Genomic DNA, 112343 nt, shown 5'->3' with positions numbered 1-112343 from the left:
CGCAAGGAGCAGGAGATTTTTCCCCGGAACCTTGCCGGTAGGGGAGTCAAAGACTGCCTTGAAATGCCGGGGGGTAAGCAAACGCTTCTCCCGACTGAAGTCCTGACTCACCTCCAGTGCCGGATTATCAAACTGCCAGACGCGCACGACCTTTGGCGCGACGACGCGACAGGACGGCGCGACCGTTTTTGGTAGCCATGCGAGCACGGAAACCGTGGGTACGAGCGCGTTTGATAGTGCTTGGTTGGAAAGTACGTTTCATTGTCGTGTTACCTGGTTCGTCCACAACGGGCCGGAATGGCCCCCGTTTTAAGAGACCGGGGATTCTAGAGAAAGCAAGCCTCTAGGTCAATTTCCAACCAGCGTTTCCTTATAAATAGATCTGCTGGCGATTCCTGGTGCCTGACAACCTGTAGATATAGAAATAAAGAAGGAAAGTATTTAAAGCTTTTTTGTAAAGCTTATAAAAGCTAAGCAGGCACTTTGCTGTGGATAACTACCTTGGGGCCAGGTAATACGCGGTGTACAGAGAATGACAACTACCGTGGTAAACGGTGGTCAGCCTGTGCTGCGCTGTCGGATAAGCTGTGGGTGAAAGGCATGTTTATCCACAGGCAGGTTATCCACCGAGTTTCCCCCCTACTTGTGCAATGACCTTAACCCCGGTTATCCACAGAGCTTATGCACAGACCATTGGTCGCCTTTTTTCCCTATAAAGCGTTGATTCTTCTTGGTGGATGAACAACCTTCGTGTGGATAAGTCGGCGCCTGATCGTTACAATGGCCGCTTGTTTTTGCCTCACCGGCTTTCAACTTAGGGGATATCCGTGTCAGTGGAACTTTGGCAGCAGTGCGTGGAGCTTTTGCGCGATGAGCTGCCTGCCCAACAATTCAACACTTGGATCCGTCCACTACAGGTCGAAGCCGAAGGCGACGAGCTGCGTGTCTACGCGCCGAATCGTTTTGTTCTCGACTGGGTCAACGAAAAGTATCTGAGTCGTGTTCTTGAGCTGCTGGATGAGCATGGCAATGGCTCGATGCCGGCGCTGTCCTTATTAATAGGCAGCAAACGCAGTTCGGCGCCGCGGGCGGCACCCAATGCTCCGCTGGCCGCCGCCGCGTCCCAGGCTCAGGCCGCACAGGCTCCGGTCAGTTCACCAGCGCCTGCGCCCGCTGCCCCGCAGCAGAGCAAACGCTCGACGCAAAAAATTGCCGATGTCAGCGAAGAACCGTCCCGGGACAGTTTCGACCCGATGGCCGGTGCCAGTTCGCAACAGGCCCCGATTCGCGCTGAACAGCGCACGGTGCAGGTCGAAGGTGCGCTCAAGCACACCAGCTACCTGAACCGCACTTTTACCTTCGAGAACTTCGTCGAGGGCAAGTCCAACCAACTCGCCCGCGCTGCGGCCTGGCAGGTTGCGGACAACCCCAAGCATGGCTACAACCCGCTCTTCCTTTATGGCGGCGTCGGCTTGGGTAAGACCCACTTGATGCACGCTGTGGGTAACCACCTGTTAAAGAAGAATCCGAATGCGAAGGTTGTATACCTGCATTCCGAGCGTTTCGTGGCCGACATGGTCAAGGCGTTGCAGCTGAATGCAATCAACGAATTCAAGCGCTTCTACCGTTCAGTGGATGCGCTGTTGATCGATGACATTCAATTCTTCGCCCGCAAGGAACGTTCTCAGGAAGAGTTTTTCCACACCTTCAACGCTTTGCTCGAAGGTGGCCAGCAGGTCATTCTCACCAGTGACCGCTATCCGAAAGAAATCGAAGGCCTTGAAGAACGCCTGAAATCCCGTTTCGGCTGGGGCCTGACGGTTGCAGTCGAACCGCCGGAACTGGAAACCCGTGTCGCGATCCTGATGAAGAAGGCCGACCAGGCCAAGGTTGATCTGCCGCACGACGCCGCGTTCTTCATTGCCCAGCGCATTCGCTCCAACGTGCGAGAACTGGAAGGCGCGCTTAAACGCGTGATCGCCCACTCGCACTTCATGGGTCGCGATATCACCATCGAGTTGATCCGCGAATCCCTGAAGGATCTGTTGGCGCTACAAGACAAACTGGTCTCTGTGGATAACATTCAGCGCACGGTCGCCGAGTACTACAAGATCAAGATCTCCGACCTGCTGTCCAAGCGTCGTTCTCGCTCGGTGGCACGTCCGCGTCAGGTGGCCATGGCGTTGTCCAAGGAGCTGACCAACCACAGCCTGCCGGAAATCGGCGATGTGTTTGGCGGCCGTGACCATACGACGGTTTTGCACGCCTGCCGCAAGATCAACGAACTTAAGGAATCCGACGCGGACATCCGCGAGGACTACAAGAACCTGCTGCGTACACTGACCACTTGATGACACCAGCGCAGCTTATTAAGGCAAGGGACTAGACCATGCATTTCACCATTCAACGCGAAGCCCTGTTGAAACCCCTGCAACTGGTCGCAGGCGTCGTCGAACGCCGACAGACCTTGCCGGTGCTTTCCAACGTGCTGCTGGTTGTCGAAGGCCAGCAACTGTCGCTGACCGGTACCGACCTGGAAGTCGAGCTGGTCGGTCGTGTACAGCTCGAAGAGCCGGCAGACCCGGGTTCCATCACTGTGCCTGCGCGCAAGTTGATGGACATCTGCAAGAGCCTGCCGAATGACGCGCTGATTGATATCAAGGTTGACGAGCAAAAGCTCGTGGTGAAAGCCGGTCGTAGCCGCTTTACCCTCTCGACGCTGCCAGCCAATGATTTCCCGACTGTTGAGGAAGGACCAGGTTCGCTGACGTGCAGCCTGGAGCAAAGCAAGTTGCGTCGTCTGATCGAGCGCACCAGCTTCGCCATGGCCCAGCAAGATGTGCGCTATTACCTCAATGGCATGCTTCTGGAAGTGTCGGCCGGAATCATCCGCGCCGTGGCCACCGACGGCCACCGCCTGGCGATGTGCTCGATGCAGGCGGATATCGGTCAACCGGATCGTCACCAGGTGATCGTGCCACGCAAGGGCATCCTTGAACTGGCGCGTCTGCTCACCGAGCCGGATGGCATCGTCAGCATCGTGTTGGGCCAGCACCATATTCGTGCTACCACAGGTGAGTTCACCTTCACCTCCAAACTGGTAGACGGCAAATTCCCCGACTACGAGCGTGTCCTGCCTAAAGGTGGTGACAAGCTGGTTCTCGGCGATCGTCAGGCACTGCGTGAAGCCTTCAGCCGCACCGCGATTCTGTCCAACGAAAAGTATCGTGGCATCCGCCTGCAACTGGCCAATGGTCAGCTGAAGATCCAGGCCAACAACCCTGAGCAGGAAGAGGCGGAGGAAGAAGTGGGCGTTGAGTACAACGGCGGCTCCCTGGAAATCGGCTTCAACGTCAGCTATTTGCTCGACGTGCTGGGCGTGATGACCACTGAGCAGGTTCGCCTCATTCTGTCCGACTCCAACAGCAGCGCGCTGGTGCAGGAGTCCGACAACGACGACTCGGCCTACGTTGTCATGCCGATGCGTCTGTAATCATGCTCAGCAGAAGCTAGATGTCATTAAGTCGCGTCTCGGTCACCGCGGTGCGCAATCTGCACCCGGTGACCCTCTCCCCCTCCCCTCGAATCAATATTCTTTACGGCGCCAACGGCAGCGGTAAGACCAGCGTATTGGAAGCCATTCATCTGCTGGGCCTGGCCCGTTCGTTTCGCAGCACCCGGCTGCTCCCCGTTATTCAGTACGAGCAGCTGGCGTGCACCGTGTTCGGTCAAGTCGAGCTAGCCGACGGCGGCCATAGCGCCCTGGGGGTCTCGCGCGACCGCCAGGGTGAGTTCCAGATCCGCATAGATGGGCAAAACGCTCGTAGCGCAGCCCAGCTGGCCGAGATCCTGCCTTTGCAGCTGATCAACCCAGACAGCTTCCGCCTGCTCGAAGGCGCGCCGAAAATTCGTCGGCAGTTTCTCGACTGGGGTGTGTTCCACGTGGAACCACGATTCATGTCCACCTGGCAACGGTTGCAGAAGGCCCTGCGCCAGAGAAACTCTTGGCTGCGGCATGGTACACTTGACGCCGTTTCGCAAGCGGTTTGGGACAGGGAACTGTGCCAGGCCAGCGCGGAAATCGATGAATACCGTCGCGCCTATATCAAAGCCTTGAAACCAGTCTTTGAACAAACCCTGAGCGAGTTGGTTGAGCTTGAAGGTTTGACGCTCAGCTATTACAGAGGCTGGGACAAAGACCGCGAACTGAGTGCAGTGCTCGCCGGTTCCGTGCAACGGGATCAGCAAATGGGCCATACCCAGGCCGGACCACAACGCGCTGATTTGCGTCTCAGATTGGGCGCACATAACGCTGCGGACATCTTGTCCCGCGGTCAGCAGAAGCTGGTGGTTTGTGCATTACGCATTGCCCAGGGGCACTTGGTCAGCCAAGCCCGTCGCGGCCAGTGTATTTATCTGGTGGATGACCTGCCGTCCGAATTGGATGAGCATCACCGCCGCGCGCTTTGCCGCTTGTTGGAAGACTTACGCTGCCAGGTATTTATCACCTGTGTAGATCATGAATTATTGAGGGAAGGCTGGCAGACGGAAACGCCAGTCGCTTTGTTCCACGTGGAACAGGGCCGTATCACCCAGACCCACGACCATCGGGAGTGAAGGCATTGAGCGAAGAAAATACGTACGACTCAACGAGCATTAAAGTGCTGAAAGGCCTGGATGCCGTACGCAAACGTCCCGGTATGTACATTGGTGACACCGACGATGGCAGCGGTCTGCACCACATGGTGTTCGAGGTGGTCGATAACTCGATCGACGAAGCTCTCGCCGGCCACTGCGACGACATCAGCATTATTATCCACCCGGATGAATCCATCACCGTTCGCGATAACGGCCGTGGCATCCCGGTTGACGTGCACAAGGAAGAAGGCGTTTCTGCAGCCGAGGTCATCATGACCGTGCTGCACGCCGGCGGTAAGTTCGACGATAACTCCTACAAGGTATCCGGCGGTCTGCACGGTGTCGGTGTATCGGTTGTGAACGCCCTGTCCGAAGAGCTTATCCTCACAGTACGACGCAGTGGCAAGATCTGGGAACAGACCTATATCCATGGCGTTCCGAAAGAGCCGATGAAAATCGTCGGCGAGAGTGAAACTACTGGCACCCAGATCCACTTCAAGCCTTCCGACCTGACCTTCAAGAATATCCACTTCAGCTGGGATATCCTGGCCAAGCGGATTCGTGAACTGTCGTTCCTGAACTCCGGTGTTGGCATCGTCCTCAAGGATGAGCGTAGCGGCAAGGAAGAGCTGTTCAAATATGAAGGCGGCCTGCGCGCGTTCGTTGAATACCTGAACACCAACAAGACTCCGGTCAACCAGGTGTTCCACTTCAACATCCAGCGTGAAGATGGCATTGGCGTAGAAATCGCCCTGCAGTGGAATGACAGCTTCAACGAGAACCTGTTGTGCTTCACCAACAACATTCCACAGCGCGACGGCGGTACTCACCTGGTGGGTTTCCGTTCGGCGTTGACGCGTAACCTGAACACTTACATCGAAGCCGAGGGCTTGGCGAAGAAGCACAAAGTTGCCACTACAGGTGACGATGCGCGCGAAGGCCTGACCGCGATCATTTCGGTGAAAGTCCCGGATCCGAAGTTCAGCTCCCAGACCAAGGACAAGCTGGTTTCTTCCGAAGTGAAGACCGCTGTCGAACAGGAAATGGGCAAGTACTTCTCCGACTTCCTGCTGGAAAACCCGAACGAAGCCAAGCTGGTCGTCGGCAAGATGATCGACGCCGCTCGTGCCCGTGAAGCAGCACGTAAAGCCCGTGAGATGACCCGTCGCAAGGGCGCGCTGGATATCGCCGGCCTGCCCGGCAAACTGGCTGACTGCCAGGAAAAAGACCCTGCCCTCTCCGAACTGTATCTCGTGGAAGGTGACTCTGCTGGCGGCTCCGCCAAGCAGGGACGTAATCGTCGTACCCAGGCCATCCTGCCGTTGAAGGGCAAGATTCTCAACGTTGAGAAAGCCCGCTTCGACAAGATGATCTCTTCGCAGGAAGTAGGCACCTTGATCACGGCGCTCGGCTGCGGCATCGGTCGTGACGAGTACAACATTGAGAAACTGCGTTATCACAACATCATCATCATGACCGATGCTGACGTCGACGGTTCGCACATCCGTACCCTGCTGCTGACCTTCTTCTTCCGTCAGTTGCCCGAGCTGATCGAGCGTGGCTACATCTACATCGCCCAGCCGCCGCTGTACAAGGTCAAGAAAGGCAAGCAAGAGCAGTACATCAAAGACGATGACGCCATGGAAGAATACATGACGCAATCGGCCCTGGAAGATGCCAGCCTGCACTTGAATGAAGAGGCACCGGGTATCTCTGGTGAAGCCCTTGAGCGCCTGGTGAATGATTTCCGCCTGGTGATGAAGACCCTCAAGCGTCTGTCGCGCCTGTACCCTCAGGAGCTGACCGAGCACTTCATCTACCTGCCTGCAGTCAGCATGGAGCAACTGTCCGATCATGCAGCCATGCAGGAATGGTTGGCCAAGTTCGAAGTTCGCCTGCGTACCGTCGAGAAGTCGGGTCTGGTCTATAAGGCCAGCCTGCGTGAAGACCGTGAACGTAACGTTTGGCTGCCTGAGGTCGAGCTGATCTCCCACGGCTTGTCGAACTACGTGACGTTCAACCGCGACTTCTTCGGCAGCAACGATTACAAGACCGTTGTCTCGCTGGGCGCCCAGTTGAGCACCCTGCTGGACGAAGGCGCGTATATCCAGCGTGGCGAACGCAAGAAGGCCGTCACCGAGTTCAAGGAAGCGCTTGAATGGTTGATGGCCGAAAGCACCAAGCGGCACACCATTCAGCGATACAAAGGTCTGGGCGAGATGAACCCGGATCAGCTGTGGGAGACCACCATGGACCCTGCGCAGCGCCGTATGCTGAAGGTGACCATCGAAGACGCCATTGGCGCGGACCAGATCTTCAACACCCTGATGGGTGATGCGGTCGAGCCTCGCCGTGACTTCATCGAGAGCAACGCCTTGGCGGTTTCGAATCTGGACTTCTGATCCAGTGTAGGTAACCCAGCCAAACAAAAAGGCCAACGCAAGCGTTGGCCTTTTTGTTTCGCAAGGGGCTCGGAAGAGACGAATTTCGCTCATAAAAAAACCGGCTATATCAGCCGGTTTTTTTACATCCAAAAAAAACTTATGCACGTTTTTACGAATATTTAGCCGTTAAGAAATATATATATAAATCAGTAAGTTATGATCGTATTCAGGACGTTATCCGGGAAACGGTACACAGCTTATCCACAGAATCTCAGACTGCCAGTTGATCGCTTGCCGCCGGTGCCTGGGGTGCGGGTGGCAACGAACCCATTTCCCGCTGCATCTGCTCGTTCCAGGCCTGGACCCGGTCGTTCAATTCAGCAATGGCCCGAGGCCCGGTTCCTGCTGCATACATCGGCTCGCCGATGATCACAGTGATGACGCCCTGCTTCTTGGCCCAGCCGGATTTCGGCCAGAATCTACCGGCATTGTGCGCAATAGGCAGTACCGGCAGCGCAGCATTTACAGCCAATGCGGTGCCACCTCGGGAAAACTTGCCGATGGTGCCGTAGGGCACACGAGTGCCTTCAGGGAAAATCAGCACCCAGACGCCGTCCTTGAGCAATTCATGGCCTTTCTTGGCCACATGCTTGAGGGCGGCTTTCGGGTTGTCACGATCGATCGCAATAGGCCGCAGCATGGCCATCGCCCAGCCGAAAAACGGCACAAACAGCAGCGAGCGTTTGAGCACCTGGCTCAAGGGTTCGAAATATGCCGAGAGAAAAAATGTTTCCCAGGTGCTCTGGTGGTTCGACTGAATCACGCAAGGCTGGTCAGGTACGTTCTGCGCGCCTTTGACTTCATAACTGATGCCCAGGAACACTTTACTCAGCCACAGCGCGCAGCGGCACCAGTACACGTTGATGAAACGATAGCGCGCCTTGAACGGCAGAAAAGGCGCGATAAAAAAGCTCAGGCTGCACCAGAGCAGAGAGCTGGTGCCCAGCAACAGATAAAAAAGAAAGGTTCTGATGGCCTGCAGTATCGACATGGCGACGTTTACCGTGCGGGCTGTGCCCGTCTATACAAAGCGCACTCCCGATCAATCCTGGTTCAGGAATATCGAAAACGCTCTAGTTGTGGATAAGTTCTGCGGCAATCGCCGCCAGATCGTCAAAAATCAAGGTGCCCACCGGCAGAGTCTTGCCCAGCGTTTTTTCGCCCTTCCCGGTCTTTACCAAAACGGGCTGAGAATCGACGGCTTTGGCGGCTTCCAGGTCACCAAGACTATCGCCGACGAACCATAGATTTGTCAGCGACACGTTGTAATGAGCGGCGATGCTTTGCAACATCCCGGGTTTTGGCTTGCGGCAGTCGCAACCGTCGTCCGGCCCGTGCGGACAATAGACGATCAGCCCGACTTCACCGCCCTGCAACGCCACCAGCGAGCGCAAGCGCTCGTGCATGGCGTCCAGGGTAGCGATGTCGTAATAGCCGCGAGCAATGCCCGACTGGTTGGTGGCGACTGCTACCGTCCAGCCGGCCTTGCTCAACTGCGCAATGGCCTCGATCGAACCGGGGAGTGGAATCCACTCCTCCACCGACTTGATGTAAGCGTCGGAGTCATGGTTGATCACCCCGTCCCGATCAAGAATCAGCAGTTTCAACAGCAGTCCCTCAGCCCAGCAACGAAATATCGGCAACGCCGAGGAACAATCCACGCAGACGGGCCAGCAACGCATAACGGTTGGCGCGCACATTGGCGTCATCGGCGTTGACCATTACGGCTTCGAAGAATGCATCCACCGGCTCGCGCAAGGCGGCCAGGCGAGCCAGGGACTCACTGTACTGACGCGCGGCCGCCATCGGCTGGACAGCCTGATCCGCCTGCTGGATCGCCGAATACAGGGAGAACTCGTTGGCATTATCAAAGTACTTGGCTTCGACGACGGTCGGGATCGAGCCTTCGACCTTGCTCAGCAGGTTCGACACGCGCTTGTTCACCGCGGCCAGTGCGGCAGCTTCCGGCAACTGGCGGAACGCCTGGACGGCTTGCACGCGCTGATCGAAGTCCAGTGCAGAACCTGGTTTCAGGGCGCGCACCGACAGGTAGGTCGCGACATCCACGCCTTCGTCTTCGTAACGGGCACGCAGACGGTCGAAGATGAATTCCAGCACCGAGTCATTCAGGCCGGCAACCTTGACCTTGGTGCCAAATGCATTCACGGCGAAGGCCACGGCGTCATTCAGGTCGAGGTCGAGCTTCTTGTCGATCAGGATGCGCAACACACCCAGTGCTGCGCGACGCAGGGCATAGGGGTCTTTGCTGCCGGTTGGCAGCATGCCGATCCCGAAGATGCCGACCAGGGTGTCAAGCTTGTCGGCGATGGCTACGGCCGCACCGGTCATCGTGGTCGGCAGTTCGGCGCCGGCACCGCGCGGCATGTACTGCTCGTTCAGCGCCAGGGCAACTTCTTCCGGCTCGCCGTCGTTGAGGGCGTAGTAGTACCCGGCCACACCTTGCATCTCCGGGAACTCACCGACCATTTCGGTCGACAGGTCGCACTTGGACAGCAGGCCTGCGCGGGCCGCCCATGCAGCGTTGCCGCCGATGCGTTGAGCGATGAACGCAGCCAGTTTGGAAACGCGCTCGGCCTTGTCGTAGACGCTGCCCAGCTTCTCCTGGAATACCACGTTCTGCAGGCGCAGGTTGAAGTCTTCGAGTTTCTGCTTCTTGTCCTGCTTGAAGAAGAACTCGGCGTCGGTCAGGCGTGGACGAACCACTTTCTCGTTACCGGCGATGATCTGCTGCGGGTCTTTGCTCTCGATGTTGGCCACGGTAATGAAACGGGGCAGCAACTTGCCGTCGGCATCCAGCAGGCAGAAGTACTTCTGGTTGTCCTGCATGGTGGTGATCAGGGCTTCCTGTGGCACTTCGAGGAAGCGTTCCTCGAACGAGCACACCAGCGGCACCGGCCATTCAACCAGCGCGGTCACTTCGTCGAGCAGGGCTGGCGGCACGATCGCCGTACCTTCCTGCAGGGTCGCCAGTTCTTCGGTGCGCTTGCTGATCAGGGCGCGACGCTCATGGGCATCGGCCAGCACGTAGGCTGCACGCAGGTCGGCCAGGTAATTGGCTGGCGAGGTGATGCGCACGCTTTGCGGGTGATGGAAGCGGTGACCCCGGGAATCGCGGCCGGACTTCTGGGCGAGGATGGTGCAGTCGATGACCTGGTCACCGAGCAGCATTACCAGCCACTGGGTCGGACGCACGAATTCTTCCTTGCGAGCGCCCCAGCGCATGCGCTTGGGAATCGGCAGGTCGTTCAGCGAGTCTTCGACGATGGTCGGTAGCAGGCTCGCGGTCGGTTTGCCGGCGATGCTCTGGCTGTAGCGCAGTTTCGGGCCGCTTTGATCGATTTCGCTCAGATCGACGCCGCACTTCTTGGCGAAGCCCAGGGCTGCCTGAGTCGGGTTACCTTCGGCATCGAAAGCAGCCTGGCGTGGCGGGCCATCGAGGTTGATGCTGCGATCAGGCTGCTGGGTAGCCAGCGCAGTGATCAGTACCGCCAGGCGACGGGGCGCGGCGTAGACAGTTTTGGTCTCGTAATTCAGGCCGGCAGCTTGCAGGCCCTTGTCGATACCGGCAAGAAAGGCATCCGCCAAAGCGTTCAGCGCTTTGGGTGGCAGTTCTTCGGTGCCCAGTTCAACCAGGAAATCCAGAGCACTCATTGTGCAGCCTCCAGCTTGGCCAGTACTTCGTCACGCAAATCCGGGGTCGCCATCGGGAAGCCCAGCTTGGCGCGAGCCAGCAGGTAGGCTTGCGCAACGGAACGCGCCAGGGTGCGTACACGCAGAATGTATTGCTGACGCGCAGTCACGGAGATTGCCCGGCGCGCATCCAGCAGGTTGAAAGTGTGGGACGCCTTCAACACCATTTCGTAGCTAGGCAACGGCAACGGCTGGTCGAGTTCGATCAGGCGCTTGGCTTCGCTTTCGTAGAAGTCGAACAGCTCGAACAGCTTCTCGACGTTGGCGTGTTCGAAGTTGTACGTCGACTGCTCGACTTCGTTCTGGTGGAACACGTCGCCGTAGGTGACTTTGCCCATCGGGCCGTCTGCCCAGACCAGGTCGTAGACCGAGTCCACACCTTGCAGGTACATGGCCAGGCGCTCGAGACCGTAAGTGATCTCGCCGGTCACCGGGTAGCACTCGATGCCGCCCGCCTGCTGGAAGTAAGTGAACTGCGTCACTTCCATGCCGTTGAGCCACACTTCCCAGCCCAGGCCCCAGGCTCCCAGCGTTGGCGACTCCCAGTTGTCTTCGACGAAGCGAATGTCATGGACCAGTGGGTCCAGGCCAACGTGCTTGAGGGAGCCCAGGTACAGTTCCTGGAAGTTGTCCGGGTTCGGCTTCAGCACTACCTGGAACTGGTAGTAGTGCTGCAGGCGGTTCGGGTTTTCGCCGTAGCGGCCGTCAGTCGGGCGACGACTGGGCTGCACATAAGCGGCGTTCCAGGTTTCCGGGCCAATGGCGCGCAGGAATGTGGCAGTGTGGAAAGTGCCGGCGCCTACTTCCATATCGTAGGGCTGAAGTACCACACAACCTTGCTCGGCCCAGTATTGCTGGAGGGCGAGGATCAAGTCTTGGAAGGTACGCACGGCTGGCGTAGGCTGGCTCACGAAATTCACCTGTTTCTTGGGCTGCGATTTAAAGAGCGGGAGTATACCCGATTCGGTCCTGCGCACGCCCCCTGGAGCCTTATGCCACGCTGCTTTTGGTGTTCCGAAGATCCGCTGTACATGGCTTATCACGATCAGGAGTGGGGCGCGCCGCTTCGCGATGCGCAGGGACTGTTCGAGTTGCTTTTGCTCGAAGGGTTCCAGGCCGGTCTTTCCTGGATCACCGTGTTGCGCAAACGCGAGCGTTATCGCGAAGTGCTGTTTGGCTTCGATGTGCAGCGTGTGGCGCAAATGAGCGATGCGGAAATCGATGAATTGATGCTCGATCCCGGCATTATCCGCAATCGCCTGAAACTCAACGCGGCCCGGCGTAATGCCCAGGCCTGGCTTGCGCTGGAGGACCCGGTCGCGTTCCTCTGGTCGTTTGTCGGCGGAACGCCGGTGATCAATCATTTCAAGGACCGCAGCGAAGTGCCAGCCGTGACGCCCGTGGCGGTAGAAATGAGCAAGGGCCTGAAAAAAGCCGGGTTCACCTTCGTCGGGCCCACCATCTGTTACGCGCTGATGCAGGCATCGGGCATGGTCATGGACCACACCCGCGATTGCGATCGTTACGCGACCTTGGCGAACGGCGGTTAGAATGGCCGCCTCGCACACAGCACAAGATCAGGAGTGACCTGTGGATAAGTTTAAAGGCGCCTTGCTGGTAGGCGCTCTGCGGTTGTTTGCCCTGCTTCCGTGGCGCGCCGTGCAGGCTGTCGGCTCGGCCATCGGCTGGGTGATGTGGAAAACCCCCAACCGCTCGCGCGATGTGGTGCGGATCAACCTGGCCAAGTGTTTCCCCGAGATGGACCCGGCCGAGCGTGAACAGCTGGTGGGTCGCAGCCTGCGGGACATCGGCAAATCGCTGACCGAGAGTGCCTGCGCGTGGATCTGGCCGGCGCAGCGTTCGATCGACCTGGTGCGTGAAGTCGAAGGTCTGGACGTGCTGAAGGACGCCCTGGCTTCGGGCAAAGGCGTTGTGGGCATTACCAGTCACTTGGGCAACTGGGAAGTGCTGAACCATTTCTATTGCAGCCAGTGCAAGCCGATCATTTTCTACCGACCACCGAAGTTGAAGGCGGTGGATGATTTACTGCGCAAACAGCGAGTACAACTGGGCAACCGGGTCGCGGCTTCCACCAAGGAAGGCATTCTCAGCGTGATCAAGGAGGTGCGCAAAGGTGGCGCAGTGGGTATTCCTGCGGACCCTGAGCCGGCAGAGTCTGCCGGGATTTTCGTGCCGTTTTTCGCCACCCAGGCCCTGACCAGCAAGTTTGTGCCAAACATGCTGGCCGGCGGCAAAGCCGTCGGCGTCTTCCTGCATGCACTGCGGCTGCCGGACGGTTCGGGTTACAAAGTGATACTCGAAGCAGCGCCTGATGCGATGTACAGCACCGACACCGAGACGTCCTGCGCGGCGATGAGCAAGGTGGTGGAGCGTTATGTCGGTGCGTATCCAAGCCAGTACATGTGGAGCATGAAACGCTTCAAGAAGCGTCCACCGGGCGAAGAGCGCTGGTACTGAGGGTGGATACCCCCGTAGAAGTTGGCGCAGCCTGCGATCTTTTGATTTGAAAAGGTCAAAAGATCGCAGGCTGCGCCAGCTCCTACGGGTGGCGGTCTAGTTTCTTCAGGAATACGGTCATTTCTTTTTCCGCCTGCTTGTCGCCATGGGCCCGGGCAGCCTCCAGGCCCATGTCCCAGGCCTGGCGGGCGGCTGCGAAGTCAGCCTGCGCCAGATACGCCTTGCCCAATAGCTTCCAGGCCGCCGAATACTTCGGATCGAACGCTACACAGCGCTGGAAATGCTCGGCCGCCTTGGCGTTATCCCCAAGATCCTGGTAACCCTTACCCAGGCCGAAGCGCAGCAATGCGTTATCCACACCCTTGGCGAGCATTTTTTCCAGGGATTCGAGCATGGATTACCCTCTGATTGATTTGTGATCATGAGATTGCCTGTGGGAGCAAGGCTTGCCCGCGATGAGGCCAATGAACTCACCACAAAACTGGCTTAGAAGAAGCTCAACCCCACATGGAACAGCTTCTCCACATCCCGGATATGCTTTTTATCCACAAGGAACAGGATCACATGGTCCCCCGCCTCGATCACTGTGTCGTCATGGGCAATGATCACTTCTTCATCGCGGATGATCGCACCAATGGTCGTGCCCGGTGGCAGGCCAATGTTCTCGATGGCCTTGCCGATCACCTTGCTTGATTTCTCATCGCCGTGGGCAATCGCTTCGATCGCTTCGGCCGCACCCCGGCGCAATGAGTGCACGCTGACGATGTCGCCGCGGCGCACGTGGGCGAGCAAGGTGCCGATGGTTGCGAGCTGCGGACTGATGGCGATATCGATGTCGCCGCCCTGAATCAAATCGACATAGGCCGGGTTGTTGATGATCGTCATCACCTTCTTCGCGCCCAGGCGTTTAGCCAGCAGCGAAGACATGATGTTGGCTTCATCGTCGTTGGTCAGGGCCAGGAACAGGTCGGCGTCGGCGATGTTTTCTTCCAGCAGCAGATCACGGTCCGAAGCGCTGCCCTGCAACACCACGGTACTGTCCAGGGTATCTGACAGATGCCGGCAGCGTATCGGGTTCATCTCGATGATCTTGACCTGGTAGCGGCTTTCGATCGCCTCGGCCAGGCGTTCGCCGATCTGCCCGCCCCCGGCAATCACAATGCGTTTGTAGGTTTCATCCAGGCGGCGCATTTCGCTCATCACCGCGCGAATATTCGCTTTGGCGGCGATGAAAAACACTTCGTCGTCGGCTTCGATCACGGTGTCGCCCTGGGGCAGGATCGGGCGGTCCCGGCGAAAAATCGCCGCGACGCGGGTTTCGACATTTGGCATATGTTCGCGCAACTGGCGAAGTTGCTGGCCCACCAGCGGCCCGCCGTAATAGGCCTTCACCGCCACCAATTGCGCTTTGCCTTCGGCGAAGTCGATGACCTGTAGCGCGCCCGGGTGTTGAATCAGGCGCTTGATGTAGTTGGTTACCACCTGTTCCGGGCTGATCAGCACGTCGACCGGGATCGCTTCATTGTCAAACAATTCGGAGCGGGTGAGGTATGCCGCTTCACGTACCCGGGCGATCTTGGTCGGGGTGTGGAACAGGGTGTGGGCCACCTGGCACGCGACCATGTTGGTTTCGTCGCTGTTGGTCACCGCCACCAGCATGTCGGCGTCGTCCGCGCCCGCTTGACGCAGCACCGTGGGCAATGAGCCGCGGCCTTGCACGGTGCGGATGTCCAGGCGGTCGCCGAGGTCACGCAGGCGTTCGCTGTCGGTGTCGACCACAGTGATGTCATTGGCTTCGCTGGCCAGGTGCTCGGCCAGCGAACCACCTACCTGCCCTGCGCCGAGGATGATGATTTTCATCCAGTCACTCCCTTGAAGTCCGGTTAACCGCGCGCGGCGGCGATCTTGATCAGCTTGGCGTAGTAGAAACCGTCATGTCCGCCTTGCTGGGCGAGCAACTGACGGCCGTGGGGCTGCTTGATGCCAGCGGTCGTCGCGAGATCGAGCTCGCGGGCGCCCGGGGTGCGGGCGAGGAAGGCTTCAATGACTTCAGTGTTCTCGGTCGGCAATGTGGAGCAGGTGGCGTAAAGGAGGATGCCGCCGACTTCCAGGGTTATCCACATGGCGTCCAGCAACTCGCCCTGAAGAACCGCCAGTGCGGCGATGTCGTCGGGTTGGCGAGTCAGCTTGATGTCTGGATGACGCCGGATGACGCCGGTCGCCGAGCATGGGGCGTCGAGCAGGATGCGCTGGAAGGGTTTGCCGTCCCACCAGGTGGCGGTATCGCGGCCATCGGCAGCAATCAGCTCGGCGCTCAGGCCCAGGCGGGCGAGGTTTTCCCGCACACGCACCAGGCGCTTGGCCTCCAGGTCGACGGCGACGACGCCCGCCAGCTCGGGCTCGGCTTCGAGGATATGGCAGGTCTTGCCGCCCGGCGCGCAGCATGCGTCCAGTACCCGTTGGCCCGGTGCCAGGTCGAGCAGATCGGCGGCCAGTTGCGCCGCCTCGTCCTGCACGCTGATCCAGCCTTCGGCGAACCCAGGCAGGCTGCGCACATCGGCAGCCGTGTCGAGGATGATGCCATCCTGGCTGTAGACGCATGGGCTGGCGGCGATGCCCGCTTCACTCAACAGTCCGAGGTAGGCGTCGCGGCTGTGATGACGGCGATTGACCCGCAGAATCATCGGTGGGTGCGCGTTATTCGCTGCACAAATCGCTTCCCATTGCTCGGGCCAGAATGCCTTGAGCGATTTTTGCAGCCAGCGTGGATGGGCGGTGCGCACCACCGGATCATGTTCCAGCTCGGCCAGCAGCGTTTCACTTTCACGCTGGGCACGGCGCAGCACGGCGTTGAGCAGTGCCTTGGCCCATGGTTTTTTCAGCTTGTCGGCGCAACCGACGGTTTCACCAATGGCGGCGTGGGCGGGAACCCGGGTGTAGAGCAGTTGGTACAGGCCAACCAGCAACAGCGCCTCGACATCGGCGTCTGCCGCCTTGAAGGGTTTTTGCAGCAGCTTTGCCGCGAGCGCCGACAAGCGTGGCTGCCAGCGCGCAGTACCGAACGCCAGATCCTGGGTGAAGCCGCGATCGCGGTCTTCAACCTTGTCCATTTGCGTGGGCAGTGAACTGTTGAGCGAGGCTTTGCCGTTAAGCACAGCGGCGAGCGCCTTGGCGGCGGCGAGACGCGGGTTCATTGCGCCTCCACCGCTTGGCCGAGGACGGTGCCGAGGGCGAATTTCTCGCGACGGCTGTTGAACAGGTCGCTGAAGTTCAGCGCCTTGCCGCCGGGTAATTGCAGGCGCGTCAGGCACAGCGCCTGCTCGCCGCAAGCCACGACCAGTCCATCCTTGCTGGCGCCAAGGATTTCACCCGGGGCACCCTGCCCTTCAGCGAGGTTCGCGGCCAGGACTTTCAGCGCTTCGCCATTGAGAGAGCTGTGGGTGATTGGCCACGGGTTGAAGGCGCGCACCAGACGTTCCAGCTCGAGCGCCGGGCGACTCCAGTCGATGCGCGCTTCGTTCTTGTTCAACTTATGTGCGTAGGTGGCGAGGCTGTCGTCCTGCACCTCGCCTTCCAGCGTTCCGGCAGCCAGCCCGGCGATCGCCTGCACCACTGCCGGCGGACCCATTTCAGCCAGCCGGTCATGGAGACTACCACCGGTGTCTTCACCAGTGATCGGCGTGGTGACCTTAAGCAGCATCGGCCCAGTATCGAGGCCCAGCTCCATGCGCATCACGGTGACGCCACTTTCGCTGTCACCGGCTTCGACGGCACGCTGGATTGGCGCCGCTCCGCGCCAGCGCGGGAGCAAAGAGGCATGACTGTTGATGCAGCCCAGGCGTGGAATATCCAGCACCACTTGCGGCAGGATCAGGCCGTAGGCGACCACCACCAGCAGGTCCGGGTTCAGTGCGGCCAATTCGGCTTGGGCGTCTTCATTGCGCAGGGTCGGCGGCTGCAGCACCGGAATATGATTTTCCAGAGCGAGCTGCTTGACCGGGCTTGGCATCAGCTTTTGCCCACGGCCCGCCGGGCGGTCCGGCTGGGTGTAGACCGCGACAATCTCGTAAGGGCTGGCGAGCAGCGCCTTGAGGTGTTCGGCGGCGAATTCCGGGGTGCCGGCAAAGACGATGCGCAGTGGCTCAGTCATGGGAGCGATCTCTGAAAAAGAAAAAGGCTTGCCGCAGCAAGCCTTTGAAAGGAGGGCATCAAGCGTTCTGGCGATGGAGCTTTTCCAGTTTCTTCTTGATTCGGTCGCGTTTCAGGTTGGACAGGTAGTCGACGAACAATTTGCCGTTGAGGTGGTCGCATTCGTGCTGGATGCACACGGCGAGCAGGCCTTCGGCGATCAGTTCGTAAGGCTGGCCGTCGCGGTCCAGGGCCTTGACCTTGACCTTTTGCGGGCGATCGACATTTTCGTAGAAGCCCGGCACCGAGAGGCACCCTTCCTGATATTGTTCCATCTCGTCGGTCAGTGATTCGAACTCGGGGTTGATGAAAACCCGCGGCTCGCTGCGGTCTTCGGAGAGGTCCATCACGACGATACGTTTGTGCACGTTGACCTGGGTCGCGGCGAGGCCGATGCCTGGCGCTTCATACATTGTTTCAAACATGTCGTCGACCAACTGACGCACTTCGTCGTCCACTACAGCCACAGGTTTGGCGATAGTGCGCAGGCGCGAGTCGGGAAATTCGAGGATGTCTAAAATGGCCATAAGCTTATTTGCTGCACGTGTGAGGTAAAGTCGGGTCGATGGCCTGGCGGGTCCGAAGATGCAGGCTACCGTTGTGAAGCGTAGCTCCCTTTTCTCTGCAAAGAGGCGGGAGCGAGCCACGAGGGCTCTGGCGTTTCACGCGAACGCACATAATAAAGGGATTCACCGCATGAGGAAATCACTACTCGCCCTGCTGCTTCTGGCTTCAGCCGGTTTAGCGCATGGGCAAGTGCAACTCAGGGAAGGTTTTCCACAGCAATACACGGTGGTTACCGGCGACACACTCTGGGACATCTCTGGAAAATTCTTGCGCGAGCCATGGAAGTGGCCGGAGTTATGGCAAGCCAATCCCCAGATCGAAAACCCCAATCTCATCTATCCGGGCGACTCGCTGACGCTGGTCTACATCAACGGCCAGCCGCGCCTGACCCTCAATCGCGGGGCTTCCAGGGGCACTATCAAGTTGTCGCCGCGCATTCGCAGCTCACCGGTGGCGGATGCCATTCCGAGCATTCCGCTGCAATCGATTAACAGCTTTCTGTTGAGCAACCGTATCGTCGACAAGGTCGAGGACTTCGACAAGGCGCCCTATATCGTTGCCGGCGATGCCGAGCGCGTACTCAGCGGCACCGGAGACCGCATCTTCGCCCGCGGGCAATTTGATCCGAACCAGCCAGTGTACGGAATCTTCCGCCAGGGCAAGGTTTACACCGACCCCGAGAGCAAGGAGTTCCTCGGGATCAACGCGGACGATATCGGCGGCGGCGAGATCGTGGCCGCCGAGGGCGATGTCGCCACCCTGGCGCTGCAGCGCACTACCCAGGAGGTGCGCCTGGGGGATCGGCTGTTCAGTGGCGAGGAGCGTTCGATCAATTCCACTTTCATGCCCAGTGCGCCAAAGACCGACATCAAGGGTTTGATCATTGATGTGCCGCGTGGGGTGACCCAGATCGGTGCGATGGATGTCGTCACGTTGAACAAGGGGCAGCGCGACGGATTGGCCGAAGGCAATGTGCTGGTGGTGATGAAAACCGGTGAAACCGTGCGGGACCGCATCACCGGTCAGCCGTTGAAGATTCCCGATGAGCGCGCCGGGTTGCTAATGGTTTTCCGCACCTACGACAAACTCAGTTACGGCTTGGTCCTCAATGCTTCGCGGTCTTTAGCGGTGATGGACAAAGTACGAAATCCGTAAGCCTGCTTCACAAGTTACCAACAGACTTATCCACAGCTTATGCCCGTTTGAACGGGCCTCATAACGATCAAGGATGATCCATGACATTCTCTGCTGCTGCAGCTGTTTCGCCTGCCGAACTGGAGGCGCGTCTGCGTCTGCATCGCTTACCCGAACTGGGGCCGGCGCGGTTTAAAAAGCTACTGGATGCCTTCGGCTCGGCCTCAAAAGCGCTGAGCGCGCCGGCCAACGCCTGGAAGTCTCTGGGCCTTCCATTCGCTTGCGCCGAGGGCCGCCGCGATCCCGATGTGCGCGATGGTGCTTACCACGCATTGGCCTGGCTGGAGCGTCCGGGCCAGCATTTACTGATGTGGGACCAACCTGACTACCCGGCGCTGCTGGCGGAAATCAGCGACCCGCCGCCCTTGTTATTTGTCGCGGGCGATCCCGGTATCCTGGACAAACCACAGTTGGCGATGGTCGGCAGTCGTCGCGCATCTCGTCCGGGGATGGACACGGCCGCAGCGTTCTCCCGCAGCCTGGCCGGTGCCGGTTTTGTGATTACCAGTGGTTTGGCCCTTGGCATCGACGCCGCAGCGCACCAGGCGGCTCTGGACGTGGGCGGGCGAACGGTCGGAGTACTTGGCACGGGACTTGAAAAGTTTTATCCACAGCGCAATCGCAGGCTGGCAGACGCCATGATTGCCTCTGGCAGCGCAGTGGTTTCGGAGTTTCCGCTGGACGCGGCCCCCACCGCCAGCAACTTCCCGCGGCGCAACAGAATTATCAGTGGTTTGTCCCTCGGCGTACTGGTGGTCGAGGCGAGCGTCGCCAGTGGTTCGTTGATTACCGCCAGGCTGGCGGCGGAGCAAGGGCGTGAGGTTTATGCGATTCCGGGATCGATTCATCATCCCGGCGCCAAGGGCTGTCATCAGCTGATTCGCGATGGTGCCATGCTGGTGGAAACCATCGAGCACATTCTTGAAGCCTTGCGCGGTTGGCAACAGGTGTCATTTTCCCCAACTGTGCCGGCGGTGACCCACCCCCTGCTCGCGTTGCTTCACGCGGCGCCGCATACCAGTGAATCGTTGGCCATCAGCAGCGGCTGGGCATTGCCCAAGGTGCTGGCCGCGCTGACCGAACTGGAAATGGACGGTCGGGCGGTGTGTGAAAGCGGTCGCTGGTTTGCGCGGGTGAGCTAGGTTTTATGAGGAAGATCGGTAAACTGCGCAGAGCCTTATTCCGGAGAGTTTTTCATGGTCAACAGTTGGCGTGTGCAACAAGCCGCGCAAGCCGTTCGCTCAGGCGCGGTGATTGCCTATCCAACCGAAGCGGTCTGGGGTCTGGGTTGCGACCCCTGGGATCAGAGCGCAGTGGAACGTTTGCTGATGATCAAGGGACGGTCCATGGAGAAGGGCCTGATTCTGGTCGCCGACAATATTCACCAGTTCGACTTCCTGTTCGAGGATTTTCCCGAGTTGTGGATGGACCGCATGGCCAGCACCTGGCCGGGACCCAACACCTGGCTGGTGCCGCACCAGAATCAGTTGCCACTGTGGATTACTGGCAAGCATGAGACCGTGGCGTTGCGCGTCAGCGATCATCCTCAGGTACGGGACTTGTGTTCACTGGTAGGGCCGTTGGTCTCCACTTCGGCCAACCCGCAAGGTCGGCCGGCAGCGCGCACACGGATTCGCGTGGAGCAGTATTTCCGTGGGCAGGTGGATTACATCCTGGGCGGTAATTTGGGTGGGCGCAGGAATCCGAGTGTGATTCGGGACCTGGCGACGGGGCAGGTCATTCGCCCGGATTGAGACCGAGTCATCGTTCATCGCGGGCAAGGCTTGCCCGCGATGGCGTCCTCAAGGCAACAAAATAGTCGAGCCGGTAGTACGCCGTGCCGACAGCTCGGTCTGAGCCTTCGCCGCTTCGGCCAGCGGATATTGCTGGCTGATATCCACCTTCAACTTCCCGCTGCTGATCATCTCGAACAACTCATCCGCCATGCGCTGCAGGTTTTCGGCGTTGTTGGCGTAGGTCGCAAGTGTTGGCCGGGTCACATACAGCGAACCCTTCGCCGATAGAATCCCCAGGTTCACCCCGTCCACCGCGCCCGACGCATTGCCGAAGCTCACTACCAGGCCGCGTGGCGCAGCGCTGTCGAGGGATGTCAGCCAGGTGTCCTTGCCGACACCGTCGTAAACCACAGGCACTTTCTTGCCGTCGGTCAATTCCAGGACACGCTGCGCCACGTTTTCATGGCTGTAGTCGATCGTCGCCCAGGCTCCGTTGGCTGTGGCCAATGCGGCTTTCTCTGCAGAGCTGACAGTGCCGATCAACTTCACACCCAGGGCCTTGGCCCATTGGCACGCCAGCGAACCTACCCCACCCGCAGCCGCATGAAACAGGATGGTTTCGCCGCCTTTGAGTTCATAGGTCTGGCGCAGCAGGTACTGCACGGTCAGGCCCTTGAGCATCACGCCGGCCGCCTGCTCGAAGCTGATCGCATCCGGCAGCTGCACCAGGTTGGCTTCGGGCAGCACGTGAGTGTCGCTGTAGGCGCCCAATGGGCCGCTGCCGTAGGCCACCCGATCACCCACTTTGAATCGAGTGACTGCGCTGCCCACCGCTTCGACCACGCCGGCGCCCTCTGAACCCAGGCCCGATGGCAAGGCCGGTGGCGCATACAGTCCGCTGCGGTAATAGGTGTCGATGAAGTTCAGGCCGATGGCCTTATTGCTCACGCGTACCTGCTGCGGGCCAGGCTCGGCAGGTTGGTAGTCGACATACTCGAGCACTTCGGGGCCGCCATGGGCACTGAACTGGATACGCTTTGCCATCAGAACTCTCCTGGTGATCGTTTGGGTAAGCCCCCTATCGGACTCCTAAGCATGATCTTCGTCAACTGTGGTGCAACAGGGTGCGGTGTTATCCTGTGCAGCAATTTGCCGCCGGCCGTTGATGCGCCGCGCCGTTTGTCCCGATTCAAGGTGATGCCATGACGACCCGTACCGAGGCCGTAAAAGCCTATCTGCTCGACCTGCAAGACCGCATTTGCGCTGCCCTTGAAGCCGAAGACGGCGGTACGCGCTTCGTCGAGGATGCCTGGACCAGACCCGCGGGTGGGGGCGGTCGCACTCGCGTGATCGAGAACGGTGCTGTCATCGAGAAAGGCGGCGTCAACTTTTCCCACGTGTTTGGCAGCGGTCTCCCTCCCTCGGCCAGTGCCCATCGACCGGAGCTTGCCGGACGCGGCTTTGAAGCGCTCGGGGTGTCCCTGGTCATTCACCCGCACAACCCCATGGTGCCCACTTCGCACGCCAATGTGCGGTTCTTCATCGCGGAGAAAGAAGGCGAAGAACCCGTCTGGTGGTTTGGCGGCGGTTTCGACCTGACGCCCTACTACGGCAATGAAGAAGATTGTGTGCATTGGCATCGGGTTGCCGAGCAGGCATGCGCGCCGTTTGGTCCCGACGTCTATTCGCGCTACAAGGCATGGTGCGACAGCTACTTTCATATCAAGCATCGCCACGAGCCGCGTGGCATTGGCGGCCTGTTCTTCGATGACCTCAATGAATGGGATTTCGACACCAGCTTTGCTTTCATGCGGGCCATCGGCGACGCGTTCATCGAGGCCTACCTGCCGATCGTCCAGCGCCGCAAGAACGATGCATTCACTGCCAGGCAACGCGAATTCCAGGAGTTCCGTCGCGGCCGCTATGTCGAATTCAACCTGGTCTACGACCGTGGCACGCTGTTCGGCCTGCAGTCGGGCGGGCGTACTGAATCGATCCTCATGTCGCTGCCGCCGCAAGTGCGTTGGGGTTACGACTGGAAGGCCGAGCCGGGCAGCGAAGAAGCGCGGCTGACCGAATATTTCCTGCAAGACCGCGATTGGTTGGCCAAGGCCTGAACGAGGAAAACTGATGGATCGTTACGTCGTATTCGGCAACCCGATTGGCCACAGCAAGTCGCCACTTATCCATCGACTGTTTGCCGAGCAGACGGGTCAGCAACTGGACTACAGCACTTCCCTGGCACCGCTCGATGATTTTTCCCACTTCGCCCGGGCGTTTTTCCTGGAGGGGCGCGGAGCCAACGTCACGGTGCCTTTCAAGGAAGAGGCCTATCGCCTGGCCGACAGCCTGACCGAGCGCGCCCAGCGGGCTGGCGCGGTGAATACCTTGAGCAAACTGGCTGACGGCTCGTTGCTGGGTGATAACACCGACGGCGCCGGGCTGGTGCGGGACCTGACGGTTAATGCCGCTTTCAGTCTCAAGGGGAAGCGCATATTGCTACTGGGCGCCGGTGGTGCGGTGCGGGGTGCGCTGGAGCCGTTGCTGGCCGAGCAGCCGGCGTCGGTGATCATCGCCAACCGGACGGTGGAAAAAGCGGAATTGCTGGCCGAGTTGTTCGATGATCTGTGCCCGGTTTCTGCCAGTGGCTTTGACTGGCTGGAGGAATCCGTGGACCTGATCATCAACGCCACCTCCGCGAGCCTGTCCGGTGAAGTCCCACCGATTGCCAGCAGTCTGATCGAGCCGGGCAAGACGGTTTGCTACGACATGATGTACGGCAAGGAACCGACATCATTCTGCCGCTGGGCCAGCGAGCACGGCGCAGCTGTGGCAATGGATGGATTGGGGATGCTCGCCGAACAGGCGGCGGAAGCGTTCTTCCTGTGGCGGGGTGTTCGACCGGACACGGCGCCGGTGCTGGCCGAACTGCGCCGACAACTCGCAGAGTAAAACTGTTGGAGTGAAACACGATTCAGTCTTCAAACCGGATCGGGCATTTCTCCGCGCCTTCCAGCTTTCTCAGCTCCTCCACCACCTGCGGCCGCGCTTGCCGCAGGGTCAGGCTGCGATTCTGCTTGAGCAGGCGCCGCGCCTCCTGATGCAGCATCTCCACCCCTGAGTAATCGATGAAATTGATCTGCTGTGCCTCAATCACTACCCGGGCAGCGTGCATGCGTTGCAGGCGTACCTGGAGGTAATGGCTGGCGCCGAAAAAGATCGAGCCGCCAACCCGCAACACATCCTCATCGCCGTCGCGCCAATGCTGCACACGCGGTTGCGAGGTGCGCTTGAGGTAGAAGAACAGCGAAGCCAGTACCCCGGCGTAGATCGCGGTCTGCAATTCCAGCAGCAGCGTGGCGACACAGGTCAGCGCCATGACCAGGAACTCGGCGCGACTGACCCTCAGCAATGCGCGAATGCCGCGATGATCCACCAGGCCCCAGGCGATCAGCAAAATACTGCCAGCCATCGCCGGAATCGGGATGTGGGCGATCAATGCCGCGCCAAACACTGCAAACAGCGCGACCCACAGCGCCGAGAACACCCCGGCCAGCGGGGAGCAGGCCCCTGCCTCGTAACTCAAGCCCGAACGGGTGAAGGAGCCAGCGGACAACGACCCGGAAAAAAATGCCCCGACCATGTTGGATAAGCCCTGGGCGCGCACTTCCTGATTGGCGTCGAGCAACTGCTGTGAGCGTGCCGACAGGGAGCGAGCAATCGACAGGCTGGTCACCAGACCCAACATGCCCACCGCGACCGCGCTGGGTAACAAGCGCAGGATCAAGTCCAGGTCCAGCGGCACGGCGCTCAAAGGTGGCAGTCGACCGACAAAGGCGCTGACCAGGCTGACGTGGCCGAACATCCCGGGCCAGAGCCACACCAGCAGCCCTGCCATTACCAGCGTGATCAACAGCGTCGGCCAGCGTGGCAGCAGCCATTTCAGGGTAGCTCCCAATGCCACTGTCGCCAGCCCGAGAATGAGCGATGGCTTGTCCACCTGATGCAGGTGTTGAAACACCGACATGAAGCTGTCGAGTGCCGTGGCCTGGCTGGGCAGGTCCAGCCCCAGCAAGTTGGGCAGCTGGCCGACGGCAATCACCACCGCCGCACCGAGGGTGAACCCCAATACCACCGAATGGGAGACAAAATTCACCAGCGCGCCGAATCGCAACAAGCCCAGCAGCCACTGGAAGATCCCGGCCAGCAGCGTCAGCAACAGAATAAGTGCCACGTAGTCCTGCGAGGCGGGTACCGCCAAGGGGCTGACGCTGGCATACAAGACAATGGAAATTGCCGCTGTAGGACCACAGATGAGGTGCCAGGATGATCCCCACAGGCAGGCGATCAGAACAGGAATGATAGCCGCGTACAACCCGTATTCAGGTGGGAGCCCGGCAATCAGGGCGTAGGCAATCGACTGTGGCAGCGCGAGAATCGCACCGCTCAGGCCGACGATAAGGTCGCGCCCGACAGTGGCACGGGTTTGCCGAGGCAACCAGCTCAGGAAGGGGAAGAGCGAATGGCGGCTGGGAAAGGCCATGGGTCCTCTCAGGTGGGGGAATGCGCAAAGGGTAACAGGGTGAACCAGTGATGGCGGCGCGAGCGTGCCAGCCCCTACCTGCAGGAGCGAGCTCGCTCGCGAAAAACGTACCGGCACCTTGGGGCATCCGACGCCCGGCGTAATCGTGTACGCCCAACACGAGCAGGCTCGCTCCTGCATGAATGACAGGCTCCCCCCTATGAATCAGAGCTTGGCTTTCACCGCAGGCAACGCCTCCTTGCCATCGGCGGTTTTCACACCATCCAGCCATTTATCCAGAACCGCAGGATTAGCCTTGATCCACGCCTTGGCAGCCTCGGCATTGCTGATCTTCTTGTTCACGACCTCGGCCATGATGCTGTTCTCCATTTCCTGGGTAAAGCTCAGGTTGGTGAGCAGCTTGCCGACGTTTGGACAGGCCTGTGCATAACCCTTGCGAGTCAATGTATAAACCGCACCGGTATCACCGAAGTACTTCTCGCCACCCTTGAGGTAGTGCATCTTCAGCTGCACGTTCATCGGGTGGGGCGTCCAGCCGAGGAAGGTCACGAACTTCTGTTTCTTAACGGCGCGGGACACTTCCGCCAGCATGGCCTGCTCGCTGGATTCCACCAGCTTCCATTGACCCAAGTCGAAGTCGTTTTTCTTGATGATGTCCTGCAGCGAGATGTTCGCCGGAGCCCCGGAGCCAATGCCGTAGATTTTTTTCTCGAACTTGTCGGCAAACTTGTTCAGGTCGGCGAAGTTATGCACACCTGCGTCCCACACATAATCCGGAACAGCCAGGGTGAACTCGGTGCCATCGAGGTTTTTCGCCAGTTGGGTTACATCCCCGGTGGCCACGAACTTGTCGTAGAAACCTTGCTGCGCCGGCATCCAGTTACCCAGGAACACGTCGACCTGACCGTCCTTCAAACCACCGAAGGTGATAGGCACCGCCAAGGTGTCAACCTTGGCCTTGTAGCCCATGCCGTCGAGCAAGAACCCGGTAATGGCGTTGGTCGCCGCAATATCGCTCCAGCCCGGATCGGCCATTTTCACCGTGTCGCAGCTCTGATCGGCATACGCCGATGCGCTGCCCAGAGCCAGAAGCCCGACCGTCAGAACTGTGGATAACCTATGCATGGACTTCCCCTTAACATTATTGGTTTTGGCAGGGTTGTGGATAACGTGCTTTGCGCTCCAGATCATCCAGGTCGATGTGGTTGCGCATGTACTGCTGACTGGCGTCTACCAGTGGCTGGTGATCCCAGCTCATGAGCTTGCCGATGGTCAGGGCCTCGGCCACGAATCGCCGGCGGCGCTGACTGGCGAGCACCTGTTGGTGAATCGCAGGTATGTCCCACTTGGCCCGTGCTTCGGCAAGGAACTCGGCAAACAGTGCGCTGTGTTGCGGCGACTGGCTGAGCTCTTCCTGTTCACGCGGGTCATTGTGCACATCGAAGAGTAGGCAAGGGTCGTCTTCGCTGTAGATGAATTTGTAGGCGCCGCGGCGAATCATCATCAGCGGGCTGATGGTGCCTTCGGCCATGTACTCGCCAAATGCTTCGTCGTGACCCCCCTGCCCCTTCAGGTGCGACACCAGCGAGCGGCCATCGAGCGGCAAGCCTGGCGCCAGCGAGCCGCCGGCCAATTCGACAAAGGTCGGCAAAAGGTCGGCAGTCGAGACGGCAGCGCTCACGCGGCCGGCACCAAATTGCCCCGGCGCGCTGATCAACAAGGGGACCCGGGCGGCCATCTCGAACCAGTGCATTTTGTACCAGAGCCCGCGCTCGCCGAGCATGTCGCCATGATCCCCGGAGAAGACAATAATCGTATCGTCGATCAGCCCGGTATCTTCGAGTGTTTGCAGGAGTTTGCCGACGTTGTCGTCTATATAGCTGCAGGCTCCGAAATAGGCGCGTCGCGCGTCACGGATCTTATCCACAGGCAGCGGCTTGTCCCACAAGTCGTACACCTTGAGCAGTCGCTGGGAGTGCGGGTCCAGCTCGGACTGCGCTGGCGTCTGTGGCAGCGGAATATCGCTGTCCTGGTACATATCCCAGTATTTCTTCGGGATGGTGTACGGGTCGTGGGGATGGGTCATGGACACGGTCAGGCAGAACGGCTGGTCGCCGTCCTCGCGGATGTGGTCAAACAGGTACTGCTGCGCCTTGAAGACCACTTCTTCGTCAAAATCCAGCTGGTTGGTGCGCACGCAGGGGCCAGCCTGCAGCACCGATGACATATTGTGGAACCAGGTGGGACGTACGTCGGGTTCGTCCCAGTTCACCGACCAGCCGTAGTCGGCTGGATAAATGTCACTGGTCAGGCGTTCTTCATAGCCGTGCAGTTGATCCGGACCACAGAAGTGCATCTTTCCGGACAGGGCGGTGCGGTAGCCCAGGCGGCGCAGGTAATGGGCATAGGTGGGTACGTCGGCGGGAAAGTCAGCCGCATTGTCATAGGCGCCGATCTTGCTCGGCAGCTGGCCGCTCACGAGGGTAAAACGCGACGGTGCACACAGTGGGCTGTTGCAATAAGCGGAGTCGAACACTACGCCTTCGGCAGCAAGTCGGCTGAGATTGGGTAATTTGATTGGCGAAGGGCCGTAGAACGGCAACATTGGCGCGGCCATCTGATCGGCCATGATGAAGAGAATATTCTTACGCTTCATGTGATCGCGGCATTCCATAGTGAATATTTATGCGAGAGTGCTGCGACCGAGCATGGGTGCCATGCCATTTGCGGTAAAGCCCACACCCGGCAATGACTAGGATAAGCACAGCTTATGTATGAAGCCCTCGGGAGTCTGTCCCTGGACCTGTTGCGAGCTTTTGAAGCAGCGGCACGCCAGCGAAGTTTCACCGCCGCCGCCGTGGAGCTGGGGACGACCCAACCCGCCATCAGTCAGCAAATCAAACGGCTGGAAGAGCAACTTGCCACCCGCCTGTTCGATCGGATTTATCGTGGCATTGAGCTGACAGAGGCGGGCATTGTCCTCTTCGAACAGGTGCAGCTCGGTTTGCAGAATATCGATGCAGGACTGGCGGCGATCAGTGCGCAAGATCAGCACGAGGTGCTGCAGGTCGCCACGGATTTCGCGTTCGCCGCCTATTGGTTGATGCCGCGCCTGCACCGCTTCCATGCCGCCAACCCCAATGTGGATGTCAGTCTGGTTACCAGTGAGCGCAGCCACAACATGCTGCGCAGCGATATCGATGTTGCCGTGCTGTTTGGCGACGGGCGCTTCAAGCAAGGTGAGAGTCACTGGCTGTTCAGCGAAGAAGTATTTCCGGTGTGCAGCCCGCTGCTGCTCAAAGACCGTGCGCTGCCGTTGCCGGTCCCTTCGCTGCTGGAACTGCCCCTGCTGCACCTGCGTGGCGAAAACAGCAGCAACTGGTTTGATTGGAGCGGCGTGTTTCGTGAGCTGGGGATCACTTCGGCGCCCGCACCGGGTCAGCTGCGTTTTGATAACTACACCTTGTTGATCCAGGCCGCGATTGGTGGTCAGGGCGTCGCCATCGGTTGGCGACATCTTGTGGATAACTTGCTGGCGGAGGGCTTGTTGTGTAGTCCAATCGCCGCCACGGTCATTTCACGGCTTGGCTACTACGTGGTCCTGCCTCAGCGAAAGCGCCGCGGCGAATTGATTCAGCGATTCGTTGACTGGTTGATGCAGGAGCAGACCCGCAGTGCGCAGTCGCTTAATGGCCTGCCGTTGCCGTCCATCGCGAACTGACGTCAGGCGTGATAAAGCTCACGTTGCGGTATAGGGGACTAGGTCACTTACTTGTTGTGCTGTAAGTGCCTGAACGAAAAGCTTCGGGCGATTTCAGGGAGTGGACTTCTCCAGAGTTATGCCGTACGAAAGTTCCGATCTGATAAGTCGAGTATTTAAATCATACTGTATGTTTCTTCAGGCGCTTAGTAAGATTTTGTCACACGATGCCCGTAAAATTCAAATGATTTATTGGGTTGTAAATGCTTAATATTGCAGGCTCTTAAAATAAGCCAGACATGTATTGGCTTATGTGGCTGTTTAGGAGAAATCCTATATCTATATTGAATATGCTGAGAGTTCTTGCATGCCAAACGCTATAAATCCATCAACATACTCAACTAAAAGTATACAAGAAAACACAAGCGTGACAATAGAATACTCCCAAGTTATGAAAAAGCTCATAATTGGAGGAAATGAGCCAACATCCTATACTGCGCGGTCCGTGAGGGATATTGAAAGCGCCAGACCACCACAAGCGTCCAATGGTCCGAAAAAATCAGGTAAAGGACTTATATGGAAGTTGTTACTTGCGGTGGTGGGGGGGGTGGGACTAGTAGCCTGTGGAATAGCAAGCGCGACGATCCGTCGCTCTGAGGCCTTTGGTGTTCAGCGCCTACCTGAACCAAATCGACTCACAATGTCCCCCGAACATCAGTCCATGATTGAAAGTATTCCGTTTGGAAATGAAACCGCACCCCTTGATAAATTCATTGATGCTCCCCAGCGTGGCCTGGCGGAGTTTTTGGGTTACCTGACAATCGGTGGTATGGATGCAGAAGTAGTGGCTCGGGGGGGTGGAGAGATAAAGGAAAAGTTCCCGCGAATGTTCCACTATTTAGAGGAGTCTCGACGTCAGGTAGTCGACGTTCTGAATGTATTTGAAGAAAGCTGTGAGCAACCGTGCAGCCCTCCATTACCAACGGCAGGGGAATTTAACGCAACTCAAATGTTAAAAGATTATATAGGCTATATGATGGAAGATCTAAATAAGAACCCCAAGCAAGTGGGGGAAGTATATGACAATCTTTTGTCCGAGAGGGGGCAGTCCCCGGAAGCGATCGATGGAGTTCCATCCCATATCGCCCCTTACACGAACTTGATAGAATTTCTTCGTGCGTTGGCAGAAAATCCATGCCACGCACGAGATGCAGGAGATTCCGCACGGCAATGTCTTGATTTTTTCCTTGTAGAGCAAACGCCTGAGGGTATACAAAACGATCAGGCTGATAATCGGCCTCCGACCTACGCTGCTACAGCGCATCCGATCATGACATTAATTGAAAGAAAACTTCCTATTTACTTCACAAAGAAGGTCTTTAACCTGACCAGTTACCCGACGCTCCTCACTCATATCATGCTCCATGAGATGATTCATTATGCTGGCTATATCGATCTCCTTTATGGCGGTGTTGACGTGGCGATAATGGCGCTCCCTCCGGAACAACAAGAAGAGGCTTACCTGAAAAAGTATAAAGAGCTCAGGAAGGACATTCGTTATAAAATTAATAATGCGCCCGACCCAATGAAGATTGGTCTGGTAGAGTTTTATGATAAGCAGGTGGGCAAAAATCCACAGATGACAAGTTTTGATAAACTAGAAGACCTCGCGAAAGTGCTTAAGTCAAATAATAAAGTCTGGAAAGCGTTTTGCGATCAAACGACCGATTTCATCGCTATGAGGTTTATGATTCCCTCGATGCAGCGAAACGCGGACTTGATCAACCAGATTTTTTATTCAGTAGGGTTCTGATAAAGTATGCGATAAACAGACCTGACGGCCACAAAAAACCGAGTGTAGTATCGTAGCCGCAGGTCTGATGTAGTCCTGTCTTGTACCTAACTTTGCGATGAACTTCGCAGTCATCAATCCTGGGGTTGATAGTCGTTGGACATCATTCGGCTATTCCAGGATAATGGACCGCTCCGGTTAAAAGTGTACAAGAACAAACATGGGTTGTTCATTGAACATTTGAACTGACCGATTCGATTGATACTGTACCTCGACACTCGTCCCCCTCACTTTGCAACGCCACTCGCGATAAAATTCACGTGCTCGCCGACATGTAAACGTAACTGCAGCTCATCGGCGATCCCCACCGCCACCCGGCTCAATCGCTCAAGCGGCTCTCTCAGACCCGGCTCAAGGCTACTGCTGACCTGGCTAAAGTGTTCGATGGTCAGCCCCGGAACACCCCGCGGTGCGTTAACCATTGTCCATTGCAAATCGCTGCTTTGCAGGGCCTCGCGAATTTCTTCAGCCGCATGGCGTTGCAGGCGATCCTCTATTTCCGGTTCGTCCAATACCTCGAAATCACCCACCAGGAACAGTCGCGCAATATGGGATGCCTGCATGCCTTCGATCAGCGCATCCACAGCCAACACTTGTTCCACTGGCCCCGGGATAATGGTTTTTTCCACGTATTCGCTGTTGTAAGGCAGCCCTGGCGCGTCTAACAGGCAGACCACGGCCGTGCTGCCGGCCACGCTCTGCTTTACTCGCTCGGCGTCAAACAGGTCGCCGCTCTTGGTGCGCAGCCCCGGACGCGGTGGGAGCGCTGTGAGGTCGTCGAGAATCGCGATCACTTCATGCTGACGCCGCAGCATTTCAGCCATCAGCGCACTGCCCAGGCTACTCATGGCACCATAAAGCACCACTTTCACAACGGGGGTTTCGGCATTTTTCATGGCTGGGGTCCCTTGATCACAACGTATATGGCGTGTGACCCGCGGCAATCGTTCAGGGTTCGACCGGGTTTGGAGGGTTTCAGATGCAAGGGATAAAGGGCTATCACGCCCACGTGTACTTCGATGCGAGCAACATTGATCAGGCGCGGGCACTGTGCGAGCAGGCGGCGCAGCGGTTTCCCCTGAGGATGGGGCGCGTGCACGAACGTCCGGTAGGTCCGCACCCGGACTGGAGCTGCCAGTTGGCCTTCGAGCCACACTACCTGGGCGAGGTGCTGCCGTGGCTGGCGCTCAACCGCAAGGGCCTGGTGGTGTTCCTGCATCCCGATACCGGCAACGATCTGCTGGACCACACCGAGCATGCAATCTGGATGGGGGCGATTCGACCCCTGGATTTGAGCATTTTTTGATCAGCGAGATTCACCCTCGGTCCTCTATGCGCACATGGATGCTGTCCGACGACCGGTTAAACATCCGGTCATTGCTTTCACTGGCGAAAGCTGGCTGAAAGCTTCCCCGATTAGGATCGCCTCACTCCCGGCAACAGACCGGTTGGCCCACGCGAGTGTTTTGCTGCTCGCACGGCCCATTTAACAACAACAATGGTGATCCTGATGTCCTTCTCAATCCGCCCCTGCGCTGTAACTCCGCCCGCTCGACTCGTGCTTCCCGTTCTGCGCTGACCTCACCCGGTTCGCTCATTTCCCCTAGCCGCGCCACGCCTGGAGTATTCCCATGCTGACTTTCCTTGGCTTTGCCATGGTCATCACGTTCATGTTCCTGATCATGACCAAGCGCCTGTCCGCGCTGATTGCCCTGATCATCATCCCGATTGTTTTCGCCCTGTTCGGTGGTTTTGCGCCGAAGATCGGTCCGATGATGCTCGAAGGCATCACCAAGCTCGCGCCGACCGGTGTGATGCTGATGTTCGCGATTCTGTACTTCGCCCTGATGATCGACTCCGGCCTGTTCGACCCGGCTGTGCGCAAGATCCTCAAACTGGTCAAGGGCGACCCGCTGAAAGTTTCGGTCGGCACCGCCGTACTGGCGCTCGTCGTCTCCCTTGATGGTGACGGCGCGACCACTTACATGATCTGCGTGGCGGCCATGCTGCCGCTCTACAGCCGCATCGGCATGAGCCCGCGCATCATGGCCGGCCTGATCATCCTCGCCGGCGGCGTGATGAACATGACCCCGTGGGGTGGCCCGACCGCCCGTGCCGCGAGCGCGCTGCACGTGGACCCGTCCGACATCTTCGTGCCGATGATTCCGGCGATGCTGGCGGGTGTGGTGGCGATCCTGGCAATTGCCTACTTCTACGGCAAACGCGAACGCGCTCGTCTGGGTGAACTGCACCTGGCGGGCGATGAAATTGACCACAGTGAGATCAGCGTTTCGCAATTCCCGGATGCCCGCCGTCCGAAGCTTATCTGGTTCAATGGCGCGTTGACGCTGGTGCTGATGTGCACCCTGATTGGCGGCTTGTTGCCACTGCCGGTGTTGTTCATGGTGGCGTTCAGTATCGCGATGATCGTCAACTACCCTTGCCTGCAAATGCAGAAAGATCGCGTTGCGGCCCATGCCGGCAGCGTGCTGGCAGTGGTCGGTTTGATCTTCGCGGCCGGTATTTTCACCGGTATCCTGTCGGGCACCGGCATGGTTGATGCGATGTCGAAAAGCCTGCTGGCGGTGATTCCGGATTTCCTCGGCCCGTACCTGGCAGTGATTACCGCGCTGGTGAGCATGCCGTTCACATTTTTCATGTCGAACGATGCATTTTATTACGGCGTGTTACCGGTACTTGCCGAAGCAGCGAGTCATTACGGTATAACCGCAGTTGAAATGGCACGTGCCTCGATCGTCGGTCAGCCCGTCCACTTGTTGAGCCCGCTGGTACCCTCGACTTATCTGTTGGTGGCCCTGGCCGGTATCGACTTCGGTGACCACCAGCGCTTTACCCTGAAGTGGGCAGTTCTGGTGTGCATGTGCATACTTGTTGCAGCATTGCTGATGGGGATTTTTCCGCTGTTCAGCACTCTATAAGCCCAAGACTCACCGTGAAGGGTCCTGGCTTTTTGATCGAAGCCCGGACCCTTCGTGGTTCAACACATCCTCAAAGGAATACACATGGAATGGCTGACCAACCCTGAGATCTGGGTTGCCTTCTTTACCCTGACCGCCCTGGAAATCGTCCTGGGTATCGATAACATCATCATGATTTCGATCCTGGTCAGCCGCATGCCCAAACACATGCAGGCGCGTACCCGGATCTTCGGCCTGGCGCTGGCCATGGTCACGCGAATCCTGTTGTTGCTGTCGATTACCTGGGTCATGCAGCTCACCGCAGACCTGTTCGAGGTCTTCGGCCAAGGCATTTCCGGGCGTGACCTGATCCTGTTCTTCGGCGGCCTGTTCCTGCTGTGGAAAAGCTCGCAAGAGATGTATCACGCGCTGGAAGGCGAAGACGAGACCGGTGAGGAACCGACCGGCAAGGGTGGCAACTTCCTGTACACCATCATCCAGATCGCGATCATCGACATCGTGTTCTCCCTGGATTCTGTGATCACGGCAGTGGGCATGGTCTCCCATGTACCGGTCATGGTCGCGGCCATTGTTGTCGCCGTACTGGTGATGATGTTGGCGGCCGGCACTATCAGCTCGTTCATCGACAAGCACCCGTCGTTGAAAATGCTGGCGTTGTCGTTCCTGCTGGTAGTCGGCACCGTGTTGATCGCCGAGTCGTTCGAAGTCCACGTACCCAAAGGCTACGTCTACTTCGCCATGGCGTTCTCGCTGGCGGTGGAAGCGTTCAACATCAAGATGCGCACTGCCATGGCAAGAAAGCGCAAGCAGCAGGACCCGGTGAAACTGCGCAAGGATATTCCTGGCCAGTAATATCGCTAACCTGCATGAAACCTGGGGGAGCGAGCCTGCTCGCGATGGTCGTCAACGATAACGCGTACTGACTGAGTCAACTCGTTGTCCTCGATACCATCGCGAGCAGGCTCGCTCCCACAGGGCATGAATGGGGACCTCAGGGTCCCTATTTTGTTTTTCCATCCAGCTGTTTTTATGACACTTTTGTTTCAATCATCTGTTTAGCTATGCGATGCTGGCGCGCAGACCGTTAGCCAACTACAGCTTAAGTACAGAACGTAGAAAAACGCGCGGCACGTCAACTTGCTCCTTTGGGGCGCTACCACCACAGGGGGCCTTTATGCTCACCCTGCTCAATTTGTTATCTGCTGTGGCCCTGCTGATCTGGGGCACGCACATCGTCCGAACCGGCATCCTGCGGGTCTACGGGTCCAATCTGCGCCATGTGATTGGCCAGAACATGTCCAGGCGCTGGCTGGCGTTTATTTCCGGCATCGTCGTGACGGCCATGGTCCAGAGCAGTAACGCCACGGCCATGCTGGTCACTTCGTTTGTTGGCCAGGGCCTGATGGCACTGACCCCGGCGCTGGCGACCATGCTTGGCGCAGACGTCGGCACGGCGTTGATGGCCCGGGTACTGACTTTCGATCTGTCCTGGTTGTCGCCGCTGCTGATTTTTGTCGGGGTGATTTTCTTCCTGTCCCGCAAGCAGACGCGACTTGGGCAGATGGGACGGGTCAGCATTGGTCTGGGCTTGATCATTCTGGCGCTGCAGCTGATCGTTGAATCCGCCGCGCCGATCACCCAGGCCCAAGGCGTAAAGGTGATTTTCGCCTCGCTGACCGGCGATATCCTGCTCGACGCCCTGGTCGGCGCGCTGTTTGCGATGGTCTCCTACTCAAGCCTCGCCGCCGTGCTGCTCACCGCCACGCTTGCCGGCGCGGGAGTGATCAGCCTGCCGGTGGCTATCGGCCTGGTGATTGGCGCGAACATCGGCAGCGGCGTGCTGGCCTTCCTCAGCACCAGCATGCAAAACGCCGCAGGCCGGCAGGTTGCGCTCGGCAGCCTGTTGTACAAACTGATAGGGCTATTGCTGATCATTCCGGTGCTGGACCCTTTGGTGCACTGGATCGACAGCCTCGACTTCAGCCCGCAGGAAATGGTCATCGGTTTCCATTTGCTCTACAACACCGTGCGCTGCCTGATCCTACTGCCCAGCGTGGGGCCGATGGCCAGGTTGTGTGCCTGGTTGCTGCCGGAACGTCCGGAGATCAATGGCACGGCCAGACCTCGCCACCTGGACCTGACTGCGCTGGTCACACCCAGCCTGGCGCTGGCCAATGCGGCACGGGAAACCCTGCGCATCGGCGACCTGATCGATAACATGCTCGAAGCCATGCTTGATGTGCTGCACGGCAAGCAGACGGCCGTGACTCAGGAAATGCGCCGCCTGACGGATGATGTTGAATCGCTCTACAGCGCGATCAAGCTGTACCTGGCGCAAATGCCCCGGGAAGACTTGAGCGAGCAGGACAGTCGACGCTGGGCGGAGACCATCGAGCTGGCGATCAATCTAAAGCTTGCCAGCGACCTGATCGAACGCATGCTGCGCAAGGTCCAGCAACAGAAGACTTCGCAGCGTCGGTCATTTTCCGAAGTGGGCCTGGAGGAGTTGGCGGGGCTGCACAGCCAACTGATCTCCAACCTGCGCCTGGGGTTGTCGGTGTACCTCTGTTCCGACAAGGAAAGCGCCCGCCAGTTGTTGCGTGAGAAACGTCGCTTTCGCGCGCAGGAACGGCGCCTGGCGCATGCGCATGTGAGCCGTTTGCAGCGCAAGATTGTGCAGAGTATCGAGACTAGCTCCTTGCATCTGGAGCTGATTGCCGACATGAAGCGCCTCAATTCACTGTTTTGCAGCAGTGCCTATGCAGTGCTGGAAACGTCCGACACAGGTGCGCTGGCGGTGGACGATTTGGCGGACATCACACATTCGCCTTGAACGTCTGCCAAGGTGGTGAGTCAGTAACATTGGTTCAGCCTCAAGACCGCTTTCGCGAGCAAGCCCGCTCCCACAGGGGGTTGTGAGCCCCAAAAAATCTACTGGGGGAGCGGCTTGCCCGCGAAAGCGGCCTGACTGACGACATGGATCTCCGATTAGGTTGCCTGGAAGCCCGTTATGCGTTGCCTGTTGTTCGCCTGTCTACTGCTTGGCTCATTACCCTCATTCGCCCTGGATCGCTTCCAGGTCGAGGGTTATACGCTGCCCAACGGTTTGCAATTGCTGCTCAAGCCCGGCATGGACCGTGGTCATGTGGCGATTCGCCTGGTGGTGGGCGTCGGGCTGGATGACTTCGGTTGCGCCGACAAGGAGCTGCCGCACCTGCTCGAACATCTGTTGTTCAGCGGCATCGACGCCACCGGCGAAGGTGGGCTGGAAGAGCGCATGCAGGCCCTGGGCGGCGAATGGAATGCCTACACCAGCAACGCCGACACCACGTTCGTCATAGAGGCGCCGGCGAAAAACCAGCGCAAAGTGCTGGATCTGTTGCTGGCCCTGTTGACCCAGACCCGTTTTGACGACAACGCGATCAATGCCGCCAAGCAGGTGGTGGAGCGTGAGGACGGTGGCCACTATTCTCACCTGCAGCGTTGGCTCGATCGTCAGGATCTGGGCCATACCGCGAGTAACCAGCTGGCAGTGGAACTGGGCCTCAAATGCCCTGAGCGCGCGCAAGTCGATCACCTGACTCGCGAGCAGCTCGAGGACGTGCGCAACGCCTGGTACGCCCCCAACAACATGACGTTGATCGTGGTCGGCGACCTTGATCGCCTGCTGCCAGCCTACCTGGAGCGGGCCTATGGCGAGCTCGAGGCGGTTGACCCGACCGATCACCCGCCCCTGCCGGAAATCAAGGCAACGGCTGCCCACGAGCGCACGTTGAGCCACGGCCTGGTTGGCAACGGCGCCAAGCTGCACTGGCTGGTGCCCGAGCCGGTACTGGAGGACCAGCACGACGAGACCTTTGATTTGCTCAAGGACTACCTGGACTGGGCGCTCTACCGCCAGATGCGCCTGGCACATAGCCTGTCCTACGGGCCCTCGGCCGAGCGCGAGGTGTTCGGCGGGGTCGGTTTCATGAGCCTCAATGCGGACTTGGAGCGCGATGATTTGCCCGCAGCCAAGCAGGTCCTGGAAGAACTCAAGGCCGGCCTGCTCAAGGACGGTCTAAACGTCGAGACTTTCAACCGCCTCAAACAGGCCGCCATCGCGCGCCAGGCCTGGGCCGTGCAGGGCAACAGTGCGCTGGCCGATTATTACTGGGGCGCGCTGGGTGACTTCCAGAACGGGCGCTTTGCTGACCCGGCCAGGGATCTGCAGGGCGTCACCCTGGAAGAAGCCAACCGGGCCATGCGCTCGTTGTTGTTGCAGCCGGGGTATCTGCGCATTGAAAAGCCGTTGGTCAGTGATGATGAGTTGATCTGGCTGGTGGCCGGGATGTTGGGCCTGCTGGTACTTGGATTGTTGGCGTGGCGTTTGCGCCGAAAGATTTCATGACGACGGGGGCGAGCCTGCTCGCCACACCGCCCTCCCGGGCGGTAATCTGTCGAGGATTTTTCCTACGACTAGTGCGAACCGCCGAATGCCAACCCTGACCCTGTACGTGCAGCGCATACTGGAATTGATGAAGCGCTACCCCGGGGTCATTGCGCTCGGTGGTTTTATCTCCGGGGTCGGCAGCTTCATTCTGGTCGATCGCCAGCAAGGGCTGGCGACCTGGATCACCATCATCATGGTTCTCAGCTGGATCTGGCTGATGCTGGAAAACAGCCTGACCAAGCTGTTTGCCAAAATCTTCAAGCGCGAGATCCCCCAGCCCTTGCTGCGCTACGCCACGCAGATGATCCACCAGGAAAGCCTGTTCTTCGTCCTGCCGTTCTTTTTCATCACCACCACCTGGAACAGCGGGCAGTTGTTCTTTACCGGGCTGCTGTGTATCGCCGCGCTGATATCGATCATCGACCCGCTCTACTACAAGTGGCTGGCTCCCCGCCGCTGGGCGTTCCTGGCCCTGCATACGCTGACTTTGTTCGCTGCGCTGCTGACCGCCCTGCCCGTCATTCTGCACCTGACTACAGCCCAGAGCTTCAAACTGGCCCTGGGCACTGCGGTGGTCCTGTCGTTCCCCAGCCTGGCGTCGATCTTTCCCATTCGCACGGTACGCAACGCGGTGGCGATCCTGAGTATCACCGTGGGGATCGGTGGCGTCGGCTGGGTGCTGCGTTCCTGGGTGCCGCCGGCGACACTGTGGATGACCGATGTTGCCATCAGCACGCAACTGCAGGACCGCACCCCTGGCGACAGCCTGGATGAAGTCACGGTCGAGCAGATCCGTGGTGGCGGGCTGTATGCCTACACCGCGATCAACGCGCCACGCGGGCTGGACGAGCGGATTTACCACGTGTGGAAGTTCAACGGCAAAGAGGTCGATCGCATCCCGCTGGATATCCATGGCGGGCGCAAGGAAGGCTATCGCGCGTGGACTCACAAGCAGAACTTCCCGGGCAATCCGGCCGGTAACTGGCAGGTGCGGGTGCTCACCGAGGATGGCCAGGTCATTGGCGTGTTACGTTTCAAGATCACAGACAGCACACCGATCAAAGAAAAGTAATACGCTGCGTGATATTACGTACCACAGTCATTGAGTCGAACAAGCATGGAGCTTATGACCAGCAGTACAACGGCCGGCAACGCCCAACTGGACGCCTCTCACTCTCCTGCACAATTGCGGGTCACGGGTGACTGGACGCTTGCCCATTACACCAACCTCAACGGCCTTTGCGAAACCATTCGCGGCCAATACGACGACAGCACCCACATCGACCTCAATGGCCTGGGCGCCCTCGATACGGCCGGCGCGTCGTTGTTGGTGGAGTTGTTGGGATCCGAACGGCTTGGCAAGTCCGCCGAGCACCCGGACTGCACCTTGTCCGGCGCCGATCGCGCACTGCTGCAAACCGTCTATTGTTCCATGACTGATTTCTGCGTGCCGATCAAGGAGCCCGAAGTCAGCGTCGGCATCCAACTGCTGACGCGCATCGGGCGCGCGGTGGACGCGGTCTGGCAAGACACCCTGCAGTTGCTCGGGTTTGTCGGCCTGATCCTGGAAACCATCGCCCGCGGCCTGTTTCGCCCTAAACGCTGGCGCATCACGCCAATGGTGGCGCACATCGAGCAAACCGGTCTGGACGCTGCGCCGATTGTTGCCCTGCTGACCTTCCTGGTCGGTGCTGTGGTGGCATTTCTGGGGGCGACGGTGCTGGCGAGTTTTGGTGCGAGTATCTTTACCGTGGACCTGGTGGCGTTCTCGTTCCTGCGCGAGTTCGGCGTGCTGCTCACCGCGATCCTGATGGCCGGCCGCACCGCCAGCGCCTTCACCGCCCAGATAGGGTCGATGAAGGCCAACGAAGAAATCGATGCCATTCGCACATTGGGCCTGGACCCCATGGAGCTGCTGGTCGTGCCGCGAGTCCTTGCGCTGCTGGTCGCGCTGCCGATGCTGACGTTTCTGGCGATGCTCTCCGGGATTATCGGCGGCGGTGTGGTGTGCGCGGTTTCGCTGGATATCTCCCCGGCGATGTTCCTCTCGCTGTTGCAATCGGATATTGGCGTTCAGCACTTCCTGGTGGGCATCGTCAAAGCGCCGATCTTCGCCTTCCTGATTGCCGCCATCGGTTGTCTGGAGGGCTTCAAGGTCAGCGGCAGCGCCGAGTCCGTTGGGGCACACACCACGTCGAGTGTGGTCCAGTCGATTTTTGTGGTGATTGTGCTCGATGCCGTGGCCGCGCTGTTTTTCATGGAGATGGGCTGGTGAGTCGTCAACCCCGAGCGTCCTCCGAGGCGGTGATCGAAGTCCGCGGCTTGTGCAATCGTTTCGGCAGCCAGAGCGTGCACGAGAATCTCGACCTGGACTTGTACAAAGGCGAGATTCTCGCCGTGGTCGGTGGTTCCGGCAGCGGCAAATCGGTGCTGTTGCGCAGCATCGTCGGCTTGCGCCAGCCCAGCGAGGGCATGGTGAAGGTCTTCGGGAAAAACCTGCCGGCCCTTCCCGAGCACGAGCGCTCGCTGGTGGAGCGCCGTTTTGGCGTGCTGTTCCAGAAAGGCGCCCTGTTCTCCTCGCTGACCGTCACCGAGAACGTCGCCCTGCCCCTAATCGAGCACGCGGGGTTGAGCCGCAATGACGCCGAGCACCTGGCGGCGGTAAAGCTGGCCTTGGCGGGCTTGCCGCTGTCTGCTGCGGACAAGTACCCCGCTTCGCTGTCCGGCGGGATGATCAAGCGCGCCGCACTGGCTCGCGCGCTGGCGCTGGATCCGGACATCCTGTTTCTCGACGAGCCCACCGCCGGCCTTGATCCCATCGGCGCTGCCGCTTTCGACCAATTGATCCTGACCCTGCGTGATGCGCTGGGCTTGAGTGTGTTTCTGGTCACCCACGACCTGGACACCCTCTACACCATCACCGATCGAGTGGCGGTGCTGGCGCAGAAAAAAGTGCTGGTGGCGGATGCCATCGACAAGGTTTCGGAAACCGACGATGCGTGGATTCACGAATATTTCCACGGCCCTCGCGGCCGCGCGGCGCTGACTGCCGCTCAACAGCTCAACGAGGTCTGACATGGAAACCCGAGCCCATCACGTACTGATCGGCCTGTTCACGGTAATTGTGGTGGCAGCCGCCCTGCTCTTCGGGCTCTGGCTGGCCAAGTCCAGTGTGGATACCGAGTTCAAGGACTACGAAATCGTGTTCAACGAGGCGGTCAGCGGCCTGTCCAAAGGCAGCGCCGTGCAATACAGCGGGATCAAGGTCGGCGACGTGGTGACCCTGCGCCTGGACCCGAACGATCCGCGTCGGGTATTGGCGCGGATTCGCCTCGGCGGCGAGACGCCGATCAAGGAAGACACCCAGGCCAAACTGGCGCTGACCGGGATCACCGGCACGTCGATCATCCAGCTGAGCGGCGGCACGCCCCAGAGCCCGACGCTCAAGGGCAAGGACGGCAAACTGCCGGTGATCGTAGCGGCGCCCTCGCCCATCGCTCGCCTGCTGAACGACAGCAACGACCTGATGGCGGGCGTCAACACGCTGATGCACAACGCCAACCTGATGTTCTCCACGGAAAACGTCGAGCGCATCAGCAAGACCCTGGAGCACCTGGAGCAGACGACTGGCACCATCGCAGACCAGCGCGGCGATATCCGCCAGGCCATGCAACAACTGGCATCGGTGGGCAAGCAGGCCGGCGCCATGCTGGAACAGACCTCTGCGCTGATGCGCAATGCCAACGGCCTGCTCAATGATCAGGGCAAGCAGATGTTCGGCAGTGCCGAGCAGGCCATGAAGTCGCTGGAACAGAGCAGCGCCACGATCAACCAGTTGCTGTCCAGCAATCAGGACTCGCTCAACAATGGCATGCAGGGTCTTAACGGGCTCGCACCCGCTGTGCGTGAACTGCGCGATACGCTGACCTCGTTGCGCGCCATCTCCCAGCGCCTGGAAGCCAATCCCAGCGGATATCTGCTGGGCAACGACAAGAACAAGGAATTCACCCCATGAAGCTGACCCGCGCCCTGCTCTTCACCGGTTTTGCGCTGATCAGTGCCTGCTCGATCCTGCCCAAGGCGGATCCGTCGGATGTGTATCGACTGCCATCGCCTCAAGGCGCTGCTCCGGTCAGGCACGACGCCGTTCAGCCGTGGTCGTTGCGTCTGGCCAAACCCCAAGCAAGTCAGGCACTGAACAGCCCGAACATCGCCGTCATTCCCCAGGGCGACCTGATCAGCAGTTACAAAGCCTCGCGCTGGAGTGACCCTGCTCCCGTGTTGCTGCGCAATCGCCTGCTGGATGGCTTTCAGCGTGACGGCCGGGTACCGTTGCTAAGCACTGACGACAGCAACTTCCAGGCGGACCTGGAGCTCGGTGGCAATTTGCAGGCGTTCCAGACCGAGTATCAGGGTACGGCAGCTACCGTGGTGGTGCGTCTGGATGCGTTGTTGGTGCGCGGGTATGACCAGCGGATTCTCGCCAGTCGCCGCTTTGAAGTGCGCCAGCCGCTGACCGACGTGCAGGTGCCGGCCGTGGTGGCCGGGTTTGGCCTGGCGAGCGACCAGCTGACGGCGCAGGTGGTGGATTGGGCGGTGGCGCAAGGCCAAAAAGCAGCCCCGCTGCCGCGCCCATAAATCCGGCACATTCCCTCTCCAGGCGCGAGCTAGATCGCGAAGCGCTTGAGGGGGCCGCTGGGTGTAAGGTTGCCAGCGTTATCGTTCACGACCATCGCGAGCGAGCTCGCTCCTACAAGGGGCCCTTGTTAGCCGAAGAACCAGTAGCAAACGGCGATTGCGCAGGCTACTCCGGCGAACTCCGCCAATAAAGCGCAGCCAACAGCATGCCGCGCACGCTGAATTCCTACCGCGCCGAAGTACACCGCCAACACATAAAACGTGGTTTCAGTGCTGCCCTGGATCGTTGCCGCCACCAACGCCGGGAAGCTGTCGACCCCAGACGTTTTCATGGTCTCGATCAACATGGCGCGGGCGGCGCTGCCGGAGAAGGGCTTGACCATCGCGGTCGGTAGCGCGTCAACGAACCGCGTGTCCCAACCCGCCCACTCCACAAGGTGCCGAATGCCATCCAGGCCAAAATCCAGCGCGCCCGAGGCCCGCAACACGCCGACCGCGCAGAGCATCGCCACCAGGTACGGCAACAGATTCTTCGCTACATCGAAGCCTTCCTTCGCACCTTCGACGAACGCTTCATAGACCTTAACTTTGCGTAGCGCGCCAATCACCTGGAACAGCATGATCAGGCCAAACAGCGTCAGGTTGCCGAGAATGGAAGACAGGCCGGCCAATGCGGTGGCTGACAGCGTCGCCAGCAGTGCCATGAAGCCGCCGAGTGCCAGGGCACCGGGGATCATGTAGGCAAGCACCACCGGATCCCACAGACGCAGGCGTTGCATGAATGCCACGGATAGCAACCCAACCAGAGTCGAACAGCTGGTGGCCAGCAGGATCGGCAGGAACACCAGGGTTGGATCCGGCGCACCTTGCTGCGCCCGGTACATGAAGATCGTCACCGGCAGCAGCGTCAGCGAAGAGGCATTGAGCACCAGGAAGAGGATTTGCGCGTTGCTGGCAATGGTCGGGCTGGGGTTGAGCTCCTGCAGTGCCTTCATGGCTTTCAAGCCGATTGGTGTGGCAGCGTTGTCCAGGCCCAGGCCGTTGGCGGCGAAGTTGAGGGTGATCAGGCCGATCGCCGGGTGACCCGCCGGGACTTCCGGCATCAGCCGCAGGAACAGCGGCCCCAACGCTTTTGCCAACCAGTCGACGATGCCGGCTTTTTCGGCGATCCGCAGAAAGCCCAGCCAAAGGGTGAGGGTGCCAAACAACAGGACCATGACCTCGACCGACAACTTGGCCATGGCGAAAATGCTCTCCACCATCGCGGCAAAGATCCCGGCGTTGCCGCCAATCAACCACTGCGCCAGCGCCGATACGGCGGCCACGATGAAGAAGCCAAGCCACAGGCCATTAAGCATCAGTCAAATCCCCCAAAGAATGCGGCGAATGATAACGGGGTAGCCAGAAACGACAAACCCCGGATTTCTCCGGGGTTTGTCTGGCGGCCTATTTACATGGATGGCCTCAACCTACTGTAGGAGCTGCCGAAGGCTGCGATCTTTTGATCTGGCTTTTAAAAAAAATCAAAAGATCGCAGCCTTCGGCAGCTCCTACAGAGTGATCTGCACCCCAAAAGTCATGATGAATGTTCAACATTTTGGGGGCAGACCAGCGTGCGTCAGTTTTTGGAAATTTCGCCTGCCGGCAGTTTTTCCTTGCTGCGCCAGTGCGGCAACGAGTTCCAGTAGCGTTGGCCCTTGGCATCGTCGTACATGCCTTCCCAGCGGGAGATGACCAGGACCGCCAAAGCGTTGCCGATCACGTTCAGTGCGGTACGGGCCATGTCCATGATGCGGTCGACACCGGCGATGAACGCCAGGCCTTCCAATGGAATACCCACGCTGCCCAGGGTCGCCAGCAGCACCACGAAGGACACGCCCGGCACGCCGGCGATGCCTTTGGAGGTTACCATCAGGGTCAACACCAGCAGCAGTTGCTGGCTGATCGACAGGTCAATGCCGTACAGCTGGGCAATGAAGATTGCCGCGATGCTCTGATACAGCGTCGAGCCGTCGAGGTTGAAGGAGTAGCCGGTCGGTACCACAAAGCTGCAGATGGCTTTCGGCGCGCCGTACGCTTCCATTTTCTCGATAACCCGCGGCAGCACGGTTTCGGAGCTGGCGGTGGAGTAGGCCAGTACCAGCTCATCCTTGAAGATGCGCATCAGCTTGATCACCGAGAAGCCGAACAGGCGAGCAATCAGGCCCAGCACCATGAAGGCGAAGAAGGCAATAGCGAAGTAAACCAGCAGCACCAGTTTGGCCAGTGGCAGCAGGGACGCGAAGCCGAAGTTGGCCACGGTCACCGCGATCAGTGCGAACACGCCGATCGGGGCATAGTTCATGATCATGTGGGTGACCTTGAACATGCTTTCCGACACGCCCTGGAACAGGGTGACCAGCGGATCGCGCAATTCCGGTTTCAGGCTCGACAGACCGAGGCCGAACAATACCGAGAAGAAAATGATCGGGAGCATCTCGCCGCGAGCAATGGCCGCGAAGATATTCGACGGGATCAGGTTGAGAATGGTCTCGATGAACGCGTGTTCATGCTGGACCTCGGCTGCTGTGGCCTGGTACTTGGAGATATCCACAGTGCCCAGGGTGCTCATGTCGATGCCGGAGCCCGGGTGGAACAGGTTGGCCAGTACCAGCCCGACGACGATGGCGATCGTGGTGACCACTTCGAAGTAGAGGATGGTCTTGAGACCGATGCTGCCGAGCTTTTTCGCGTCACCGACGCCTGCAATGCCGACGATCAACGAAGAGATTACGATCGGAATCACGATCATCTTGATCAGACGGATAAAGATATCGCCTGCCGGTTGCAGAACGTTACTGATCCACCAGGCTTTTTCGGCACCGAAATGGTTGAGCAGCGCACCGATTGCAATCCCCAATACCAGACCGATGAGGATCTGCCAGGCGAGGCTAAGCTTTGCCTTCTTCATATCTTTACCCTTACTTGCGTTTGACTCAGGCAGATGCGCGGAACAGGAACGCTCATGGCGAAAAAGTCTTGTGCATCGGCCTCCGTATAAGGTGCCCCGGAGCGCTTGTTGGTAGCTCTCTGGCAGGCGAAAAAAGGCGCAACTATTCCGATGCAAGGCAGCGACGTCTAATGCCGTAAACGCCTACCCTATGCCGAATCGGCATGAGCTTTTTTAATCGAAACTGGCGTCCCAACCGGTTCGAATACGACATTTCGGCAGGCAAAAGTGCCGTGAACCGGCCATTACAGCGGGTATTGAGTGTTTTTTGATCAATCGTAGAAAGGGATTTTTGGCGCAAAATTCGCTGATCAGAAAGTCAAATAGCCTTGAAAAATCAGGTTATTTTTCTCGATGTACGGTCGCCAGGAAACACCGGGAAATGTATTTTTCCGGTGAAATTGATTCGAATTGTAGAGAGGAAGGTGCAAACGAGGATTGAGTGCTAACCGAATGCCTCGATTGCATAAGCTCTTCGCAGGTTCGTCGACATTGAATATCGCGAACCTGCGTCGCAGCTTTTTTCCTGACCCGGCCCTTGCGCAGGTACTCCCTGTACCCGTAGGTCACTGCGCCCCTGAAACAGGCAGAGCGTCCCGGCCCCCTGGTCATGCGCCTGCCGTCATCGGGCAGTGCAGCGGAAAGACGCCCGGCGGCCTCTTTCTATTTCAAACTCAGTACCACTTTGGATCTTTTTTCAGTTGTTCCATCAACAGGTTCTGCATGCCCTCATCGGGCTTTCCGAGGAACCGGTAAGTAGCATGTCGCGTCGGCGACTTGTCAGCCGGCAGACCGGCTGGCACTTCAACCAGCATCCCGTAGGCGTCATCCTTGTCGAAGCTGACAGCAACGATCAGACGCTTGTTCAGACAGGTCGCCTGCGATTCGCATAGCGGTCCTACAAGGTACTTGTCGCCATCCTCTTCCACTGCATTCATTTGCTCGGCGTCTCCGGACAGGTTCATCACCCATTCCGGCAGGCGTTCTTCCTTCTTCACCACGCCTTGCCAGGTTTCGCGATACTGCGGATCGGAATTCAACAGCTCGTTGACCCGCGTCTGGCCATCATTGGCCGCCATCGCCATGGCACTGCCGCCCAGTAGCAGGGCGGCTGCCAGTGTCTTCAACGAGACGTTCATGTTCAGCCTCGACCACGACGGCCAAAGAAGAACGACGCAATGAACATCACCAGGAACACGACAAAGAGAATCTTGGCGATACCCGTGGCGGTGCCCGCGATACCACCGAAGCCCAGTACGGCGGCAATGATGGCAATGATCAAGAATGTGATTGCCCAGCTCAACATGGTGATTCTCCTTACGCTTCTATTTTAGAGGTGATGCTTTGTGGTGCTTTTCCCGGCGCAAGCAGCGCGCCAAGTCTGGTGATCAGAACACCCAGCGCTCCTGACGAGGCATCTCATTCGCAGGCTGTGCCTGGTCGACGTCCATCATCCGCAGGGGGGTGCTATCTGCCGCTTGACTGCTGGCGGCACTGAAGTGGGTTTGAGTCGGATATTTGAATGACAGCTGCGGCGCTTCCTGCTGCTGGCTCTGCTCCCAACGCTGGAATTGCTGGCCGCCAATCAATGTGATCAAAAGCGCAAGTACAGCGAACAGACCTTGCTGGATGTGCAGGGGCGAGATGCGCAATTGGGCGGCACGTTGGCGATTCATCCGGAAACTCCTCCCACTTCGGTGGTGATCTTGTTGTGGGCGATCTTTTGCCCCGATTACCCAGACTATTGCAGCCTGCATGCCAGCTTTTTCATAAGAAAAAAGTGTTTAAAAACAATGACTTAAAAGATTGTTGAAAATCACATTGAACGCATCCTGCACGATGGGCTCTCTGCGGTCGTGCGTAATGCACGATAATGCCGTAGGAACTTTCATTCTTTTTGAATTGAGAGGAGGGCGCGGATGTCAGAAATGGACGTGGGCAATTGCCCTAAACACCGTATTTCACAAAAAATCCTGTTAAATCAAGCCTTTGTCTGACGAGGCGGTAGATAGCTACCCTTCCCTTGATGAAAAGGCACAGAATTGACCATGCAACTTGCCCGATTTTTCCGGGACTAACCTAAGATCATTCTTTATGGAGCGTAGGAAAATGGAGTCAGCCACTGAGCATCAAGGCCGCATTCTGCTGGTGGACGACGAATCCGCCATCCTGCGAACTTTCCGTTATTGCCTTGAAGACGAAGGCTACAGTGTCGCCACTGCCAACAGCGCTGCCCAGGCAGATGCCTTGTTGCAACGCCAGGTGTTTGACCTGTGCTTTCTGGATTTGCGCCTGGGAGAAGACAACGGCCTCGACGTACTCGCACAGATGCGCATTCAGGCGCCATGGATGCGTGTCGTCATAGTCACCGCTCATTCGGCTGTGGATACGGCTGTAGATGCCATCCAGGCCGGTGCTGCCGATTATCTGGTCAAGCCGTGCAGCCCCGATCAGTTGCGTCTGGCCACGGCCAAGCAATTGGAAGTGCGGCAACTGTCGGCGCGCCTTGAAGCGCTGGAAGGTGAAGTGCGCAAGCCCAAGGACGGCCTGGACTCCCATAGCCCGGCCATGAAAGTGGTGCTGGAAACTGCCCGCCAAGTCGCCGGTACCGACGCCAACATCCTTATTCTCGGCGAGTCAGGGACGGGTAAGGGCGAGTTGTCCCATGCGATTCACGGCTGGAGCAAGCGCGCGAAAAAATCTTGCGTCACTATTAACTGTCCTTCGCTGACCGCCGAGTTGATGGAGAGCGAACTGTTCGGTCACAGTCGGGGTGCTTTTACCGGCGCCAGCGAAAGTACCTTGGGTCGAGTCAACCAGGCGGATGGCGGAACCTTGTTTCTTGATGAGATCGGCGATTTTCCCCTCACGTTACAACCAAAGTTGCTGCGTTTTATTCAGGACAAGGAATATGAGCGAGTCGGCGACCCGGTCACTCGCCGTGCCGATGTGCGGATTCTGGCGGCGACCAACCTCAACCTCGAAGACATGGTGCGCGATGGGCGTTTTCGCGAAGACCTGCTTTATCGGTTGAACGTCATCACGTTGCATCTGCCGCCTTTGCGCGAGCGGCGTGAAGATATCCTGAATCTGGCTGATCGCTTCCTGGCCCGCTTCGTCAAGGAGTATGCGCGACCGGCGCGGGGTTTCAGCGAGGAGGCCCGCGAGGCGTTACTCGGGTATCGCTGGCCGGGCAACATCCGCGAACTGCGTAACGTAGTGGAGCGTGCGAGCATCATTTGTCCGCAGGAACGAGTCGAGATCAGCCACCTGGGCATGGCGGAAACGCCGGTGAACAACGCGCCGCGTATTGGCGCGGCACTGAGTCTGGACGAGCTGGAAAAGGCTCACATCGGCGCGGTCCTGGCCACTGCCGACACGCTGGACCAGGCTGCCAAGACCTTGGGTATCGACGCCTCGACGTTGTATCGCAAACGCAAGCAGTACAACCTGTGAGTCATCCCCGATGAAACTGGCGATGAAGTTGCGCACCCGGCTCTTTCTGAGCATTTCCGCGCTGATCACCGTCGCGCTGCTTGGGCTGTTGCTCGGGCTGGTCAGCGTGATGCAGATGGCCAGTTCCCAGCAGTCGCTGGTTCGCAACAATTTCGCCACCCTGGATCTGGGGCTGAAGCTGCGCCAGACCCTGGGTGACCAGTTGGTCGTCATGCTCAGCGAGAACCCTGACCGCGCGGCTTTCGATAAATCCAGGGATCACTACCTGCAGTTGCTCGACGAAGGCATTGCCAACGAACGGGTGAGTGACGGCTTCAAGTACGGTTTCAAGCAGGCCAAGGCTGACTACCAGGATTTTTTGCAGGCCTACGCGGATACGCGTAGCCCCTCCCATGTGTTGAGCGGAAACGAAGAGCTCACGGAAAAATTCAACAAACTGCGCAATGGTCTGCTTTCCGAGCACAAGCGCGCCCTGGATGCCATCTATGCAACTGAACGCTCAGCGCGAGACCGTGCCTTGTTGGTAGCCGGTCTGATCGGGCTGGTTGGCCTCGCGGTGCTGATTATCGGCTTTGTCACTACCCATGCCATTGCCCGGCGTTTTGGTGCTCCGATCGAGGCGCTGGCCCAGGCGGCTGACAATATTGGCCAGGGCAATTTTGAAGTCACCCTGCCGATATCGTCAGCTGCGGAGATGAATCTGCTGACCAAGCGGTTTGGCATCATGGCCGAGGCCCTGCGCGAACATCAGGCAACCAATGTTGACGAATTGCTCGCCGGCCAACAGCGCCTGCAAGCGGTGCTCGATAGCATCGATGACGGCTTGTTGATGATTGACCGCGAAGGACACCTGGAGCATTTGAACCCAGTGGCCCAAAGGCAGCTGGGCTGGGACTCGGACCGCTTGGGGCAGGGGTTGGGTTCGGCCCTCGAACGTCCGGAGCTCGATGGGCAGCTGCAGCTGGTGTTGCGCGGCGGCACCCTGGAGCGGGCTCCCGAAGACCTGAGCATTGAGGTCGACGGCGAATCGCGGTTGCTCACCTACAGCTTGACGCCTGTGAGCCACACCCAGGGGCATATCCTCGGCGCGGTGATGGTGCTGCACGACGTAACCGAACAGCGTGCATTCGAACGGGTGCGCAGCGAGTTCGTGCTGCGGGCTTCCCATGAGTTGCGCACACCGGTCACCGGCATGCATATGGCGTTCGGCCTGTTCCGGGAAAGGGCCAAATTCCCGGAGGATTCTCGTGAAGCCGATCTGCTGGATACGGTAAACGAAGAGATGCAGCGGCTGATGCAGTTGATCAACGATCTGTTGAATTTTTCTCGTTACCAGAACGGTCTGCAGAAGCTCACGTTGGCGCCGTGCTCCATCGAAGATTTGCTGGAACAGGCCCGGGTGCGTTTCTGCGGGACCGCCCTGGCGAGCAATATCGATCTGGTGGTGGAAGTGCAGGAACCGTTGCCCCGGCTGCAGGCCGACCAGGCGCAGCTGGATCGTGTACTGGATAACCTTATTGATAATGCGCTGCGCCACACCTCCCCGGGCGGGCAGATTCGCCTGCAGGCAAGACGCCACGGCGAACGTGTGATCATCAGCGTAGAGGACAATGGCGAAGGAATTGCCTACGGCCAGCAGGGGCGGATTTTCGAGCCTTTCGTGCAGGTCGGTCGCAAGAAAGGCGGCGCGGGCCTCGGCCTGGCGCTGTGCAAGGAGATCGTGCAACTGCACGGCGGGCGAATGGGGGTTTACTCGCGACCGGGGCAGGGCACGCAGTTCTACATGGCCCTGGCGGTCTGAAGCGTGGTCAGGCCTCGTCGTCCAGGCGACGGCCTGCCAGGCGTCGGCCACGGGTAATCAGTTCGATGAACTGCACTGCGCTCAATGCTCGAGCGAATAACCAACCCTGACCGAACTTCACTCCTTCGCTGCTCAGGAAGGCGGCCTGGGCTTCATGTTCGATGCCTTCGGCAATCACCTTGAGTTGCAGGGCCTGGGCCATGTGGATGATGTGCGGCGCCACGCCGCTGCTGGCAGCGTCATGTCCCAGGGCGTCGATAAACGCCTTGTCGATCTTCAGGCAGTCCACTGGCAGCGTTTGCAGATAGGCGAGGCTGCAATAGCCAGTGCCGAAGTCGTCAATCAGCACCTGGTGCCCGACGTCCCGCAAGGCTTGCAGGTTTTCCCGGGCGACGACTACGTCGATCAATCCGCGCTCGGTCACTTCAAAGGCAATCTGCTTGGCGGCGACCCGGTGCAAGGTCAGCAAGCGGGCCATGACCTGGCCAACGCGCGGCACCATCACATCGCATGCCGCGAGATTGACCGAGATGTACAGCTGGGGGTTGGCGCGCAGCAGTTGGCCCAACTGCTCCAATAATCGTTGCAGGACAAAATCAGTCATTTGGCGGATCTGGCCGGTATTCTCAGCCATGGGGATGAACAGGTCGGGGCTGGTGAGCGTGCCGTCCGGTCGGCGCCATCGAAGCAAGGCTTCGGCGCCGACGCAGTTGCGGCTGTCGAGGTCGAAAATCGGTTGATACAACACTTGCAGTTCGCCCCGGCGGATGGCGCCGCTGAGCTCGGCATCCATCGACTGGCGCTGCCGCACCAGCAGGAAGACCAGAAATCCGACAAAACCACCCAAGACCAGGCTGGCGGGGACCAGCCACCACCAGACCGGCGGCACGTGGATTCCCGTGCGCGGTGATATCAGCACCAACTGATAGGCGGGGTTATTGGTGGGCATGCGGTAGATCAGGTGTGTTTGGGTAATCTGCAAGGCATCGCGGCTTTTTGGCGACCAGACTTCCAGCGGCGGCCAGGCCTGCTCAGCACCGAGGACGGGTATGGCGCGTTTGCCATGGTCGAGCACCACGAGCAGGCTGCTACCTGGCGTCAGGTCGACCATGTCGGTCAAATGCCCACGCGAAGTGGCGACCCGAAAATTGCCGCGCCCCAGCATCAGCGCCGCGCGATTTTCGTCCGGTTCGGTGGTGGTGTTCAGCCAGTAGCTGTAGGTGGGCCCCTTGATGTCCGGGGCGCGGCTCAACGACAGGCCTTCCTGGCGAGGCCGGTTGGAGCAGATGCGCGAGGAGTCCATGTAGGCGGCTTCGTAAACGAAGCGATAGTTGAATGTCACCTGCTGCAAGGTGGCGATCATTTCATCGTCGCAGGTGCGCAAAGGCTGGGCTTCAAGGTCGTCGAGGCTTTCTCGCAATTGGCCGAACAACTGCTCCAGGCGTGCAAGGAAGCGTTCGCCCTGGGCATTCATCTCTTCGCTTTCGTTTTTATCAATGTGGTGGACGGCGACGAATAAACTGCCTGTCAGCAATAACGTTGCACTGAAGACAGCCGCCAGCGTCGCCAAAAACCATGGGCGATAGAACCAGCTACGTAGTGTCTCTCGGCCAGGTCGCATCCAGTAACATCCGAAGAATTACCAATGAGTTATAGCTGCTGGTTGAGTAAAACGCCCGACCGTCGGGCGGGCGTCATTATTTTGTCTGATTCAAGACTTGTAGCAGTGCCGCAGTCTGCGCATCCGGCGTGCCGTCGAACCGGGTGGGCCGGAAATGCATCTGGAACGCCGACAACACGTGACGAGTGGAAACATCCAGTTCACCGGTTTGCGGTGTGGCATAACCTAGGCGCGCCAGTTGCCCCTGGAACCAGCTGATACTCGGCAGCTGCACATTGAACTGCGCTTGCTGGCGTGCCACGGCTTGTTCGTTCGGCCACACGCCCAACCCTTGCTCCGCCAGGCGCTTCCACGGGAACAGCGGGCCCGGGTCGAGTTTGCGTCCCGGAGCAATGTCACTGTGCCCGATGATGTTGTGAGGATTGATACCGTAGCGCTTGCTGATGTCCTTGAGCAGGAAGACCAGGGACTGGATCTGGGCGTCGCTGTAGGGATACCACAGGCGGCCGGTCGGCGTGTCCTTGAAGCCCGGATTGACGATTTCAATGCCGATTGAGCTGGAGTTCAGCCAGGTACGGGTTTGCCATTCGCTCTCGCCGGCGTGCCAGGCGCGCAGGCCTTCATCCATCAACTTGTAGATGGTCGCCTTGTTGTCATCGCCGATCAGGTAATGACTGCTGACTTCGCCGTGGGTCAGCAGTTGCAGCGAGCGCTCAAGCGACGCCGAGGTGTAGTGCACGACCACGAACTGGATGCGGCTGTCGTGGTTGGCTGAGGGATGACTGGTGTCGATGCGCGGGCCACTGGCGCAACCTGCCAGCAGGACGAGCGACACAAGAAGGGCGAAATATTTCATGGCGAGTGACGATACACGTAGGATGATAATGCAACAGTGTAACGTAATGCCGGGCGGGTCGAAGGCCAAAGCGCTGATTTAAACAAAATGGAACAATTGGCCTTACCCCAATTCGATGCGGTTGCGCCCCGCATGTTTGGCCCGATAGAGCGCCTGGTCGGCTCTTTTTAATGCCGCGTCACTGTGCTCGCCAGGCCGGAAGGCGGTCATGCCCATCGAGAGGGTCACCGTTACCGGTTCACCCTTGAAGTGAAAAGGGCAGCCTTCGATGGCTGCGCGCAATTTTTCGAGAAGACTGGCACCTGTCGCCGGTAAGGTCGCGGGCATCAGCAGGACAAATTCTTCGCCGCCGAATCGGGCAATGAAGTCCGAGCCGCGCAAGCGCTTGCGCAGGACGGTGGCAATGATCTTCAGGACCTTGTCGCCCGCCAGGTGGCCGTAGTTGTCGTTGATCCGCTTGAAATGGTCGAGGTCGAGCATGGCCAACAACAGGCTGTTTCCCTGTTGGTGCCATTGGCTGATTTCCTCATCTAGGCGCTCGTTCCAGGCAGCGCGGTTGGGCAGGCCGGTCAGCGGATCGATCAGGGCTTTCTGGCGCTGTTCTTCAAGGTGTTCGCGAAAGCCCAGGGCTTCGTGTTCCATGTGGGCCACCCGATCAGCCAGGCCTTGCAGGCGACTCGCCACTTCCTGTTCACGCTCGTCACGCTGTTTCTGGAAATGGTCCAGGGTGCCCAGCAGGCCCTCCAGATGGTTCTCCAGGGCATGCTTGAGCCCGTCCAGGTCTGCGGCGTCCTGCATGCTGCTCTGCAAGCCATCGACCTGTTCGCGGATTTGCGAGTCCATCTCGCGCGCAGCAGACCGGTTGTCGGCATGCCCGTCGCTGGCCGCCCTCAGGTTGCTCTGGAAAGCCTCCAGGCGTTCGTTGAGCTGCTGCAGGTAGGTTTCGAATTCATGCTGGCCGCTACCGGTGATCGCCAGCATCAAGGTGGCCAGGTCGTCGAGGATCGGGATCAGCTCATACCAGTTCAAACCATTTTGCAGGCGCAGGCGCATGGCCTCGGCTTGCGGACGATGACGTTCGGGCAGTGTCAGGTCGTCAAGCAGGCCCAGTAACGTGTCTTCAATGTGCCTGGCCACCGAGCTGTAGGTGGGCTCTGGCGAGTCCGGAAGCGCGTAGAGCGTGTCTTGCTCGGGAGGTTGCGCCTCGGCGACCGGAGTGTCGAGCGTGTCTGGAGGCGTGGGCACGTCTTCGACGGTGGGCGTTTCAGCGCTGGTCGGCGCAGACGCTTCGGTGGCAACTGCGGGTTGCTCCGGTTGCTCCGGTTGCTCAGGTTGCTCAGGTTGCCCAGGCTCTTGCGGCGGCGGCGGCGGCGGCGGCGGCGGCGGCGGCGCCGCTGGCGCTGGCTGTGCAGCATTTGGTGCCGGTGCCGGTGCCGGTGCCGCTACTGGCACTGGCACTGGCACTGTAGCCAGCGGGGGTTGCTGTTCAGTAGCTGCAGGTGGTTGCGGGGGGGGCTCGGCAGCGGGCGCCTCAATCACCGGTGCGCGTACTGGCGCCATCGCTGCTGGCACCTGCGCGGGAGCGGTGTCCTCCGCTTCACGGTTGCCAAAAAGGCGTTGCAACAGGCTTGGTCGTCCCGATTCCTCTGGGCTTTCAAGCCGACTTAGCGCTTTACCCTGCAGCCCGCTCAACTCGCTAAGCAGCAGCGGCATCTCCCGAGCCTGGCCAACCCGTGCATCCAGTTGCTTGGCAAACTGCTTGAGGGGGCGACTCACTTCTCGCGGCAGCGGCAGTGTTTGCAACTGGGCGACCAGTGCCGTCAGTGCGGCGCTGATTTGATTGACCCGGGTCTCGCGGCGTTGCTCGGAATCGAGCACCGCTTTTTCCAGGCGCGGCAACAATGCGGCGAGGCCGGCGTCCATGTCATCGGTACGCACCACATCGCGCATTTCCTTCATGCATTCATCGACCGTCCGATCAGTGCCCTCGGCCGCCAGCGTGCTGCGCACCAGTCCACGGCGCAGCAAATCGAGCCGGGCCTCCCAGCGCCGTTCGAGTTTTTCCTGATGTTCGATGCTCTGAAGGTATTTCTCTTTCCAGCGCTGGGCTTCGTCGCTCATTCATGGGATCCGCTAGGGGGCAGGACTCAATGCGGGGAATGCATCAGCCGTGAGCGAACCCGGCAGACGAATCTCTACCGCGACCGGCAGGTGATCGGAAATGGGTTGTGCCAGGACCTCGACCTTTTCAAGGGTCAGGGTCGGGCTCAGCAAAATATGGTCCAGGCAGCGTTGTGGACGCCAGCTGGGGAAGGTCGCTTCCAGCTGCGGGGCGAGCAGGCCGAGATCGCGCAGCGGCGAATTCTGCAGCAGGTCGCTGGCGTGGGTGTTCATGTCGCCCATCAACACCTGGTGCTTGTACCCGCCAATCAGTTCGCGGATGTAGGCCAGTTGCAGGCTACGCGTCCGCGCCCCGAGCGCCAGGTGCATCATCACCACGACGAGGGCCTCCGGGCCTTCGCCGAAACGCACCAGAATTGCCCCGCGACCCTTGGGCCCCGGCAGCGGATGATCTTCAATCGCCCAGGGGCGCAGGCGGCTGAGCACGCCATTACTGTGCTGGCCGAGGCGACCGAGATTGCGATTGAGCTGTTGGTACCAGTAGGGGAAGGCCCCGAGCTGGGCCAGGTGTTCGACCTGGTTGACGTAGCCCGACCGGATGCTGCCACCATCGGCTTCCTGCAAGGCGACCAGATCGAAGTCACCCAGCAGGTCGCCGATCTTTTGCAGATTGGTGGCGCGCCCGGTGTGGGGCAGCAAATGCTGCCACCCCCGGGTCAGGTAGTGCCGATAACGCTCGGTACTGATGCCCACCTGGATATTAAAACTGAGTAGCCGCAGACGGCTGTCAGCGGGCAACCCGGTCGATTCCAGGTGATGTTCGTTGACCCGCGGATCATGCAGGCCAACCACTCGTTCAGTTCCCCAGCGGCGCATGGCAGGCCCCGCGCTTAGTTGGCAGCAGCCTTGTTAGCCGCTCGCTCTTGTTCGACCAGCTTATCGGCCAGTTGCAGTGCTTGTTCGGCGCCGCCGGCAGAGCCGATGTCAAAACGGTACTTGCCATTGACGACCATGGTTGGCACGCCAGTAATCTCGTACTTCTTGGCGAGTTCGCGAGCCTGAGTGACCTGGCCCTTGATGGCGAAGGAGTTGAAAGTAGCGAGGAATTTATCCTTGTCGACACCTTGTGTTGCCAGGAACTCGGCCATTTCTTCCGGAGTTACCAGTTTCTTGTGTTCTTCCTGAATCGCCTTGAACACGGCGGCATGAACCTTATGCTCGACACCCATCGATTCCAGGGTCAGGAACATTTGGCCGTGGGCGTCCCAAGGGCCGCCGAACATCGCCGGGATGCGCTTGAAGTTCACATCGGATGGCAATTTTTCAACCCAAGGGTTGATCACTGGCTCGAATTTGTAGCAATGCGGGCAGCCATACCAGAACAGCTCTACCACCTCGATCTTGCCGGGCACGGCGACCTGAACCGGGTTGCTCAGTTCGACATAGGGGGCGGCAGGTGCTTCGGCTGCCTGTGCAGTCATGCCGAACAGGCTGGCAGCGACGAGAGCGGCGCTGATGATCAGATTACGCATGCTTTACTCCTGGACAATTTTGGTCGCCTCGCGCGACCTGTATTGAGACAGGTCATGGCGGGCTTGAGTTCTGTAGTGTAACGGCAGCGGCCACAAAAAAGGGCGGCCAGAGCCACCCTTTTTATACTTGCTGCGACGGATTAATGGAGCGTTAACATTGCAGGAGATGTCCGTCCCCCGTGATGCTCCATCAGCCGGCCTTAGTGCAGGCCCTGAATGTAGCTCGACACCGCGGCGATATCTTCATCGCTCAGGCGTTTGGCAATGGTCTGCATGGTCTGGGTGTCGCCGTCGTTGGTGCGGCCGCCTTCTTCCTTGCGGAAGTCGGTCAGTTGCTTGGCAATGTATTGAGCGTGCTGGCCACCCAGGTGCGGGAAGCCGGCAGCAGCGTTGCCGGCGCCGTTAGGCGAGTGGCAACCGGTGCAGGCAGGCAGGCCCTTGGCCAGGTCTCCACCACGGAACAAGGCTTCACCGCGAGACACCACTTTCGGGTCGGCGGCGCCAACGCTGCCTTTCTGGCTGGCAAAGTAGGCGGAAATATCAGCCAGGTCCTGATCGCTCAGGTTGGTCAGCAGGCCGGTCATTTCCAGTACGACACGCTTGCCGGACTTGATGTCGTGCAACTGCTTGTTCAGATAACGTTCGCCCTGGCCTGCCAGTTTCGGAAAGTTAGGCGCCATGCTGTTGCCATCCGGGCCATGACAGGCGCCACATACTGCGGCTTTCGCCTGACCAGCAGTCGCATCACCTGCAGCATGGGCAATGCCGGAGATCCCCACGGTCAACAGCAGACTCACGATCAATTTGTTCATCAGCTAATCCAACTACGGCTAAGGGTTAAAGAGTTATGGACCGGGATCACTCGCTCATCCACTGGATGATGGCTTGGTAATCCTCGGCACTGCAGTCCATGCACAAACCACGCGGCGGCATCGCCTTGAAACCCTGGGTCACGTGTTGCACCAGCGTCTCCATACCTTTCGCCAACCTCGGCGTCCAAGCTGCCTGATCGCCCTTTCTGGGCGCCATGGGTAGCTGGCCGGAATGACAGGCACCACAAACACGGTTGTACACAGCTTCCGGATCCTGTGTAGCCTGAGCGCTGTAAAGCGGCATCAAGATACCGGCAGCTAGCAGCCATTTCGTCATAAAACGACCTTTTCAGGGTTGAGAGCGTGCTGCGTTCTGATGCGCAATCAAGGTCTATCGCTCTCGTGTTCTTCATCCTACGCTGGGACAAAGCGCACACAAAATCTGCGGCATTATATACTGGCGTCACTGAAACGGAAACGACACTGCTCGCCGCGTCCATTCCCGGCGCCGCCCACATCGGAAATCCCATGCAACTCAAGAACCCCATCCTCGGCCTGTGCCAACAGTCCACCTTCATGCTCAGCGCTGCCAAAGTCGATCAATGTCCCGACGACGAAGGCTTCGAAGTGGCTTTTGCCGGCCGTTCCAACGCCGGTAAATCCAGCGCGTTGAACACCCTGACGCATGCCAGCCTGGCGCGGACCTCGAAAACGCCCGGTCGCACGCAACTCTTGAACTTCTTCAAGCTAGACGATGATCGCCGTCTGGTCGACCTGCCGGGCTACGGTTATGCAAAAGTACCCATCCCGCTGAAGCTGCACTGGCAGCGTCACCTGGAAGCGTATTTGGGTGGTCGCGAGAGTTTGAAAGGTCTGATCCTGATGATGGACATCCGTCATCCAATGACCGATTTCGATCTGTTGATGCTCGACTGGGCTGTCGCCAGCGGCATGCCGATGCACATCCTGCTGACCAAGGCCGACAAACTGACCTACGGCGCGGCGAAAAACGTTCTGCTCAAAGTGCAGTCGGACATCCGTAAAGGCTGGGGCGACGCGATCTCGATCCAGCTATTTTCGGCGCCAAAGCGCCTGGGCCTGGAAGACGCCTACACTGTACTGGCGGGCTGGATGGAACTGGCAGACAAGGGTGCGCAAACGGCCGAGCAATAAATCGCGGGCAAAAAAAACCCCGGACTTCTATGGGGAGGGGGAAGTTCCGGGGTTCAAGTTCTGGACCGCTAGGGCGGGGTCCAGATATCTGCCAACACTTAACACAACATAGGAGCATCGAAGGGCTTCACCAGCCATTCAGTAACTCTGAGTGGTGATTTGGCGCTTTAGTTCAGATTATTTTCGAATGCGTTTGGAATAACCCCAAGAACATTACGGTCTAACCCGCGAGGCCGCGACTAATTGCCGCGGTGCGGTTCCTGTAGAGAACTTGCTCCGGGCGATGGTCTAGCGATTCTGCGGGGCGCCAGATCATCTTCGACGCCCTCAGGTTATTCGCGAGCGATCTCGCCCCTGCAGTATGGGATGAATTGGGGCTCAGTGAGCTTCATCCCAGTTATTACCCACACCGACTTCGACCAGCAGCGGCACGTCCAGTTTCGCGGCATTGCTCATGTGAGTGCGGATTTCTTCGCGCACCTGGTCCACGAGATCCTCACGCACCTCCAGCACCAGTTCATCGTGCACCTGCAGGATGACTTTGGCATCCAGGCCGGACGCGGTCAGCCAGTTATCCACCGCCACCATGGCTTTTTTGATGATATCCGCCGCAGTGCCCTGCATGGGGGCATTGATCGCTGTGCGTTCAGCGCCTTTGCGCAGGGCCGGGTTCTTCGCGTTGATGTCCGGCAGGTACAGGCGGCGGCCGAAGATGGTCTCGACATAACCTTGCTCGGCTGCCTGGGCGCGGGTGCGCTCCATATATTGCAGTACGCCCGGGTAGCGCGCGAAGTAACGGTCGATGTACGCCTGGGACTGCTTGCGATCTACGCCGATCTGTTTGGCCAGGCCAAACGCACTCATCCCGTAGATCAGGCCGAAGTTGATCGCTTTGGCGCTGCGGCGCTGGTCGGTGGTGACATCGGCCAACTCGACGCCAAACACTTCGGCGGCGGTGGCCCTGTGCACGTCCAGATCATTGCGGAAGGCATGCAACAGTCCTTCATCCTTGGCCAGGTGGGCCATGATCCGCAGTTCAATTTGCGAATAGTCCGCCGCCAGCAGCTTGTAGCCCTTCGGCGCAACGAACGCCTGGCGAATTCGCCGGCCTTCTGCGGTGCGAATCGGGATGTTCTGCAGGTTCGGGTCGATCGACGACAGGCGTCCGGTGGCCGCCACGGCCTGCTGATAGGACGTGTGGATGCGGCCGGTACGCGCATTGATTTGCTCTGGCAGCCGATCGGTATAGGTGCTTTTCAGTTTGCTCAGCGAGCGGTACTGCATCAGCACCTTGGGCAGCGGATAATCCTGTTCGGCCAGCTCGGCCAGTACCGCTTCGGCTGTGGAGGCCTGACCCTTGGCGGTTTTGCTGAGGACTGGCAGACCCAGTTTTTCGTAAAGAATCACCCCCAATTGCTTGGGTGAGCCCAGGTTGAATTCCTCGCCGGCGATGGCAAACGCCTCGCGCTCAAGGGCGACGAGTTTTTCGCCGAGCTCAACGCTCTGGATGCCCAGCAGATTGGCGTCCACCAGCGCGCCCTGACGCTCGATGCGCGCCAGCACCGGCATCAGCGGCATTTCGATTTCGTCCAGGACCTTGCACAGGCTCGGTGTCGCTGCGAGTTTTTCCTGCAGGGCGAGGTGCAGACGCAAGACCACATCGGCGTCTTCGGCGGCGTAGGGGCCGGCAAGTTCCAGGGAGATCTGGTCAAAAGTCAGCTGTTTGACGCCTTTGCCTGCGATCTCCTGAATGTCAGTCTTGCTCTGGCCCAGGTACTTCAGCGCCAGGCTGTCCATGTCATGGCGCGTTGCCGTCGAGTCCAGTACATAGGATTCGAGCATGGTGTCGTAGGCAATGCCCCGAACCGTGATCCCGTTGCTCTGATCGCCACCAATAGCGCAGTTGGCCAGGATGTTGGTTTCGAACTTGGCGTGCTGGCCGACCTTGAGCTTGTGCGGATTTTCCAGCAGCGGCTTCAACGCCAGTAAAACACTGTCGCGATCCAGCTGTTCCGGGACGCCCATGTAGGAGTGGGTCAGGGGAATGTAGGCTGCTTCATTTGCGGCAACGGAGAAGGACAGGCCCACCAGTTGCGAGTGCTGGGCATCGCCGCCATTGGTTTCAGTAACAAACGCAATCAACGGAGCCTTGTTGAGCTTGTCCAGCCAGGCTTCGAAGCGTGCCTGGTCAAGGATGGTTTCGTATTGAGCCTCGACGGCGCCCGGCTGTTCCTGGGCAATTTCGACAATCTCCTGGCCCGAGCGCTTGGCCTCACGCTGGTTGTCTTCAAACCAGCTCTTGAATTCGAGCAGCGTGTACAGCTCGGCGAGTTTGTCGTGGTCCGGCTGGCCCATTTGCAGGTCGTCGAGCCCGATGTCGAGAGGGACGTCGATCTTGATCGTGGCCAGGCGATAGGAGAGGAATGCCATTTCCTTGTGCTCTTCAAGCTTGGCCGGCAGGGTCTTGGCGCCGCGAATCGGCAAGGTCGGAACGATGTCGAGCTGCGCATACAACTCGGTCAATCCGCCATTCACGCCGACCAGCAGCCCGGATGCGGTTTTGGGTCCAATGCCCGGCACGCCTGGAATGTTGTCGGAGGAGTCGCCCATCAATGCCAGGTAATCAATGATCTGCTCGGGAGCGACGCCGAATTTCTCCTTCACGCCCTCTACGTCCAGCGCGCTACCGGTCATGGTGTTGACCAAGGTAATGTGGCCGTCGACCAGTTGTGCCATGTCCTTGTCACCGGTAGAGATCACCACCGGACGGTCGGCCGCCGCACTGCTGCGGGCCAGCGTGCCAATCACGTCATCGGCCTCGACGCCTTCGACGCACAGCAACGGGAAGCCCAAAGCCTTCACGCTCTGGTGCAGCGGTTCGATTTGCACGCGCATGTCGTCGGGCATACTTGGGCGGTTGGCTTTGTATTCGGCAAACATCTCATCGCGGAACGTCCCGCCCTTGGCGTCGAACACCACAGCGAAGGGGCTGTCCGGGTACTGCTTGCGCAGACTCTTGAGCATGTTCAGCACGCCTTTGACCGCGCCGGTGGGCAGGCCTTTGGAAGTAGTCAGCGGCGGCAGCGCGTGAAAGGCGCGGTACAGGTAAGAAGAACCGTCCACCAGGACGAGGGGGGCTTGGCTCATGAGCAGGATCAACCTTTTCGGCGGGTCCGGCGCTAGAATAGCGGGACCGTTGACGACAAAGGGACAAGGTTATCATGCGCACACTAAATCGCCTGTTGCTGGCTGGCTTGTTTGCAATTACACCGTTGGCCGTCATGGCAGCGGACGATGCGCCATCCTCGGACCCGGATGTCACCATTCGCACGGAAGGCGACAAGGTCATTCAGGAATACCGTCAAAACGGCTTCCTGTATGCGATCAAGGTCACGCCGAAGGGAGCGCCGCCGTATTTCCTGGTGCGCGCAGACGGGACCGATGCAAACTTCATCCGCTCGGATCAGCCAGATATGCTGATTCCGTCGTGGAAGATCTTCGAGTGGAAGTAGTTTCTTAATTTCAATTGGCGCTGGCTGACCCGGCGGCGCCCGTACTGGCAGTTAAAACATGTCTGTGTTCACCCCCCTGGCTCGGCCCGAGCTGGAAACCTTTCTCGCCCCGTACGGGCTCGGCCGCCTGCTTGATTTCCAGGGGATCGCCGCCGGTAGCGAAAATACCAATTTCTTCATCAGCCTGGAGCAGGGCGAGTTCGTCCTGACCCTGGTTGAGCGTGGGCCGGTGCAGGAAATGCCGTTCTTCATTGAACTGCTGGACGTGCTGCACGCTGCCGACCTGCCAGTGCCCTATGCCTTGCGCACCACCGATGGCGTGGCCCTGCGTGAACTGGCCGGCAAACCTGCATTGTTGCAGCCGCGCCTGGCGGGCAAGCACATCAAGGAGGCCAACGCGCAGCATTGCGCTCAGGTCGGTGAGCTGCTCGGCCACCTTCACCTGGCCACCCAGGCCAATATGATCAAGCGCAAGACCGATCGCGGCCTGGACTGGATGCTGGAGGAGGGCACGCAGTTTCTTTCGCACCTGGATGCCGAGCAGAACGAGTTGCTGCAGCGCGCGCTGGACGAAATCAACCGGCAGAAGACGAAAATTCTGGCGCTGCCCAGGGCGAATATCCACGCCGACCTGTTTCGCGATAACGCGATGTTCGAAGGCACGCACCTGACCGGATTGATCGACTTCTACAACGCCTGTTCCGGGCCGATGCTGTACGACGTCGCGATCGCCTTGAATGACTGGTGTTCGGACGAAGACGGAGTCATTGATGGGCCGCGGGCCCGGGCGCTATTGGGGGCTTATGCAGGCTTGCGTCCCTTCACCGCGGCGGAGGCTGAGTTGTGGCCGACCATGCTGCGAGTGGCGTGCGTGCGGTTCTGGCTGTCGCGGTTGATCGCCGCCGAGTCGTTTGCCGGCCAGGATGTGTTGATTCACGATCCGATGGAGTTCCAGCGTCGGCTGGCGCAGCGGCAGAAGGTGAGTACACCGCTGCCGTTTGCCCTGTAACCCCATTACGTGTAGGAGCGAGCTTGCTCGCGAGGGTCGTCAACGATAACGCGGGGTGCCTGGCACCCCACATTGCTGCAGATTTCTTCGCGAGCAAGCTCGCTCCTACAGGGGGGTGGTGTTGCTTACAGTGACTCCAGGCACCCCGCCAGATCATTGCCCAACTTCTCCAGCACCTGCTCATACCCCTGGGCGGTCGCTGGCGTGTATCCGCCCAGCGCATCCAGCTCTGCCAGTTTCACCGGGAGGCCAGCCACCAGGGTTTCCGCCAGGCGCGGGCGTAATGGAGGTTCGCTGAACACGCAGGTCTTGCCGACTTCCTGCAGTCGCGTGCGCATGGCGGCAACGTGCTGGGCACCCGGTTGCACTTCGGCGGCAACGCTGAACACACCCGCGTGCTTGAGGCCGTAAGCGTCCTCGAAGTAGTCGAAGGCCTCGTGGAACACGAAGTACGGTTTGTCGGCGATGGCTGCCAGGCGCTTTTTCAAACGCAGGTCCAGTGCATCCAGGCGCTCATCGAAGGCCTTGAGGTTGCTCTCGTAACGCGCAGCGTTGGCGGGGTCCGCAGCGCTGAGGTCGGCGGCCATTTTCGTGGCGATTACCCGGGCGTTGACCGGGGACAACCACAAATGCGCATCCAGGCTGCCCGGACGATGATCATGATCATGCTCGTCCGCTTCCTCGGCATGGGAATGACTGTCTTGGGCAAAATGGCGCAATTTCAGACCCGGCAGGTCCTGCACGGCGACGCTGGGCAGCGTGCGACCTTTCAGCACGCGAGGCAGGAAGCCTTCCATATCGGGGCCGATCCAGTAGACGAGATCGACGGCCTGCACCTTTCGTACATCGGATGGGCGCAGGGCATAATTGTGCGCAGAAGCGCCAGGCGGCAGCAGTACTTCCGGAATCGCCACGCCGTCCTGGACGGCCGCAGCGATCAGTTGCAGAGGCTTGATGCTGGTCAACACCCGCACCTCGGCATGGGCACTGGCCATCATGATCAAACTGGCGAGAAATGTAACAAAGAAAGAAAAAAGTCGGGACACAATGACCACTCGAAGAGGCGAGAAGGGGTAACATAATAACGTCTCTCACAAAACTCGTCGCCGCTCATGCCAAAAACACCGATAGCCAGCCGTCCCCATGACCACTCTCATTGCGTCCACAGCGCTCTGTCGGAGGCTGACGCCCTGTGCGCGCGTCAAGGCCTGCGCCTGACAGCCTTGCGCCGTCGGGTGCTGGAACTGGTGTGGCAAAGCCACAAGCCGCTGGGGGCATACGACATTCTTGCGGTGCTCAGCGAACAGGACGGCCGACGAGCCGCACCGCCTACCGTATACCGGGCCCTGGATTTCCTGCTGGAAAACGGCCTGGTGCACCGGATCTCGTCACTCAACGCTTTCATCGGCTGCAATCACCCCGAGCATGCGCATCAGGGCCAGTTCCTGATCTGCCGGGAGTGTCACGCAGCTATCGAGCTTGAACAGAAGTCCATCAGCGACGCGATCATCGACAGCGCCAGTGATGTCGGGTTTGTGGTTGAAGGCCAGACCGTTGAGGTCGTCGGGCTGTGCTCGGGTTGCCAGGGGGCTTGATGAGCAACGCGCTGATCCGTCTTGAACAGGTTACCGTAACCTTCGCCGGGCAAAACGTCCTCGATAACATCGAACTTGGCGTGGAACCCGGGCAGATCGTTACCTTGATCGGTCCGAACGGTGCGGGTAAGACGACCTTGGTAAGGGCCGTGTTAGGTCTGTTGAAACCGGACAGTGGCAGCGTTTGGCGCAAGCCGAAGCTGCGGGTTGGTTACATGCCGCAAAAGCTTCACGTCGACCCGACGCTGCCGCTCTCGGTGCTGCGCTTTCTGCGCCTGGTGCCGGGTGTAGACCGTGCCAGGGCCTTGGCTGCTTTGAAGGAAGTCGGTGCCGAGCACGTGATCGACAGCCCGGTGCAAAGTGTTTCCGGCGGCGAGATGCAACGGGTGCTGCTGGCCCGCGCGCTGTTGCGCGAACCTGAACTGCTGGTGCTTGATGAGCCGGTACAGGGCGTGGACGTGGCGGGTCAGGCCGAGCTCTACAGCCTGATCACCCGATTGCGCGATCGCCACGGTTGCGGCGTCCTGATGGTGTCTCACGACTTGCACCTGGTGATGAGCACGACCGATCAGGTGGTGTGCCTGAATCGCCATGTGTGCTGTTCCGGGCACCCCGAGCAAGTCAGCGGCGATCCGGCCTTTGTCGAGTTGTTCGGCAAGAACGCGCAAAGCCTGGCGATCTACCACCACCACCATGACCATGCCCATGACCTGCATGGTTCGGTGGTCAGTACGGCCTCACCGGCCTCTACCCATGTTCATGGAGATAGCTGCAAGCATGGCTGATTTTCTGCTCTACGCCCTTCTTGCAGGCTTGGCCCTGGCGCTGGTGGCGGGGCCGCTGGGTTCGTTTGTGGTGTGGCGGCGCATGGCCTACTTTGGCGACACCCTGTCCCATGCCGCCCTGCTCGGGGTAGCCTTGGGTTTCCTGCTGGATGTCAGTCCTGCCGTTGCGGTCACCGTGGGCTGTCTGTTGCTGGCGGTGCTGCTGGTGACCTTGCAGCAACGCCAGCCTCTGGCGTCGGACACGCTATTGGGGATTCTTGCACCAAGCACCCTCTCATTGGGCCTGGTGGTACTAAGCTTCATGCATGAAGTGCGGATAGACCTGATGGCCTATCTGTTTGGCGACCTGCTCGCCATCAGTCCCGGCGATCTGGCCTGGATTCTCGGCGGAAGTGCGGCGGTTCTTGTGGTGCTGTTGGCGATGTGGCGACCTTTGCTGGCCATCACTGTGCACGAGGAATTGGCCAAGGTTGAGGGGTTGCCGGTGGCATCTCTGCGCCTGACCTTGATGCTGCTGATTGCCGTGGTCATTGCGGTCGCGATGAAAATTGTCGGGGTGTTGCTGATCACTTCGCTGCTGATCATTCCGGCGGCGGCAGCGCAGCGTCACGCTCGCTCGCCGGAGCAGATGGCACTGGGCGCGAGCCTGCTGGGCATGCTCGCCGTGTGTGGCGGCCTGGCGTTGTCCTGGTTCAAGGACACTCCGGCGGGCCCGTCGATTGTGGTGACGGCGGCCGCGCTGTTTCTGCTGAGTTTTGTCCTGCCCCGTCGAGGGGTGTAGACTTGCTCGTTTTTTGCGCAAATAGAGAGTCGCAGGAATGAAGCCGTTCACCTCCCGTTATCTGCTCCTTGTCGCATTTTCCATGCTGCTGGGCGCTTGCCAAAGTACGCCACCGGCGACCCCCGAGGTCACTGATGCGCGAGCTGCGGCTGTCGCGCAACTGGAACAAAGCCTCGCCAGCAGTGAGCTGGCGACTGCCGAAGGGCAACTGGCTGCCTTGCAGGCCGAGGCCCCGAATGACCAATCGCTCGAGCAGTACCAGCGTCAATTGGCCGAGGCTTATCTGCTGCGTAGCCGCATTGTGCTGCAAAAAGGTGATGTGAATGCTGCCGCCACGGCCCTCAGCCGGGCTCGGGCGCTGATGCCCAAGGCACCCGCGCTGACCGGCGGAGTCAACAATGCCATCGTCAATGCACGCAAGGCCGAACTGGATAAAGCGGAAGCGGCGCTCATGGCGGCCGAAGCCAAGCCACCGGCCAAAGTCATCGACCCTACGGCCGAAAGCACCACGGTGGCGCTAAACCTGACAGATATGGCCAAGTTGCGCCGCCAGTTGGACGCGATCGCTGCCGATGTAGTGAATTATCAGTGCGATGTCAGCATTCAGGCGCCGCGCACCCAGGACTATCCATGGTTGGCAACTTTGTTGACCAAGCGAGTGAAGAAGCTGGATTCGGGCTTTGATCTGAAGCTGAAGAAGCAGATTCTGCGCAATATTCCTGCGCAAATTGTTTTGAGCCCTCGCAAACCTTAAAAGCATCGCGAGCAAGCTCGCTCCTACAGTGGTTAGCGCTGATCACAGCCTGTGTGTTCAGCCGTAAAACCCTGTGGGAGCAAGGCTTGCCCGCGATGGCATCCTTACAAACGCAACAAATATTAAGCCGGAACCGCCTTGGCTTTCGGCTCACGATCCCAGACCCGATGTTGCCCGATCGCTGCAATGAACGGTTTGAACAGCTTCGTATCCGCTCCCACGATCAATCCCGCATCCGCCTCTAGCTTCAGCACGTCCAGCAACTGCTTGGCTTCGCCGTGCAAAGCGATCGCCTTCAGATGCTTGTAGGCTTCCAGCACGTAATGCAGCGCCACCCCATCGGTGCTCAAGGCCTTGATCGAGGCTGCGCCACCGGGCACGAACACCGCGTCAAACGCCACTGACGGCAAGCCTTCCATCGACGCATCCACCGGCAGTGTCTTGCCCTCAGCGGTCTTCACGGGTGCCGAAGTCGGCCCCAGCAGCTTGGCGTGTGCCCCTTCGGCTGCCAGCGCTTTTTTCAGCGCATCAATCGCTGCGCCATCGACACCGTTGGCCGCCAGAATCGCCACCTTGCGGCTTTTGATGTTGCCGGGCAGAAGGTTGGCCTGGCTGAGCGCGGGTGAGCGATCCAGCGACGTCTTCGGCACATCGACCGTGCCGGCCTTGGGTGCCGGCAAACCGAGGTTAGCGGCTACGCGTGCGGCCAGTTCAAGATCAATGTTGGCGAGGATCTCGTTCACCTGACGGGCACGAATGAACTCACGTTCGACTTTGCCCAGCTCGAAGCTGTAGGCCGCAATGATGTGCTCCTGCTCGTGCTTGCTCATGCTGTGGAAGAACAGCCGCGCCTGGGAGAAGTGGTCGCTGAACGACTCGCTGCGCTGGCGGATCTTGTTGGCGTCGATGCGCTCGGGATAGGACTCGAAACCACCGTCCTGTGCCGCCGGCGGCGTCTCTTTCGGCCAGCCGCCGTCGATGGAGTTAGGCTCGTAGGCCGCACGGCCCTTGTCGATCGTGGTGCGGTGCAGCGCGTCGCGCTGGCCGTTGTGGAACGGTGCCACCGGACGGTTGATCGGGATTTCGTGGAAGTTGGGGCCGCCAAGACGGCTGATCTGCGTGTCGGTGTAAGAAAACAGCCGGCCTTGCAGCAGCGGGTCATTGGAGAAATCGATGCCTGGCACGATGTGCCCCGGGCAGAACGCGACCTGTTCGGTTTCGGCGAAGAAGTTATCCGGGTTGCGGTTCAGCACCATTTTGCCCAGTGGCGTGATAGGCACGATTTCCTCAGGGATGATCTTGGTCGGGTCGAGAATGTCGAAGTCGAAGGAGTGCTCGTTTTCCTCTTCGACAATTTGCACGCCCAATTCCCATTCCGGGTAATCGCCCATCTCGATCGCTTCCCACAGATCTCGACGGTGGAAGTCGGTGTCTTTGCCGGCGAGCTTCTGTGCTTCATCCCAAACCAGCGAGCAGGTGCCGTTGGAAGGGCGCCAGTGGAATTTGACGAAGCGCGATTTGCCTTCGGCGTTGATCAGCCGGAAGGTGTGCACGCCGAAGCCCTGCATGCTGCGCAGGCTCTTGGGAATCGCGCGGTCGGACATGGCCCAGATCACCATGTGCGCCGACTCCGGGACCAGCGAAACAAAGTCCCAGAAGGTATCGTGGGCAGAGCCGCCAGTAGGAATTTCGTTGTGGGGCTCAGGTTTCACGGCGTGGACGAAGTCGGGAAACTTGATCGCATCCTGGATGAAAAACACCGGCATGTTGTTGCCCACCAGATCGAAGTTGCCTTCGTCGGTGAAAAACTTCACGGCAAAACCGCGCACATCGCGCACGGTATCGCCCGAGCCGCGAGGGCCCTGCACCGTGGAGAAGCGGGTGAATACCGGGGTTTTCTTGCCCGGGTCCTGGAGGAAACCGGCCTTGGTCAATGCCGCATGGTTTTCGTAGGCCTGGAAGTATCCATGAGCACCGGTGCCGCGGGCGTGGACGATACGCTCGGGAATACGCTCGTGGTCAAAGTGCGTGATTTTTTCACGCATGATGAAGTCTTCGAGCAGCGAAGGCCCGCGCGCGCCGACCTTCAACGTGTTCTGATTGTCCGAAACCTTTACGCCCTGATTGGTGCGCAAGGCCTGGCCTGTGGCGTCGGAGCGGAATGTTTCCAGGCTGTCGAGCTTGGTATTGGTATTGTTACGGTCCAGGGTATCGGTCCCGGCCAGTTCGCTTTTAGGTGTGGCAGGTTTCTTGGTACTCATCAGTCGTAAACTCCTCGTTGCGATCTCGTCCTAGCCGGACTTGTGAGCAATGTTCCAGGCACGGCACCTGGCGATTCTCGAGCTGCCTAATTAGTGACTGGTGACTGTTTCAGCCGTTCCTTTTTTCTGACCTTTGATCGCGTTATTGCCAAATCGCTGGTTGAATGCGAAATAAATGCTAAGAACCTCTATACGGACAGGCTAAAATGCGCGCCCGGCTAACCGCTGACCCTTTTCCAACGCGCCCCACAAGGTTCGCTACGTGATCGAGTTTCAAAACGTCCACAAAACCTACCGCGTCGCCGGTAAGGAAATTCCCGCCCTGCACCCGACCAGTCTGACGATTGAGAACGGCCAGGTGTTTGGCCTGATCGGCCACTCCGGCGCGGGCAAAAGTACCCTGCTGCGCCTGATCAATCGTCTGGAGAATTCCACTGGCGGCAAGATCTTCGTCGACGGCGAAGAAGTCACTGCGCTCGACGCCAGCAGCCTGCGACGCTTCCGCCAACAGGTCGGGATGATTTTCCAGCACTTCAATCTGCTGGCCTCCAAGACCGTGGCCGATAACGTCGCGCTGCCCCTGACCCTGGCCGGCGAGCTGTCGCGCAGCGAGATCGACCAGCGCGTGGCCGAATTGCTGGCGCGGGTCGGGCTGTCCGATCACGCCAAAAAATACCCGGCTCAGTTGTCTGGTGGGCAGAAGCAGCGCGTTGGCATCGCCCGCGCCCTGGCCACCAAGCCGAAAATCCTGTTGTGCGACGAAGCCACCAGCGCCCTGGACCCGCAAACCACCGCGTCGGTCCTGCAGTTGCTGGCTGAGATCAATCGCGAGTTGAAGCTGACCATCGTGCTGATTACTCACGAAATGGACGTGATTCGTCGGGTCTGCGACCAGGTGGCGGTGATGGACTCTGGTGTGATCGTCGAGCAGGGCTCGGTTGCCGATGTGTTCCTGCATCCCAAGCACCCGACGACCAAGCGCTTTGTGCAGGAAGACGAGCAGATCGATGAAGGTGAACAACGCGACGACTTCGCCCATGTCCCAGGCCGCATCGTGCGTCTGACATTCCAGGGCGAAGCGACCTACGCGCCTTTACTGGGTACTGTCGCTCGCGAAACGGGTGTGGACTACAGCATCCTCGCCGGCCGCATCGACCGCATCAAAGACGTCCCTTATGGGCAACTCACTCTGGCCGTCACCGGTGGCGACATGGAGGCGGCATTTGCCCGCTTCACCGCGGCTGACGTTCACATGGAGGTGCTGCGCTGATGGAAGCCCTGACAAGTTTCTTCTCCAACATCGACTGGTTCGAAATCTGGCTGGCCACTGGCGACACGCTGCTGATGCTAGGCGGTTCACTGTTGTTCACCGTGCTGTTGGGCCTGCCGCTGGGTGTGCTGCTGTTCCTGTGCAGCCCGCGTCAACTGCTCGAAGCCAAGGGGCTGTACGCCCTGCTGTCGCTGGTGGTGAACATCCTGCGTTCGCTGCCCTTCATCATTCTGTTGATCGTGATGATTCCGTTCACTGTGCTGATCACCGGCACCTCCCTGGGTGTAGGCGGTGCGATTCCGCCGCTGGTCGTGGGCGCCACGCCGTTTTTCGCGCGACTGGTGGAAACCGCCTTGCGTGAAGTGGATCGCGGCATCATCGAGGCGACCCAGGCCATGGGTGCGACCACTCGGCAGATCATCACCAATGCCCTGCTGCCGGAAGCCCGCCCGGGCATCTTCGCCGCGATTACAGTGACAGCGATTACATTGGTGTCCTACACGGCAATGGCCGGTGTCGTCGGCGCTGGCGGCCTGGGTGACCTGGCGATCCGTTTCGGCTATCAACGTTTCCAGACCGATGTGATGGTGGTGACTGTGGTGTTGCTGCTGGTGCTGGTCCAGGTGCTGCAAACCGTTGGTGACAAATTGGTTGTGCATTTTTCCCGGAAATAAATACTCTCGTCTTTTGCAAATGAGCCGGCCATTCGCTGGCAGGCGCCGCATAACTGGCGCCTCACATGGAGTTAGCTGAATGAAAAAACTACTCGTCGCGTTCGCCGCCGTTGCTGCGTTCTCTGCCCAGGCGGACACCCTGACCGTTGCCGCCACGCCAGTCCCGCACGCAGAGATTCTCGAATTCATCAAGCCAGCCCTGGCCAAGGACGGCGTGGACCTGAAGGTCAAGGTCTTCACCGACTATGTCCAGCCCAACGTGCAAGTGGCCGAGAAGCGCCTGGACGCCAACTTCTTCCAGCACCAGCCATACCTGGATGAGTTCAACAAGGCCAAGGGCACCAACCTGGTCGCCATTGCCAGCGTGCACCTGGAACCACTGGGCGCCTATTCCAGCAAACACAAAACCCTGGCCGACTTGCCAGGCGGCGCCAACGTGGTAATCCCCAACGACGCCACCAATGGCGGTCGCGCCCTGTTGCTGCTGCAGAAGGCTGGGCTGATCAAGTTGAAGGATTCGAACAACATCCTGTCGAGCGTCAAGGACATCACCGAGAATTCCAAGGACCTGAAATTCCGCGAACTGGAAGCGGCGACCATCCCGCGCGTGCTGACCCAGGTCGACCTTGCGCTGATCAACACCAACTACGCGCTGGAGGCCAAGCTCGATCCGTCCAAGGACGCGCTGGTCATCGAAGGCAACGACTCGCCCTACGTGAACATTCTGGTGGCCCGTCCGGACGACAAGGACAGCGAAGACATGAAGAAACTGGTCGCGGCCCTGCACAGCCCTGAAGTCAAAGCTTTCATCCTGGAAAAGTACAAAGGCGCGGTATTGCCAGCGTTCTGATCTAGCGATAAAAACACAAGATCGCAGCCTTCGGCAGCTCCTGCACAAGCATCGGTAACGACCCGATTCCGTAGGAGCTGGCGCAGACTGCGATCTTTTTTTGTGCCTCAAAAAACTATTGGCGTTTGAGCATCACCGGCAACTGCGCCACCAGCTTCACATTATTCAACGGCGCCCGAATAAACCCGCGCTGCGTCCCATCCGGGCCAATCACCGCCAGGTTGCCGCTGTGATCCACCGTGTAGTTTGGCTTGGTGGTATCTGCCGGGATGAACGGGATGCTCACCGCATTGGCGAATTTTTGCAGGTCGGCGATCGAGGTCGGCGTCAGGCCGATGAACTGCGGGTCGAAGTAGCCCAGGTACTGCTTAAGCTGCTTGGGCGTGTCGCGATTGGGGTCGACACTGACCAGGATGATCTGCAGCTTGTCCACCACGTCCGCCGGCAACTCACTCTTGATCTGGCGCAGTTGGGCGAGGGTGGTCGGGCAGATGTCCGGGCAGAAGGTGTAGCCGAAGAACAGCAGTGACCATTTGTCTTTCAACTCGTCGACCGCAACCGGCTTGCCATCCTGGTCGGTCATGGTCAGATCCGGCAGGTTGCGGCTTTGCGGCAGCAGGATGATGCCGGCGTCGATCAACTCCGTCGGGTCCCCCTGGCCTTTGCCAGACAGCACTTTATTGATGGTCAGGCCCAGCACAAGCGCGATCAGGGCGACGAGGATGAAGACGGTTTTCTGGGTTCGAGTCATAGGTTCAACAGTAAGTAGTGGTCTACGAGCAGCGCGATAAACAGCAGGAACAAGTACCAGATAGAGTACTTGAAGGTGTTGATCGCCGCGTGCGGCCGAGTGCCACGGTACAGCACCACGGCCCATTGCAGGAACCTCGCGCCCAGGACGAGCGCGCAGGCCAGGTAGAGCAGGCCGCTCATGTGGATCACGTAAGGCATCAGGCTGACGGCCAGCAACGCGAAGGTGTAAAGCAGGATGTGCACCTTGGTGTAGTGCTCGCCGTGGGTCACGGGCAGCATCGGGATGTCGGCCTTGGCGTATTCCTCCTTGCGGTGAATCGCCAGCGCCCAGAAGTGCGGCGGGGTCCAGGCGAATATGATCAGGACCAGCAGCAGCGGTTCGGCGCTGACATGGCCGGTCGCAGCGGTCCAGCCAAGCAGCGGAGGCGCGGCACCGGCCAATCCGCCGATGACGATGTTTTGTGGAGTCGCGCGCTTGAGGAAACCGGTGTAGACCACCGCGTAACCCAGCAGGGAGGCCAGGGTCAGCCAGGCGGTCAACGGGTTGGTGAACGTCAACAGCAGGGCCTGGCCGAGCACGGCCAGCACCAGGGCAAAGGTCAGCGCGGCGGCCGGTGAAACCCGTCCTTCGGCCAGGGGCCGTTTGTGTGTGCGGGCCATGACTGCATCAATGCGCCGATCCACCACATGGTTGACCGCCGCCGCGCCGCCGGCACACAACGCAATCCCCAGGTTACCGAAGATCAGCACCGTCCAGGGCACCCCGGCGCGGGTCGCGAGGAACATGCCGACCAGTGAGGTGATCAGCATCAGCACCACCACTTTCGGCTTGGTCAGCTCCAGATAGTCACGCCAGATCGCCTGGCTGTGACGTTCGCCGATCAGAGTCGCCATGGCATCTCTCCTTTTATTGTTATGGGCCCGGCTGAATGTTTACGCGGGCTGAACCGCCAGCGTGCAGGGAATTGCTGCTTGACCCGAACCAGGCTGGTTCGCGCGTGATAATTGACCAGCACCAACGTCAGCAGCAGTGCCGCGCCGCCGGCGTTATGCGCGACGGCCACCGGCAATGGCAGGTGGAACAGCACGTTGCTGATGCCGAGGGTGATCTGGGCGGCAAGTGCCACCAGCACCAGCCCCGCCAGCCGGGTCATGCCGACGACCTTGAGTTGCCACGCCAGGCCGAGCAATACAAGCGTTACCAGCAACGCGCCGATTCGGTGGGTCAGGTGAATCGCGGTGCGGGCATCGCTGTCCAGTTGTCCACCCAGGTAGTTCGGGCCGATGTGCTGTGTGAGGTGAAAGCCGTTGGCAAAATCAGCCGGCGGCAGCCATTGCCCGTGGCAGGTCGGGAAGTCGATACAGGCTACGGCGGCATAGTTCGAACTGACCCAGCCTCCAAGGGCGATCTGTCCGATCACCAGCAGCAAGCCAGCCGTCGCCCAATGCTGCAGGCGTCGTGGCACGGTCAGTGCGGGCAATACCCCGGACAGGCGCAAGGTCAGGAGAAACAACAGGCTCAAGGTGGCAAAGCCGCCGAGTAGATGCCCGGTGACCACTTGCGGCCAGAGCTTTAGCGTCACGGTCCACATGCCGAACGCGGCCTGGGCGATCACCACGGCCAACAAAAACAACGGCAACTTCACCGGTTGCCCCGGGTGCCGACGATGCACCCACGCACGGCCGGCCAGTACGGCAATCAGCAGCCCAAGGGTGCCGGCAAAGTACCGATGGATCATCTCGTTCCAGCCTTTATGGGCTTCGACGGGCGTGTCGGGGAAATGCAATTCGGCATGGGCCAGCTGGGCCTCGCTTTTTGGCACGCTGATGAAGCCGTAGCAGCCCGGCCAGTCCGGACAGCCAAGGCCGGCGTGGGTCAGGCGGGTATAGGCGCCGAGCAGCACCACTATCAGTGCCAGCAGGGTGGCAAACAGCGCGAGGCGAAATCCAGGTTTGGCCATGACGATGCCCTTATCCGATGTTCGACAGTTTCAGCAGGTGGCGCAGGTCGTTGAGCAGGTCCTTGCCCTTGACGGTCGGGTCGTAGCGCAGCACCAGGTTGCCGTGGGGGTCGATGATCCACAGCTGCGGCACGGCGTGGTCACCAGTGGTCTTGCTGAACGTGGTCAGGTCCATGGGATAACGTTGCAGTTGTGGGTATTCGCGGGCGAGCTTGGCTTCGTACTCGCTGTTGAGCGGCTGCGCGGCGGCCAGGGCGTGACTGGCCCGGGATGCATCGCGGGAGAGGCCGATCTGCACCTGGCGCGCCAGGTACACCAGCTGCTGGCAGTCAACCGAGCAGTCTTTGGGTGCAGTCACCAGCATTTGCCAGCGTTGCTCCTGAGCCTGCACGCCAAGATCGGCGCGGGTCTGGCCATTGCCGATGAGTTCGCCGTGATAACTGCGCCCCTCCGGTACCCAGAACTGCAGTTTGTACATGCCGGTGGCGAGGATCATCGGACCGATCACCCCAAGCAGAATCAGCAGCAGCTGCAAACGCCCTTTGCGCCGACTTGCCGGCGACTTCGCTTCAGACATGCTGGGTGGATTCATGGCCGCTCCCATGGTGTTTCTCCTTTGCGTTGTGCCAGCCGAGGTAGATGAACAGGCCGAGCAGGGCGATCGACATGGCGAACCACTGCACGGCATAAGCGATGTGTTTTTCTGGCCCCATGGCGACCACCGGCCAATCGGCCTGGTAGATCCCGGGACCCGGTTCTGCACGTAATTCGTAAGGGAAACCATCACGCTCCAATGCTGCCCAGAGCTTCGCCGGTTCCACCGCTGTCACCAGTTGCGGCCAGGTGGTGGTGGCCGGGTCGGCGTGAAGCTGGAAAGTAGCGCCCGGAGCAACGTAGACCCAGGCGGTGAGGGTCAAGACCTCGCCAGGCGTGGTGAATTGCGCGGGGATGCGCCGGTCCGGCCAGGGCAGCCAACCGCGATTGACCAGCAGCCATTGGCCGCTGGCTTGATCCTGAAACGGCTGCAGCAACTCGACCCCGACCTTGCCGTCCCGTTGGCGGTTATCCAGCAGCAGGCTGTGCGCGGCATCGAACTGGCCACGCAGCACGACCCGGCGGAAGGCAGGATCCTCGGTGTGCTGTAACGCAGTGCTGGCCATCGGTTCCGCCAGCCGGCGCTCGGCATAACTGTCCAGCAGCGCGCTTTTTTCCGCGCCGCGATTCAGTTGCCAGAAACCGAGCGAGACCAGCAGTGGCAGCAACAAGGCCACCACCAAACTCGGCACGATGCCTGGCCGGAAGCGCTTCATGACGTCGCCAGAATGTCGGTAGTCGCGATAGCTATACTCAAGTGCATCGCATTTCCCCTGGAGTCTCACCATGCTCAAAGCAGCCATCGTCCTGATGCTGATTGCCACGGTTGTCAGCCTGTTCAGCGGCCTGTTTTTTCTGGTCAAGGACGACAGCAGCTCGAACCGTCTCGTCATTGCCTTGAGTGTTCGTGTAGCCCTGGCCGCCATTACCGTCGGCTTGATCGCCTGGGGATTCTTCAGCGGCCAGCTGGTGTCTCACGCGCCTTGGTGATGCCTCAAAGTACGTAGACGAAGACGAACAAACCGATCCACACCACGTCCACGAAGTGCCAGTACCAGCTCGCCGCTTCGAAGCCGAACTGATGCTCGTTGTCGAAGTGCCCGCGCATCACCCGCATCAGCATCACGAACAGGATTATCGTGCCCATGGTCACGTGGGCGCCGTGGAACCCCGTGAGCATGAAGAACGTCGCGCCGTAGATGCCCGAACCCAGTGTCAGGCCCAGTTCCTTGTAAGCGTGGATGTATTCTTCAGCCTGGAAAAAGAGGAACGCGCAGCCCAGCAGCACGGTGATCGCCAGCCAGAGCTTCAGCGCGCCGCGATGGCCCTTTTTCAAGGCGTGGTGGGCGATGGTGACGGTCACGCTGGAACTCACCAACAACACCGTGTTGAGCAACGGCAGGCCCCATGGGCTGATGACTTCCTTGGGTGGCGGAAACAGTTTCGAGTCAGGGTTGTTCAGCAATGGCCAGACGAACTCGAAGTTTGGCCAAAGCATGTGAGCTATGCCTTTGGCGCCTTCTCCGCCGAGCGCAGGGCCGGAGACGTGGCGCACGTAGAACAGTGCACCGAAGAAGGCGATGAAAAACATCACCTCCGAAAAGATGAACCAGCTCATGCCCCAACGAAATGAACGGTCCATCTGCGCGCTGTACAAGCCGCTGCGACTTTCCTTGATCACGGTACCGAACCAGCCGAACAGCATGTACGCCACCAGCAGGCCGCCGACGAAAAAGATCAGCGGGCCGTGGGATTCCGGGCGCGCCGCTTTCAGGTCGTTGAACCAGGTGGCCAGGCCGAACACGGTGACGAACATGCCGACCGTGGCGATGATCGGCCACTTGCTCTGGGCCGGTACGTAATAGTGCTCATGAGTTGCCATTTATTGTTCTCCTTATCGGGCACGCTCAGCCGCCAGTGTTTACAGCTACCGGGGGATGTCGGGCGGTGATATCGAACAGCGTGTAGGACAGCGTCAGGTGCTTCACATCCTTGGGCATGTCACGGTCAACAATGAAACGTACCGGCATCTCGATCCGTTCACCGGGCTGCAGCACTTGCTGGGTAAAGCAGAAACATTCGGTTTTGTGGAAGTACGCTGCCGCAGCGCTGGGCGCGATGCTGGGCACGGCCTGGGCGCTCATCGGGCGATCGGTAGGGTTGTGGGCGATGAAGATCATCTCGTTCACGGCGCCAGGGTTGGCGGTCAACTCATCGTGCTTGGGATAGAAGTCCCAGGACATGTCGGCGGAGTTGGTCGACAGGAACTGCACGCGTACCTGGCGAGACAGATCCACCGTCTGTTCACCTTCGTACTGTCCGGAAGTTTTGCCATTGATACCGAATGCCTTGCACATCACGTCGTAGATGGGCACCAGGGCAAACCCGAAGACGAACATTGCCACCACCACCATCAGCAGGCGGGTGACCAGTTTTTTCATCGAAATCGAGTCAGCCATGATTCCAACTCCATACCGAGACCCCTGTGGGAGCTGGCAAGCCAGCTCCCACAGGAATTCGTGCAAGGCCGAGGGTGTTCATTTCACTTCCGGCGGCGTGGTGAAGGTGTGATAAGGCGCCGGTGACGGGATGCTCCACTCCAGGCCCTCCGCGCCATCCCATGGTTTGGCCGGTGCTGGCGGGCCGCCGCGAATCGTCTTGATCACGATGAACAGGAAGAACAGCTGAGTGGTGCCGAACATGAATGCACCAATCGACGACACCATGTTGAAGTCGGCGAACTGCAGGTTGTAGTCCGGAATCCGCCGCGGCATGCCTGCCAGCCCCACGAAGTGCATCGGGAAGAAGGCCATGTTCATGCCGATGAACGACAGCCAGAAGTGCAGCTTGCCGAGGGTTTCGTCGTACATGTGGCCGGTCCATTTCGGCAGCCAGTAATAAGCCGAGGCGAAGATCCCGAAAATCGCCCCTGGCACCAGCACGTAGTGGAAATGCGCAACCACGAAGTAGGTGTCCTGGTACTGGAAGTCCGCCGGAGCGATGGCCAGCATCAAGCCGGAGAAGCCGCCAATGGAGAACAGGATCACGAACGCCACAGCGAACAACATCGGCGTCTCGAAGGTCAGCGAGCCTTGCCACATGGTGCTGGCCCAGTTGAACACCTTGACCCCGGTCGGTACCGCGATCAGCAGCGTGGCGTACATGAAGAACAACTCGCCCACCAGCGGAATGCCGACCACGAACATGTGGTGCGCCCAGACGATGAACGACAGGAACGCGATGCTCGCCGTGGCGTAGACCATCGAGGTGTAACCGAACAGAGGCTTGCGTGAAAAGGTCGGGATGATCGAGCTGACGGCACCGAAGGCCGGCAGAATCATGATGTACACCTCGGGGTGCCCAAAGAACCAGAACACGTGCTGGAACAACACCGGATCACCGCCCCCGGCCGCACTGAAGAAACTGGTGCCGAAGTGGATGTCCATCAGCATCATCGTTACGCAACCGGCCAGTACCGGCATCACCGCAATCAGCAGGAAAGCGGTAATCAACCAGGTCCAGACGAACAGCGGCATTTTCATCAACGTCATGCCTGGAGCGCGCAGGTTGAGGATGGTGGCGATCACGTTGATCGCGCCCATGATCGAACTGATCCCCATCAGGTGGATGGCAAAGATGAAGAAAGTCACGCTTTCCGGTGCATAGGTTGTCGACAGCGGGGCGTAGAACGTCCAACCGAAGTTAGGCCCGCCGCCGGGCGTGAACAGGGTCGATACCAGCAGGATGAACGCAGCTGGCAATAGCCAGAAGCTGAAGTTGTTCATCCGCGGCAGGGCCATATCCGGCGCGCCGATCATCAACGGGATCATCCAGTTGGCCAGCCCAACGAATGCCGGCATCACCGCACCGAAGACCATCACCAGGCCGTGCATGGTGGTCATCTGATTAAAGAAGGCCGGTTCGACGATTTGCAGCCCCGGCTGGAACAGCTCGGCGCGAATCACCATCGCGAACGAACCGCCAAGCAGGAACATGGAAAACGCGAACCACAGGTACAGTGTGCCGATGTCCTTGTGGTTGGTGGTCAGCACCCAGCGCATCAGGCCTTTGGCGGGGCCGTGGGCGTGGTCGGCATGACCATGGTCATCGATGACGGCGCTCATGGCGTGTCTCCTGCAAACAGATGGGCTGGGCAGGCCGGGGCACGCTGCCCCGACCGGTTCCTTGGGTACGCAATAGACCGGGTCATTTGCTTTCCGCCTGTTTCAGCTCCAGCACTTCTTTTGGCGTGACCATGTCGCCTTTATTGTTGCCCCAGGCGTTACGCTCGTAAGTCACGACCGCTGCTATGTCGACTTCCGAGAGCTGCTTGCCGAACGCTGCCATGGCGGTGCCTGGTTTGCCGTGGAAGACAATGCCCAAGTGCCCTTCTTTCGGTCCGGTGGCGATTTTCGAGCCTTTGAGTGCCGGGAACATTGGCGGCAGGCCCTGGCCTTCGGCCTGGTGACAGGCTACGCAGGTGGTGTGATAGACCTTGTCACCGCGTTCCTTGAGTTCGTCGAGCGTCCATTCCTTGCTGGTCAGCTCCTTGAGCTGCGCCGCTTCAGCCTTGCGTTCGCCCAGCCATTTTTCATAGTCGGCCTTTTCCTTGACCTCGACCACGATCGGCATGAAACCGTGGTCCTTGCCGCACAGCTCGGCGCACTGACCGCGGTAGATGCCGGGCTTGTCGACGCGTGTCCAGGCTTCGTTGACGAAACCGGGAATGGCATCGCGCTTGACCGCAAAGGCGGGCACCCACCAGGAGTGGATAACGTCGGCGGAGGTCACCAGGAAACGCACCTTGGCGCCAATCGGCAGCACCAGCGGCTTGTCGACTTCGAGCAAATAGTGCTCGCCCTTGGTTTCCTTGTTGTGGATCTGCTCGGCGGGGGTGGCCAGGTTGCTGAAGAACTCGACGTCCTGGCCCAGGTATTTGTAATGCCACTTCCACTGATAACCTGTGACCTGGATATCGATATCCGGCTCACTGGTGTCGTACATCTTGATCAGGGTTGCAGTCGCGGGAACCGCCATGGCTACCAGGATCAGGAAGGGCACGATGGTCCAGAGGATTTCTACGGTCGTACTTTCATGAAATTTTGCGGCCACCTGCCCGGTTGAGCGGCGGTGGAGGATCATCGACCAGAACATGGCGCCGAAGACGATGATGCCGATCACTACACAAATCCAGAAAATGGTCATGTGCAGGTCAAATACTGCGTGACTGATTTCAGTCGCTCCAGGCGCCATATTCACAGTCCAGGCCGCTTGCGCCTGACTGAAAATCGACCACAACAGGAGGCCCATCCAGACGTGTGGATGTCGCATCATTGCGGGTTCCCCTTATCGTTCTTGTTATCCCGCCGGCTTTCACCAGTGGCAAGGGAGCGGCTTTTCAGACTACGAACTTGATTGCCGGGCCTTGCTGCGTGTGCAGTCGGGCGTCATCAGCTAACTCCATTCCAACCCGAGTATAGACAGCGACTGAGACCTCGCAATGCGATGGGGTAAATGAACCGTGACAGGACGCACTTGCGCTCAAGGGCACGAATGGAGAAGGATGCAGACGAGTGGTGGCAAATGGATATAACTTTGATGTCTTAAGGGTGAAATAATTATGACAAATGCGTCTGAAGAATTTTCCTGCGCCAGCTAAGTTATGTCTTCCCTATTTCTTTGCCTTGTTTCCTGGAGTTTTCATGAACACCGCCGCATTGCGCGAGCAGATCCAAAAAGCCCAACAGCACGAAGCCGAGACTGGCTTGCTGACTCGTCAGCTGGAAAGCAAACTGCCACATCTGCACCCGTCCATCCAGCTGCCGGAGACGGACGCCAAGGGTGTGCTCACTCGTTTTGTTGCGGCCTACATTGACGAGGTGCCTGACCTGCTGGATGCAGCCAACGAAGTGGCCAAGGAAGCGGGTATCCAGTCGCAGATCACCCCAGTGTTGAAAATCGCCGAGCAGTATTTCCTCCAGCCGCCCGCCATCATGGCCGGCCACATCGGGCTCGACAGCCTGCTGGATGAAGCGTACCTGGCACATCGCTTTGTCGAAGAGGTCAATGACCTGTACATCAAGCATCTTGGCCAGCCCTTGATCCCATTGGACATGACTGTTGCCAACCTGATCGCCCACCAGTTGATCGGTGAGGAATTTGCCAACCAGCTGGACGAGGCCGTGCATCACGCGCTCGACGAAATGCTCGACGACCAGAGTTTTGCACTGGAGTCGGTTGAAGCCTATCGCGAGAAGCTCAGCAGCCCGCACACTGGCGCCGCGTGGAAACGCTGGCCGTGCATGTCGCGCCGGTTAGGCGTGGGCCTGGACCTGGATCAGCCTGCGGCTTAACCGTAATACTTGAAAGATCGCAGCCTCCGGCAGCTCCTACGGAATGCACACAGGTCCAATGTAGGAGCTGCCGAAGGCTGCGATCTTTTGCTTTAGACCCCTGCAGACCCTACGCCAGTAGTGGTCCGTAAACGCCCTTCCAGCCTGCGCTTCAACCCACGCGCCTCGATCAGCAGCTTCGAACCCTTCGCCGCATTGGCTCGTCCCCACTCTTCGAGCAGTTCCAGGCACGAGTGATCGATGTAGCTCAGGTTATTGAGCGGCACGTGCACAGTCGCGCCCGGCGGGATAGTCCCCAGCACCTGCGTCAGCGCCGGTACCTTCAGAAAGGTCGCGGCACCGCTCAAGCGCAACTCCATCTCGCCATCGGCAGGCAGGTCGATCAGGCTGATCTTCAAGCGCGAAGCTTTCCACGCCAGCTTCGCCAGCGTCAGGCCAAAGCCGATCAACACGCCGGTCAGCAGGTCGGTGAAGACAATCGCCAATGCGGTCGCCGCATAGGTGAACATCGGCATCCTGCCGTAACGCCCCAGGCCGCGAAACGCCTTGAGGTCGACCAGTTTGAAACCGGTGTAAACCAGAACGCCCGCCAGGCTCGCTACCGGAATGCTCTGCAGCACACTGGAGAGCAACAGGACGAAAGCCAGCAACCATAGCCCGTGGAAAATCGTCGACAATCGCGTGGTCGCGCCGGCTTGCACGTTGGCCGAGCTCCGCACGATCACGCCGGTCATTGGCAACGCACCCAGCAGGCCGCAGAGCATGTTGCCCACACCTTGGGCAGACAGCTCCCGATCGAAGTCAGAGCGCTGGCCACTGTGCATGCGGTCGACGGCGGCGGCGGAGAGCAAGGTTTCGGCGCTGGCGATAAATGCCACGGCAAACGCGGCGATCAGCAGGGTGGGGTCGGCCAGGTTGAGCAAGTCCGCCGGCTTCAGCCAGTCGATCGCTTCCGCGAGGTTAGCCGGGACTTCCACTCGTTTGACCTGCAAGGCCAACACCAGGCTGGCCCCGGTTGCCAGCCCTACACCGAGCAAGGCGCCAGGTATGAAGCGCAGTGAGTGCGGACGAAATTTTTCCCACAGCCACATCACTGCAATCGTCCCCAGGCCGAGCAAACCAGCCTGCCAGCCCACCGATGGCAAAGCTTGCGCAACGGCTGCGGGGAAGGTGGCCAGGTTGTCCAGGCCGGAAGGTTTGGGCACGGCGTCGAGCATCACATGCACTTGGGACAATACGATCAGCACGCCAATGCCTGCGAGCATGCCGTAGACCACGGCGGGTGCCGTCACCCGAAACCAGCAGCCCAGTTTCAACCGACCGGCCACCAGTTGCAGGAAACCCGCTAAGAGCAGGATCGGCCCCAGCATGGCAATACCATGCTGACGCACGAGTTCGAAGACGAGTACCGCAAGCCCGGCGGCAGGACCGCTGACTTGCAAGGGGGAGCCGGCGAGCCAGCCTACAACCAGGCCGCCGATGATCCCGGTGATCAGGCCTTTGGCGGGTGGCAGGCCGGAAGCGATGGCGATACCCATGCACAAGGGCAGGGCCACCAGAAATACGATTACCGAAGCCAGCAGCTCCCGCGGCAGTGCAGCTTTGAGTTGCGCAGCACGCATGTTGATTCTCCCGACATTTCTTCAGGCGTGGCAAAGCCAGGCTGCTTATTCAGCGGCCGGCTTTGCTACACAGGGGTTTAGGAGGCGTTAGAAGCGCGCTTTGGGCGTCGCCACGGGGATCGGATGGCTGCCATCCAATGGCAGGAAACAACCTTTGTCCGCGTCGTAAGCTTTTATTTCGCTGGTTTCGATGTTGTAGACCCAGCCATGGATGAACAGTTGGCCGTTGGCCATGCGCGAAGCCACGGATGGGTGCGTGCGCAGGTGCTGGAGTTGCGCGATCACGTTCTCTTCAGTGAGGACATGCATGCTTTCGTTTTCGTCGGCGCAGTTGCAGTTCTCATGAACCATGGTTTTCGCCACTTCTGCGTGCCGCAGCCAGGCTTTGACCGTCGGCATTTTTTCCAGGCTATCGGGGTTCAACACTGCGCGCATGGCGCCGCAGTCGGAATGTCCGCAGATGATGATGTGCTGTACACCCAGCGCCAGTACCGCATATTCGATGGCAGTGGAAACGCCGCCGTTCATTTGCCCATAAGGTGGCACGACGTTGCCTACGTTACGGGTCACAAACAGATCGCCGGGCGCGCTTTGAGTAATCAGTTCAGGAACGATGCGCGAGTCGGCGCAAGCGATGAACATTGCCCGGGGACTTTGTGCCGTCGCGAGCTTTTTGAAGAGTTCTTCCTGCTGGGGGAAGACGTCGTGATGAAAATGCAAGAAGCCATCAACGATATGCTGCAGCGCTGCATCGGCAGACTCCGCTTCGGGTTGGGCGGAAGCCGACGCAGCCAGCGGCTGTTTATCCTTGTCACTCATAAATTCATCCTCTTGGGCGGAGTGGGGGAATTGTCCCGTGTTGTCCGATGTGAAGCCAGTGGCTGTTAAAAACATCCAGGCCAAGAAATCTCGACCCGTCAGTCACTCGATGAACAAGGTAGCCCGCGAAACTTAACTCAAACTGAATCAACCGCTCTAGAACATGTGTTCCAGGTCACAAAAAACGTGACTGGTGTGGTGGCCACATGCTTTGTGCCGCTTCAACAATAGGCTAATTCTCCCTAAATCAGCGACATTTGGCGACCCGGGGGACAGAAGGCACTGCAGTCCAGATCAAAACCTTCCCGACGATTGAGCCCCAGGCGTTTGATGGTCTTGGCGAAGCGCTGCGCCAGCAAGTCGGCAAAGGGGCCTTCGCCGCGCATTCGAGCGCCGAATCGACTGTCGTACAGCTCCCCTCCACGGCTTTGGCGGATCAGGCTCAATACATGCGCAGCTCGCTGAGGATAATGCGCGGCCAGCCATTCCTCGAATAAAGGTGCCACCTCCAGAGGCAGGCGCAACATCATGTAGGCTGCACTCTGGGCACCGGCTGCCTGCGCTTCGGTAAGCAGGCTTTCGAGTTCGCTGTCGTTGATCATTGGAATCATCGGCGAACACAGCACCCCTACAGGAATACCGGCGTCACGCATCACGCGGATTGCCCGCAGCCGGGCCTTCGGTGCTGCGGCGCGTGGCTCGAGAATGCGCTTGAGCTCATCGTCCAGCGTGGTCAGGCTGATCATCACCGCCACCAGCCGCTGCCGGGCGAGTTCGGTCAGCAGGTCCAGGTCTCGAAGAATCAGCGAACCCTTGGTGATGATGGTGACCGGATGGCGGTAGCGCAGCAAAACTTCCAGGGTTTTGCGGGTAATCCCGTGTTCGCGTTCGATCGGCTGGTACGGGTCGGTGTTGGAACCCAGGTTGATGGGGGCGCACTGATAGCCCCGTCGTGACAGCTGCTCTTCCAGCACGTCGGCGGCATTGGTCTTGGCGATCAGCCGGGTTTCGAAATCGAGTCCGGGCGACATGTCCCAATACGCATGGCTGGGCCGGGCATAGCAGTAAATGCAACCGTGTTCACACCCGCGGTAAGGGTTGATCGAGCGATCGAAAGGCAGGTCTGGGGAGTTGTTACGGGTGATGATGGTCTTCGCCGTTTCGAAGCGTACTTCCGTGCCTTGGGTGAGCGGTACTTCCTGGTACCAACCGTCGTCCTCGGCTATCGAACGGTTCGGTGCGAAACGATTGTGCGGGTTGGTGGCGGTGCCCCGGCCACGCGGCGGAAGTGGAGTAGCCATCGAAAACGTCTCTTGAGCTGTATGTCCATACAGTACATGGCGATGGCGCGTTCGACCAGTGCCATTGGGCGCCTGGCTATGATTGAGGGGGGCAGGTCATCTTGAGAAATATATCGCGGCTGGCGTGTTCATCAGAACTTTCAGTATGCTCCTGGTCCACGGAAGTGTTCAGACCCCAATTATTAAAAGGATTTAATAAATGTCTTTCTACAATCAGCGCGGCATCTTTCTTCAATTGCTGAGGCCTTCAGCCGTTAGTCCGATGGAAGTGCGGGTGTCCATGCAATTCGCGACAAAGGAGGAGGGCTATCATCCCGTAAATGGCGATAGAATCGATTACCTCTTGAAGTGCATCCAGCGTGAAGCCGTATCGAACGATGGCGGGATAACCTTCACCATGGGCCCAGCCCACTGCGATCTGGATGGCGACGGCGATTTCGACCCTCAGGACAAGGCCATTCTTCTGGCATTGGCTAAAGCGTATTCAAAAATCGTTAACCCCTGATGTAAGCATTACGCTGTTCTAACTATTTAAAAACGAATACTTGTCGAGCGGGTTCCCTGACTTTCGGCGCGAATCCTTGCGCCGTTTTTTTAATTCACGGTTCTTTGACAAATGCCTCACACATCATTGACTGGTCGGCAGTGAAACTGTGGTCAATTATCCACATCTGCCCCATGGTCGTTCGAGCATGTTCCTACCCAGTTTTTCACCTGCTGCATTTTTATGCTTTCTGGTCGCAATTTTCGGTTTCTCCTACGCTCATGCCGAAGACACGGGGTCGACGCGTCCGGAAGAATGGGCGCAACCGGTGGAAATTCGGTACAACCTGTTTCAGATGACGCCGACGCTATACCGAAGCGCGTTGCCAGATCGAGAGGCAGTGCCTCTACTGGGACGGCTCAAGGTAGCCACGGTCATTAACTTTCTGCCCGAGCCAGATTTGGGCTGGTTGTCGTCACCTGGAGTCACCCAGGTACAACTGCCGTATCGGACTAATCACGTCGATGATGCGGATGTACTTAAGGTGCTTCGAACTATCCGCGATGCAGAAAGCAAGGGGTCTGTGCTGATGCACTGCAAGCATGGCTCCGATCGCACCGGTTTGATGGCGGCGATGTATCGAGTCGTCATCCAGGGGTGGAGCAAGGAGGAGGCCCTGGATGAAATGACCCAAGGCGGCTTCGGAGACAATTCCCATTACCGCGATGGTGTGCGTTACATCCTGCAGGCCGATACTGGCAAACTGCGTACGGCATTGGCCAATGGTGATTGCAGCACCAGCCCTTTCGCTGCTTGCTCGATGAAGAGTTGGCTCAAGTCGGCAAATGTAGAATAAACGCGCGCTGGGGGAGCAGTGCCACCCCATTCCCATTCACGGGTAAAGGGTGGCGGTAACTCACTGTTGCTCGTCAGGCTTCTTTTTCAATTTTGGATTCGGGAAAAACTGCACCGCCTGAACTTTCGCGTCCGCGACTTTCAGTGCTGAAGTGTTGACCCGAGTGCCCAATTCCCTGGGCACTGACAAGCCTTGTTCATTGAGGGTGTCGGCATAACCGCAGGCCACACATTCTCGATGGGGAACGTCGTTTTCGCTCCACATCATCAGCTTGTCCGGCTCGCTACAAGCCGGGCAAACTGCGCCGGCGATGAAGCGTCTCTTGGTAATCACAGGCCCCTCGCTCATGCTGCTGCGTCCTCACTCAGGCCGCTGTGGCGCAAGAGTGCGTCAATCGATGGCTCACGGCCACGGAAGTCGACGAACAGCACCATAGGCTCCTGGGAACCGCCGCGTGCCAGGATCGCCTCGCGGAAGGCGCGACCGGTTTGTTCATTGAGTACGCCGTCTTCTTCAAATTTGGAGAAAGCGTCGGCGGACAACACTTCAGCCCACTTGTAGCTGTAGTAACCCGCCGCGTATCCGCCGGCGAAGATGTGCGCGAAGCTGTTGGGGAAGCGGTTGTAGGCCGGTGGACGCATCACCGAGACTTCGTCACGCACCCCTTCGAGTACTTGCAGTACGCTGCGGCCATCACCGTGGGTGGCGTGCAGCTCGAAATCGAACAGCGAGAACTCCAGTTGACGGACCATCATCAGCCCGGACTGGAAGTTTTTCGCGGCCAGCATTTTTTCCAGCAGGTCCTGAGGCAGCGGTTCGCCGGTCTCGTAGTGACCCGAGATTAATGCCAGCCCTTGGGGCTCCCAGCACCAGTTCTCCATGAACTGGCTTGGCAGTTCGACCGCATCCCAGGCCACACCGTTGATGCCGGATACGCCGGCGTGTTCGACGCGGGTCAGCAGGTGGTGCAGACCGTGGCCGAATTCGTGGAACAGCGTGGTCACTTCATCGTGGGTCAACAGGGCTGGTTTGCCACTGTCGGCTGGCGTGAAGTTGCACACCAGGTTGGCCACGGGATTCTGTAGCAAACCGTCAGCGGTGCGACGACGATCACGGGCACCGTCCATCCAGGCTCCGCCGCGCTTGTTGGCGCGGGCATACAGGTCGAAGAAGAACCGGCCCACGTGCTGACCATTTTCCTTGATTTCGAACAGGCGTACATCCGGGTGCCAGGTGTCGAAACCTTTCTGCTCGGCGATCTCGATACCGTATAGGCGCTGCACGATTGCGAACAACCCGCTGAGTACTTTGTCGATCGGGAAATAGGCGCGAAGTGTTTCCTGGGCAACGCTGTAACGTTGTTCGCGCAGTTTTTCCCCATAGAAACCGCTGTCCCAGCTTTGCAGGTCCGGGCAGCCTTGTTCGGCGGCGTAGGCCTTGAGCTGTTCGAGGTCCTGGGCAGCGAAAGGCTTGCTGCGCTTGGCCAGGTCGCGCAGGAAGCTGATTACCTGGTCGCTGGACTCGGCCATTTTGGTGGCCAGGCTCAGTTCTGAAAAGCTGGCGAAGCCCAGCAGTTTGGCGAGCTCCTGGCGCAGGTCGAGGATTTCTTCCATGACCGGGCCGTTATCATTCTGGCCAGCATTCGGGCCCTGGTCCGAAGCACGGGTGCAGTAGGCGGCGTAGACTTCTTCACGCAGGGCGCGGTCGTGGGCGTAGGTCATCACCGCGTAGTAGCTCGGGAATTCCAGGCTGATCAACCAGCCATCCAGCCCCTTGGCCTGCGCGGCGGCGGCCATCTGCGCCTTGGCGGAATCCGTCAGGCCGGCCAGTTTGGCCTCATCGGTGACGTGCTTGGTCCACGCCTGGGTGGCGTCGAGCAACTGGTTTGAGAAGCGGCTGCCCAGCTCCGACAGCTTGCTCTGTACATCAGCGTAACGCTTCTGCTCGGCTTCGGGCAGGTCGATGCCCGACAGACGGAAGTCGCGCAGCGAGTGTTCCAGGATAGTTTTCTGCGCAACGTCAAATCCTTCAGCTTCCGGGCTGTTGGCCAGGGCTTCGAAGGCCTGGAACAACTCGCGATTCTGGCCCATCTCGGTGGAGTAGGCGCTCAAGGCTGGCAGGCAGGATTCGTAGGCTTCGCGCAATTCAGCGCTGTTGCACACCGCATTCAGGTGGCTGACAGGGCTCCAGGCGGCGCCCAGGCGATCGTTCAATTCGTCCATCGCCAACACCAGGCCGACCCAGGTCGGTTGTTTGCCCTGGGTCTTGAGGATCTCGATAATGGCGGCGCGGTTATCCGCCAGGATCTGTTCAATGGCCGGTTGCACGTGCTCGGCACGGATCGCGGAGAACGGCGGGAGGTCGTAGGACTGCAAAAGAGGGTTGTTCACGCTCACGGTTGGCACCTTGGCTGGAAGAAACATTGCCCCATCTTAATTACAATCGACGCCGACCGCAGCTATCAGCAACAGAGAGAGAGCCTATCGTGACGCTTCGCAAGTATCAGAACCACACGCCATCACTGGGCAGGGGCGCTTTTGTCGACAGTTCGGCGGTGGTTATCGGTGACGTCGAAATCGGCGAAGACAGTTCCGTCTGGCCGCTCACGGTGATTCGTGGCGACATGCACCGCATCCGCATTGGTGCGCGTACCAGCGTCCAGGATGGCTGCGTGCTGCACATCACCCATGCCGGCCCGTTTAATCCTGATGGCTTCCCGTTGCTGATCGGCGACGACGTGACCATCGCCCACAAGGTCATGCTTCACGGGTGCAGTGTGGGCAGCCGGGTGTTGATTGGCATGGGCAGTATTGTCATGGACGGCGCGGTGGTCGCCGATGATGTGATCATCGGCGCAGGCAGCCTGGTGCCTCCGGGAAAACGCCTGGAAAGCGGTTTTCTGTATGTCGGCAGCCCGGTGAAGCAGGTTCGTGAGCTGACTGACAAGGAGCGCGCTTTTTTCACCTACAGCGCGGCGAACTACGTGAAGCTCAAGGACCTGCACCTGGCTGAAGGCTACGACCAGCTCTGACCCGGCACACTCAACTCAGGATTGCACATGCATTACCAGAACGTTTTGTTCGACCTCGATGGCACGCTGACCGACCCTCGCGAGGGCATCACCCGCTCGATTCAGTTCGCCTTGGGCAAACTTGGGATCGATGAGCCCGATCTTTCCCGGCTTGAACACTTTATTGGTCCGCCATTGCTGCAGGCCTTCATGCAGTTTTACGACTTCGACGAGCCCAAGGCCTGGGAGGCGGTGAATTTTTACCGTGAGCGCTTCAAGGTCACCGGATTGTATGAAAACAGGGTCTTCGACGGGGTTACACCTCTGCTGGAAACCCTTGGCGGGCAGGGCCGCCAGCTGTATATCGCGACCTCCAAACCATGGATTTTCGCCCGTGAGATTGCCCGGCATTTTGATTTCGCCAAACATTTCAAGGTGATCTACGGCAGTGAACTGGACGGTACCCGCACCAATAAGGTCGAGCTGCTTGCTCACCTGATGGCCGAAGAAGGTCTGGACCCGACCACCACCCTGATGATCGGCGACCGCAAGCACGACCTCATCGGCGCGCGCAGCAACGGTCTGGATGCGGCTGCGGTGGGGTATGGTTTCGGCAGCCGTGAGGAGCTGAGTGCACAAACCCCTGCTTATCATTTTGAAACGCTGGATGAGCTGCATCAGGCGTTTTTGCGGGGTTAAACAGTACGCCATCGCTGTAAAGGCTTGCCCGCGATGGCGTACTTGCAGCGCAGCTGCAAATTCTCATGGTCCTGCCAACACCTTCAGCGCCGTCTTGCGCTCTGCCACTGGCAGTGCTCCGAGTTTCTCTGCGGCCGCATAAAAAGCAGGCCAGTCCCCATGCGCCTGCCGGAACAGCGCCTCGAACGCCGGCACCCATTGGTCATACAAGCCGAATGGCAGCAACCGGGCGTTGTTCAGCGGGGCGTTTATCCAGGCGTCATAGCGTTTGTCTCCTGCCCACTGGCTGTCGCGGATCTTGCGGTATTCAGCGCGTAACCGTTCAAATTCCGCCGCCTTGCGCTGGCGCATCTGTTCAGGTGTGAGAGGCAGGGTGTAGAGCTGTTCGAGTCGCGAGCGGGTCGCCAGTACCAGTTCGATGAATTGATCACGTTGCCGGGCTTGTGCGCCGTTATCCGGCGGCAGGCGACGCAAGGCGCGCCATTGCCTGGTGCCTTCCTGCTCCACGAATGTCGCCAATGACTCGTTGAATTCCGTGTCGTCTTTGACATAAAGACGTTGATGGGCGAGCTCGTGGAAGATCAACGTGGCCAGCCGCTCGTCGCCCCAATTCATCATGGAGCTGATGATCGGATCGTTGAACCAGCCGAGCGTCGAATAGGCCTCGACGCCGCCAATCGAAACGTCCATACCTTGCAGTCGCTGCAAGGCAGCCTCGCCGCGGGCTGCACCCTGGCTGTAGTAACCGCGATAGGCCACGCAGCCGGCAATCGGAAAGCAGTGATTTTGCGCTGCCAGGGAAAACTCCGGTGTGGCAAAGACGTTCCAGACCACAAACGGGCGACCGATGTCGGCATACAGGCGGTAACTCTGGTTGTCCGGCAGGCGCAGATGATCGCTGGCAAACGAGCGGGCCTTTTGCGACTGGGTCAGATGCGCGCGCAGCTGCTGATCGCGCCGGGGATCGGCGATCACCTCGGACACTGGCTCCCGAGCGCGCAACAGCTGCAACTGTCCGCTGGCCAATTGGCTGTAATAGCTGACGCTGGCGCAGCCATTGAGCAACAAAAGCAGCACACCCGGAAACAAAATGCGTAAAACGCGATCAAGTAACCCATGGCTTGGAAAAGGCCTGATCAAAATAAAATTATTCCTGGAAAGTCTGCCCGCAAGACTATCCCGCCGCACTGGAGCTCCGCTATGCGCAAATTGATGCTGACGGGCGGCCTGTTGATGCTGACAGGCTGTGCTGGATTCGGATTGCCTCATCACGATCCATCCCAGGCTTGGGTCGACCTCGACTCGCAGCAGGAAGACACCGCGCTGCAAGCATTGCAGGTCGATGCCAAAGCTTCCACAGACAAGCGTTACTTCGAGGTTGAGCCCGGCAGCCACGAATTGACCGTGCGTTATCAGTTTCCGGTCGACCCTGCCAACATCGGTCCTGACGCCGAGCCGTTGTGGCGCGATTGCCAACTGCATGTGAAATTCAAGGATTTCAACGCCGGCGAACGCTATCAGCTGCAAGCGGGCAACATCGGTTTCAGGCCATGGGCCAAGCTCTACGATCAACAGCGCAAAGTCGTAGGCCAAGGTGCACCGGCAGGCTGCCAGCGCACTTGATCGGCGCTATGCTGAATGTCCACGCCCAAGGACATCTATAATGCGCAGGTTGCTGCTATTGCTCGCCGCCAGTGTCGTCGCCGGTTGCCAAAGCCCGATGCCAGCCATCAATCCGCAGATGGCGTGGGTAGACTTCGCGACGCCGAGTCCTGGTGGCAAGTTGCTGATGGCCGAGCGCCTGGATAAGCAGCGGTTGCGCGATGGCCGCTTCTTCCAGGTCGCCCCCGGCAGTCATGAACTGCTGGTACGTTTCGACTTCGAGGTATTTGGCGGCGGCGGGAGCCTGATGACCGGGCCGGTAGAGCGCCTGTGTTACCTGACCATCAACTACGACCATTTCGAGGCTGGCCAGCGTTATCTGCTGGAGGCCCGGAATCTGGCGTTCACCCCCAGCGCCAGGTTGTACAACGCCAAGCGCGAGATCGTGGCCGAGGACCGGGAGGTCAACTGCCTGATGTAGTCGGATCAGTTATCGTTCTTTTGGTACACGATGGCTTTGGTGCCGTTTTCGCAGGTACCCACAACCATGGCCACGTCATGCTTCTCGGCTTCTTCCCGGGACACGATTTCAAGGGTGTAGGAAGGCACTGCATTGGCCTGGATCTTGATTTCGATCTCTTTCCTGAGTTCTTCGCAATCCTTGGGCGCCGCCATGGCCGAAGTCGCCAGTGCACCGCAGATGATCGCCAAGGCAAAACGTTTCATGTGAAGCTCCTTTTCTGGCAGCGCGCACGGTCGTGCGCTAGAGCTGCTGTCATTTATTCGACCACAGTTTGACCTGGCTGGTTTTGTTTCAGGACAAAAAAATCGCAGCCCATGGCCTCTTCTACCTGGGTAAAAGCGACTGCGGGCTGCGATCATTGTCACGCCTGGGCCAATTTAGCTCACCAGGGTCGCATCCAGAGTAATCTTGGCATTCAGCACTTTGGACACTGGGCAGCCTTCTTTGGCCTTATTGCTCAATTCTTCGAACTGCTCCTGGGTGGCGCCTGGGATCTTCGCCTTCAGGATCAATTTCACCGCCGTGATCGCAAACCCCCCATCAACCTGGTCCAGGGTCACTTCGGCGTTGGTATCGATGCTGTCAGCCTTGAGCCCGGCATCGCCGAGGATCATCGAAAAGGCCATGGAGAAACAACCTGCGTGTGCCGCACCGATTAATTCCTCCGGATTGGTACCTTTACCGCCTTCGAACCGGGCCTTGAAGCCATACGGAGCTTCGCGCAGTACGCCGGTTTCCGTGGAAATCGAGCCAATACCGGTTTTCAGGTCACCTTCCCAATGAGCCGATGCTTTCTTTGTGATAGCCATGTCTGCCTCCTCAAGATCGGGCGCGAATCGTCGCGCCTTCGTGGTTTTCGGTTGCTAGGGTTCTGAGGATAGACGCAGGTGCAAAGTTCACCCGATCTGAAAAGTCCTACTATTTTCGTAGGTTTTTTTGCCTTGGCTATTGAATCTCGGGTATATGCCCTCATTGCATGAATCACGCTTATGGATTCGGCAGGTTTTCGTTCGCAAGAAAAAACCTGCTCCCCCCGATTGGAGAAGCAGGTTTATGAAACGATTGACCGACGTAAAGTTTTCGACCCTGGACCTTGTACCTGTAAGGGAAAATGGCAGTGCGGCCCAGTCCCTGCGCAATTCCCTCGACCTGGCACAGCATGTCGAAAAGCTCGGCTACAACCGCTTTTGGGTGGCCGAACACCACAACATGGACGGCATCGCCAGTTCGGCCACCTCGGTTTTGCTGGGTTACCTGGCAGGTGGTACCTCGACCATTCGTGTCGGTTCCGGCGGCGTGATGCTGCCCAACCACGCGCCTCTGGTGATTGCCGAACAGTTCGGCACTCTGGAAAGTCTTTACCCCGGCCGTATCGACCTCGGTCTGGGGCGTGCGCCTGGCTCCGATCAAATGACCGCCCGTGCCCTGCGGCGGGAACGTTCCGGCAGCGCCGACGATTTCCCGTCTGACGTGGCGGAGCTGATGCGCTACCTGGGCCCCCGCACGCCGGATCAACGGATCATCGCCATGCCTGGCACGGGCACAAATGTTCCGGTGTGGCTGCTGGGTTCAAGCCTGTTCAGTGCGCAACTGGCCGGTGAACGCGGTTTGCCCTACGCCTTCGCTTCCCATTTCGCACCGCGCTTCATGCATGAGGCGATTCGCGTCTATCGCAATCATTTCAAGCCTTCTGCGGTGTTGGACAAGCCTTACGTGATGCTGGGCGTGCCATTGGTGGCTGCCGATACCGACGAGCAAGCCGATTACCTGGCGACGTCGGTCTACCAGCGAATCCTCGCGCTGATGCGGGGCCAGAGCCTTGTGCAGCGTCCACCGGTTAAAACCATGGACGGTCTGTGGTTGCCCCATGAGAAGGAGGCAGTGGCTGATTTCCTCGGCCTGGCGATGGTTGGCAGCCCGCAGAAAATTCGCGCCAAACTGGAGGTGCTGATCGAGCAAACCCAGGCGGATGAGCTGATCTTCACCTGCGACCTGTATGAACATGCCGATCGCGTGCATTCCTACGAGCTGTTGGCGCAGGTCATGAAAGGCTGACACTCAGACGCCAGGCGTAAAAAAGCCGACGCCATTGCGTCGGCTTTCAGTGCGGCGCAACCCGCTTATTTCTTGTAGACGATTTCCTTGGCGCCGCCTTCGCAGGTGCCAACAACCTGGCCGCCAGCCGCAGCGCCTTTATCGACAATTTCCAGCGAGTAACCAGAAACGCCCTTGGCATCGAGCTTCGCGGCGATTTCGGCTTTGAGCTCTTCGCAAGGTTTGCCAGCTGCGAATGCTGTACCGGCGAGGCTCAGCAGACCTACCGCCAAAATAAACTTCTTCATCGGATGCATTCTCTGGTCGGATAATAGGGGCACCCCGGTTTCACAGGGGTGCACTCATGTAGCGCTTTTGCCATTCCCTATGGCATTCGGCCAGCGCGCAAGTTCAGAAGACTAGCTCAAACTCAGCTGCTGGCAATCCGGAAGCCGACCTTGAGTGTTACCTGAAAATGCGCGGCCCGACCATTCTCGATATGCCCACGGGTCTCGGTCACTTCAAACCATTCCAGGTGCTTGATGGTCTTGCTTGCTTCGGCCAGTGCGTTGTTGATCGCGTCTTCGATGCTGGTGGCAGATGAGCCGACCAGTTCGACTTTTTTGTACGTATGGTGATCAGTCATGGCGTTCTCCTTGGGGTATGAAATACAGACTAGCAGTGAATTTTCGTATTACTTCTGTCGGTCAACTCGATACAGAAGTTCAGATTTACTGCACTTTCTCAAACGGCTGTAGTCCCAACCAACACACGCCACTCATCATCAATGCAGGAGAGCCACCATGGCCAACACCTCTTTACGTAAAGCCTCATTGCAAAGCATGGAAGCCGAGATCGAGAGTCTTCTGAAGTCTTTGGAAAGCCTGAAGGACGACGCCTCGGACGAGTCGCGCAAAACCCTGAAAGTCTTGAAAGCCAACGCTGAGAGCGCGCTGAAGCACTCGCGCCACCTGCTTAGCGATGCCTACGAAGAAGTCAAAGTCAAAACCCGTGAAACCGGGATTGCCACTCGTGACTACGCTCAGGAACACCCTTGGACCACAGCCGGTGTCGCTGTCGGTGCACTGGGTTTGCTGGCCGCTTATCTGCTGTGCAAACGTGGTGACTAATCCGCTTGGCGCAGCTCGTTTTTAAGCCACTGCGCCAACTGCCTGGCGCGCCCGTCTGCGGCGCGCTTGGGTAACCACAACGCCAGTTGCGCCGTCGTTTCAGTGAAACCCCATGGCGCAACCAGGCGACCCGCCTTCAAGTCTTCGATCACCAGCGGTTCGGGTGCAATTGCCACGCCCAGCCCTGCTACTGCCGCCTCCAGCAAATAATACAAATGCTCAAAACCCTGTCCGTACGTCAGCGCCTTGGCGTTGAGGTCGCTTTGCTGTGCCCAGCTTGGCCATGCTTGCGGGCGGGAGGTGGTGTGCAATAACGGCTCACCGAGCAGTGCGCTGGCCGGCGCATTCTGCAAATGTGCATAACCGGTGAAGCGCGGGCTCATCACCGGGCCGATCCGTTCACTGGCCAGGGCATACACCTGCATGTCCGTTGGCCAGGGTGGCTCGGCGAATACCAACAAGGCATCCAGCCCGGGGCGCCGTGGATCGAGGTCACCTTCGCCCGCTGAAAGGTGCAGGCGCAGGTCCGGCAGGTCTGCATTCAGTCGACCCAGGCGCGGAATGAACCAGCGCGCCAACAGGCTCCCCGAACAGCCCAGCACGAAAGGCGCGTCGGCGGTGCTTTGAGTCAACTCTGCGCAAACTGTCCGCAAGCGCTCGAACGCTTCACTGCTGGCATCGCGCAGTCGAACGCCTGCATCTGTGAGTTTCAAGCCACGACCGTCCTTGATGAACAGGCTGACGCCCAGATGCTCCTCGAGTACCTTCAATTGCCGGCTAACTGCCCCGTGGGTGACGTGCAACTGCTCGGCAGCCTGGCTCACGCTGTTCAGGCGCGCAGTGGCCTCGAAGGCGCGAAGGGCATTTAACGGCGGGAGGTCATGGCTCATGGGATATGTGAGTTTTCCTGACAGGTTGTAGCGATCTTATCGGTTTTCAGTGCAGGGCGTCAGGGGTAAAGTGAGCGTCATTGTCATCACACGAATTCAACTGGAGCAACTCATGACCCAGACCAATCTGCGCAGTGGCCCCGATGCCAGCGGCCTGTTCGGCGGCTTCGGCGGCCGTTACGTTGCTGAAACCTTGATGCCGTTGATCCTCGAGCTGGCCCGTGAATATGAACTGGCCAAGGAAGATCCGGCCTTCAAGGAGGAGCTGGCGTACTTCCAGCGCGACTACGTCGGTCGTCCGAGCCCGCTCTACTACGCCGAGCGTCTCACTGAGTTCTGTGGCGGTGCGAAAATCTATCTCAAGCGCGAAGAGCTGAACCACACTGGCGCGCATAAGATCAACAACTGCATTGGCCAGATCCTGCTGGCGCGGCGCATGGGCAAGAAACGCATTATTGCCGAGACCGGTGCCGGCATGCACGGCGTGGCGACTGCCACGGTCGCGGCGCGTTTCGGTCTGGACTGCGTGATCTACATGGGCACTACTGACATCGAGCGTCAGCAGGCCAACGTGTTCCGCATGAAGCTGCTGGGTGCCGAAGTCATTCCAGTCGTTGCCGGTACCGGCACTTTGAAAGACGCGATGAACGAGGCGCTGCGCGATTGGGTGACCAACGTCGATAGCACTTTCTACCTGATCGGCACGGTGGCTGGCCCGCACCCTTACCCTGCCATGGTGCGTGATTTCCAGGCCGTCATCGGCAAGGAAACCCGGGACCAGCTGCAAGCCCAGGAAGGCCGCCTGCCAGACAGCCTGGTGGCGTGCATCGGCGGTGGTTCCAACGCGATGGGCCTGTTCCACCCGTTCCTCGATGACCAGAGCGTGGAAATCATCGGCGTTGAAGCGGCCGGTCACGGGATCGAAACCGGCAAGCACGCGGCAAGCCTCAACGGTGGGGTTCCAGGTGTGTTGCACGGCAACCGCACCTTCCTGCTGCAGGACGATGACGGCCAGATCATCGACGCTCACTCGATTTCCGCTGGCCTGGATTATCCCGGTATCGGTCCGGAACACGCCTGGTTGCATGACATCGGCCGCGTGCAGTACACCTCCGTGACTGACGACGAAGCCCTGGGTGCATTTCATAAGTGCTGCCGCCTGGAAGGGATCATTCCTGCACTGGAAAGCGCCCACGCCCTGGCTGAAGTCTTCAAGCGTGCGCCGAAGTTGCCAAAAGATCATTTGATGGTGATCAACCTGTCCGGCCGTGGCGACAAAGACATGCAGACTGTGATGCACCACATGGAGCAGTCCCAACACATGCAATCCAAGCAGGAGAAACACTGATGAGCCGCCTGCAAACGCGTTTTGCCGAACTCAAGGAACAGAATCGCGCTGCCCTGGTGACCTTCGTCACCGCCGGCGACCCAAGCTATGACACTTCGCTGGCGATCCTCAAGGGGCTGCCTGGCGCGGGTGCCGACGTTATCGAACTGGGCATGCCGTTTACCGACCCGATGGCCGATGGCCCGGCGATCCAGCTGGCCAACATTCGTGCCTTGGGCGCTAAACAGAACCTGGCGAAAACCCTGCAGATGGTTCGCGAGTTCCGTGAAGGCAATGCTGAGACCCCGCTAGTGTTGATGGGCTACTTCAACCCGATCCACATGTATGGCGTGCCGCAGTTCATTGAAGACGCCAAGGCTGCCGGCGTGGATGGCCTGATCGTGGTTGACCTGCCGCCTGAGCATAACGGTGAGTTGTGCGATCCGGCACAGGCTGCCGGCCTGGATTTCATCCGCCTGACCACGCCGACTACTGATGATGTGCGCCTGCCAACGGTGCTGAACGGCAGCTCCGGTTTCGTGTACTACGTGTCGGTAGCCGGTGTGACCGGTGCGGGCGCGGCGACCCTGGAACACGTGGAAGAGGCTGTTGCTCGCCTGCGACGCCATACCGACCTGCCGATCAGCATTGGTTTCGGCATCCGCACGCCAGAGCAGGCGGCGGCGATCGCGCGTCTTGCGGACGGTGTAGTGGTGGGTTCGGCACTGATCGATCACATTGCCAATGCCTCCACACCTGACCAGGCGATCGACGGCGTACTGAGCCTTTGCGCAGCCTTGTCCGAAGGCGTGCGCAAGGCTCGAGTCTGACGCCTGTCAGCGGCTTTTGCTCAAGGCAGTTCCAGCCCTCCGGCTGCCTTGTGCAATTTGCGTAAATGTTCGCCAACCTGCTTCAGGTTGGCCTCATTCTCCGCCATCTCTGCTGCCCGGGCCGGGTCCAGCAGGGCTCTGACTTCCTTGTCCAGATCGCCGGTCAGCGCCTGAAGCTGTTTCTGCCGAAGGCTGCTTTCCGATTCAAGGCGCTGCCACTCGCTTGGCTGCGGCAATCCGTAACCGCCAGTACCCAGCAATTCTGCCGGGCGGCTTAGAAACCCGCTGTTGGCAAGAATCTGCTGCAGCGTGGCGTTGGCCTTGTCCATGCCGCCGTTCTTCAATTCCCGCGCGCCCAGATAGCGTTGCTTGACCTCATCCTGCGCCAGCACCAGTTGTTGCCGGAACGCTGCCTGCTCGAGCAGCAGCAGGGCGGCACTGGTGCGCAGGTCCGCCTGGTCGATCCACTGGCGCCGCTCTGTAGCCTTGATCGCCAGCCAGTCCTCGACGTTCTCCTGCTTGATTGGCAAATGCTTTTTCAGCACCTCGAACATCGCCTGGTAGCGGTCGCGGAACGAATCGAAGCGATAGCCCAGGCGCAAGGCCTCGCGCGGATCATCAAGGACGCTGGTATCGGCCAGCCCGCGACCCTTGAGCACTTCCAGCAACCCATTGGGCATGATGCTGTCCAGGCCCACCAATTGCTTGTTGTTGGTGCCACTACGTAGCAGTTTCAGCCCTTCCACTGCACAGTTGTTGGACAGGAAGAAGTAGTTGCCGTCGTAACTCCAATGCATCTCGGCCGCGTGCTCGACCACCTCTTCGATCTCTTTGCGTGACAGGGTCAGCGGGATCGAGGCCAGGCTGCGTAACTCGGTCTTGGTGTATTCGTCGATCACTTGGGCTAGCGGCAGCACGAACAGGCGTGACGGATACTTGCCGACCAGCCCGTCCCAGCTCGATAGCTGCACGTCGCCGACGAAGGCGCGGTACGACAGCACCAGGTGTTGATCAAGATCCAGGCGGCAATCCGGCCCCCGCGGTCGCCCCGGCGCGCAGATCACCAGGCGCAACATGCTGTGGCCCCAGCGACTGACCCAGTTCTGATTGGCTTCGGCCAGCAGATAGTCCACTGCGTAAACCCGCTCCGGGTCTACCTGACCCAGGGGTTGCTTGGCGAAATCGTTGCCTGCATTGAGGAAGGCGAAAGATTTGGCGCAGGTCTCCTTGGCAGCGGGGGCCCAGCCAAAGTGTTCCTGGTAGTAGCGATAGAGCGCCGGGCGACGGCAGGCGTAGCTTGGGTCGAGGAGGAAATACTCCATGTTGACCGCCACAAACTCCTTCGGGCTGCTCGTCTCGTAAATGTCCGGGCTGCGCGCGATCTGCCGATTGTGCTGTTCACGCTCACCACGGCGACCGACATATTGTTGCCAGCCAGCAAGATCAAGCAGGCGTGGATCATCGCTGAGGGTGAAGCGGCGGTCGTTCTGGCCGCGACACTCGTCTGGCATGCCGACCAGCCCGGCACTGCTGTTGCGCCGGGTGCAGCGCTGGATCAGCGTGCGTTCGGTCCCCGTCCACAGACGAGAGCGGTCATAGATGTGCGTGAGCTCGTGCAACACCGTGGCGAGTATCTCCCGGCGCACGGTGCCGTGGGGACGATAGGTTTTTTTGCTGGCGGCACTGCCGTCCGTGAGGCTGTCGAGCAGGTTGCGGTTCAGGTCGAGCTCAGAAACCAATGAAGCCTGGCCATAGGCATTGACGGGCATGTCGTCAGTCCAGCCAACGTCGATGCGACGGTCCAGTTGCTGGATGAACTGTGGCGGTAACGCCTGCATGGCTTCATCAAGGAGCGCCTGGCTGGCCTGTTGTTGTGCGGGGCTCAGGCCTGTGGTCTTGAGCCGTAATTGCAGGTCAGCCTGAGCCGTGTTGCCAAGCAGCAACACGATCCCGGCCAGCAGCCAGGCGCCTACCGACCTCACAGTGCGAGGATGGCTTCGGCGAGAACCTGGTCACTGGCGTCGCGCGCTTCGGGCACGCGGGTACGCAAGGTATCGAAGGCGGCTTCAAGGTGTGCTCCGCGAATGTCGCCATTGCTGGCCACAAAACTGGCGGCATCGTCATGGGCTTCGCGAACAATTTTCGAATCACGGATCGACGTGGTGGTGTCCGAGGTGAAATCGAGCGTGCGCTGGCTGGCACGAATAACAATATTACTGGTGGCTACCAGGGTTTGCGCCTGGGCCAGGTCGGCCAGCAACAACAGGCCAAGGGTGGCGGCAATCAGCGGGTTACGCATGGAACGACTCCGGAAGGACAAGGATAACTATTGGACGAGAATTGCCTGCGCCAGTTCAAGGTCGCTTGCATGAAGTTTTGGCCGTGTATGGCGCAGATAAACCAGTGCGGACTCCAGGCGCGCGCCAAGCAATGCTCCATCGGTGGCGATGAAAGCGGCAGCGTCATCCTGTGCAGCGAGCAGTAGCTTACGGTCGAAGGGGGCCGAGGTCACCATGCTCGTGGCATAGCCGCTGGCTACGATGCCCTGGGTGGACAGATTGAAGGCGTCGTAGGCTTGGGCAGATCCCGACCAGCCAATGGCCATTAATACCGGAGTGATCAACAGATTTGAAAGAAAACGCATGAGGCTCGATAGTTGGAAAACGAGTCCGAAGGCTAGCTTAATGCCTGTTTTAGAGCCAGCGCGGAAACAATGGGACACGACTTGCGCGCCCCATGGCAGTCATCCGAGTCAGATGGTCAGGATAGCCTGGGCCAGTTGTGCGTCGGTTGCGTTCAGTTGAGGTGCCTGGTGGCGAATGTGGTCCAGAGCACTTTCCAGCTTCACGCCACGGATCGAACCTTCGCTGGCTACGAAACTGGCAGCGTCATCGCGCGCGGCACGGACGATCTTGTCATCTCGGAAAGAGGAGGTGACGTCGGAAGTCGCATCGGAAGTGGCTTTCAGTGCACCGACGACGGCATCGGTGGTCACGATGAAGCTGGTGGCGTGGGAATTGGCAGCCACGGCGAGCAGGGCTGCAGCGCTGAGCAGACGAAGACGGGACATGGTGTAACTCCTTTAAATGAACCGGATTGGGAGGTGGCTTGTTTAATGGGACGTCTGTTTTGCAGCATTCGCCACGTTCCCCTTGGATATTAGGCCGGGGTGGGCTGGTTCGAACAGTCCAGCGCCGAAGAAACCCTGCGTAGGCGCTGCCGAAGGTTGCGATCTGTTGATCTTTGTTTCGCCACGCCAACGTCAAAAGATCGCAGCCTTCGGCAGCTCCTACAGAACTGTACTTGCAGTATTCACTGATTAAGAAACTGTACTTGTTGAGTTTTTCAGGGGCCTGAAACGACAAAACCCGTCGCGGTTTCCGGCGACGGGTCTTGTTTGTGCAATTCGGGTTGCTGGCGGTGGACCCTGCAGGTCAGAGCCAGCGACGCTACTTAGCGCCAGAACGGCTTGCTCAGCTCTTCGTAGCGTTGTGCTTCGCTAATCCCGGCATCAGCCAGCAGACGCGAATCCAGACGAGCCAGTTGATGGCGGCTGGAGATGCGGCGCTGCCACAACATCAGGTTGGCGATAACGCGAAGAGGCATCGAAGCCTGGGTTTTTGCAGCGGTATCTTCGAAGAACAGTTCGGAACTGAGTGTACGTTCCATGGTTGACATCCTTCCGCTTGTGGCGGGATTAGGTAGTGGTTTAACTGATGCCAATGATCCTCTCGTTTGGCCAGTCCCTGTAGATACAGTTCAACTGTATTGTGAGGTACCAGTTAACTGTTAATAGGGGGTGTACTGGTCTAAATTGAGGCAACTGTACTTGTCGGCACTTTATTGGTGCGATTGTGCCGTTGATACCGATACGTTGGGGACTTTTCTGTAGGAAACAACCAGTACAGTAGTACAGTTTTATTCGGATAGGGGCTTTTCAATCGGTCGCTGGCGAAACTGTGTTTGCGCCAGCGGCTATCTGTACTATTTACACGGCCAGCATCCGGCCGGTTTCTTCCAGGTTTATGTGCCAGCTCAGTGCTTCGCGCAGGATGTGGGGGGTATGCCCGCCGATGGCACAGGCCGCGGTGAAGTAGTCATCCAGCGCCTGGCGGTAGTCGGGGTGCACGCAGTTGTCGATGATGACCCGTGCGCGTTCCCTGGGTGCAAGGCCGCGCAGGTCCGCCAGGCCAACTTCGGTCACGAGGATGTCGACATCGTGCTCGGTATGGTCAACGTGGCTGACCATGGGGACTACGCTGGAGATCGCGCCGGCCTTGGCGATCGACTTGGTCACAAAGATTGCCAGATGGGCATTTCGTGCGAAGTCGCCGGAGCCGCCGATGCCATTCATCATTCGCGTGCCGCAGACATGCGTAGAGTTGACGTTGCCGTACAGATCGAACTCAAGCGCCGTGTTGATGCCGATGATACCGAGGCGACGTACGACTTCCGGGTGGTTGGAAATTTCCTGAGGGCGCAGGACCAGTTTGTCCTTGTAGCGCTCCAGGTTACCGAACACGTCGCTGTTGCGCCGGGCTGACAAAGTGATCGAGCTGCCTGAGGCGAAGCTCAGCTTGCCGGCGTCGATCAGGTCGAATGTCGAGTCCTGCAGGACTTCCGAGTACATCGTAAGGTCTTCGAACGGCGAATCGATCAAGCCGCACATCACCGAGTTGGCGATGGTGCCGATGCCAGCCTGCAAGGGGCCAAGCTTGTTGGTCATGCGCCCGGCAGCGACTTCCTGCTTGAAGAAGTCGATCAGGTGATCGGCGATGGCCTGAGTGTCCACGTCCGGCGGCAAGACGGTGGATGGCGAGTCGGATTGATTGGTGATGACAATCGCCACGATCTTTTCCGGCGGGATCGGGATGGCAGTGCTGCCGATGCGGTCATCCACCTTTACCAGCGGAATGGGCGTGCGGGTCGGGCGATAGGTCGGGATATAGATGTCGTGCAGACCTTCCAGGTTTGGATTGTGTGCAAGGTTGATTTCGACGATGACCTGTTTGGCGAAAATCGCGAAGCTGGCCGAGTTGCCTACCGAGGTGGTGGGCACGATATGGCCCTGTTCGGTGATCGCTACGGCTTCGATGACGGCGATATCCGGCAGCTTGAGCTGTTGGTTGCGCAGTTGCTCGACGGTTTCCGAAAGGTGTTGGTCGATGAACATGACCTCGCCGGCGTTGATTGCCTTGCGCAGGGTGCTGTCCACCTGGAACGGCATGCGCCGCGATAGCACGCCAGCCTCGGTGAGCTGCTTGTCGAGGTCGTTGCCCAGGCTGGCGCCGGTCATCAAGGTGATTTTCAGCGGAGAGATTTTGGCGCGCTCGGCGAGTGCGTGGGGCACGGCCTTGGCTTCGCCCGCGCGGGTGAAGCCGCTCATGCCGACGGTCATGCCGTCCTCAATCAAAGCGGCGGCGTCGGCGGCGCTCATCACCTTATCCAACAACGAAGGCAAGCGAATACGATCACGATACATGGATTGTTATCTCGGGCAACGGAAGCAAGGTGGGCAGTTTAGTGATTTCCAGAAAAATCCTCCCGCTACCATGGTCGAATGCAGACCACTGATTTAGAGCCTTTGGTCGGGTTGGCGGGGATTTTTACAGGCAATAAAAAACCCCAGCCTACTAAAGGCTGAGGTTTTGGGTATTGCGCTGGAGCAGGTTTTACTCGACGGCTTTGACCATGTCCTCGATGACCTTTTTAGCGTCGCCGAACACCATCATGGTTTTGTCGAGGTAGAACAGTTCGTTGTCCAGACCGGCATAACCACTGGCCATCGAGCGCTTGTTGACGATGATGGTCTTGGCCTTGAACGCCTCGAGAATCGGCATGCCGGCAATCGGCGATTTAGGATCGTTCTTCGCCGCCGGGTTGACCACGTCGTTCGCCCCGAGCACCAGCACCACGTCGGCCTGGCCGAACTCGGAGTTGATGTCTTCCATCTCGAACACCTGGTCGTAGGGCACTTCGGCCTCGGCCAGCAATACGTTCATGTGCCCAGGCATCCGACCCGCCACCGGGTGAATGGCGTACTTCACGGTCACACCGCGATGGGTGAGCTTCTCGGTGAGTTCCTTGAGCGCATGCTGCGCGCGAGCGACCGCCAGGCCGTAGCCAGGAACGATGATCACGGTATCGGCGTTGGTCAGCAGGAAGGTTGCGTCGTCAGCCGAACCGGATTTAACCGGACGAGCTTCCTTGGCGCCTGCAGGGCCGGCGTCTGCCGTGTTGCCAAAACCACCGAGCAGTACGTTGAAGAACGAACGGTTCATCGCCTTGCACATGATGTACGAGAGGATTGCACCGGACGAACCCACCAGCGAGCCGGCGATGATCAGCATCGAGTTGTTCAGCGAGAAACCGATACCTGCCGCCGCCCAGCCCGAATAGCTGTTGAGCATCGACACTACCACCGGCATGTCCGCGCCACCGATCGGGATGATGATCAGCACGCCCAGGACGAAAGCCAGGGCCAGCATCAGTGCGAAGGCACCGAGGTTGCCGGTGAGCATGAAGGTGATGCCCAGGGCCAGCGTTGCCAGGCCCAGCAGCAGGTTCAGCTTGTGCTGGCCACCGAACTGCACGGGTGCGCCCTGGAACAGGCGGAACTTGTACTTGCCGGATAGCTTGCCGAATGCGATCACCGAACCGGAGAAGGTGATTGCACCGATAGCTGCGCCAAGGAACAGTTCAAGGCGGTTACCCGCAGGGATTGCATCGCCCAGCTGCTTGACGATGCCCAGGGACTGCGGCTCGACCACCGCTGCGATGGCGATGAATACCGCCGCCAGGCCGATCATGCTGTGCATGAAGGCGACCAGTTCCGGCATCTTGGTCATTTCAACGCGCTTGGCCATGATCGAGCCGGCGGTGCCGCCGACCAACAGGCCGACAATGACGTAGCCGATGCCCGCGGTGGCGAGCTCAGCGCCCAGCTTGTAGATCAGGCCCACTGTGGTGAGGATCGCCAGGCCCATGCCGAGCATGCCGAACAGGTTGCCGCGTCGGGAGGTTGTCGGATGGGACAACCCTTTGAGGGCCTGGATGAAGCAGATGGACGCGATCAAGTAGAGCGTCGTGACAAGGTTCATGCTCATTACTTGGGCGCCTCTTCTTTTACGACTTTCGGGGCTTTTTTCTTGAACATCTCAAGCATCCTGCGGGTGACCAGGAAGCCACCGAACACATTCACTGCCGCCAGGGCCACGGCCAGGGTGCCCATGGTCTTGCCCAGCGGGGTCACGGTGAGCGCCGCAGCCAGCATGGCGCCGACAATCACGATCGCCGAGATGGCGTTGGTCACTGCCATCAAGGGGGTGTGCAGTGCAGGCGTAACGTTCCAGACCACGTGGTAACCGACATAAATCGCCAGCACGAAGATGATCAGGTTGTAGATACCGGGGGAGATAAGCTCTTCCATCGTCTGAATCCCTGCTTAGGCGTTTTTGCGGATGACTTGGCCGTCGCGGCACATCAGGCACGCGGCGACGATGTCGTCTTCGAGGTTGATCTCGAACTGGCCTTCCTTGTTGAAGACCAGCTTCAGGAAGTCCAGCAGGTTGCGTGCGTACAGTGCCGAAGCATCTGCCGCCACTGCGCCGGCCAGGTTGGTCGGGCCGCAAATGGTCACGCCATTCTCGACTACTACTTGGTCCGCCACGGTAAGCGGACAGTTGCCGCCCTGGGCTGCGGCGAGGTCGATGACCACCGAGCCGGGTTTCATCTGCGCCACGGTTTCCGCGCTCAGCAATGTCGGTGCCTTGCGGCCAGGGATAAGGGCCGTGGTGATGACGATGTCAGCCTGTTTGGCACGTTCGTGAACGGCCAGGGCCTGGCGCTGCATCCAGCTGGCAGGCATGGGCCGGGCGTAGCCGCCGACACCGACGGCGCACTCACGCTCTTCATCGGTTTCGTAGGGCACGTCGACAAACTTGGCGCCGAGGGATTCGATCTGCTCTTTAACGGCAGGACGCACATCAGACGCTTCGATCACTGCACCCAGGCGCTTTGCTGTGGCAATCGCCTGCAAACCCGCGACGCCGGCGCCGAGAATCAGCACCCGCGCCGCTTTCACGGTGCCCGCAGCGGTCATCAGCATCGGCATGAAGCGTGGATAGTGGTGAGCGGCCAGCAATACGGCTTTATAGCCGGCGATGTTGGCCTGGGAGGACAGCACGTCCAGGCTCTGGGCCCGAGAGGTGCGTGGCGCCGCTTCCAGGGCAAACGCGGTAACGCCGCACTCGGCCAGCTTGGCAATGGTTTCATTGCTGAACGGGTTGAGCATGCCCACCACAACGGTTCCGCTCTTGATCAAAGCGAGTTCGCTGTCGCTGGGAGCGACCACCTTGAGAATCAGCTCGGCACCAAACGCCTCATTGGCACTGCCAATAATCGCGCCTGCCGCTTCATAGGCACTGTCGACAACACTGGCATTGATGCCGGCGCCGCTTTGCACAGTGACCTTATGACCCTGGCCGATCAGCTTCTTGATGGTTTCCGGGGTTGCAGCAACCCGTGTTTCACCCGTCTGGGTTTCGAGAGGAACACCAATGTGCACGTCAAATCTCCTGCGTGATCTTATTGAGTAAACCCAGGCACTTCGGATGGTGCGAGCTGGGGCGGCCGATCAGCACGATCCCGCTAAATAAGGGCGGGGCGCGGCATTTTGCAGGCGAACTTTGCACCCTTCAAGGGATTATGATGCGTGACGGAAAATTAACTACAAGTCACCCCGTGACCGAATGTCGCAAGCATTCGGGCCAAGCCCTTGTTAATCGAGGCCTGCAGGGCGTTTTTGGAAGATTCTGGATTTTGCGCATGAGTCAGGTGAATGAGTAATCATCGCTAGGCAATACCGGCTCAAAGCCACGGTGGCACGAGCTTGTGGCACGATTGTGCTCCCTTCAAGTACAGTCTGCTTAAATGCGACAATTACTTATATCTGTAGTGCTTTGATTTACCTGACTACGAGGTCAGCTTATCGCTGTAAGTCGCTAGGACTCAAGGCTATAGCCCTGCGCTTGATTGACCAGCCAATCACGAAAAGCCCTCAAAGAGGCCGATTCGACCTTTCGCTCTGGAATCATGAGGTAATAGGCCTTGATGCTCGACAGCGCATTTGGGTTCGCAATCACCAGGCGTTTCTCCGCCAGCTCACGCTGAATCAGGAAAGGCGGAATCAGCGCGATGCCCATCTCGTGCATCGCTGCCTGGGCGAGCATGGAGAATAGCTCGTAGCGCGGCCCTGTCATGTCCCGCGGGATATTAAGGTGCTGCGAGTTGAACCATTGGCGCCAGGCATAGGGGCGGGTGGTCTGCTGCAGCAGTGGATACTCTGCAATTTGGGCGGGTGTCAGCGAATCCTGGTGTCCAAGCAGGTGCGGGCTGCAGACAGGCATCGGATTTTCCCCCATCAGCCTGTGGGATTCAGTACCCGACCAATCGGCGTCGCCAAAGTAGATAGCCGCATCGAAATCCGTGTCGGCAAACAGGAAGGGGCGGGTCCGGTTGGTCAGGTTGACGGTTACTTCCGGATGCTTGTGCTGGAAGTCTTTCAACCGAGGCAGCAGCCACTGTGTGCCAAATGTCGGCACCACAGCGAGTTCGATGACGTTGGCGCCTTGCTGACCCATCACCGACAAGGTATCGCGCTCAACCGCGTCCAGCTGGGTGGCCACTCGCCGGCTGTAGGAAAGCCCGGCTTCGGTCAGTTTCACTCCGCGACGAGAGCGTCGGAACAGTTCGACACTCAGGAACTCCTCGAGGCTGGCGATCTGTCGGCAAATGGCGCCCTGCGTCAGCGAAAGCTCCTGGGCTGCCTTGGTAAAGCTCTCGTGGCGCGCAGCCGCTTCAAAGCTGATCAGGGCGGTTGTACTGGGGATTTTTCTGCGCATGTACCTCAACCTCACTAATCCATCGCATGATTCGACTTTGGCGATGTTACGGAGTGAGAAATTAGCACAACAGTATGCAAAATCCTCGTTTGCCCTTGCGCTTGGGCAGGCCTAGGATCAATCCACGTTATTTGATGCCTTTCGAGAGGACTTGCTCATGGCCGGTAAAGCTAGCTTCAACTGGATCGATCCGCTGCTGCTGGATCAACAGCTCACTGAAGAAGAACGCATGATTCGCGATACCGCCGAGCAATTCGCTCAGCAGAAGCTGGCGCCGCGTGTTCTGGAAGCTTTCCGTCATGAAAAGACTGACCCGGCGATCTTCCGCGAGATGGGTGAGGTGGGCCTGTTGGGCGCAACCATCCCTGAACAATACGGCGGCAGTGGCCTGAACTACGTCAGCTATGGCCTGATCGCTCGTGAGGTTGAGCGCGTCGACTCCGGTTACCGTTCGATGATGAGCGTGCAGTCCTCGCTGGTGATGGTGCCTATCAATGAATTCGGTACCGAAGCGCAAAAACAGAAGTACCTGCCGAATTTGGCGTCGGGTGAGTGGATCGGTTGCTTCGGTCTGACCGAGCCTAACCACGGTTCCGACCCGGGAGCGATGATCACCCGTGCGCGCAAGGTCGAAGGCGGCTACAGCCTGACAGGCAGCAAGATGTGGATCACTAACAGCCCGATCGCCGACGTGTTCGTGGTCTGGGGCAAGGACGATGCCGGCGATATCCGCGGTTTTGTACTCGAGAAGGGCTGGAAAGGCCTGAGCGCACCGGCAATTCACGGCAAGGTAGGCCTGCGGGCATCGATCACCGGCGAAATCGTCATGGACAACGTGTTCGTTCCTGAAGAGAACATCTTCCCGGACGTGCGCGGCTTGAAAGGTCCGTTCACCTGCCTCAACTCCGCCCGCTACGGCATTTCCTGGGGCGCGCTGGGTGCGGCTGAGTTCTGCTGGCACACCGCTCGTCAATACACCCTGGATCGTCAGCAGTTCGGGCGTCCTTTGGCGGCCACTCAGTTGATCCAGAAAAAACTGGCCGACATGCAGACCGAGATCACCCTGGCATTGCAAGGCTGCCTGCGTCTGGGTCGTATGAAAGACGAAGGCACTGCAGCGGTCGAGATCACCTCGATGATGAAGCGCAACTCCTGCGGCAAGTCCCTGGATATCGCGCGCATGGCTCGCGACATGCTGGGCGGCAACGGTATCTCCGACGAATTCGGCGTTGCACGGCACCTGGTCAACCTGGAAGTGGTGAATACCTACGAGGGCACGCATGACGTTCACGCGCTGATCCTTGGTCGCGCCCAGACTGGCCTGCAGGCGTTCTACTAATAGGAGAACGGCCATGGGCGCGCTTTCGCATCTGCGGGTACTGGATTTATCACGCGTACTGGCCGGACCCTGGTCCGGGCAGATCCTCGCTGACCTTGGCGCTGAAGTGATCAAGGTCGAGCGCCCGGGCAATGGTGATGACACGCGCGCCTGGGGCCCGCCTTTCCTGAAGGATGCCTATGGCGAGAACACCAGCGAAGCGGCTTATTACCTGTCCGCCAATCGCAACAAGCAATCGGTGACCATCGACTTCACTCGCCCTGAAGGGCAGAAGCTGGTGCGCGACCTGGCGGCCAAGTCGGACATCCTGATCGAGAACTTCAAAGTCGGCGGCCTGGCTGCTTATGGTCTGGACTATGAGTCACTGAAGGCTATAAATCCCAATCTGATCTATTGCTCGATTACCGGATTCGGCCAGACCGGCCCCTATGCCAAGCGCGCTGGATACGATTTCATGATCCAGGGGCTTGGTGGCTTGATGAGCCTCACCGGGCGGCCTGAGGGTGATGAGGGCGCGGGGCCGGTGAAGGTTGGCGTCGCCCTGACGGACATATTGACCGGGCTGTATTCGACCGTCGCGATTCTGGCAGCGCTGGCGCATCGGGATCACAGTGGCGGCGGCCAGCACATTGATATGGCGTTGCTGGATGTCCAGGTGGCCTGTCTGGCTAACCAGGCGATGAACTACTTGACGACCGGTAATGCACCCAAGCGCTTGGGCAATGCCCATCCAAACATAGTGCCTTATCAGGATTTTCCTACGGCGGATGGTGATTTCATCCTTACCGTGGGTAACGATGGGCAGTTCCGCAAGTTTGCCGAGGTGGCGGGTCAGCCACAGTGGGCTGACGATCCGCGGTTCGCTACCAACAAGTTGCGGGTGGCCAATCGTGCCGAACTGATTCCTCTCATTCGCCAGGCGACCGTATTCAAGACAACCGCCGAGTGGGTGTTGCAGCTCGAGCAGGCGGGCGTGCCCTGCGGGCCGATCAACGACCTGGCGCAAATGTTTGCCGACCCCCAGGTGAAGGCTCGAGGGCTGGCGATTGAACTGCCCCATGCGCTCGCTGGCATGGTGCCGCAAGTGGCGAGTCCGATTCGCCTGTCCGAAACACCGGTGGAATACCGTAATGCGCCGCCTTTGTTGGGAGAGCACACGCTGGAGGTGCTGCAGCGGGTGTTGGGTCTGGATGCTGGTGCGGTGGCCGCCTTCAAGGAAGCCGGGGTGCTTTAAGCTGTTCCTTCTATATAGAGGTGTACTTATATAGAAGGAAAGGCGCGTTTTCGGCCCTTTCCTAACTAATTGATGGAAAAGCAGAATTTACGCTTGACGGCAGATCTCAGGTGTCTATAATTCGCCCCACTTCCGGCGCAGTCGAAACGGAAAACTCCTTGGTAAACA

At 59.1% G+C, this 112343-nt stretch carries 110 protein-coding genes (1 of these 110 running past the window's edge); 49 read left to right on the top strand and 61 right to left on the bottom strand.

Features of this window, described 5'->3' with window-relative positions:
- Positions 1-111, bottom strand: the 5' portion of a protein-coding gene (rnpA, locus tag AAEZ05_RS14075; protein WP_045061255.1) for a ribonuclease P protein component. It extends 291 nt beyond the left edge of the window; 111 of the gene's 402 nt are visible here — the first part of the coding sequence; it begins with the start codon at positions 109-111; its stop codon lies beyond the left edge, outside the window.
- Between the two features lie 16 nt (positions 112-127).
- Positions 128-262 (bottom strand): 50S ribosomal protein L34, encoded by a 135-nt coding sequence (gene rpmH, locus AAEZ05_RS14070; RefSeq protein WP_003213577.1) that lies wholly within the window; start codon positions 260-262, stop codon positions 128-130.
- Between the two features lie 565 nt (positions 263-827).
- Between rpmH and dnaA the strand changes: the two genes are divergently transcribed.
- Genes dnaA through gyrB form a run of 4 tightly spaced genes read left to right on the top strand, consistent with a single transcriptional unit; the run spans position 828 to position 7040 of the window.
- Positions 828-2351 (top strand): chromosomal replication initiator protein DnaA, encoded by a 1524-nt coding sequence (gene dnaA, locus AAEZ05_RS14065; RefSeq protein ID WP_045061236.1) that lies wholly within the window; start codon positions 828-830, stop codon positions 2349-2351.
- Between the two features lie 38 nt (positions 2352-2389).
- Complete coding sequence (gene dnaN, locus AAEZ05_RS14060; protein ID WP_007948106.1) at positions 2390-3493, top strand: DNA polymerase III subunit beta; 1104 nt, start codon at positions 2390-2392, stop codon at positions 3491-3493.
- 20 nt (positions 3494-3513) lie between these two features.
- A complete protein-coding gene (gene recF / locus AAEZ05_RS14055) occupies positions 3514-4617 on the top strand; it encodes a DNA replication/repair protein RecF (protein WP_045061235.1) in 1104 nt (367 codons plus the stop codon).
- A gap of 5 nt (positions 4618-4622) precedes the next feature.
- On the top strand, positions 4623-7040 hold the full coding sequence (gene gyrB / locus AAEZ05_RS14050; protein ID WP_045061234.1) for a DNA topoisomerase (ATP-hydrolyzing) subunit B: 2418 nt from the start codon (positions 4623-4625) through the stop codon (positions 7038-7040).
- A gap of 253 nt (positions 7041-7293) precedes the next feature.
- Here the strand turns inward: gyrB and AAEZ05_RS14045 are convergent, their stop codons facing one another.
- The 4 genes from AAEZ05_RS14045 to glyQ form a co-directional block, all read right to left on the bottom strand.
- On the bottom strand, positions 7294-8073 hold the full coding sequence (locus AAEZ05_RS14045) for a lysophospholipid acyltransferase family protein (RefSeq protein WP_350647800.1): 780 nt from the start codon (positions 8071-8073) through the stop codon (positions 7294-7296).
- 82 nt (positions 8074-8155) lie between these two features.
- On the bottom strand, positions 8156-8695 hold the full coding sequence (gene gmhB, locus AAEZ05_RS14040) for a D-glycero-beta-D-manno-heptose 1,7-bisphosphate 7-phosphatase (RefSeq protein ID WP_177328582.1): 540 nt from the start codon (positions 8693-8695) through the stop codon (positions 8156-8158).
- A 4-nt stretch (positions 8696-8699) separates the two neighbouring features.
- Complete coding sequence (gene glyS, locus AAEZ05_RS14035; RefSeq protein WP_045061231.1) at positions 8700-10754, bottom strand: glycine--tRNA ligase subunit beta; 2055 nt, start codon at positions 10752-10754, stop codon at positions 8700-8702.
- Positions 10751-11704: a glycine--tRNA ligase subunit alpha gene (gene glyQ / locus AAEZ05_RS14030; protein ID WP_008155694.1), complete on the bottom strand. Its 954-nt coding sequence runs from the start codon at positions 11702-11704 to the stop codon at positions 10751-10753. The genes glyS and glyQ overlap by 4 nt, the downstream gene beginning before the upstream one ends.
- Positions 11705-11785: 81 nt before the next feature.
- Here glyQ and tag point away from each other — a divergent pair, with 81 nt between their 5' ends.
- Together tag and AAEZ05_RS14020 are read left to right on the top strand one after the other, a co-directional pair.
- A complete protein-coding gene (gene tag, locus AAEZ05_RS14025; RefSeq protein WP_045061230.1) occupies positions 11786-12343 on the top strand; it encodes a DNA-3-methyladenine glycosylase I in 558 nt (185 codons plus the stop codon).
- A 40-nt stretch (positions 12344-12383) separates the two neighbouring features.
- Positions 12384-13271 (top strand): lysophospholipid acyltransferase, encoded by an 888-nt coding sequence (locus AAEZ05_RS14020; RefSeq protein WP_045061229.1) that lies wholly within the window; start codon positions 12384-12386, stop codon positions 13269-13271.
- Positions 13272-13353: 82 nt separating this feature from the next.
- On the opposite strand, the gene AAEZ05_RS14015 is transcribed toward AAEZ05_RS14020, so the two are convergent.
- From AAEZ05_RS14015 to def, 5 genes are all read right to left on the bottom strand, one after another.
- A complete protein-coding gene (locus AAEZ05_RS14015) occupies positions 13354-13665 on the bottom strand; it encodes a tetratricopeptide repeat protein (protein WP_350647797.1) in 312 nt (103 codons plus the stop codon).
- Positions 13666-13757: 92 nt separating this feature from the next.
- Positions 13758-15131 (bottom strand): Trk system potassium transporter TrkA, encoded by a 1374-nt coding sequence (gene trkA, locus AAEZ05_RS14010; RefSeq protein WP_045061227.1) that lies wholly within the window; start codon positions 15129-15131, stop codon positions 13758-13760.
- 23 nt (positions 15132-15154) lie between these two features.
- On the bottom strand, positions 15155-16465 hold the full coding sequence (gene rsmB / locus AAEZ05_RS14005) for a 16S rRNA (cytosine(967)-C(5))-methyltransferase RsmB (protein WP_350600720.1): 1311 nt from the start codon (positions 16463-16465) through the stop codon (positions 15155-15157).
- Positions 16462-17421, bottom strand: coding sequence for a methionyl-tRNA formyltransferase (gene fmt / locus AAEZ05_RS14000; RefSeq protein WP_350600721.1), 960 nt, complete (start codon positions 17419-17421; stop codon positions 16462-16464). The genes rsmB and fmt overlap by 4 nt, the downstream gene beginning before the upstream one ends.
- Before the next feature lie 58 nt (positions 17422-17479).
- Entirely contained in the window at positions 17480-17986 is a 507-nt protein-coding gene (def, locus tag AAEZ05_RS13995) for a peptide deformylase (RefSeq protein WP_017341723.1), read from the bottom strand.
- A gap of 169 nt (positions 17987-18155) precedes the next feature.
- On the opposite strand from def, the gene AAEZ05_RS13990 reads away from it, so the two are divergent.
- The 3 genes from AAEZ05_RS13990 to tsaC all read left to right on the top strand — a co-directional run bounded on the left by AAEZ05_RS13990 (position 18156) and on the right by tsaC (position 20974).
- Entirely contained in the window at positions 18156-19181 is a 1026-nt protein-coding gene (locus AAEZ05_RS13990; protein WP_045061224.1) for a LysM peptidoglycan-binding domain-containing protein, read from the top strand.
- Positions 19182-19261: 80 nt separating this feature from the next.
- Positions 19262-20362 (top strand): DNA-processing protein DprA, encoded by a 1101-nt coding sequence (dprA, locus tag AAEZ05_RS13985; RefSeq protein ID WP_205891806.1) that lies wholly within the window; start codon positions 19262-19264, stop codon positions 20360-20362.
- Between the two features lie 54 nt (positions 20363-20416).
- Complete coding sequence (tsaC, locus tag AAEZ05_RS13980; protein ID WP_045061222.1) at positions 20417-20974, top strand: L-threonylcarbamoyladenylate synthase type 1 TsaC; 558 nt, start codon at positions 20417-20419, stop codon at positions 20972-20974.
- Between the two features lie 48 nt (positions 20975-21022).
- Here the strand turns inward: tsaC and AAEZ05_RS13975 are convergent, their stop codons facing one another.
- A complete protein-coding gene (locus tag AAEZ05_RS13975) occupies positions 21023-22000 on the bottom strand; it encodes an NADPH:quinone reductase (protein ID WP_122840904.1) in 978 nt (325 codons plus the stop codon).
- 158 nt (positions 22001-22158) lie between these two features.
- On the opposite strand from AAEZ05_RS13975, the gene hemF reads away from it, so the two are divergent.
- Both hemF and aroE read left to right on the top strand, forming a co-directional pair.
- Positions 22159-23073 carry an oxygen-dependent coproporphyrinogen oxidase gene (gene hemF, locus AAEZ05_RS13970; RefSeq protein ID WP_122840903.1) on the top strand — a complete coding sequence of 305 codons (915 nt, stop codon included), beginning with the start codon at positions 22159-22161 and terminating at the stop codon, positions 23071-23073.
- A gap of 13 nt (positions 23074-23086) precedes the next feature.
- Positions 23087-23908 (top strand): shikimate dehydrogenase, encoded by an 822-nt coding sequence (aroE, locus tag AAEZ05_RS13965; protein WP_350647794.1) that lies wholly within the window; start codon positions 23087-23089, stop codon positions 23906-23908.
- Positions 23909-23930: 22 nt separating this feature from the next.
- Here aroE and AAEZ05_RS13960 read toward each other — a convergent pair whose 3' ends face one another.
- The 3 genes from AAEZ05_RS13960 to betC form a co-directional block, all read right to left on the bottom strand.
- Positions 23931-25499: a SulP family inorganic anion transporter gene (locus tag AAEZ05_RS13960; protein WP_205891811.1), complete on the bottom strand. Its 1569-nt coding sequence runs from the start codon at positions 25497-25499 to the stop codon at positions 23931-23933.
- Positions 25500-25703: 204 nt separating this feature from the next.
- Complete coding sequence (gene choX / locus AAEZ05_RS13955) at positions 25704-26624, bottom strand: choline ABC transporter substrate-binding protein (protein ID WP_350647792.1); 921 nt, start codon at positions 26622-26624, stop codon at positions 25704-25706.
- A 16-nt stretch (positions 26625-26640) separates the two neighbouring features.
- The gene (gene betC / locus AAEZ05_RS13950; RefSeq protein ID WP_350647790.1) at positions 26641-28155 is read right to left on the bottom strand and encodes a choline-sulfatase; all 1515 of its coding nucleotides are present in this window, start codon (positions 28153-28155) and stop codon (positions 26641-26643) included.
- 114 nt (positions 28156-28269) lie between these two features.
- On the opposite strand from betC, the gene AAEZ05_RS13945 reads away from it, so the two are divergent.
- Together AAEZ05_RS13945 and AAEZ05_RS13940 are read left to right on the top strand one after the other, a co-directional pair.
- On the top strand, positions 28270-29220 hold the full coding sequence (locus AAEZ05_RS13945) for a choline sulfate utilization transcriptional regulator (protein ID WP_045061215.1): 951 nt from the start codon (positions 28270-28272) through the stop codon (positions 29218-29220).
- A 430-nt stretch (positions 29221-29650) separates the two neighbouring features.
- On the top strand, positions 29651-31012 hold the full coding sequence (locus tag AAEZ05_RS13940) for a hypothetical protein (protein WP_350647787.1): 1362 nt from the start codon (positions 29651-29653) through the stop codon (positions 31010-31012).
- A gap of 266 nt (positions 31013-31278) precedes the next feature.
- On the opposite strand, the gene AAEZ05_RS13935 is transcribed toward AAEZ05_RS13940, so the two are convergent.
- Complete coding sequence (locus AAEZ05_RS13935; RefSeq protein WP_350647785.1) at positions 31279-31947, bottom strand: NAD(P)-dependent oxidoreductase; 669 nt, start codon at positions 31945-31947, stop codon at positions 31279-31281.
- Positions 31948-32030: 83 nt separating this feature from the next.
- Between AAEZ05_RS13935 and AAEZ05_RS13930 the strand changes: the two genes are divergently transcribed.
- The 10 genes from AAEZ05_RS13930 (at position 32031) to AAEZ05_RS13885 (ending at position 43060) form a co-directional block, all read left to right on the top strand.
- Entirely contained in the window at positions 32031-32357 is a 327-nt protein-coding gene (locus AAEZ05_RS13930) for a DOPA 4,5-dioxygenase family protein (protein ID WP_045061649.1), read from the top strand.
- A 325-nt stretch (positions 32358-32682) separates the two neighbouring features.
- Positions 32683-33990 carry a CitMHS family transporter gene (locus AAEZ05_RS13925; protein WP_045061648.1) on the top strand — a complete coding sequence of 436 codons (1308 nt, stop codon included), beginning with the start codon at positions 32683-32685 and terminating at the stop codon, positions 33988-33990.
- An 84-nt stretch (positions 33991-34074) separates the two neighbouring features.
- Positions 34075-34842 carry a TerC family protein gene (locus AAEZ05_RS13920; protein WP_045061647.1) on the top strand — a complete coding sequence of 256 codons (768 nt, stop codon included), beginning with the start codon at positions 34075-34077 and terminating at the stop codon, positions 34840-34842.
- A gap of 322 nt (positions 34843-35164) precedes the next feature.
- Entirely contained in the window at positions 35165-36823 is a 1659-nt protein-coding gene (locus AAEZ05_RS13915; protein WP_350647782.1) for a Na/Pi cotransporter family protein, read from the top strand.
- 177 nt (positions 36824-37000) lie between these two features.
- Positions 37001-38380 carry a M16 family metallopeptidase gene (locus tag AAEZ05_RS13910; RefSeq protein ID WP_350600737.1) on the top strand — a complete coding sequence of 460 codons (1380 nt, stop codon included), beginning with the start codon at positions 37001-37003 and terminating at the stop codon, positions 38378-38380.
- An 85-nt stretch (positions 38381-38465) separates the two neighbouring features.
- Positions 38466-39494: a DUF5924 family protein gene (locus tag AAEZ05_RS13905; protein ID WP_045061644.1), complete on the top strand. Its 1029-nt coding sequence runs from the start codon at positions 38466-38468 to the stop codon at positions 39492-39494.
- Between the two features lie 54 nt (positions 39495-39548).
- Positions 39549-40697 carry an ABC transporter permease gene (locus AAEZ05_RS13900; protein WP_350647780.1) on the top strand — a complete coding sequence of 383 codons (1149 nt, stop codon included), beginning with the start codon at positions 39549-39551 and terminating at the stop codon, positions 40695-40697.
- Entirely contained in the window at positions 40694-41497 is an 804-nt protein-coding gene (locus AAEZ05_RS13895) for an ABC transporter ATP-binding protein (RefSeq protein WP_045061642.1), read from the top strand. The genes AAEZ05_RS13900 and AAEZ05_RS13895 overlap by 4 nt, the downstream gene beginning before the upstream one ends.
- Before the next feature lies 1 nt (position 41498).
- The gene (locus AAEZ05_RS13890; protein ID WP_350647778.1) at positions 41499-42437 is read left to right on the top strand and encodes an MlaD family protein; all 939 of its coding nucleotides are present in this window, start codon (positions 41499-41501) and stop codon (positions 42435-42437) included.
- Positions 42434-43060, top strand: coding sequence for an ABC-type transport auxiliary lipoprotein family protein (locus tag AAEZ05_RS13885; protein WP_350647776.1), 627 nt, complete (start codon positions 42434-42436; stop codon positions 43058-43060). Before AAEZ05_RS13890 ends, AAEZ05_RS13885 begins: the two co-directional genes overlap by 4 nt.
- 128 nt (positions 43061-43188) lie before the next feature.
- Here the strand turns inward: AAEZ05_RS13885 and AAEZ05_RS13880 are convergent, their stop codons facing one another.
- From AAEZ05_RS13880 to AAEZ05_RS13860, 5 genes are all read right to left on the bottom strand, one after another.
- Complete coding sequence (locus tag AAEZ05_RS13880) at positions 43189-44418, bottom strand: spore maturation protein (protein WP_350647774.1); 1230 nt, start codon at positions 44416-44418, stop codon at positions 43189-43191.
- A 260-nt stretch (positions 44419-44678) separates the two neighbouring features.
- Positions 44679-46010 carry a glutamate/aspartate:proton symporter GltP gene (gene gltP / locus AAEZ05_RS13875; protein ID WP_045059128.1) on the bottom strand — a complete coding sequence of 444 codons (1332 nt, stop codon included), beginning with the start codon at positions 46008-46010 and terminating at the stop codon, positions 44679-44681.
- Positions 46011-46723: 713 nt separating this feature from the next.
- Positions 46724-47188, bottom strand: coding sequence for an inhibitor of vertebrate lysozyme family protein (locus tag AAEZ05_RS13870; RefSeq protein WP_045059127.1), 465 nt, complete (start codon positions 47186-47188; stop codon positions 46724-46726).
- A 2-nt stretch (positions 47189-47190) separates the two neighbouring features.
- Positions 47191-47355, bottom strand: coding sequence for a DUF1328 domain-containing protein (locus AAEZ05_RS13865; protein WP_003177151.1), 165 nt, complete (start codon positions 47353-47355; stop codon positions 47191-47193).
- Between the two features lie 82 nt (positions 47356-47437).
- On the bottom strand, positions 47438-47725 hold the full coding sequence (locus AAEZ05_RS13860; protein WP_122840885.1) for a hypothetical protein: 288 nt from the start codon (positions 47723-47725) through the stop codon (positions 47438-47440).
- A 433-nt stretch (positions 47726-48158) separates the two neighbouring features.
- On the opposite strand from AAEZ05_RS13860, the gene algB reads away from it, so the two are divergent.
- The gene (algB, locus tag AAEZ05_RS13855; protein ID WP_045059125.1) at positions 48159-49505 is read left to right on the top strand and encodes a sigma-54-dependent response regulator transcription factor AlgB; all 1347 of its coding nucleotides are present in this window, start codon (positions 48159-48161) and stop codon (positions 49503-49505) included.
- Between the two features lie 10 nt (positions 49506-49515).
- Positions 49516-51306 carry a KinB sensor domain-containing domain gene (locus tag AAEZ05_RS13850; RefSeq protein ID WP_350647772.1) on the top strand — a complete coding sequence of 597 codons (1791 nt, stop codon included), beginning with the start codon at positions 49516-49518 and terminating at the stop codon, positions 51304-51306.
- Between the two features lie 7 nt (positions 51307-51313).
- Here AAEZ05_RS13850 and AAEZ05_RS13845 read toward each other — a convergent pair whose 3' ends face one another.
- The 7 genes from AAEZ05_RS13845 to AAEZ05_RS13815 form a co-directional block, all read right to left on the bottom strand.
- A complete protein-coding gene (locus tag AAEZ05_RS13845) occupies positions 51314-52927 on the bottom strand; it encodes an EAL domain-containing protein (protein WP_045059123.1) in 1614 nt (537 codons plus the stop codon).
- 76 nt (positions 52928-53003) lie between these two features.
- A complete protein-coding gene (locus AAEZ05_RS13840) occupies positions 53004-53783 on the bottom strand; it encodes an N-acetylmuramoyl-L-alanine amidase (protein ID WP_045059122.1) in 780 nt (259 codons plus the stop codon).
- Positions 53784-53885: 102 nt separating this feature from the next.
- Positions 53886-55904, bottom strand: a complete 2019-nt coding sequence (locus AAEZ05_RS13835) for a GGDEF domain-containing protein (RefSeq protein ID WP_350647769.1) — start codon at positions 55902-55904, stop codon at positions 53886-53888.
- A gap of 12 nt (positions 55905-55916) precedes the next feature.
- Entirely contained in the window at positions 55917-56780 is an 864-nt protein-coding gene (locus AAEZ05_RS13830) for an endonuclease/exonuclease/phosphatase family protein (RefSeq protein ID WP_045059120.1), read from the bottom strand.
- Positions 56781-56794: 14 nt separating this feature from the next.
- Positions 56795-57436 (bottom strand): thiol:disulfide interchange protein DsbA/DsbL, encoded by a 642-nt coding sequence (locus tag AAEZ05_RS13825; protein WP_045059119.1) that lies wholly within the window; start codon positions 57434-57436, stop codon positions 56795-56797.
- A 200-nt stretch (positions 57437-57636) separates the two neighbouring features.
- Positions 57637-58248 carry a c-type cytochrome gene (locus tag AAEZ05_RS13820; protein ID WP_350647767.1) on the bottom strand — a complete coding sequence of 204 codons (612 nt, stop codon included), beginning with the start codon at positions 58246-58248 and terminating at the stop codon, positions 57637-57639.
- A 46-nt stretch (positions 58249-58294) separates the two neighbouring features.
- Entirely contained in the window at positions 58295-58585 is a 291-nt protein-coding gene (locus tag AAEZ05_RS13815; RefSeq protein WP_045059117.1) for a c-type cytochrome, read from the bottom strand.
- A 191-nt stretch (positions 58586-58776) separates the two neighbouring features.
- Between AAEZ05_RS13815 and yihA the strand changes: the two genes are divergently transcribed.
- Complete coding sequence (gene yihA, locus AAEZ05_RS13810; RefSeq protein WP_045059116.1) at positions 58777-59421, top strand: ribosome biogenesis GTP-binding protein YihA/YsxC; 645 nt, start codon at positions 58777-58779, stop codon at positions 59419-59421.
- Positions 59422-59799: 378 nt separating this feature from the next.
- On the opposite strand, the gene polA is transcribed toward yihA, so the two are convergent.
- Entirely contained in the window at positions 59800-62568 is a 2769-nt protein-coding gene (gene polA / locus AAEZ05_RS13805; protein ID WP_045059115.1) for a DNA polymerase I, read from the bottom strand.
- Positions 62569-62642: 74 nt separating this feature from the next.
- Here polA and AAEZ05_RS13800 point away from each other — a divergent pair, with 74 nt between their 5' ends.
- On the top strand, positions 62643-62933 hold the full coding sequence (locus AAEZ05_RS13800; RefSeq protein WP_045059114.1) for a DUF2782 domain-containing protein: 291 nt from the start codon (positions 62643-62645) through the stop codon (positions 62931-62933).
- Positions 62934-62991: 58 nt separating this feature from the next.
- A complete protein-coding gene (locus AAEZ05_RS13795) occupies positions 62992-63942 on the top strand; it encodes a homoserine kinase (RefSeq protein ID WP_045059113.1) in 951 nt (316 codons plus the stop codon).
- A gap of 125 nt (positions 63943-64067) precedes the next feature.
- On the opposite strand, the gene znuA is transcribed toward AAEZ05_RS13795, so the two are convergent.
- Positions 64068-64988, bottom strand: a complete 921-nt coding sequence (gene znuA, locus AAEZ05_RS13790) for a zinc ABC transporter substrate-binding protein ZnuA (RefSeq protein ID WP_205891827.1) — start codon at positions 64986-64988, stop codon at positions 64068-64070.
- 66 nt (positions 64989-65054) lie between these two features.
- Here znuA and zur point away from each other — a divergent pair, with 66 nt between their 5' ends.
- From zur to AAEZ05_RS13770, 4 genes are read left to right on the top strand one after another with little or no spacing between them, the layout of a single operon-like run.
- Positions 65055-65537, top strand: coding sequence for a zinc uptake transcriptional repressor Zur (zur, locus tag AAEZ05_RS13785; protein ID WP_045059112.1), 483 nt, complete (start codon positions 65055-65057; stop codon positions 65535-65537).
- Complete coding sequence (znuC, locus tag AAEZ05_RS13780; protein WP_045059111.1) at positions 65537-66322, top strand: zinc ABC transporter ATP-binding protein ZnuC; 786 nt, start codon at positions 65537-65539, stop codon at positions 66320-66322. The genes zur and znuC overlap by 1 nt, the downstream gene beginning before the upstream one ends.
- Positions 66315-67103 (top strand): zinc ABC transporter permease subunit ZnuB, encoded by a 789-nt coding sequence (gene znuB / locus AAEZ05_RS13775; RefSeq protein WP_045059110.1) that lies wholly within the window; start codon positions 66315-66317, stop codon positions 67101-67103. Before znuC ends, znuB begins: the two co-directional genes overlap by 8 nt.
- Positions 67104-67140: 37 nt before the next feature.
- Positions 67141-67857: a PA5502 family lipoprotein gene (locus AAEZ05_RS13770; protein WP_350647764.1), complete on the top strand. Its 717-nt coding sequence runs from the start codon at positions 67141-67143 to the stop codon at positions 67855-67857.
- 122 nt (positions 67858-67979) lie between these two features.
- On the opposite strand, the gene katE is transcribed toward AAEZ05_RS13770, so the two are convergent.
- Positions 67980-70118: a catalase HPII gene (katE, locus tag AAEZ05_RS13765; RefSeq protein ID WP_350647762.1), complete on the bottom strand. Its 2139-nt coding sequence runs from the start codon at positions 70116-70118 to the stop codon at positions 67980-67982.
- A 262-nt stretch (positions 70119-70380) separates the two neighbouring features.
- Here katE and AAEZ05_RS13760 point away from each other — a divergent pair, with 262 nt between their 5' ends.
- From AAEZ05_RS13760 to AAEZ05_RS13750, 3 genes are all read left to right on the top strand, one after another.
- Positions 70381-71388, top strand: a complete 1008-nt coding sequence (locus tag AAEZ05_RS13760) for a methionine ABC transporter ATP-binding protein (RefSeq protein WP_045059107.1) — start codon at positions 70381-70383, stop codon at positions 71386-71388.
- Complete coding sequence (locus AAEZ05_RS13755; RefSeq protein ID WP_045059106.1) at positions 71388-72062, top strand: methionine ABC transporter permease; 675 nt, start codon at positions 71388-71390, stop codon at positions 72060-72062. Before AAEZ05_RS13760 ends, AAEZ05_RS13755 begins: the two co-directional genes overlap by 1 nt.
- A 79-nt stretch (positions 72063-72141) precedes the next feature.
- Complete coding sequence (locus AAEZ05_RS13750; RefSeq protein WP_350647759.1) at positions 72142-72912, top strand: MetQ/NlpA family ABC transporter substrate-binding protein; 771 nt, start codon at positions 72142-72144, stop codon at positions 72910-72912.
- A gap of 115 nt (positions 72913-73027) precedes the next feature.
- Here the strand turns inward: AAEZ05_RS13750 and AAEZ05_RS13745 are convergent, their stop codons facing one another.
- Genes AAEZ05_RS13745 through AAEZ05_RS13725 form a run of 5 tightly spaced genes read right to left on the bottom strand, consistent with a single transcriptional unit; the run spans position 73028 to position 76936 of the window.
- On the bottom strand, positions 73028-73663 hold the full coding sequence (locus AAEZ05_RS13745) for an SCO family protein (protein ID WP_045059104.1): 636 nt from the start codon (positions 73661-73663) through the stop codon (positions 73028-73030).
- The gene (gene cyoE, locus AAEZ05_RS13740) at positions 73660-74559 is read right to left on the bottom strand and encodes a heme o synthase (protein ID WP_045059103.1); all 900 of its coding nucleotides are present in this window, start codon (positions 74557-74559) and stop codon (positions 73660-73662) included. The genes AAEZ05_RS13745 and cyoE overlap by 4 nt, the downstream gene beginning before the upstream one ends.
- Positions 74547-75626: a COX15/CtaA family protein gene (locus AAEZ05_RS13735; protein WP_045059102.1), complete on the bottom strand. Its 1080-nt coding sequence runs from the start codon at positions 75624-75626 to the stop codon at positions 74547-74549. Before AAEZ05_RS13735 ends, cyoE begins: the two co-directional genes overlap by 13 nt.
- A 10-nt stretch (positions 75627-75636) precedes the next feature.
- Positions 75637-76230 (bottom strand): PA_0111/PP_0108 family redox-active disulfide protein, encoded by a 594-nt coding sequence (locus AAEZ05_RS13730; RefSeq protein WP_045059133.1) that lies wholly within the window; start codon positions 76228-76230, stop codon positions 75637-75639.
- Positions 76196-76936 carry an SURF1 family protein gene (locus AAEZ05_RS13725; protein WP_045059101.1) on the bottom strand — a complete coding sequence of 247 codons (741 nt, stop codon included), beginning with the start codon at positions 76934-76936 and terminating at the stop codon, positions 76196-76198. Before AAEZ05_RS13725 ends, AAEZ05_RS13730 begins: the two co-directional genes overlap by 35 nt.
- 70 nt (positions 76937-77006) lie before the next feature.
- Between AAEZ05_RS13725 and AAEZ05_RS13720 the strand changes: the two genes are divergently transcribed.
- Positions 77007-77210, top strand: coding sequence for a twin transmembrane helix small protein (locus AAEZ05_RS13720; RefSeq protein WP_008064738.1), 204 nt, complete (start codon positions 77007-77009; stop codon positions 77208-77210).
- A 4-nt stretch (positions 77211-77214) separates the two neighbouring features.
- Here the strand turns inward: AAEZ05_RS13720 and AAEZ05_RS13715 are convergent, their stop codons facing one another.
- The 4 genes from AAEZ05_RS13715 to coxB form a co-directional block, all read right to left on the bottom strand.
- Positions 77215-78102 carry a cytochrome c oxidase subunit 3 gene (locus AAEZ05_RS13715; protein ID WP_205891833.1) on the bottom strand — a complete coding sequence of 296 codons (888 nt, stop codon included), beginning with the start codon at positions 78100-78102 and terminating at the stop codon, positions 77215-77217.
- A gap of 25 nt (positions 78103-78127) precedes the next feature.
- Complete coding sequence (locus AAEZ05_RS13710; RefSeq protein WP_045059099.1) at positions 78128-78679, bottom strand: cytochrome c oxidase assembly protein; 552 nt, start codon at positions 78677-78679, stop codon at positions 78128-78130.
- Positions 78680-78757: 78 nt separating this feature from the next.
- Positions 78758-80344 carry a cytochrome c oxidase subunit I gene (gene ctaD, locus AAEZ05_RS13705; RefSeq protein WP_045059098.1) on the bottom strand — a complete coding sequence of 529 codons (1587 nt, stop codon included), beginning with the start codon at positions 80342-80344 and terminating at the stop codon, positions 78758-78760.
- A gap of 82 nt (positions 80345-80426) precedes the next feature.
- Entirely contained in the window at positions 80427-81554 is a 1128-nt protein-coding gene (gene coxB / locus AAEZ05_RS13700; protein ID WP_045059097.1) for a cytochrome c oxidase subunit II, read from the bottom strand.
- Between the two features lie 368 nt (positions 81555-81922).
- Here coxB and AAEZ05_RS13695 point away from each other — a divergent pair, with 368 nt between their 5' ends.
- Complete coding sequence (locus tag AAEZ05_RS13695; protein WP_045059096.1) at positions 81923-82573, top strand: hypothetical protein; 651 nt, start codon at positions 81923-81925, stop codon at positions 82571-82573.
- 92 nt (positions 82574-82665) lie between these two features.
- On the opposite strand, the gene AAEZ05_RS13690 is transcribed toward AAEZ05_RS13695, so the two are convergent.
- The 3 genes from AAEZ05_RS13690 to AAEZ05_RS13680 all read right to left on the bottom strand — a co-directional run bounded on the left by AAEZ05_RS13690 (position 82666) and on the right by AAEZ05_RS13680 (position 86315).
- Positions 82666-84195: a SulP family inorganic anion transporter gene (locus AAEZ05_RS13690; RefSeq protein ID WP_350647757.1), complete on the bottom strand. Its 1530-nt coding sequence runs from the start codon at positions 84193-84195 to the stop codon at positions 82666-82668.
- Between the two features lie 87 nt (positions 84196-84282).
- Positions 84283-85014 (bottom strand): carbonic anhydrase, encoded by a 732-nt coding sequence (locus AAEZ05_RS13685; RefSeq protein ID WP_045059094.1) that lies wholly within the window; start codon positions 85012-85014, stop codon positions 84283-84285.
- A 242-nt stretch (positions 85015-85256) separates the two neighbouring features.
- Positions 85257-86315, bottom strand: coding sequence for a PA0069 family radical SAM protein (locus AAEZ05_RS13680; protein WP_350647755.1), 1059 nt, complete (start codon positions 86313-86315; stop codon positions 85257-85259).
- Positions 86316-86514: 199 nt separating this feature from the next.
- On the opposite strand from AAEZ05_RS13680, the gene AAEZ05_RS13675 reads away from it, so the two are divergent.
- Positions 86515-86820, top strand: a complete 306-nt coding sequence (locus AAEZ05_RS13675; protein ID WP_350647753.1) for a hypothetical protein — start codon at positions 86515-86517, stop codon at positions 86818-86820.
- Positions 86821-87007: 187 nt separating this feature from the next.
- A complete protein-coding gene (locus AAEZ05_RS13670) occupies positions 87008-87655 on the top strand; it encodes a phosphatase domain-containing protein (protein WP_350647751.1) in 648 nt (215 codons plus the stop codon).
- Between the two features lie 60 nt (positions 87656-87715).
- Here AAEZ05_RS13670 and AAEZ05_RS13665 read toward each other — a convergent pair whose 3' ends face one another.
- Together AAEZ05_RS13665 and prlC are read right to left on the bottom strand one after the other, a co-directional pair.
- Complete coding sequence (locus tag AAEZ05_RS13665; protein ID WP_045059090.1) at positions 87716-88003, bottom strand: YheV family putative zinc ribbon protein; 288 nt, start codon at positions 88001-88003, stop codon at positions 87716-87718.
- Positions 88000-90078 (bottom strand): oligopeptidase A, encoded by a 2079-nt coding sequence (gene prlC, locus AAEZ05_RS13660; RefSeq protein ID WP_177328540.1) that lies wholly within the window; start codon positions 90076-90078, stop codon positions 88000-88002. The genes AAEZ05_RS13665 and prlC overlap by 4 nt, the downstream gene beginning before the upstream one ends.
- 62 nt (positions 90079-90140) lie before the next feature.
- Here prlC and AAEZ05_RS13655 point away from each other — a divergent pair, with 62 nt between their 5' ends.
- Both AAEZ05_RS13655 and AAEZ05_RS13650 read left to right on the top strand, forming a co-directional pair.
- A complete protein-coding gene (locus tag AAEZ05_RS13655) occupies positions 90141-90686 on the top strand; it encodes a gamma carbonic anhydrase family protein (RefSeq protein ID WP_350647748.1) in 546 nt (181 codons plus the stop codon).
- A 27-nt stretch (positions 90687-90713) separates the two neighbouring features.
- Complete coding sequence (locus tag AAEZ05_RS13650) at positions 90714-91364, top strand: HAD family hydrolase (RefSeq protein WP_205893949.1); 651 nt, start codon at positions 90714-90716, stop codon at positions 91362-91364.
- A 63-nt stretch (positions 91365-91427) separates the two neighbouring features.
- Here the strand turns inward: AAEZ05_RS13650 and AAEZ05_RS13645 are convergent, their stop codons facing one another.
- Positions 91428-92504 (bottom strand): aminopeptidase, encoded by a 1077-nt coding sequence (locus tag AAEZ05_RS13645; protein WP_350647745.1) that lies wholly within the window; start codon positions 92502-92504, stop codon positions 91428-91430.
- A 60-nt stretch (positions 92505-92564) separates the two neighbouring features.
- On the opposite strand from AAEZ05_RS13645, the gene AAEZ05_RS13640 reads away from it, so the two are divergent.
- A complete protein-coding gene (locus AAEZ05_RS13640; protein WP_122840854.1) occupies positions 92565-92987 on the top strand; it encodes a PA0061/PA0062 family lipoprotein in 423 nt (140 codons plus the stop codon).
- 40 nt (positions 92988-93027) lie between these two features.
- Positions 93028-93447: a PA0061/PA0062 family lipoprotein gene (locus tag AAEZ05_RS13635; RefSeq protein ID WP_201147186.1), complete on the top strand. Its 420-nt coding sequence runs from the start codon at positions 93028-93030 to the stop codon at positions 93445-93447.
- 5 nt (positions 93448-93452) lie between these two features.
- On the opposite strand, the gene AAEZ05_RS13630 is transcribed toward AAEZ05_RS13635, so the two are convergent.
- A complete protein-coding gene (locus AAEZ05_RS13630; protein ID WP_045059084.1) occupies positions 93453-93692 on the bottom strand; it encodes a DUF1161 domain-containing protein in 240 nt (79 codons plus the stop codon).
- A gap of 174 nt (positions 93693-93866) precedes the next feature.
- Positions 93867-94298 carry an OsmC family protein gene (locus tag AAEZ05_RS13625; protein WP_205893951.1) on the bottom strand — a complete coding sequence of 144 codons (432 nt, stop codon included), beginning with the start codon at positions 94296-94298 and terminating at the stop codon, positions 93867-93869.
- A 244-nt stretch (positions 94299-94542) separates the two neighbouring features.
- Here AAEZ05_RS13625 and AAEZ05_RS13620 point away from each other — a divergent pair, with 244 nt between their 5' ends.
- The gene (locus AAEZ05_RS13620; RefSeq protein ID WP_350647743.1) at positions 94543-95544 is read left to right on the top strand and encodes an LLM class flavin-dependent oxidoreductase; all 1002 of its coding nucleotides are present in this window, start codon (positions 94543-94545) and stop codon (positions 95542-95544) included.
- A gap of 65 nt (positions 95545-95609) precedes the next feature.
- Here AAEZ05_RS13620 and AAEZ05_RS13615 read toward each other — a convergent pair whose 3' ends face one another.
- Both AAEZ05_RS13615 and AAEZ05_RS13610 read right to left on the bottom strand, forming a co-directional pair.
- Positions 95610-95831 carry a DUF1161 domain-containing protein gene (locus AAEZ05_RS13615; RefSeq protein WP_045059081.1) on the bottom strand — a complete coding sequence of 74 codons (222 nt, stop codon included), beginning with the start codon at positions 95829-95831 and terminating at the stop codon, positions 95610-95612.
- A gap of 122 nt (positions 95832-95953) precedes the next feature.
- On the bottom strand, positions 95954-96169 hold the full coding sequence (locus AAEZ05_RS13610) for a dodecin (protein WP_045059080.1): 216 nt from the start codon (positions 96167-96169) through the stop codon (positions 95954-95956).
- Positions 96170-96326: 157 nt separating this feature from the next.
- Between AAEZ05_RS13610 and AAEZ05_RS13605 the strand changes: the two genes are divergently transcribed.
- On the top strand, positions 96327-96653 hold the full coding sequence (locus tag AAEZ05_RS13605; protein WP_045059079.1) for an ElaB/YgaM/YqjD family protein: 327 nt from the start codon (positions 96327-96329) through the stop codon (positions 96651-96653).
- Here AAEZ05_RS13605 and AAEZ05_RS13600 read toward each other — a convergent pair.
- A complete protein-coding gene (locus AAEZ05_RS13600; protein ID WP_045059078.1) occupies positions 96650-97543 on the bottom strand; it encodes a LysR family transcriptional regulator in 894 nt (297 codons plus the stop codon). The genes AAEZ05_RS13605 and AAEZ05_RS13600 overlap by 4 nt on opposite strands.
- Positions 97544-97655: 112 nt before the next feature.
- Between AAEZ05_RS13600 and trpB the strand changes: the two genes are divergently transcribed.
- Both trpB and trpA read left to right on the top strand, forming a co-directional pair.
- The gene (trpB, locus tag AAEZ05_RS13595) at positions 97656-98891 is read left to right on the top strand and encodes a tryptophan synthase subunit beta (RefSeq protein ID WP_045059077.1); all 1236 of its coding nucleotides are present in this window, start codon (positions 97656-97658) and stop codon (positions 98889-98891) included.
- Entirely contained in the window at positions 98891-99700 is an 810-nt protein-coding gene (trpA, locus tag AAEZ05_RS13590; protein WP_045059076.1) for a tryptophan synthase subunit alpha, read from the top strand. The genes trpB and trpA overlap by 1 nt, the downstream gene beginning before the upstream one ends.
- Before the next feature lie 20 nt (positions 99701-99720).
- Here the strand turns inward: trpA and AAEZ05_RS13585 are convergent, their stop codons facing one another.
- The 10 genes from AAEZ05_RS13585 to AAEZ05_RS13540 form a co-directional block, all read right to left on the bottom strand.
- Positions 99721-101682 (bottom strand): DUF7844 domain-containing protein, encoded by a 1962-nt coding sequence (locus tag AAEZ05_RS13585; RefSeq protein WP_205893953.1) that lies wholly within the window; start codon positions 101680-101682, stop codon positions 99721-99723.
- Positions 101679-101999: a DUF2388 domain-containing protein gene (locus AAEZ05_RS13580; protein ID WP_045059074.1), complete on the bottom strand. Its 321-nt coding sequence runs from the start codon at positions 101997-101999 to the stop codon at positions 101679-101681. The genes AAEZ05_RS13585 and AAEZ05_RS13580 overlap by 4 nt, the downstream gene beginning before the upstream one ends.
- A 27-nt stretch (positions 102000-102026) precedes the next feature.
- Positions 102027-102344, bottom strand: coding sequence for a DUF2388 domain-containing protein (locus AAEZ05_RS13575; protein WP_045059073.1), 318 nt, complete (start codon positions 102342-102344; stop codon positions 102027-102029).
- A gap of 108 nt (positions 102345-102452) precedes the next feature.
- Entirely contained in the window at positions 102453-102770 is a 318-nt protein-coding gene (locus AAEZ05_RS13570) for a DUF2388 domain-containing protein (protein WP_045059072.1), read from the bottom strand.
- Between the two features lie 383 nt (positions 102771-103153).
- The gene (locus AAEZ05_RS13565) at positions 103154-103369 is read right to left on the bottom strand and encodes a DUF1127 domain-containing protein (RefSeq protein ID WP_007902752.1); all 216 of its coding nucleotides are present in this window, start codon (positions 103367-103369) and stop codon (positions 103154-103156) included.
- A gap of 319 nt (positions 103370-103688) precedes the next feature.
- The gene (scpC, locus tag AAEZ05_RS13560) at positions 103689-105182 is read right to left on the bottom strand and encodes a succinyl-CoA:acetate CoA-transferase ScpC (RefSeq protein WP_045059071.1); all 1494 of its coding nucleotides are present in this window, start codon (positions 105180-105182) and stop codon (positions 103689-103691) included.
- A gap of 190 nt (positions 105183-105372) precedes the next feature.
- Entirely contained in the window at positions 105373-106806 is a 1434-nt protein-coding gene (locus tag AAEZ05_RS13555) for an NAD(P)(+) transhydrogenase (Re/Si-specific) subunit beta (RefSeq protein ID WP_045059070.1), read from the bottom strand.
- Complete coding sequence (locus tag AAEZ05_RS13550; protein ID WP_007947884.1) at positions 106806-107129, bottom strand: NAD(P) transhydrogenase subunit alpha part 2; 324 nt, start codon at positions 107127-107129, stop codon at positions 106806-106808. Before AAEZ05_RS13550 ends, AAEZ05_RS13555 begins: the two co-directional genes overlap by 1 nt.
- A gap of 15 nt (positions 107130-107144) precedes the next feature.
- Positions 107145-108266 (bottom strand): Re/Si-specific NAD(P)(+) transhydrogenase subunit alpha, encoded by a 1122-nt coding sequence (locus tag AAEZ05_RS13545; protein ID WP_045059069.1) that lies wholly within the window; start codon positions 108264-108266, stop codon positions 107145-107147.
- Between the two features lie 436 nt (positions 108267-108702).
- Positions 108703-109602 (bottom strand): LysR family transcriptional regulator, encoded by a 900-nt coding sequence (locus tag AAEZ05_RS13540; protein WP_205893956.1) that lies wholly within the window; start codon positions 109600-109602, stop codon positions 108703-108705.
- Between the two features lie 157 nt (positions 109603-109759).
- On the opposite strand from AAEZ05_RS13540, the gene AAEZ05_RS13535 reads away from it, so the two are divergent.
- Both AAEZ05_RS13535 and AAEZ05_RS13530 read left to right on the top strand, forming a co-directional pair.
- Positions 109760-110941 carry an acyl-CoA dehydrogenase gene (locus AAEZ05_RS13535; protein ID WP_350647739.1) on the top strand — a complete coding sequence of 394 codons (1182 nt, stop codon included), beginning with the start codon at positions 109760-109762 and terminating at the stop codon, positions 110939-110941.
- A 13-nt stretch (positions 110942-110954) separates the two neighbouring features.
- Positions 110955-112175: a CaiB/BaiF CoA transferase family protein gene (locus AAEZ05_RS13530; RefSeq protein ID WP_045059066.1), complete on the top strand. Its 1221-nt coding sequence runs from the start codon at positions 110955-110957 to the stop codon at positions 112173-112175.
- Positions 112176-112343: the final 168 nt, after the last annotated feature.

Origin of the sequence: Pseudomonas sp. HY13-MNA-CIBAN-0226 (assembly GCF_040310305.1) — a bacterium.
In the GTDB taxonomy this organism is placed as follows: domain Bacteria; phylum Pseudomonadota; class Gammaproteobacteria; order Pseudomonadales; family Pseudomonadaceae; genus Aquipseudomonas; species Aquipseudomonas gregormendelii.
Note: the sequence above shows the minus strand (reverse complement) of the source record. Positions and strands in the feature narration are given on the sequence as shown.

Bases quoted from the DNA above. Each gene is read 5' to 3' on its own strand.
- aroE (WP_350647794.1), top strand. From the start codon at position 23,087: ATGGATCGTTACGTCGTATTCGGCAACCCGATTGGCCACAGCAAGTCG.
- choX (WP_350647792.1), bottom strand. From the start codon at position 26,624: ATGCATAGGTTATCCACAGTTCTGACGGTCGGGCTTCTGGCTCTGGGC.
- AAEZ05_RS14045 (WP_350647800.1), bottom strand. From the start codon at position 8,073: ATGTCGATACTGCAGGCCATCAGAACCTTTCTTTTTTATCTGTTGCTG.
- AAEZ05_RS13725 (WP_045059101.1), bottom strand. From the start codon at position 76,936: ATGAAGCGCTTCCGGCCAGGCATCGTGCCGAGTTTGGTGGTGGCCTTG.
- AAEZ05_RS13580 (WP_045059074.1), bottom strand. From the start codon at position 101,999: ATGCGTAACCCGCTGATTGCCGCCACCCTTGGCCTGTTGTTGCTGGCC.
- gltP (WP_045059128.1), bottom strand. From the start codon at position 46,010: ATGAAGAAGGCAAAGCTTAGCCTCGCCTGGCAGATCCTCATCGGTCTG.
- AAEZ05_RS13945 (WP_045061215.1), top strand. From the start codon at position 28,270: ATGTATGAAGCCCTCGGGAGTCTGTCCCTGGACCTGTTGCGAGCTTTT.
- AAEZ05_RS13735 (WP_045059102.1), bottom strand. From the start codon at position 75,626: ATGGCCAAACCTGGATTTCGCCTCGCGCTGTTTGCCACCCTGCTGGCA.
- tsaC (WP_045061222.1), top strand. From the start codon at position 20,417: ATGGTCAACAGTTGGCGTGTGCAACAAGCCGCGCAAGCCGTTCGCTCA.
- AAEZ05_RS13675 (WP_350647753.1), top strand. From the start codon at position 86,515: ATGTCTTTCTACAATCAGCGCGGCATCTTTCTTCAATTGCTGAGGCCT.
- AAEZ05_RS13555 (WP_045059070.1), bottom strand. From the start codon at position 106,806: ATGAGCATGAACCTTGTCACGACGCTCTACTTGATCGCGTCCATCTGC.
- AAEZ05_RS13850 (WP_350647772.1), top strand. From the start codon at position 49,516: ATGAAACTGGCGATGAAGTTGCGCACCCGGCTCTTTCTGAGCATTTCC.
- AAEZ05_RS14015 (WP_350647797.1), bottom strand. From the start codon at position 13,665: ATGCTCGAATCCCTGGAAAAAATGCTCGCCAAGGGTGTGGATAACGCA.
- AAEZ05_RS13880 (WP_350647774.1), bottom strand. From the start codon at position 44,418: ATGCTTAATGGCCTGTGGCTTGGCTTCTTCATCGTGGCCGCCGTATCG.
- AAEZ05_RS13550 (WP_007947884.1), bottom strand. From the start codon at position 107,129: ATGGAAGAGCTTATCTCCCCCGGTATCTACAACCTGATCATCTTCGTG.
- AAEZ05_RS13930 (WP_045061649.1), top strand. From the start codon at position 32,031: ATGCAAGGGATAAAGGGCTATCACGCCCACGTGTACTTCGATGCGAGC.
- AAEZ05_RS13870 (WP_045059127.1), bottom strand. From the start codon at position 47,188: ATGAACGTCTCGTTGAAGACACTGGCAGCCGCCCTGCTACTGGGCGGC.
- algB (WP_045059125.1), top strand. From the start codon at position 48,159: ATGGAGTCAGCCACTGAGCATCAAGGCCGCATTCTGCTGGTGGACGAC.
- AAEZ05_RS13845 (WP_045059123.1), bottom strand. From the start codon at position 52,927: ATGCGACCTGGCCGAGAGACACTACGTAGCTGGTTCTATCGCCCATGG.
- AAEZ05_RS13990 (WP_045061224.1), top strand. From the start codon at position 18,156: ATGAGGAAATCACTACTCGCCCTGCTGCTTCTGGCTTCAGCCGGTTTA.
- AAEZ05_RS13915 (WP_350647782.1), top strand. From the start codon at position 35,165: ATGCTCACCCTGCTCAATTTGTTATCTGCTGTGGCCCTGCTGATCTGG.
- AAEZ05_RS13820 (WP_350647767.1), bottom strand. From the start codon at position 58,248: ATGAACAAATTGATCGTGAGTCTGCTGTTGACCGTGGGGATCTCCGGC.
- AAEZ05_RS13935 (WP_350647785.1), bottom strand. From the start codon at position 31,947: ATGAAAAATGCCGAAACCCCCGTTGTGAAAGTGGTGCTTTATGGTGCC.
- AAEZ05_RS13665 (WP_045059090.1), bottom strand. From the start codon at position 88,003: ATGAGCGAGGGGCCTGTGATTACCAAGAGACGCTTCATCGCCGGCGCA.
- AAEZ05_RS13800 (WP_045059114.1), top strand. From the start codon at position 62,643: ATGCGCACACTAAATCGCCTGTTGCTGGCTGGCTTGTTTGCAATTACA.
- AAEZ05_RS13960 (WP_205891811.1), bottom strand. From the start codon at position 25,499: ATGGCCTTTCCCAGCCGCCATTCGCTCTTCCCCTTCCTGAGCTGGTTG.
- AAEZ05_RS13720 (WP_008064738.1), top strand. From the start codon at position 77,007: ATGCTCAAAGCAGCCATCGTCCTGATGCTGATTGCCACGGTTGTCAGC.
- AAEZ05_RS13650 (WP_205893949.1), top strand. From the start codon at position 90,714: ATGCATTACCAGAACGTTTTGTTCGACCTCGATGGCACGCTGACCGAC.
- AAEZ05_RS13625 (WP_205893951.1), bottom strand. From the start codon at position 94,298: ATGGCTATCACAAAGAAAGCATCGGCTCATTGGGAAGGTGACCTGAAA.
- AAEZ05_RS13605 (WP_045059079.1), top strand. From the start codon at position 96,327: ATGGCCAACACCTCTTTACGTAAAGCCTCATTGCAAAGCATGGAAGCC.
- ctaD (WP_045059098.1), bottom strand. From the start codon at position 80,344: ATGAGCGCCGTCATCGATGACCATGGTCATGCCGACCACGCCCACGGC.
- trpA (WP_045059076.1), top strand. From the start codon at position 98,891: ATGAGCCGCCTGCAAACGCGTTTTGCCGAACTCAAGGAACAGAATCGC.
- prlC (WP_177328540.1), bottom strand. From the start codon at position 90,078: ATGTTTCTTCCAGCCAAGGTGCCAACCGTGAGCGTGAACAACCCTCTT.
- AAEZ05_RS13565 (WP_007902752.1), bottom strand. From the start codon at position 103,369: ATGGAACGTACACTCAGTTCCGAACTGTTCTTCGAAGATACCGCTGCA.
- znuB (WP_045059110.1), top strand. From the start codon at position 66,315: ATGGCTGATTTTCTGCTCTACGCCCTTCTTGCAGGCTTGGCCCTGGCG.
- dprA (WP_205891806.1), top strand. From the start codon at position 19,262: ATGACATTCTCTGCTGCTGCAGCTGTTTCGCCTGCCGAACTGGAGGCG.
- znuC (WP_045059111.1), top strand. From the start codon at position 65,537: ATGAGCAACGCGCTGATCCGTCTTGAACAGGTTACCGTAACCTTCGCC.
- AAEZ05_RS13630 (WP_045059084.1), bottom strand. From the start codon at position 93,692: ATGAAACGTTTTGCCTTGGCGATCATCTGCGGTGCACTGGCGACTTCG.
- trkA (WP_045061227.1), bottom strand. From the start codon at position 15,131: ATGAAAATCATCATCCTCGGCGCAGGGCAGGTAGGTGGTTCGCTGGCC.
- AAEZ05_RS13610 (WP_045059080.1), bottom strand. From the start codon at position 96,169: ATGACTGATCACCATACGTACAAAAAAGTCGAACTGGTCGGCTCATCT.
- AAEZ05_RS13795 (WP_045059113.1), top strand. From the start codon at position 62,992: ATGTCTGTGTTCACCCCCCTGGCTCGGCCCGAGCTGGAAACCTTTCTC.
- AAEZ05_RS13905 (WP_045061644.1), top strand. From the start codon at position 38,466: ATGCCAACCCTGACCCTGTACGTGCAGCGCATACTGGAATTGATGAAG.
- katE (WP_350647762.1), bottom strand. From the start codon at position 70,118: ATGAGTACCAAGAAACCTGCCACACCTAAAAGCGAACTGGCCGGGACC.
- AAEZ05_RS13890 (WP_350647778.1), top strand. From the start codon at position 41,499: ATGGAAACCCGAGCCCATCACGTACTGATCGGCCTGTTCACGGTAATT.
- AAEZ05_RS13940 (WP_350647787.1), top strand. From the start codon at position 29,651: ATGAAAAAGCTCATAATTGGAGGAAATGAGCCAACATCCTATACTGCG.
- AAEZ05_RS13680 (WP_350647755.1), bottom strand. From the start codon at position 86,315: ATGGCTACTCCACTTCCGCCGCGTGGCCGGGGCACCGCCACCAACCCG.
- AAEZ05_RS13640 (WP_122840854.1), top strand. From the start codon at position 92,565: ATGCGCAAATTGATGCTGACGGGCGGCCTGTTGATGCTGACAGGCTGT.
- def (WP_017341723.1), bottom strand. From the start codon at position 17,986: ATGGCCATTTTAGACATCCTCGAATTTCCCGACTCGCGCCTGCGCACT.
- AAEZ05_RS13570 (WP_045059072.1), bottom strand. From the start codon at position 102,770: ATGTCCCGTCTTCGTCTGCTCAGCGCTGCAGCCCTGCTCGCCGTGGCT.
- AAEZ05_RS13575 (WP_045059073.1), bottom strand. From the start codon at position 102,344: ATGCGTTTTCTTTCAAATCTGTTGATCACTCCGGTATTAATGGCCATT.
- AAEZ05_RS13615 (WP_045059081.1), bottom strand. From the start codon at position 95,831: ATGAAGAAGTTTATTTTGGCGGTAGGTCTGCTGAGCCTCGCCGGTACA.
- AAEZ05_RS13860 (WP_122840885.1), bottom strand. From the start codon at position 47,725: ATGAATCGCCAACGTGCCGCCCAATTGCGCATCTCGCCCCTGCACATC.
- AAEZ05_RS13865 (WP_003177151.1), bottom strand. From the start codon at position 47,355: ATGTTGAGCTGGGCAATCACATTCTTGATCATTGCCATCATTGCCGCC.
- scpC (WP_045059071.1), bottom strand. From the start codon at position 105,182: ATGTATCGTGATCGTATTCGCTTGCCTTCGTTGTTGGATAAGGTGATG.
- AAEZ05_RS13885 (WP_350647776.1), top strand. From the start codon at position 42,434: ATGAAGCTGACCCGCGCCCTGCTCTTCACCGGTTTTGCGCTGATCAGT.
- glyS (WP_045061231.1), bottom strand. From the start codon at position 10,754: ATGAGTGCTCTGGATTTCCTGGTTGAACTGGGCACCGAAGAACTGCCA.
- dnaN (WP_007948106.1), top strand. From the start codon at position 2,390: ATGCATTTCACCATTCAACGCGAAGCCCTGTTGAAACCCCTGCAACTG.
- AAEZ05_RS13540 (WP_205893956.1), bottom strand. From the start codon at position 109,602: ATGCGCAGAAAAATCCCCAGTACAACCGCCCTGATCAGCTTTGAAGCG.
- cyoE (WP_045059103.1), bottom strand. From the start codon at position 74,559: ATGGCGACTCTGATCGGCGAACGTCACAGCCAGGCGATCTGGCGTGAC.
- AAEZ05_RS13920 (WP_045061647.1), top strand. From the start codon at position 34,075: ATGGAATGGCTGACCAACCCTGAGATCTGGGTTGCCTTCTTTACCCTG.
- AAEZ05_RS13530 (WP_045059066.1), top strand. From the start codon at position 110,955: ATGGGCGCGCTTTCGCATCTGCGGGTACTGGATTTATCACGCGTACTG.
- fmt (WP_350600721.1), bottom strand. From the start codon at position 17,421: ATGACTGAGCCACTGCGCATCGTCTTTGCCGGCACCCCGGAATTCGCC.
- coxB (WP_045059097.1), bottom strand. From the start codon at position 81,554: ATGATGCGACATCCACACGTCTGGATGGGCCTCCTGTTGTGGTCGATT.
- recF (WP_045061235.1), top strand. From the start codon at position 3,514: ATGTCATTAAGTCGCGTCTCGGTCACCGCGGTGCGCAATCTGCACCCG.
- AAEZ05_RS13715 (WP_205891833.1), bottom strand. From the start codon at position 78,102: ATGGCAACTCATGAGCACTATTACGTACCGGCCCAGAGCAAGTGGCCG.
- AAEZ05_RS13925 (WP_045061648.1), top strand. From the start codon at position 32,683: ATGCTGACTTTCCTTGGCTTTGCCATGGTCATCACGTTCATGTTCCTG.
- AAEZ05_RS13815 (WP_045059117.1), bottom strand. From the start codon at position 58,585: ATGACGAAATGGCTGCTAGCTGCCGGTATCTTGATGCCGCTTTACAGC.
- AAEZ05_RS13755 (WP_045059106.1), top strand. From the start codon at position 71,388: ATGGAAGCCCTGACAAGTTTCTTCTCCAACATCGACTGGTTCGAAATC.
- polA (WP_045059115.1), bottom strand. From the start codon at position 62,568: ATGAGCCAAGCCCCCCTCGTCCTGGTGGACGGTTCTTCTTACCTGTAC.
- AAEZ05_RS13835 (WP_350647769.1), bottom strand. From the start codon at position 55,904: ATGAGCGACGAAGCCCAGCGCTGGAAAGAGAAATACCTTCAGAGCATC.
- AAEZ05_RS13975 (WP_122840904.1), bottom strand. From the start codon at position 22,000: ATGGCAAAGCGTATCCAGTTCAGTGCCCATGGCGGCCCCGAAGTGCTC.
- hemF (WP_122840903.1), top strand. From the start codon at position 22,159: ATGACGACCCGTACCGAGGCCGTAAAAGCCTATCTGCTCGACCTGCAA.
- AAEZ05_RS13690 (WP_350647757.1), bottom strand. From the start codon at position 84,195: ATGCGTGCTGCGCAACTCAAAGCTGCACTGCCGCGGGAGCTGCTGGCT.
- rsmB (WP_350600720.1), bottom strand. From the start codon at position 16,465: ATGAACCCGCGTCTCGCCGCCGCCAAGGCGCTCGCCGCTGTGCTTAAC.
- AAEZ05_RS13710 (WP_045059099.1), bottom strand. From the start codon at position 78,679: ATGGCTGACTCGATTTCGATGAAAAAACTGGTCACCCGCCTGCTGATG.
- AAEZ05_RS13840 (WP_045059122.1), bottom strand. From the start codon at position 53,783: ATGAAATATTTCGCCCTTCTTGTGTCGCTCGTCCTGCTGGCAGGTTGC.
- zur (WP_045059112.1), top strand. From the start codon at position 65,055: ATGCCAAAAACACCGATAGCCAGCCGTCCCCATGACCACTCTCATTGC.
- AAEZ05_RS13750 (WP_350647759.1), top strand. From the start codon at position 72,142: ATGAAAAAACTACTCGTCGCGTTCGCCGCCGTTGCTGCGTTCTCTGCC.
- tag (WP_045061230.1), top strand. From the start codon at position 11,786: ATGCCACGCTGCTTTTGGTGTTCCGAAGATCCGCTGTACATGGCTTAT.
- AAEZ05_RS13730 (WP_045059133.1), bottom strand. From the start codon at position 76,230: ATGGGAGCGGCCATGAATCCACCCAGCATGTCTGAAGCGAAGTCGCCG.
- trpB (WP_045059077.1), top strand. From the start codon at position 97,656: ATGACCCAGACCAATCTGCGCAGTGGCCCCGATGCCAGCGGCCTGTTC.
- AAEZ05_RS13825 (WP_045059119.1), bottom strand. From the start codon at position 57,436: ATGCGTAATCTGATCATCAGCGCCGCTCTCGTCGCTGCCAGCCTGTTC.
- betC (WP_350647790.1), bottom strand. From the start codon at position 28,155: ATGAAGCGTAAGAATATTCTCTTCATCATGGCCGATCAGATGGCCGCG.
- AAEZ05_RS13535 (WP_350647739.1), top strand. From the start codon at position 109,760: ATGGCCGGTAAAGCTAGCTTCAACTGGATCGATCCGCTGCTGCTGGAT.
- AAEZ05_RS13830 (WP_045059120.1), bottom strand. From the start codon at position 56,780: ATGCGCCGCTGGGGAACTGAACGAGTGGTTGGCCTGCATGATCCGCGG.
- rpmH (WP_003213577.1), bottom strand. From the start codon at position 262: ATGAAACGTACTTTCCAACCAAGCACTATCAAACGCGCTCGTACCCAC.
- AAEZ05_RS13600 (WP_045059078.1), bottom strand. From the start codon at position 97,543: ATGAGCCATGACCTCCCGCCGTTAAATGCCCTTCGCGCCTTCGAGGCC.
- AAEZ05_RS13770 (WP_350647764.1), top strand. From the start codon at position 67,141: ATGAAGCCGTTCACCTCCCGTTATCTGCTCCTTGTCGCATTTTCCATG.
- AAEZ05_RS13620 (WP_350647743.1), top strand. From the start codon at position 94,543: ATGAAACGATTGACCGACGTAAAGTTTTCGACCCTGGACCTTGTACCT.
- yihA (WP_045059116.1), top strand. From the start codon at position 58,777: ATGCAACTCAAGAACCCCATCCTCGGCCTGTGCCAACAGTCCACCTTC.
- AAEZ05_RS13670 (WP_350647751.1), top strand. From the start codon at position 87,008: ATGTTCCTACCCAGTTTTTCACCTGCTGCATTTTTATGCTTTCTGGTC.
- AAEZ05_RS13745 (WP_045059104.1), bottom strand. From the start codon at position 73,663: ATGACTCGAACCCAGAAAACCGTCTTCATCCTCGTCGCCCTGATCGCG.
- AAEZ05_RS13635 (WP_201147186.1), top strand. From the start codon at position 93,028: ATGCGCAGGTTGCTGCTATTGCTCGCCGCCAGTGTCGTCGCCGGTTGC.
- AAEZ05_RS13900 (WP_350647780.1), top strand. From the start codon at position 39,549: ATGACCAGCAGTACAACGGCCGGCAACGCCCAACTGGACGCCTCTCAC.
- AAEZ05_RS13910 (WP_350600737.1), top strand. From the start codon at position 37,001: ATGCGTTGCCTGTTGTTCGCCTGTCTACTGCTTGGCTCATTACCCTCA.
- AAEZ05_RS13695 (WP_045059096.1), top strand. From the start codon at position 81,923: ATGAACACCGCCGCATTGCGCGAGCAGATCCAAAAAGCCCAACAGCAC.
- AAEZ05_RS13685 (WP_045059094.1), bottom strand. From the start codon at position 85,014: ATGAGTGACAAGGATAAACAGCCGCTGGCTGCGTCGGCTTCCGCCCAA.